Origin of the sequence: Ruminococcus sp. AF17-12 (genome assembly GCF_003479245.1) — a bacterium.
Classification (GTDB): domain Bacteria; phylum Bacillota; class Clostridia; order Lachnospirales; family Lachnospiraceae; genus Blautia_A; species Blautia_A fusiformis.
The window spans coordinates 1-115,343 of sequence record NZ_QUGY01000001.1 but is presented as its reverse complement, the minus strand read 5'-3'; the positions used below and the strand labels follow the sequence as shown (position 1 = coordinate 115,343).

Sequence of the window (115,343 nt, the reverse complement as noted above, 5' to 3'; positions counted from 1 at the left end):
AGAATAAAGCAAAAGACCAGACGGGATTTTTCTGCACAGGACACAGGCTCCTGATACAGAAAAGTCCCGTTTTTTATATGGAATACATATCCATGCAAAACCCGACTGTCCAATATCCCCGTACCGGGGTTGTCCGAAATCTGTTAAATGATAAAATAATATCAGCAGCACACTCCGCGTGCTGAATATAAAAACACTGTGATGCACATAACCTCCGCGCACTCCTATTTGTGCATACGAATGTTTTGTCGAATAATAACACGACCCTTTCAAAAGCAGTTATGGTTTTGAATGCCATAACTGCTTTTGAAATGTGAACACAAATCGTTACTGAGAACAGAGTGAACAGTAACCACAAATCGCTCAACAATTTGTGTTCATGAGCATGCAGCAGAGCGGAATGCGAATGTCTGTCTGAACTGTAAAGGGCAGTGGGAAAGGAAAATTATGAACAAAGAAAATAAACTCGTCATCCGGATCCTGAAGCGGATCCTTCTGCTTGCTGTGGTTATGTTTCTGCTGTCTGTGGTGGTGTTTTGGCTGGCGAGACTGGCACCGGGAGATCCCCTGCAGTCCTTTTACGGAGATTCCCTGGAAATGATGACCAGTGAGGAAGTGGCTGCGGCCAGAACGAGACTGGGACTGGATCAGGGGATCGGGGTACAGTATGTAAGGTGGTTTACCAACGTAGTCCATGGTGATTTCGGATTGTCGCTGAAATACAGGCAGCCGGTTATGAATGTGATCAGACCGCTGATCGGAAATACTCTGGTGCTGGGAGGAATTGCTTATATTGTGATCTTTATACTGGCAGTTCTGATCGCCATATTCTGTACGCTCCATGAGGATCAGTGGATCGACCGGCTGATCTGCAAGATCGGAACAGCAGCCTATTATGTGCCGGCTTTCTGGCTTGGTGTGGTACTGATCCTGATCTTCAGTGTAAATCTTGGATGGTTCCCAAGCAGCGGTGCCTATGATGTGGGAATGGCAGATAGTATCGGCAATCGTATGAAGCATATGATCCTTCCGCTGGTAGTAATGATCTTCAGCCATCTCTGGTATTACGCATATATGATACGTAACAAATTCCTGGATGAGGTGCGGAAGGATTATGTACTTCTTGCCAGATCCAAGGGACTTTCCAAAAGAAAGATCCTGTGGAAGCATTGTCTTCGAAATGTAATGCCGACGATCGTGAGTATCATGGCAGTTTCGGTACCCCATGTAACCGGTGGAACTGTAACTGTGGAAGCTGTTTTCAATTATGCGGGAATTGGAAACCTTGCAGTGGAATCTGCAAAATATCATGATTATAATCTGCTGATGATCGATGTGCTGATCACAGGATTTATCGTATTTTTAAGCAGCTTTGTTGCACAGACTGTCAATGAAGAGATCGATCCAAGAATGAAGGATTCGGAGGTGAGGGTATGGTAGCTGACCGGAAGCTTTCAGAAGCTGAGCTTTTTCAGGTAGTCGGTGCCGGGTGGAAGCAGTATGAATCTGAAAAACGGAAAAAAACATTTCAGGAAAAGCTGAAAGGGAAACCGGTATTTTCCCTGTTCCTGCTTTTTCTGATCATTTTGGGCTGTATATTTGCAAATGTTGTGGCAAATCATGATCCCTCAGGTTTTTATCTCCAGAATCTGAATACACCGCCGGGAAAGGAATTTATCTTTGGAACGGATTCGCTTGGAAGAGATATTTATTCACTGATCTGGTATGGCGGAAGGGTTTCTCTGGTGATCGGACTTCTGGGTGCGGCGATCATTACCCTGGTTGGTGTTACCTACGGATGCATCAGCGGAACAGCAGGTCCAAAGGTGGATTCGGTTATGATGCGGTTTACGGAAATGTGCGGAAGTATTCCGACCCTTCTGCTGATCCTGATCCTGTCTGCGGTTATTCAGGCCAATGATGTGATCAGCATATCTGTGATCATCGGTATTACCGGGTGGTTTGCACTGGCACGTATTGTAAGAAGTGAAGTGCGGCAGATAAGGAACAGTGATTATGTGATGTATGCAAGACTTTGCGGAGGAAGTTTTGGATATGTGATGTATCACCATCTGATACCGAATTTTGTTTCGGCGATCATGTTTGTGGTGATCTCTTCGATAAGCAGCTGTATTACCATGGAATCTACTTTAAGCTTTCTTGGCCTTGGGCTTCCGGCAGATGTAGTTTCCTGGGGAAGTATGCTCTCGCTGGCAAATAAAGCACTGATCATGAATACCTGGTGGGTGATCGTGATCCCAGGAGTTTTTCTGGTCATTACTTTAATGTGCATTACCAGTATGGGAAGCTTTGTGAGAAGTGAGGTAAATAATCATTACAGCAATCTCTGATGCAGTCAGAAAAAATATTTGGACGCAAACCGTGATAAAACATTTCGAAGTGTGGATAACCGGTTTGAAAATAAGGAAAGATGAGGAAAACAGAATGAAAAAGAGAACAGGAATCAACTATGGCAGAAAATATGCGGCGATAACGCTGGCAGCAGTGACCGCAGCATGTGCAGGAGCAACTGCAGGCAGTGCGGTAACCGTAGCTGCGGCAGAAGAAAACAAAACTCTGGTATATGCAGGTGAGTCAGAAAGTACGATCAATCCCCTTCTGAATAACCATGATGAACTTCCGGATCTTATTTTTTCAGGACTGATGAAATATGATGCCAATGGAAAGCCGGTAGAGGATCTTGCAGAGAGCTATACCTTTGACAAGGATACCAATACCTATACTTTTAAGCTTCGAGATGGTGTTAAGTGGCATGATGGAGAAGATTTCAATGCAGAGGATGTTGTATACACCTATAAGGAGCTTACAGAGGATGAAACTCTGGGAGCCAGTATCACCAGCAATTACCAGGACATTACAAGTATTGAGGCACCGGATGATCAGACTGTGATCTTTACACTGGATCAGTATGATGCTGCCATGCTGGATTACTTTACCATGGGAATCCTTCCTGAGCATCTTCTGGAAGGAGAGGATGTGAATACTACATCCTTTAATCAGAATCCGGTGGGAACAGGTCGTTATAAATTTGAAGACTGGGATGCTACCGGCGGAATGATCACTCTGAAACGAAATGAAGATTATTACGGAAAGGTTCCGAATATTGAAACCGTTGTATACCGTACAGTATCGGATGAGACTACAAAGGCAACCATGCTCCAGTCCGGCGAGGCGGATCTTGCATGGCTGAATTCCAACTATGCTTCTCAGTTCAAGGATAAGGACGGATATAATTACTGGGAGTTCACCACAGCAGATTACCGTGGAGCTGCCATGGATATGAGCACAGATTTCTGGAAGGAAAACGGAGATTCCATCGGCGTTCTGAATTATGCGCTGGATAAGGATTCCATTATTGCAGGTGTTCTTGCAGGACAGGGAGAGGCGGCATACAGCCCGATCCAGAGAAATCCTCTCGGAACAGATAAGGAAGCTAATATCTACTCCTATGATCTGGATACCTTTGCAAAGAAGATGGAAGAGCTGGGATGGAAAAAAGGTGATGATGGGATCTATGAGAGGAACGGACAGAAATTCCACTTTACCATCCAGGTGCGTGATTACGAAGAAGAGCGTGTGGATATTGCCAATGTCATGTCTGATATGCTGAAGCAGGCTGGCGTGGAAATGGAAGTAAAGCTTGTTACCAAATTTGACTGGGATGCAGGATACAATGGATTCCTTGCAGGTTATTCAACACAGTTTGACCCGGATATGGCATATGTAAACTTTGTAACCGACGCAAGTGGAAATAACATGCATTATTCCAATGCAGATGTGGACAAATATCTTGAGGAAGGCCGTCACGGTGAGACTGAGGAAGCCAGAAAAGAGGCTTACAGTGAATTCGAAAAGGCATACGCCGAGGCACCTGGAATCCTTCTGGTTGCTTATCTCCAGGGAGATTATGTAGGCGTTTCCGGACTTGACGGACTGGATACCACACGTGTTCTGGGACATCATTCCGTAGGTGTTATGTGGAATATTGAAGACTGGACCATTACAAAATAAGGAAAAGATCATGCAGGAAACAGTTTTGGAATTAAAAAACTATTCGGTAAGCTTTGACACACCGGACGGCGAGGTACAGGCCGTCCGGAATGTTGACCTCACGGTAAAAAAAGGAGAGATACTTTGTATCGTAGGTGAGTCCGGATGTGGAAAAACCGTTATGTGCCGTAGTGTGATGAAGCTTCTGCCACCGAATGCACATGTAAAAAGCGGAGAGATCAGTCTCTGCGGAGAGAATATCACAGCTTATAAGAGAAAAAAAATGGAAAAGCTGTGCGGAAGTAAGGTAAGCATGGTGTTCCAGGACCCTATGCTGACGCTGAATCCGACGATCCCTGTTGGCAAACAGATCACAGAGGCTATCATCAAAAATCAGAAAGTATCCAGGGATGAGGCCAGAAAAAAAGCTGTGGAAATGCTGAAGCTGGTAGGAATTCCGGATGCAGAACAGCGCTATGGCCTGCAGCCTCATTTTTTTTCCGGTGGAATGCGTCAACGTTGTGTTCTGGCTATTGCACTGGCCTGTGATCCGGAAATATTATTTGCCGATGAGGCGACTACAGCACTGGATGCAACCGTGGAAGCAAAGATTCTGGATCTGCTTCTTGAGCTGAGAGAAAAAACAGGGATCAGTATTGTGTTCATATCTCATGATCTTGGAGCTGTTGCAAGGATCGCAGACAGAGTTGCAGTTATGTATGCAGGAAAGATCATTGAGATCGGGACAGCGGAAGAGGTTTATTATGATCCCCGGCATCCTTATACCTGGGGACTTTTGTCTTCTCTGCCTGTATTTGCAGGTGAAAAAGGGGAGCTGAATCCGATCCCCGGAATGCCGCCCTCTCTTTTGGATCCTCCGCCGGGAGATGCGTTTGCCGTTCGAAATCCCCAGGCGCTGGCAATCGATTATGAACAGACTCCTCCGATGTTTAAAGTCAGTGATACGCATTATGCAGCCACATGGCTTCTGGATGAAAGAGCTCCGAAAATAGAAATGCCCTCCATTTTGAAGGACAGATTACAGGAAAACAGCGGTCGTAAACAGAAAATGGATAAAAAGGAAGCGTCATTTTTACAGAAAACAGAACAGAAACAGGCGCCTGTACTGATCGAAGCCAGAAATCTGAAGCAGCATTTCCGTATCCGTTCCGATTATACGATCCATGCAGTGGATGATGTTTCCTTCAGTATCCGGGAAGGTGAGATCATGGCGCTGGTGGGTGAGACCGGCTGCGGGAAATCCACGACAGCCAGAACGCTTGCAGGAATCTACCGGCCTACAGGCGGGGAGATCTTTTATCAGGGAGAAAGAGTGCCGGATAAAAAGGATCCTTTCGGAATGCGGAAGAAAATGCAGACTGAGATCCAGATGATCTTTCAGGATTCGGGCGCTGCACTGAATCCCCGAATGAGCATACGGCAGATCATGCTGGAGCCTGTAAAGATCAGCCGCAGGATCCGTGACAGAGAAATGCTGGAAAACAGGCTTCGGGAAATCCTGAAGGAGACAGGACTGGATGAAAGCATTCTGTCGAAAAAGCCGGGAGAGCTTTCCGGCGGACAGAGACAGAGAGTTGCCATAGGAAGAAGCCTTCTCATGGAACCACGTCTTATCATTGCGGATGAACCGATCGCATCGTTGGATATTTCTATCCAGGCACAGATCGTCATGCTTTTTAAAAAGCTTCAGCAGGAAAAAAGATTTTCTTTTCTTTTTATTGCCCATGATCTGTCAATGGTACGTTTTTTAAGCGATACAACAGGTGTGATGAAAAACGGAAAGCTGGTAGAAATGGCACCTACAAAAGAGCTTTTTGAAAATCCGCAGCATCCTTATACACAGTCCCTGCTTTCTGCGATCCATATCCCGGATCCGCTGGAAGAGAGAAAACGAAGGCTGATCGAGTATGAAGAGCTACAGTCGCTTGGAGAGGGCTGGAAAGAATTATCCGCATGTCACTGTGTGAGAATATAAGAGCATAATGGAATACATATGTATGACAAAATGGAATGTGAAAAATCCCCCCGCCGGGGTTGTGGCAGAACAGCCGTGTTGTTAAACTTTTGTTATTCGAAATACTGAGAAACAAAGTGCGGAGAGGAAAATATGAGAAAATATATAATAAAACGGTTGCTGCAGCTGATCCCGGTCCTGATCGGGATCACATTTCTTTCTTTTGCCATGATGCGGCTTGCCGGCGGAGATGCAGTAACCTATATGTATGAAAATGCAGGCTCTGCAGTATCCCAGGAGGTCATTGACAATGCAAAGGCGGAATATGGCCTTGATAAACCATTCCTTGTACAATATGCTACCTGGTTTGCGGGAATGGCAACCGGAGATATGGGAGAGAGCTATGTGTCTCACAGAGATGTCTATGAAACCTTTATTTCAAAGCTTCCGGCAACGATGATGCTGACTCTGTCATCGATCCTTCTTACAATTGTTCTTGCGATCCCGTTGGGAATCCTGTCAGCAGTAAAGCACAACAAATGGGTAGATTATCTGATAAGACTTTTAAGCTTTATCGGCAATTCCATGCCGAATTTTTTTGCTGCCATGGTCCTGATGTATTTTCTGTCCATCAGGCTGGGCGTTTTGCCGGTAGTCACAAATGCAGATCTCGGACAGAGTATTATTCTGCCGACACTGACACTGGCGATCTCCATGGCTGCAAAATATACCAGACAGGTGCGTGCCACGGTTCTGGAAGAACTGAATAAGGATTATGTGACCGGAGCCCGGGCAAGAGGGATCCGCAGTCGTGTGATCATCTGGAAGAGTGTAATGAAGGCTTCCATGCTGACGATCATCACACTGCTGGCGCTGTCCATCGGTAATCTTCTGGGAGGAACTGCCATTGTGGAAAATATCTTTATGTGGGATGGTGTCGGAAAACTGGCGGTAGATGCGATCACCATGCGTGACTATCCGATCATCCAGGCCTATGTGGCATGGATGGCGGTCATTTATGTTCTGGTAAATCTGGTGACAGATATTATTTACCACTATCTGGATCCGAGAGTACGACTTGGAGGTGACAGAGCATGAGTGGAAAAAATAATATCACAGTCCGGAAACAGAAGATCCGGAAAAATCATACAAAAGCAAAGCTTGTCTTTTTTCTTGTGCTCACAGCATTGCTTCTGTTTGTAGCGGCATTTGCAAAATATCTCTGTCCTTATGATCCTTATGCCCAGGATCTGGCACTTGCCCAGAAACCGCCGGGACCGGAGCATCTGCTCGGGACAGACCGTTATGGGAGAGATATGCTTTCCCGTGTGATCATAGGAAGCACGACCAGTATTTATGCAACGCTGCTCCTGGTTGCGGTGATCACTGTGGTGGGAACGGCTATTGGTATTTTCTGTGGCTGGAAGGGCGGCAAAGCCGATACCGTTCTGATGCGTATCTCCGATCTGTTCCTGGCTTTCCCGGGACTGGTATTTGCCCTGGCAGTAGCAGGTGTTCTGGGAGGCGGTATCCAAAATGCGATCATTGCCCTGGCGGTGATCAGCTGGCCGAAGTTTGCAAGACTTGCCAGAGGGCTTACGCTGACTCAGAAGGACTCTGCATATCTTATGGCGGCAAAGCTTTCCGGAAGCAGTACAGGAAAGCTTCTGCTCAAACATATCCTTCCAAATATTGCAGGCCCCATACTTGTTACGTCAGTTCTTGACATCGGAACCATGATGATGGAGCTGGCAGGACTTTCCTTTCTCGGGCTTGGGGTAAAGCCTCCAATGGCAGAATGGGGAAGTATGATCAACGATGGAAGAAGTATGCTGCAGATTTCACCGTGGATGGTACTTGCGCCGGGAATGGCGATTTTTATTACGGTAATGATCTTTAATCTTCTGGGAGATACGATCCGGGATTATATGGATCCGAAAGAACGAAACAGGAGAAGAGGATAACAGGCACTTATAAATAAACATAACACAGAAAGTGAGAGCAGAGATTATGAAGAAAAAGATTCTGGCAGCAGTGCTTGCAGCGGCAATGGTCATGAGCATGACAGGAGTTCCGGCAGCAGCAAAAAGCAAAGAAAAGAGTGAAGGAACTACCTTTGTTTACGGAACTACCGGATACAGTGAAGAAATGGGAGATGCAGGATTAAACCCTCACGACAATTATTCCGGATGGAGCTGTCTTCGTTATGGCGTAGGAGAAACACTGTTTAAGTACAATGACAACATGGAGTTAGAGCCATGGCTTGCTACAGACTATGAATTTACAGACGACAATACAGTAAAGATCACTCTTCGTGACGGTGTGAAATTTTCCAGCGGAAGAACCATGGACGGAGAAGCGGTAAAGGAGTGCCTGGAGGATCTGATCGCAAACCATGACCGTGCACCTTACGATATGAAGATCGATAAGATCGAAGCAGATGGAATGACAGTAACGATCCATACTTCCGAACCATGTCCGGCACTGATCAATTATCTCGGTGATCCGTATGGTGCCATCATTGATATGGATTATGGCGTACAGGGAGAGGGTGGCTCTGCAAATGTGGCAGGAACAGGCCCCTATGTTGCAACAGAGGTATCCCCAACAGAGATCAAGCTGGTAAAAAACGAGGATTACTGGGGCGGAGATGTAAAGGTAGACAACGTTATCGTAAAATCCTTCTCAGATGGAAGTGCCCTGACAGCAGCATTGCAGACAGGCGATATACAGGGAACCTATGGACTTCAGTATGATAACTATGCACTTTTTGACGGAAATCCGGACTATCAGATCAGCTCTGTAGCAACAAGCCGCTGTTTCTTCGGACAGTTTAATATGAAATCTGAACTGATGCAGGATCAGAATGTGAGAAAAGCCATTGAGATGGGAATCGATAAGGATGGCTTCTGCAGTGTGATCATGGAGGGACGAGGTGTTCCGGCAGTGGGAGCCTTCCCAAGCAGCTTTTCCTATGGAAACGATGCGGTGAAAGCACCGTCCTACGATCCGGAAGAGGCGAAAAAGCTTCTGGAAGAATCCGGATGGACAGATACGGATGGAGATGGCTATGCAGATAAGGACGGAAAGAAGCTGTCCATCACATGGCTGACCTATCCAACCCGTCTGGAACAGCCTAAGCTTGCAGAATATGCACAGTCCACTTTAAAGGACATTGGAATTGAGGTCAATGTTAACAATACAGCAGACCATGCGACATATGCGAAGAACGGAGAATTTGATGTATATGTAAGTTCGCTTACAACTGCACCTACCGGCGATCCGGAATATTTCTTCACAAGTACAGTTGTATCTGATGCTGCCAAAAATTATGGCAAATACAGCAATTCTGATGTTGATGATATCGTAGCGAAGCTGCATGAGACCTTTGATACAGATGAGAGAAGCAAGCTTGTTGTGGAAGCACAGCAGACCATTCTGGATGATGATGCGTATTTCTTTGTTTCTCATCTGAATATGGGACTTGTGTCAAAGTCAAATGTATCAGGGCTGACTGCTCATCCATGTGATTATTACGAGATCACAGCGGATCTGGAAGTGAAATAAGATGGAATCATTGTTGAAGCTTGAGCATGTGACGATCTGCTACAATGGAGAGCCGGTTGTACATGATGTGGATCTGGAACTGAATAAAGGGGAGATCCTGGGTGTGGTAGGCGAATCCGGAAGCGGAAAAAGTACCATTATCAAGGCAATCATGGGACTTCTGGGAAATGAAGGCATGGTGACAGAAGGTGATATCTGGTACAAGGGAAAAAATATAGTGGATATGCAGGAAAAAGAATTACGCAGACTTCTGGGCCCTGAGATCGCCATGGTTTTTCAGAATTCAGGATCAGCCCTTTGTCCCATCCGCACCGTAGGCGATCAGATCTATGAGAGTATGCGGGAGCATGAAAGGATCAGCCGTAAAGAGTGTGCAGAGCGCGCCGTTCGGATGATGGCTAAGATCGGCCTTAAGGATGGGGAACGTGTTTTGCAAAGCTACCCATTTGAATTGTCCGGCGGCATGAATCAGCGTGTGGGAATCTGTATTTCCATGCTGCAGAATCCGGCGCTTCTTCTGGCAGATGAGCCTACCAGTGCTCTGGATGTAACCATACAGAAACAGGTGGTTGAGGAAATGCTGCTGATGCGTAAGGAATACGGAACAGCCATGATCATTGTCACACACAACATCGGTGTGGTGGAAAAAATGGCAGATAAGGTTCTGGTACTGAAAAACGGAAAGGTGAGGGAATACGGAAAAACAGCTCAGGTTTTGACAGCTCCGGAGGATCCTTATACAAAAGAACTTATGAGTTCGGTACTTCGTTTGAAACGTACAGGTACCGGAAACGGAGGCAGATGATGACAGAAAACAAAAACATTCTGGAAGTGCATCATTTGAAAAAAAGCTTCACCACCGGTAAAAAATCCTTCACGGCTGTAGAAGACATAAGCTTTTCTCTGAAAACTGGGGAAGTATTAGGGATCGTAGGTGAATCCGGCTCAGGAAAAAGCACTGTGGCGAAGATGATCACACATCTGACAGAACCCACAGCCGGAGAAATTTTTCTCATGGAAAAGGATATCACACATGCGAGGGGAAAAAATCTCCGGGAAATCTACCGGGAAATGCAGATGGTTTTTCAGACACCGGCAGAATCCTTTGACCCCAGATGCACTCTTGGGGACGGAATCGGGGAAAGTCTCCGGAATATGGGGATAAGTAAGGCGGAAACCAGGAACCGTGTGGAAAAGCTTCTGCTTACCTGCGGACTGACTCCGGAATATGCAGATCGGTATCCCCATCAGGTCAGCGGAGGGGAGTGCCAGAGAGCGGCTATTGCCAGAGCCCTGGCTGTGGAACCGAAGATCCTGATCTGTGATGAAGCAACCAGCGCCCTGGATGTGACTGTGCAGAAACAGATCATGGAACTGCTTCAGAAGTTAAAAAAAGAAAACCAGCTGTCCTTTCTTTTTATCTGCCATGACCTGGCCCTTGTCCAGCTGTTCTGCGACCGGGTGATCGTGATGCATGACGGACATGTGGAAGAGGAAGGGACACCGGAAGAAATCATTGAGCATCCGAAGACAGAGTATACGGAGAAGCTGATCCGGTCGGTATTGTAATAATGACAGATAAAAACAAAAGAGCGGAGCCCTCAGTAGTGCGGATACTGAGGGCTTTTTTGCAGGTTATACGTTGACGCATTTTCTCTCACCCGATATAATTAAAAAAGAATCGAAACCGGATGAAAACGGAATAAATATAGAGGAGACCACAAAAAATGGCAGAAAATTTACAGATCAGACTGTCAGATCCCGGTGAGGCGGATCGTCTGGCAGAGATCGAGGCAATCTGTTTTCCACCTGCGGAGGCAGCAAGTCATGAGGAAGTTGTGAAGCGTATGGGAGCATTCCCGGAGAATTTCGTTGTAGCAGTAAAGGATGAGCAGATCGTAGGCTTTATCAACGGAGGAACCACAGATAAACCAGTACTCCCGGATGAATTTTATCATGATATCACTCTTCACAGAAAGGACGGGGAGATCCAGACGGTATTCGGACTGAATGTGATCCCGGAATACCGTCATCAGGGGATCGCCGGAGAGCTTGTGGAATATTTCAAGGAGCTTGCGAAAGAGCGTGGAAAAAAAGCCCTGATCCTTACCTGCAAGGAGCATATGATCCCATTCTATGAGAGCCACGGACTGAAGAAGCTGGGTGTGGCAGATTCCTGTCATGGCGGAGCAACCTGGTATGATATGCAGATCTGGTTCTGAGAAATGAAGACAGCAACAGAAGAAAAAAGAAGAGTCAGCTGCAGAAACAAAGGTCAGCTGAATAAGAAACCAGAGGAAAAATAAATGAGAATACGAATGTACAATGTGGGGTTCGGGGACTGTTTCTGTATCCGTGACAGAAAAAGCAGCCTGCTTGTGGATTTCGGGGCAGCCAACAGCAAGATCGAAGGGCGGCCACGGAGAGAGGTCTTTGATGTGATCATCTCAGACCTTACTACTATCCGCAAAAAAAATCTGCTTCTGACACATTTTCATCCGGACCATGTTTCCGGATTGCTTTATATGATGCGTTACCGAAGAGATGCCTACGAATTTGAAAAGATCTATCTTCCGGATGTATTTTCCGGTCCGGAAATGAAATACACACTGGCGCTTCTGCTCCTTGCGGATGTGACAAAAAAGGCCAGCCTTCCCGGAAGACGTGTCAGCCTTTTTGCCCTTGCAGAAGCTCTTTGCGCCAGAAGGGTAAAGATCGACCTTTTATCCAGAGGCTCAGAGTTTGAGGGAAAATATACGGCACTCTGGCCGGATCTCAGTGAAGTCAGCCGGGAAACGGAGGATGTATTTAATTCCCTGATCGAGAATCATGAAAATGCAATGACCGAGCTTGTGAACATTGCGGAGGAGGTACGTCAGCTGTTTCTGTCCATGACAGAGGAGACGCCGGAAGCAGAGCCGAAATCTGCTCCACTGTCTGAGGCATCTTTGGTGGAAGAGGATACAGAGGAATCCGAGCGCTCTTTGACAGGACAGACAGAGCCTGGTGGGGAAAACGAAGGATATACGCAGGAGAAGCTGGAGCTTATAATGGAAGATACAGGCGCAGCGGTTGAGGATACAGCAGAGACTCCGGAAGAGGCCGAAAAAGAGAGAGCACGTCGCCTCAAACCGGAAAAGCTGGAAAAGAAATTCCGTGAATTACAGGCAACCGAAGAATTTCAGGCACTTCTGGAAAGTGCGGAAAAACAGGGGCATTTTCTGCGTCAGTTCCGTCACAAGATCAGTCTGGCATTTCAGAATACCGGAGACGGAGAGCTGAACCTTCTGTTTACCGGAGATGTACAGCCACAGTACATGAGGATGATCGCAGAAAACTATGATGGCAGGATTCCGCTTCATGAGCATTACTGGTGTATCAAGGTACCACATCATGGTACGGAATCTCATTTCTTTGATTTCAGCAGTTTCTCCCCGGAGAATATGATGATCCCCAACGGAGCCTACTACGATAACAGCAAAAAGAAATCCAAGAATCAGCGCACTTCCATGCAGTACGGCGGTTTATTTTATATTAATGATGCGCATATGTATTGTTCCAACTGTGACTGCTGTGACAGCTATGAGAACGGATGCTCCTGCAGGGAGTATGATGTGATATCACCGGCTTATTATAAAGATATCTGATCATGTTACAGATGGATTTCTGTTGAGTTATATACGATCCGGTCATTCAGGCAGACAAAGAAGACGGTAATTTCTTTGTCTGCGTTTTTGTTAAAAAGACAGGATGTACATGTGGACAGAGGAAAAGAGATACAGGAGGAAAAGTTTTGAAACAGATCGCAGACCTGCACATACATTCCAGATATTCCATGGCAACCAGCAAAGATGGCACGCCGGAGATGCTGGATCTCTGGGCGCGGAAAAAAGGAATCACACTACTTGGAACCGGAGATATGACACATCCCATCTGGCGGCAGGAGTTGAAGATGAAGCTGATCCCTGCGGAACAGGGACTGTTCCGGCTGAAAGATGAATATGTTTTGCCGGAGGCGGCACGCTATCCTGGAAAAGCACCCAGGTTTGTATTGTCCGGTGAGATCAGTTCCATCTATAAAAAAGGCGGAAAAACCAGGAAGGTGCACAGCCTGATCCTGCTTCCGGGATTCGATGAGGCAGATGCTTTTGCCGCAAGGCTGGAAAAGATTGGAAATATCCATTCAGACGGACGTCCTATTTTGGGGCTGCCCTGCCATGATCTTCTGGAAATGATGCTGGAGGTCAGTGAGGAGGGCATCTATATCCCTGCGCATATCTGGACCCCACATTTTTCCCTGTTTGGGGCAAAGTCCGGATTTGACACCATAGAAGAATGTTTTGAAGAACTGACACCTTACATCCATGCACTGGAGACAGGACTTTCTTCAGATCCGTCAATGAACTGGCAGATCTCGGCACTGGATGGCTATCAGCTGGTGTCTCATTCGGATGCACATTCACCGTCCAAGCTTGGAAGGGAGGCGGATCTTCTGGATATAGAGCTTTCCTATCAGGGATTGTGGGATGCAGTGCAGAACGGAAAAGGTCTTGAAGGGACGATTGAATTTTTTCCGGAAGAGGGAAAATATCATTTCGACGGGCACCGGAAGTGCGGCGTGTGCCTGAGTCCGAAAGAATCAGAGATGTATAACGGTATCTGCCCAGTCTGCGGAAAGAAGCTGACCATGGGTGTGGATCACAGGATCCTGCAGTTATCTGATCGTGACGAGAGTTCAGCGGCCATGCCGGAAAGCGGCCGCCCATATGAAAGCCTGATGCCGCTGCCGGAGGTGATCTCCGCATGTGTGGGATTTTCCACGGCAAGCAAAAAAGTTCAGGGACAGTACGAGGCGTTGCTTGAAAAACTGGGTGCGGAATTTACCATATTGAGAGAGATTCCGCCGGAAGATATCCGAAAAGCCGGCGGAGAAGTTCTGGCGGAAGGCATCCGGCAGCTTCGTGCAGGTGAAGTTGTGCGGAAACCGGGATTTGACGGAGAATATGGAAAAATAGAATTGTTTTAACCGAATCAGGTAAGTTCCCGGCGAGGTTGCGAATATCGGCTTGATCCAATTAAGAAAATTTCTGAAATGGTGTGAAAAGAAGCAGCTGTTAAATATTTATGTATTGTGAAGAGTATTGCCGGTCATAGCGTGAGCTGCAAAAGGTAAAAGGCGATAATGATAAAGGATTGGAGCAGGATAGAGATCATGAAAGAAAAAATAGGCATCATATCAGACACTCACGGCCTTCTGCGGCCTGAGGTACTGGAAATCTTAAAAGACTGTAAGTATATCCTCCATGCCGGAGATGTCAATAAAGACGAGATCCTGGATGTACTGCGTTCCATGGGGAATCTCTATGTGGTCCGTGGAAATAATGATAAAGACTGGGCGGAAAATCTCCGCACCAGTCTAAGCTTTACCATTGGCGGCGTGAAATTTTTTATGGTCCATAACAAAAAAGACGTTGCGTGGGAGCTGGGGGACACACAGGTGGTCATCTTCGGGCATACTCACAAATATTTTGAGAAGATAATCGATGGCAGACTGTGGCTGAATCCGGGAAGCTGTGGAAGAAGCCGTTTTGGCGGAGAGGTTACCATGGCGGTGATGACTGTGGAGGATGGAAAATATCAGGTAGAAAAAATTATTTTGGCGGAGAATTCCGAAAAATGATAAAAATTTTGTTTAAAGATCCTTTTGCGCGGATATGTTTCTGGGGATTACTGGAATACGCTGATGCATAAAAGGATTTTTTGTATTTTATTGGATACAATCCTTGTAATTTTGGATTTGTAGCGTATAATTAGAAAACGTTTAAAACAAAAGTGGTCTTACCACTTTTGCAAAAATCGTTTGAGCGCAGAATGTGAACGCAGCTGCGTTCATGAGTATGCAGTAAAGCAAAATGTGAAAATACGCTTTACATGAATCAGGAGGGATGCAACATGAAGCATGTGCAGCAGTTTAGCATCATCCTGTTGATTTCCGTCATTGGAGAATTACTGAAAACCTTTCTTCCACTTCCGGTACCGGCCAGTGTCTATGGACTGATCATTATGCTGGTGGCTTTGCTCACAGGTATTCTGAAGCTGGATCAGGTCAAAGGTGCGGCAGATTTTCTGGTTGAGATCATGCCGGTGATGTTTGTACCGGCAGGTGTGGGACTGATCACAGCCTGGAGCACTCTGAAACCGATCTGTGTACCGGTTCTCATCATGACGTTTATCAGCACGGTGATCGTAATGGTCGTAACAGGAAAAGTAACACAGGGAGTGATTCGTATGGGAAAGAGAGGAACTGAAAAATGATGGAATTCATAAAAAACTCCGCATTTTTCGGAGCAATGATAAGTCTGATCGCCTATGAGATTGGTCTGATCCTGAAAAAAAAGTTTAAAATGGCGATCTTTAATCCGCTTTTGATCTCCATCATCTGTGTTATCGGTGTTCTTTTGCTCTTCCATATTGATTATGATGATTACAATGAAGGTGGAAAATATATCAGCTATCTGCTGACCCCGGCAACGGTCTGTCTGGCAGTGCCCCTTTATGAGCAGATCCATCTGCTGAAAAAAAATCTCAAGGCAGTGGCTGCCGGAATCTTTTCCGGAACGCTGGCCGGGCTTTGCAGTGTTCTGCTTATGGCGAAATTGTTTGGCTTTGATCATCAGGAATATGTCACTATGCTTCCGAAGTCTATCACAACTGCCATCGGAATGGGCGTTTCCGAGGAGCTTGGCGGTATCGTGACCATCACCGTTGCCGTGATCATCATCACAGGAGTTCTGGGAAATATGATCGCAGAGGTTGTCTACAAGGTCGCAAAGATCGAGGAGCCGATCGCAAAGGGCCTTGGACTTGGAACATCTGCCCATGCCATCGGAACTGCCAAAGCCATGGAGCTTGGCCCGGTAGAAGGAGCCATGAGCAGCCTTGCCATTGCAGTTGCCGGATTGCTTACGGTTGTCGGCGCATCGGTGTTTGCGGGAATGATGTAAATATTCATTTATCGGTGTTAAAGTTAAATCCATAGAAGAATAAAAATGTGTGAAAGGTCTGTCATATATGGCAGGCTTTTTTCTTTGGTCAGAATATCCTGGGCAGTTCACGAAAAGTAGTTACTGAGAACGGAGTGAACAATAACCACAGAAAAGGAAACCGGAGATGATTTTACTTCGGATGCAACAGAAGTGCCGGATGCAGCATTCTTTTTTGCGGATCTTAAAGACGAACATATTTTTGTATAAAATAAACAAATGTTCGGAAAAACCATATTTATACCGTTTTATTGGACTAAAAATGAGCTATAATGCAAACATACAGAAAATATGTTTGGAAAATATGTTCGATAAAACGTGAGACGAACATAGGACAGGGAGGATGGATCTTATGTGGAATACAGAGAGCAGCAGGAAGGCAGTATTGGCAGAAGGAAGATATGTGGATGCTGAGAACGGACATTGCGGCAGACAGAAGCTTTCTTCAGGAATGGCAATGGTACTGGGCGCACTTCTTACAATGGAGATTATGCTTGGCGGGGCAATGCTGTTTAATTTTGATTTCCGTGGAGCAGATATCGTTGCCGTTGTATTGTCATTCATGGTATTATATTTTGCAGTGGTGGCATCACTGACAGACAAGTAGAAGAACGGAGGGAGAGAGGATGCCAAGGGTCTTTAACCAGAAGATTAAAATTTTATATCTGATGCGCATTTTTCTGGAGCAGACGGACGAAGAGCATCCGATGTCTGTGAAGGAGCTGATCTCCTATCTGAATAGTCTGGGAATCAGTGCAGAGCGTAAGACTGTCTATGATGATATTGAAACCCTGCGGAATTTTGGAATGGATATCCTGAACCGGCGGGAGCACCCGGCCGGTTTTTATCTTGCCAGTCGGGAATTTGAGCTTCCGGAGCTGAGACTTCTGGTGGATGCAGTACAGTCCTCCAGATGTATCACCAATGGGAAATCCCGACAGCTGATCAGGAAGCTGGAGAGCCTTGCCAGTGTTTATGAGTCCAGACAGCTGCGGCGACAGGGATTTGCAGAGAACAGTATCCGGACTGTAAACGAGAATGTGTATTACAGTATTGATATGATACAGCGTGCATTAACTGAGGACAGGCAGATTTCTTTTCAGTATTGTGAATGGACTGTGGAGAAGAAGCTGTGTCCGGAGAATGAGGGGGAACGATATTCGGTCAGTCCCTGGGGACTTGTATGGCAGAATGAGGAGTATTATCTGATCACTTACGACGAGAAGTGTGGAAGGGTTAAGCAGTATCTGGTAGATAAGCTCCAGCAGATCCGTATAGAGAAGGAAGTGCGATGCGGCAGAGAATTTTTTGAGAATTATGATATAGGTGAGCTGACATCCAGGACCTTCGGGATGTTTGGCGGAAAAGAGAAAACCATATGTCTGGAAGCACATAACCGCTTAGTCGGGGTGGTGCTGGATCGGTTTGGCAGAGATATTATGATACACAGGAAGGATCCTGAACATTTCAAAACACTGGTTCGTGTAAATATCAGTGACCAGTTCTTTGGCTGGATAGCCAGTCTTGGCCCGGATGCGGTGATCGCGTCACCGGATGAGGTTCGCGATAAGTACCGGGAATTTCTTGAGAAAAGTCTTTCTAATTACAACTGATAAATATATGATAAAGAAAATCTGTATATAATAAAGATTCAGGAAAATTCACTCCTGAGTCTGCAGGTTTTCAACAGAAATAATATATAAAAAATAAATGAAAACAGACAAAAATGCGAAAAATTATATAATAACTGTAACTGAAATATAAAAATAATATAGATAGCATATGTGAAAAAGATAATAGACATTGCGATGTTTAAGTGCTATAATGCTTTCGACTCTTAGAAGGGAATAAATTTTGCCATTTCAGGCAGATTACGGACGGTGAAGATATGACTGTAAAAGCAAGAATGCTGAAGCTTCTGGAGCAGCACGAGAATGAACTGATATCCGGAGAGGCGGCAGCAGCAGAACTAAACTGCACAAGGGCAGCCATCTGGAAAGCTGTGAAATCCCTTCGTGAAGAGGGATATACCATAGAAGCTGGACCAAACAAAGGCTATGTGCTTCGAGGAGGCAGCCGTTTATCGGAAGAAGGAATACGGCTTTACCTCGATCATCCGGATGTCCCTGTAAAAATATACAGAGAACTGGATTCTACAAACCGGGCAGCCAAGGAGGCTGCATTTTCAGGAGAAGCAGGTCATGGTGCACTGATACTGGCGCGCAGACAGAAAAGCGGAAGAGGCCGAAGAGGCCGAAGTTTTTATTCTCCTGAAAATGCAGGACTTTATATGAGTATCGTTCTAAGACCGGACCGGACTCTGAAGGAAGGACTCCTGATCACTACAGCGGCGGCAACTGCAGTGTGCCGTGCAGTGAAGAAAATCTGCGGGATCGACCTTGGGATCAAATGGGTCAATGATCTGTATCTTCATAATAAGAAAGTGTGTGGGATACTGACAGAGGCTGTTACAGACTTTGAAAGCGGGAACATTGAGTTTGCAGTTGTAGGAATTGGTTTGAATCTGTATATGCCGGAAGATGGGTTTCCTGAAGATATACAGGAAACGGCTGGAGCATTATTTGAAAACAGGAAGGACGCAGAGCATATAAACTGCAGTATTCTTGTGGCGGAGATCGTCAATCAGCTTCTTATGGAAGTGGAGACTCCGGGACTTTCCAGAGAATATACAGAAAATAATATCATTCCTGGAAACATGATCGTGATCACAGACGGACAGTGTACAAGGGAAGCTTATGCAGAATCTATAGCACCAGATGGAAGGCTTCTTGTAAGAGAACAGGATGGTTCAGAAACCCTGCTTTCTTATGGAGAGGTATCTGTACGCAGAAAGTCGGATTAAGGTCAATCAAAATAAATTGTGTATTTTGTATAAAAAACAGATTCTTTTTTGTACAAAACAGGCAAAAATAATATTGACATTCTGGAAATGCGGAGTAAAATAAAGTCAACTACAAGGCGTGGTCATACCAATTATAAAAAGATGCGATCAGCGCCAAGAGAAAAGGAGGGAGAAAAACGGGAGATTTATCAAGTACACTGGCAGAAGAGCTAAACAGTAAGACAGCCTTTACCATTCCGGTGTTTGGTGGAATACCAATTGCAGAATGTGTGGTAGTCACATGGGTCATCATGGCGGTTCTTGTGATTCTGTCTCTGATCTTAGTTCGGAATCTCAGTGTGGAAAATCCGGGTAAGAAGCAGCTGCTTCTGGAAACCGGGGTAAGTTTTCTTCAGGATTTCTTCATGGGTATCCTTGGAGAAGAAGGCAAACAGTATGTGCCTTATTTGATGTCAACCGTAATCTACATCGGAATAGCCAATATCGCAGGCGTATTTGGTTTTACACCACCGACGAAGGACATGAATGTTACCATTGCGCTGGCGCTGATGAGCATTATTCTGATCGAGTATGCAGGCTTTCATAAGAGGGGACTGAAGGGTTTCCTGAAAAGCTTTGCGGAGCCGGTTCCGATCATGCTTCCGATCAACATTCTGGAAATAGCGATCAGACCTACATCTCTCTGCATGCGGTTGTTCGGTAATGTTCTGGGAAGCTTCGTAGTTATGAAGCTGCTGGAGTTTGTTTGTCCGGCCATTCTTCCCATACCATTCAGCCTGTATTTTGATTTCTTCGATGGATTCATACAGGCGTATGTATTTGTATTTTTAACATCCTTGTTCATCAAGGAAGCAATTGAGTAGTGAAGCGGAAGCTCCGCTTGATCTAAAAATGAAAAAAATTGTATTTTACAGGAGGAAAAAACTATGTTAATCGCAATTGGTGCAGCTATCGCAGTTCTTACAGGTATTGGAGCAGGTATTGGTATCGGTCTTGCAACATCTAAAGCAGTAGAAGCTATCGCAAGACAGCCAGAGGCAGAGAGCAAGATCAGTAAAGCACTTCTTCTTGGATGTGCTCTTGCAGAGGCAACAGCTATTTACGGTTTCGTAATCGGTCTTCTGATCATCATCATGCTTGGCTAATAGGTAAAGACGAGATACTAATTCAGGATTAAGAGAGGCAGGTGGACCAGGTGATTAAAATTGATATCAACCTTGTCTTTACTATTATAAACCTGATCGTTCTTTATCTTTTAATGAAGAAGTTCCTTTTCGGCCCGATCATTGGTGTTATGGAGAAAAGAAAAGCCATGATCGATGAGCAGTTTGCTTCAGCAGAGAAGACAACCACTGAAGCAAACCAGCTGAAAGGACAGTATGAGGATGCACTGAAATCTGCGAAGGAGGAATCCTTCAGTATTGTAGAGCAGGCTAAGGACGAGGCAAAAGTACAGGCAGACAGCATCGTGAAGAGAGCTAATGATCAGGCTGGCCAGATTCTTGAGAAAGCAAGAAGAGACATCAGCACTGAGCAGGAAGCTGCTATGAAAGCGATGGAAGGCAAAGTGGCTGAGCTGGCAATGGATGCAGCATCCAGAATCATGGGAAAAAAGAACGACGAAGCACAGGATATGTCCCTATATGACCAGTTTTTAGAAGGAGCAGGTGATCCTCATGACAGAGACGTCCATTAATTATGCAAAAGCATTATACGGTCTTTCTGTCCCGGGGGAGGCAATCTGCGAAACAGGAAAGATTTTTAAGAATACACCTGAGATAGGTAAAATGCTTGAAAATCCACTTGTTTCCCTCAAAGAAAAAGAACAGGTAATAGAGCGGGTTTTTCCGCAGGAAATGAAGAGTTTTCTTAAAGTAACGTGTAAGTATCAGAAGATTGACAGAATCGGAGAGATCCTTGAAGCTTATGATGCTTACAGCCGGGAACAGAAAGGAATTCTCAAGGCAGAGCTTCTTTATGTAACACGTCCTACCGAAGCGCAGGAAGATAAGATGAAGGAGTTTCTCCGTAGCCAGTTTTCTGCCAGAGAAGTGGAACTTACCCTTACAGAGGATAAAAGCCTTGTAGGTGGATTTGTTCTCAGGGCAGGAGATCGTGAGTACGACTGGAGCCTCATCGGACGTTATAAGAAACTGAAACAGAAATTAACCCGGAGGTGAAATTGAATTGGGTGCAATAAATCCAGATGAAATCATTTCGATTCTCAAGGAAGAAATAAAGAACTATGACGAAATCAGCAAGGACCAGGAAGTAGGCACTGTCATCTCCGTGGGAGATGGCATCGCAACTGTTTATGGTATCGATCATGCCATGTACGGTGAGGTTGTGACTTTCGAGAATGGTCTGAAAGGTATGGTACAGGATGTCCGTGCCAACAGCATGGGATGTATTCTTTTCGGAAAGGATACAGGAATCAAGGAAGGCACCAAGGTTGCCAGAACTGGCAAACAGGCAGGTATTCCGGTAGGTGATAAATTTATCGGAAGAATCGTAAACGCACTTGGTGAGCCTATTGATGGAAAGGGAGAGATCCAGGCAGAGGAATACCGCCCGATCGAGAATCCGGCTCCTGGAATCATCGATCGTAAGTCTGTAACTGTACCTCTGGAAACAGGAATCCTTTCCATTGATTCCATGTTTCCGATCGGCCGTGGACAGCGAGAGCTGATCATCGGCGACAGACAGACAGGTAAAACATCCATCGCAACAGATACGATCATCAACCAGAAAGGTAAGGATGTGATCTGTATCTATGTTGCCATCGGACAGAAAGCTTCTACCGTTGCAAAGGTAGTTTCCAATCTTGAAAAATACGGTGCAATGGAGTATACAACTGTATTCTCCGCAACAGCCAGTGACTGTGCACCGCTTCAGTATATTGCTCCTTACGCTGGTACTGCTCTTGCAGAGTATTTCATGTATCAGGGCAAAGACGTATTGATCGTATATGATGATCTTTCCAAGCATGCAGTGGCATATCGTGCATTGTCACTTCTGCTTGAGCGTTCTCCGGGACGTGAGGCATATCCTGGTGACGTATTCTATCTTCATTCCAGACTTCTGGAGCGTTCCAGCCGTCTGAGTGAAGAGGCAGGCGGCGGATCCATTACGGCACTTCCGATCATCGAGACACAGGCCGGTGATGTATCTGCATACATTCCTACAAACGTAATTTCCATCACAGATGGTCAGATATTCCTGGAAAGTGATCTGTTTTTCTCAGGCATGCGTCCGGCAGTCAATGTTGGTCTTTCCGTATCCCGTGTTGGTGGTGCTGCACAGACCAAGGCTATGAAGAAAGCTTCCGGTAGTGTACGTATCGACCTGGCACAGTACAGAGAGATGGAAGTGTTCACCCAGTTCAGTTCAGATCTGGATGAGGCTACAACTGCACAGCTGAAATACGGAAGCTGTCTGATGGAGCTTCTGAAACAGCCGCTCTGCAGCCCGTTAAGTCTTCATCAGCAGGTAATTACTCTCTGCGTTGCGACTCACAAGCTGATGGTAGATGTAGAAAAGAAAGAGATCAAGAAATATCAGAAGGATCTTCTGGAGTACTTTGATAATGTATATCCTGAGATCGGCAAAGAGATCGAGACTACAAAGCAGCTCTCTGATGAGCTTGTAGAGAAAATCGTAAAGGCGGCAGAAGAATTCAGAGATAAGAGCAGGTAGGTGTTGATATGGCAAATGCAAAAGAAATACAGACTCGTATGAAAAGCATTCAGGACACCATGAAGATCACCAATGCGATGTACATGATTTCTTCTTCCAAGATGCAAAAGGCCAAGAAGATCCTGCAGGATACGGAACCATATTTCTATAATATGCAGGCCGCCATTGCCAGGATCCTCCGTCATATGCCGGATATCCAGCATCCTTTCTTCAGTGAGCGTCATCTTGTTCCGAAGGATGAAAGAAAGGTAGGTACCATTGTCATTACAGGTGATAAAGGTATGGCTGGTGCATACAATCATAATGTACAGAAAATGACAGAAGATTTCATGGAAGAGGTACCGGGACATCACAAGCTGTATGTCCTTGGTATGGTAGGGCGTCAGTATTTCGGCAAGAGAGATGTGGATATGGACGGCAGTTTTCATTATACCGTGCAGAAGCCGACTATGCACAGAGCACGCCTTATCACAGATGAGATCGTACGTGCGTTTTTGGAAAGAGAGCTGGATGAAATTCACATTGTCTATACACAGATGCTGAATGCGATGGCAATGGAAAATGTGAATATGCAGCTTTTACCGCTGAAAAAGGCTGATTTTAAAGTGGGTCAGATTCCGGCAGATATTTATCAGGAGGAGATCGTGTTATCTCCGTCTGCAGATGTACTTCTGGATACTATGATCCCCAACTACCTTACAGGTGTGATCTATGGATGTCTTGTAGAGGCATATGCCAGTGAGAACAGTGCGAGAATGACAGCAATGCAGTCCTCTACAGATAGTGCGAGGGCGATGCTGAAGGATCTTTCCATTCAGTATAATCGAGCACGTCAGGCTGCGATCACGCAGGAGATCACAGAGGTTATCAGCGGTGCTAAAGCACAAAAAAGGAAGTGATGACTATGAATAAAGGTAAGATCGTACAGGTTATGGGACCTGTTGTAGACGTTGTTTTTGAAGACGGACAGCTTCCGGATATCAAGGATGCCCTTGAAGTCGAGAACAACGGTAAGAGATGCGTTATGGAGGTGTCCCAGCACCTTGGAAATAATATCGTGCGCTGCATCATGCTGGGAGCCAGCGAGGGCCTGCAGCGAGACAGAGAAGTAACAGCTACCGGAAGCGGTATCAAGGTTCCGGTTGGAGATAAAACACTTGGTCGTCTGTTCAACGTTCTTGGAGATACCGTAGATGGCGGTGATTCCCTGGACGGTGAGGAGCATTGGGTCATCCATCGTGATCCGCCTTCATTTGAAGAGCAGAAACCGGCAGTTGAGATCCTGGAAACAGGTATCAAGGTTATCGATCTTCTTGCTCCATATGCAAAAGGTGGTAAGATCGGTCTGTTCGGTGGTGCCGGTGTTGGTAAGACAGTCCTTATCCAGGAGCTGATCCAGAATATCGCTACCGAGCATGGTGGATATTCTATTTTCACCGGTGTCGGTGAGCGTTCCCGTGAGGGTAATGACCTTTGGACAGAAATGAAGGAATCAGGTGTTCTTGAGAAGACAGCCTTAGTGTTCGGACAGATGAACGAGCCGCCCGGAGCACGTATGCGTGTTGCGGAGACCGGACTTACTATGGCAGAGTATTTCCGTGATCAGGAGCACAGAGACGTACTTCTTTTTATTGATAATATCTTCCGTTTTGTACAGGCAGGATCTGAGGTTTCCGCTCTGCTTGGACGTATGCCGTCCGCAGTAGGATACCAGCCTACACTGGCAACTGAGATGGGTGAGCTTCAGGAGAGGATCGCATCTACCAAGGAAGGATCCGTTACATCCGTACAGGCCGTATATGTACCGGCCGATGACCTGACTGACCCGGCTCCGGCAACAACATTTGCTCATCTGGATGCGACAACGGTTCTTTCCCGTAAGATCGTTGAGCAGGGTATTTATCCGGCTGTAGATCCGCTTGAGTCTACTTCCCGTATCCTGGAGGCAGATATTGTTGGTGAGGAACATTACGAGGTTGCACGTAGAGTACAGGAGATTCTTCAGAAATATAAAGAGCTGCAGGACATCATTGCTATTCTTGGTATGGAGGAGCTCTCAGAGGAAGATAAGCAGACAGTATTTCGTGCAAGAAAGATCCAGAAGTTCCTTTCACAGCCGTTCCATGTAGCTGAGAACTTCACCGGTATCAAAGGTAAATATGTACCGCTGAAAGAGACGATCCGTGGCTTCAAGGCAATCATTGACGGTGAAATGGATGAGTATCCGGAGAACGCATTCTTTAATGTTGGAACCATTGATGATGTAATTGCAAAAGCAAAAGCCGAGGAGAACCGGCAGTAAGGAGCGGCTATGAGTGAGACATTTGGCCTGGAAATATATGCCAGCAATAAACTGGCTTATGCAGGACGTGCTCAGAAGCTTATTATCCCGGCAGTGGATGGTGAGCAGGGATTTCTTGCTCATCATGCGAATGTGGTAGCAACCATTATTCCAGGTGAGATGCGTTTTGAGGATGCAGATGGAAATACACATGTTTTTGCTGTGAGCAGCGGATTTGTTGAGATGATCAATAACCGTGCCAAGCTGTTCTGTCTCAGTGTAGAAAGCCCCGAGGAAATCGATATCCGTCGTGCGCAGGAAGCGAAGGATCGTGCAGAGGAGCAGCTTCGTCAGAAACAGAGTATTATGGAATACCACAGGAGTCAGCTGGCTCTTGCGAGAGCAATGACACGTCTTAAGGTAACACATAAGCAGTAAATTTAAATCATATAAAAAGATCCATTGTCAGGAAACTGACAGTGGATCTTTTTTTCTCTGTGTTATTTTGTGGATGAAGCAGAATCAGAATCGGTATTTTCCAGATCAGCAATGGGAGAAGCTTCAGATGCTGTATCTTTGTCGGAGTTATCAGAAGTATGAACAGGCTTTTCTGTCAGCTGCTGATATGGACGATAGGGTTCCCAGTAATGCTCTTCTTTTGTTTCGGTTTCCTGTTTCAGCTTCTTTTTCTGCTGAGTAAGAAGATAAATACCTGCAGCAATGATACCTGCAGCAATGATGATCTGCGGAAGGCTGTTGCAGATATTGTATACATAGTCGACTATATTAGTCGGTACAATGAGGTACAAAAGACTTGTGAAACGACTCCACAGGATGCAGATACCAAGCAGGATCAGGACCCATGCAGCTGCACTTTGATGCTTTTGTAAGAATTTTCCCATATCACCGGAAAGCTGATCCATGTGAAGAATGTAATTATCCTCTACAGAGTAGAATTCTTCTTCTGATAGGGATTTCAGATTATGGACATTAAAAAAACTATAGAACCATATTACCGGGAGAAACATGGCCAGCCATCCAAGGCCGGTTATGGATGCCAGTGCGATCGATCCCCAGAACAGCAGCATAATGCTGATTCCCTGTTTTTTAAATCCCATGTACATTTCCCCGGCACCGGGGATCAAGGAAAAGATAAATACCCAGAAACCATGTTTTTGTTTTTTCATAAATTTACTTGCCTCCGTTTATAATTTTATTCGTAAGATCATTCAGATTATTACTGATCTTCTGAGAATGTTCACTGAGCTGGGAACCTACCTCTCTGGAAAGCTGATTCAGGCCGGAACCAATGTCAAGGGATGAAGAAATCTTAACTTTTGTTTCCGGTGAAGGATGAAGAGCCGTAAAATCTGTCTGCGATACAGAAAAAAGCATGATCAGCGCAACACCCATACCTACGGCAGTCCGTAAGCCTGCACAGAGAAGCTTCATCCAATAAGCAGTTTCATGTATTTTTCTGGAAGCCTGAACTTCCGGAGAAGCTGCCTTTTTCAGAATTTCATCCTGCAGATAGGATGGAGCATACTCAGAAGCGGCATCCTCATTCTGAAGAAGTTCATCCAGACAGAAATCACATTGATCCATATGCTCCAGAAAACGGATCATTTCATCCGTATTCATGGTTCCGTTCTGGAATTTCTGGAATTCATCCTGTGGTATGTGCATCTAATCACTCCTTTCCAGCAGTGCCTTCAGCATAGATCTGGACCGGTAGATCTGCGTCTGTACTGTTTTGATATTTTTATTCTGCGCTTTTGCAATTTCTGCGGCGGTTTTTTCTTCGCAGAAATGCTCAATGGCAACCTCCCTGTAGGGGCTCTTTAGCGCTGAACATAAATGTCGGATCCGATCCTTGAAATCTTTGTCCAGAAATGCCTCCTCCGGGGAAAACTCTTTATCATGGAGCTGTTCAAAATAGGTGTCCTCTGTGGGAATGGTACGTCTGCCGGCTGCTTTCAGATGATCCAGACATTTTCTGACTGCAATCTTGCTGAGCCAGGCTTTTTCGTAGGTGCCATCAAAACGGGAGAGATTTTTGTAGGCGGAAAGAAAAACATCCTGTGTCAGATCCTCGGCGTCAAAGGGATTGCCCACCGATTTCAGACAAATGGAAAATATTAAATTTTGGTATGTATGTATCAGATATTCCAGATATTCTTCCCGTGTGATGCAATCAGCTCCCTTCTCTTCCCGTTTCATTTATTATAACGCGGAACCTGAAGGAAAGACTTCAGCTTTTATGGAAAAATATGTAAATCATTGGATAAATGCCGTTTTTATATAGCGGGGAGAGAAAATTTGGTCTATACTATAAGTCGTCAAAGCAGAGATGCAGAAAGGATGAGACAAATGACAGAGACGAAACGCTTATATTATGAAGATGTATATAAAAAAGAATTTACAGCCAAAGTCCTGGAGTGCAGAGAAGCCAAAAAAGGCTTTCATATCATTCTGGATGAGAGTGCTTTTTACCCGGAGGGCGGCGGACAGCCAAGCGATACCGGATATCTCAACGATGTGAAAGTAAAGGAAGTGCATGAAAAGGAGGGAGAACTTCTCCATTATACAGATCAGCCGATGGAAGCCGGAACAGAAGTACAGGGACGCATTGACTGGGTAAGAAGGTTTGATCTGATGCAGCAGCATTCCGGTGAGCACATGGTGAGCGGACTGATCCATGAGGCTTACGGATATGATAATGTAGGCTTTCATATGGGGAGCGATACCATTACCATAGATCTGAATGGCCCGTTGGATGAGGTGCAGCTTGCCGAGATCGAGCGGAAAACAAACCAAAAGATATGGGAAGATACGCAGATAAAGATCATATATCCTACAGCGGAGGAACTGGAAAAAATCGACTACCGAAGCAAAAAAGAGCTTACCGGTCAGGTGCGGATCGTAGAATTTCCAGGGGTGGATATCTGTGCCTGCTGCGGAACTCATGTGACACATACCGGAGAGATCGGAATGGTGAAGCTCCTTTCCGTGGAAAAATTCCGTGAAGGTGTCCGTATTGAGATGATCTGCGGAAAACGTGTTCTGAATTATCTGAATATGATCAACGAGCAGAACCATCAGATTTCTGTAAAGCTTTCTGCAAAAATGGATAAGACTGCGCAGGCAGTGGAACGTCTTCAGGAAGAGAATTTCCGCTTGAAAGGACAGGTTGGTCAGCTGGTAGACGACATGTGCCGGAAAGAGGCAGAGCGTTATGCAGGAAGCGGAAGCGTTCTCATCTTTATGGATGGAATGGATGCAGACAGTGTGCGGAAGCTTGCAGATGCGGTGACACAGACCTGCCAGGGCTGCTGTGCGGTTTTTTCCAGAAATGCAGATGGAAGCTATAAATATGCAATGGGTGAAAAGGACGGAGATCTTCGCCGATTTACAAAGGAAATGAATGAGAAATTAAATGGACGCGGAGGTGGGAAGCCGTTTTTTGTACAGGGGTCGGTGCAGGCATCTGAGAAAGAGATCCGAAACTTTTTTGAGCAGTGATGAAAATGTTTGGAGAATGTCATGCACATATATTTCTCAATGGCTATGATTACCGGAAAGCCGTTGAGACACAGAAAAACGGACCCCGGGATGCTCTGATCCGTGCTCATCTTGAGGAATACCGGAAAAGAGGAATCCGTTTTGTGAGAGACGGAGGAGATCATTACGGTGTGTCAAAGCGGGCTTCCAGACTGGCTCCGGAATATGAAATTGACTATCGCACACCGGTTTTTGCCATTTATAAAGAGGGCCATTATGGGAAGATCGTTGGAAAAAGCTTCTCAGACATGAAGGAATATCACAGAAGAGTTCTGGAAGCTGCCGCTGAAGGTGCGGATTTTATCAAGATCATGACTACAGGGCTTCTGGATTTTGCAGATCACGGGAAAATTACGGGAACGCCGCTTTCAGCAGCGGATGTGAAAGAAATGGTACATATTGCTCATGAAGAGGGCTTTGCCGTGATGAGCCATACAAATGGATGCTATGGCGTACAGGCAGCAGTAGAGGCTGGTGTTGACAGTATTGAGCATGGGAACTATATGGATGATGAGACGATTTCCATACTGGCAGACAGTGAAAGCGTGTGGGTTCCGACACTTGTAACTGTGCGGAATCTTAAAGGCTGCGGCAGATTTGAAGATACGATCCTTGCATCTATTATAAAGACAGGCGAGCAGAATCTGAAGAAAGCTTTTGAAAAGAAGGTTCATGTGGCAGTAGGAAGCGATGCCGGTGCATATCAGGTTCTTCACGGCCAGGGTGTACAGGATGAAAGCAGAGCTTTTTTTGATATACTGGGTGATACGCAGGCAGTACGAAGCTGGATGGAAGATGGAGAAAAAAGGATCCGCACCATCTTCCGTCACGGGTCTTCGAATTTAATACAGGTATAAATATTGGAGGTGCGTGATTTCGCAGGGTTGAAAGTAACCCGGAGATCGGCACCTTCTTCCATTCCGCTTGAGGAAAGGTCCGGAACGTTTTCACGGCTGCAGAGGATCTTTACGCCGTCGTATGTCTGGAGCAGCACGGTATTGGCGGTTGTGCCCAGGATCGTGCCGGTTACAGTAGAAGTAATGTTGCGTACTGAAAGTATGTCCGGATCCTCCCCGGTGATTCCACGGATCTTCATGCCGCTGGTGGATTCACCATTAAATTTACCGGTATAGATAATGTTTACATAAGATCCAGGAGCCATTCCTCCTTTGAAATATACAGGAACGGAGGAAAGTGAAACAGTCAGTTCCGAGCCTGTGGTCTGCGGAATGACAGTCATTGTGCCGGTGCTGACATTTACGATCTTTGCACGGAGATGCTGCTCTTTTTTCTTCGGTTCGGGGGAAGGAGTAGGAGTTGCTGCAGGTACTTTCAGTGGATCCGTATCGGAGACACTGATCACTTTTGTGAAACTGCCGTCATACTGCTTGTCACTCACGAGGGTTTCGTTGATGAATTTACCGCGAAAATGGACATAGATCCACTTGCCGGCCTTGAAGCCTTTTTTGTAGTATTGTCTGACACCGGTGACAGGGAAGGTTACAGTATTTCCCTTTTCTGTGACTATCACAAGGGCATTGGAGGTGAGTGATTTCACTTTGCCCTTTAAAGTGCGGTCCTCCAGAGGAGTTTCATTATGATATTTGTCGGTTATTTTGATGGGAGAAATGGTGCTGATATCGGTTCCGGAAAGCTGTCCTTGGTAGATCACACTGACCTGATCACTGGATACAACGCCGTATTTGCATTCAAGTCTTGTCTGGGAAACATCAAATACATAGGTTTCTCCATTGCTGGAAATCGTCAGGTGTGTACCGTCAAAATCCAGCAGTGTGCCGGTAAGCTCATCCATATAAACACGTTCTTCCGTGGAAGGCTCCTGATCTTCCTGTTCTGTGGAATCTGAAGCAGTAACGTCTGAAATTTTATCCTGAAGAGAAATAATATGATCATCGATCTGATCATTGCTGCAGCCTCCCGCAAAAAGGGAAAGGCCGAGAATCATACATGCAGCAGACAGTTTTTTCATTTGTGTCCTCCGACCCGGGATAACGGTCAGTCCTGTTTATCTGTAAGATCATGGTTTTCCGACGCCGGTATAAAGTTAAAGATCTGGCGGAAAGAATCCCATTGCTCACGGCTGTCGATTCCATGGTTGATCAGACCCGTGCATTCAGTACAGGCATTGGTATCCAGATAATTATCGTAATAAATATGATAGGGATTTTGGGTGTTTTTTTCCTGCGGATCGTTCATCGGATCAGTCTCCTTATCGATTGATAAGGATCAGTATATGAAGGCAGGAAAGATTTTATACATATTAAGGGTATTATAGCAAAAAGATTTTTTGATTTCTACAGGGATTTACGGAAAATCCATGCATTTACTGAAAACGTGTTCCTACAGGCTGAACACGGAACCAGTAGGTATAGAAATACTGAAATCCAAGAGAGCTGTAAAGCTTTTCTGCGGAAGCATTGTTTTTTACCACTTGAAGATAGGCGTGGCTGGCGCCTCTTTTTTTGCCCTCATTGAGAAGACCGGTACAGATCTGACGGGCATATCCTCTGCGGCGATAATCTTCACGCACATGAATGGCATAGATACCGATGTAGTCGCGATCCAGGATCCCAAGACCTGTGGCAATGATCTCGCCGTTTTTTGTTATGGAAGCGCAGACAGTTTCCTTAAGAATGGCACGGTACATGGAAGGAACGACGCTTCGATGAATCGGATTTGTAGTTCTTTTCAGGTCAAAAAGGCTGTGAATCCAGAAATCCGGAATTTCATCGGAAAAAAGCACATCAGTGACAGGCGCATCCAGAACGGCACTGTCCAGGTCTACAGTCATAACATTTGTTATGTGCTGAACGGAATAGCCTCTGTTTTCCAGCATATAGTCAAAATCCGGGGATACAAGGGGGCTGATCTTAAAGATCGCAGGAGTTCCCAGACGCTTATAGACCTGTTCGCAGTAGGGGATTTTTTCGCGCCATGGAAGTGTGGAGGTTCCGAACTGTTCCACACTGTTGGTCCTGTGTGTATAAAAATAAGAAAAACGTAAGATCCATCCGTCATAAAGTTCCATTTTATGGGAAGGCCATGCGTTCAGTGACATATCTTCGATTTTTTTGATCGTTGTTTCCATAGTATTACCTTTCTGATATACCGGGTGGATCATTATCCGCAGTTGATTATTTTGGTATTGGTGCTTTGATAGTAGCACTTACACCAGCAGTGGTCAAGCGTACGAAATATCGGAAAATGGGTAAAAAACGAATAAACGTGAAAAACATGAAAATTTTTTAAAAAAATTAAAAAAAGTACTTGCATTTTGAAAGAAAGTGTTATATACTAACGAAGTCGGTTGAGGGAAACAACAAAAAACAAAATCAAACGACAGAAACAAAAGAATATGGCCAGTTGGTCAAGGGGTTAAGACGCCGCCCTCTCACGGCGGAAACACGGGTTCGATTCCCGTACTGGCTATTAACTGAAAGCGATCAGAACATGTTTCTGGTTGCTTTTTTGTTTATGATCACAAATGGGGATTTTGGGAGGTTTTACTATGATCATTGATAATGTGTATGTTTTTACACCGGACAAAGCGTTTGTAAAAGGCGGGATTATCCTGGATGGGGATAAGATCCGACAGGTTTATGAAGAAAAGGATGCGCCGCAGCTTAGCGGGGACGTTATGGACGGAAAAGGCTGCTACGCCATTCCGGGACTGATCGATCTGCATTTTCATGGATGCAAGGGAGATGATTTCTGCGACGGAGACAAAGATGCGATTGGAAGGATCGCGGAATATGAGGCATCGGTAGGAGTTACAGCGATTGCACCAGCTACCATGACTTTGCCGGTAGAGGAACTGGAGCAGATCCTCCATACAGCTGCAGAATATAAAAAAGAAACAAAGGACTGCCGTAAGGCAGATTTTCTGGGGATCAATATGGAAGGGCCGTTTATCAGCCCGGCGAAAAAAGGTGCACAGGACGCGAGAAATATCCTTCCATGCAATGTGGAAATCTGTGACCGTTTTTTAAAGGCCTCGGAAGGTCTGGTAAAATTTATAGGGATTGCACCTGAAGAAAGTGAACATGCAGCAGAATTTATCCGGGAAGTTCATGAAAGGGTCAATATTTCTCTGGCACATACCAACGCAGATTACGATACAGCAATGGAAGCATGCAGAGCAGGAGCAAACCATGCAGTCCATCTGTATAATGCAATGCCTGCGTTTACGCATCGTGCACCAGGCGTCGTAGGTGCTGTTTTTGATAATAAGGATGTTATGGCAGAGATCATATGTGACGGGATCCATATCCATCCGTCTGTTGTCCGGGCCACCTTTCAGATGATGGGAGCTGACAGGATGATCCTGATCAGCGATAGTATGAGAGCTACCGGTATGCCGGACGGTCAGTATACACTGGGCGGACTGGATGTTAAGGTTGTGGGAAGACTTGCCACGCTGGTATCTGATGGTGCGATCGCAGGATCTGCCACAAATCTGATGGATTGTATGCGTACAGTTGTTAAAAAGATGGATCTTCCGCTGGAAACAGCCGTGGCCTGCGCGACCATAAATCCGGCCAGAAGCCTTGGGGTAGAAGAACAGTACGGATCTCTGGAAGCAGGTAAAAAAGCTCATGTGGTACTGCTGGATCAGGATCTCGAACTGAAAGCAGTGATCAAGGACGGAGTAAAGATCCGATAAGATCATAGAAGATAAAGAGATAAAAAATAAAAAGATAAAAAGAATTTCAGGAGCAGATGACAGCAAAATTCGTGTCAGAATTTGTCGAACGAAAATGCTGGACAAAATGCTCCTGAAATTTTATAATTAATTTCACCAGAGATCTTCTGGTATCGATCACCGCCAGGTCAGGCGGGAAATCCCATTTTTATCATAACTGAATAAACATATATTTTAAGAAGGAAAGGGGGCGTGTATGTTTCTTTATGGAGAATTATCCGTGGTGATATCTGCGATGGCGGTCTGGATGGATCTTAAAGATGCATCTGTAGACAATGGATGGATCCTTTTTTCTTTTATGATCGGTTTCCTGATCCAGATCACAGAAAACGGGCCGAAAGGTGGAGTGATCTTTCTGGCGGGAGTGGCTGTGCCGGTGCTTCTTTTGGGAATCCTTTTCATATTCCATATGATCGGCGCCGGAGATATCAAGCTTCTGTGCGCACTTGGCGGGATCATGGGGCCGCGGACAGTTATGGAATGTATTGTTTATTCTCTGCTTGCAGGTGCAGGCATTTCTCTGGCAATTCTTATTTCTACAGGCGGTATCCGCCGACGATTCCTTTATTTATATCAGTATATGAATGAGTTTTACTGTACCGGTGAGATACGTCCTTATTACAGAAAGGGGATGAGCTTTCCGGAGAACTTTCATTTTACGGTACCCATATTTTTGAGTGCGGTGCTTTATGCAGGAGGTGTGTATTGAAGAAAAACATATTTGCAGTCTGTGATCTGGAGGTGGATTATGCTTTCAATTTTATGGATTATCTGAACCAGAAAAAGAATCTTCCGTTTGAGATCCAGGCATTTACCACGGCAGAAAGTCTCATTGCATACGGAAAAGAAAATCATATTGAGTTGCTGCTGATTTCCGATAAAGCAATGCGAAAAGAAGTCCGTGACCTTGGTATCGGAAAGATCATCATTCTTTCAGAAGGTGTGCATCCTCCGGAACTGGATCAGTATTCAAGTGTGTATAAATACCAATCTTCCTCAGATGTGATAAGGGAGGTGATGGCCTGCTATGGAGAAGAGAAATCTCTTGATCCGGTAACTTTTCCTGTGTTGAAAAAAACAATGGAGATCATCGGTGTTTTTTCTCCTCTTGGCAGATGTCTGAAGACATCCTTTGCACTTGCGCTGGGACAGATACTGGCGAAAGAACGTGCCGTTCTTTATCTGAATCTGGAATCCTATTCTGGTTTTGAGGAACTTCTTGGGAAAAAATTTCCGGCTAATCTGAGTGATCTGTTTTATTATGTTCGCCAGGGAAATGAAAACCTGATCCATAGAATGAACGGAATGATCCAGACAGTAAACAATCTGGATTTTATACCGCCGGTAAGAACACCTTCAGATATCCGGACCGTGGACTGGGAAGACTGGGAGCGGCTGTTGCAGGAGATCGTACTTCACAGTTCCTATGAAGTGCTGATTCTGGATATGGGAGAAAATGCAGATGAGGATTTTCGGCTTCTGGAAATGTGCAGAAAAATCTATATGCCGGTTTTGAATGACACACTTTCCGTTTGTAAGGTGACACAATTCGAAAATCTTCTGCGTATCTGGAATAAAGAAAAGATTCTGGAAAAAACAGAAAAGGTGCACCTGCCCTTTCATATGGACATGATCTCTTCTGACGCTTACGTTGAACAGCTGGTATGGAGTGAACTGGGAGATTATATCCGTGAACTTTTGAGAAAGGAGCGGTCATGAACAGAGAAAAATTCCGGGAAATGTATGATCTGCTCATGGAACAGCTGGATGTTTCCAGAGAACTGTCCGATGATGAGATCCTGGGGGTGATCGATGAACTGATATTAACTCAGGCAAGGGAACTGTTTCTTTCACTGAAGGAGAAAGTAGAGCTCAGACAGGAACTGTTCTGTTCTGTGCGTAAGCTGGATGTTCTGCAGGAACTAATCGATGATGAAAGTGTTACGGAGATCATGGTAAATGGTCCGGATCATATTTTTGTGGAACGTGGAGGAAAACTGACCAGATGGAATAAGGTCTTCACGTCGGAAGAGAAGCTGGAGGATGTAATCCAGCAGATCGTAGGGCGCTGTAACCGGGTTGTCAACGAGTCCATGCCCATTGTAGATGCAAGGCTGGAAAACGGAGCACGTGTGAATGCAGTGGTTTATCCGGTTGCTCTGAATGGTCCTATCCTGACGATCCGCCGTTTTCCGGATGATCCTATCACAATGGAAAAACTGATCGCTTTTGGAAGCATCACCGAAGAATGTGCACAGTTTTTAAAAAAACTTGTTCAGGCAAGATATTCTATTGTGATCGGTGGGGGTACAGGCAGTGGAAAAACAACATTCCTTGGTGCTGTTACAGAATATATTCCAAAAGATGAGCGCCTGATCACCATTGAAGATAATGCGGAGCTTAAGATCCGGGGAATTGATAACCTGGTATGTCTGGAGGCAAAAATGGCCAATATGGCGGGCGCGGTGTCAGTAACGATCCGAGATTTGATCCGGTCAGCCCTTCGAATGAGACCGGACAGGATAATTGTAGGGGAAGTCCGTGGAGGAGAGGCAGTGGATATGCTGCAGAGCCTTATATGTACTATATAACAATTATATATATAACGTATATAAGGATGGAAAATATAGATTAGAGGGAAGGCATAGGAACGATATGAACATTAAGTATAGGTTATTGTGTAAAAGGTTAATAGAGGAAAGGAAGAGAGTAGGTGTCATTCAATATTATAATGTACTGTTCATAATGGAGTTATTGTCAGATAAAGACATATGGTTTTTAGAACAGTGGGTGAACGGTATAAATAACATATGTATGAAGGATATACATAACTGGTGTAGAATGCATTTTGTTAAATATCACACTGTATTTGTTTACAGGAAAGAGTATCCGGTAAAAGCAAATATTTGGAATGGATATTCATATATAAGGTGGCGGATGGAGCGGATGATGAATTTGGAATAAGATAAAATAGTGCTTGCATGAAAGGGAGTCTTAGAGTAGGGTATTCTTTTGAAAGTATGGATAGAACGAAGGCTGAAGGCTCTGCGCTATTCGTTTGGCAGAGCCTGAGTGTTGTCCTGATCCGTAGAAAATAAATCTAACTGACCTTCTGGAGTGGAACTTTGACCGGATTCATCTTCAGTTGATTGTTCTCTTTTTTTGGGTGTTTTATGAGTGTATAATTTCTCAAAAGGAAGTGAATACTTGGATTTTTTATTGTATTCTAGTAAAAGAGCTTCTGCAAACCCTAATGAACCGGCACGACGTTCTCTGGCAGTACGACTGATTTCTCTGACAGAGACACGTCCTACTTTTTCTTTAAATGTGTCATCTTTCATTGTTTCTCCATAAGCATTATCCAGACGGGCAATAGCATTAAGCATATTGGAGCTAAAGGACATAGGCGCGCCTTCCCATGTGGCAACGCAAAGGCGTAAAACACGATCAAGAGTGTGAAAACCATATTTTTCATAGATATTAATTAAAGTGGATACAGCACATATACCTCCGGGGCGAGAGGAAGAAGTAATAGAGAGATCATATGATTCAACAAGGTCACGAATAATAAGTTCTCTATCATTACCAGCTTCAATATTAGCCATGAATATTTCATAAGGTAGTAACGATTTGACATATTTCATCTGATTTGCAAAAATATCTGCTTCTTGAGTGTAAACAAGATCATCATAAACCATGCACCAGACAGGAGTTTCTCTTGATCCAGAGACGAGAGCGACAATTTCTATAGTGTGTTGTCCGTTGAACACATAATTTATCCCATCACGTCTACTTACTTTTACAGGGTTTATCTGATAAAGGTCAAAATTAGCTGCAGCACGCTGAACGTGTTTGATAGAAAGATTACGTTGGTAATCTTGATTTGAACATAAATTTTTAATAGGTATTTGCTCAAAATGCACTTGGGGAACAAACTTTTGTAAATCTTCGGTATTTCCATCCATAATTATATTTCCTCCAATTTTTTCAAAATATTATTTGTGGTTGATATTAGGCACATAAGCTGATATTTAAGCTTATATTTTGCTGTATCAGATGCAATTTTAAAATCTGAAACTTTTAATACTCTTTCGATAGAACTGTTCCATGAGGGAATCGTCAACGTAAGACTTGCAATTTCCGCATCTGGATCAAATTGTGGCAGATTGCGTATAGATGGAATAGAAACGGAAGATTCTTTCTTTAATATTGGTTTGGCGTAATTATTCCACAGTAATTCCCTTTTCATATCATGATAACTGAGATGTTCTATCTTTTCGGCAAGAAGGTAGTTATTTAGACTTAAAAGCTGCTCTTTTGATAATCCTGAAAGTTCAATAATATTAGCTTGGGAAATCCAAAGCTGACCAGAACGAACTCGTTTGACAAGATCCGGAACTTTTTCATCAATTATATCTAGTGCACTACTGTAAGCAGAATATTTGTAAACGGTAGCCATTGCTACATTACATTCTTCGGATATTTTTTTTGCTGCGATGCTTGCACCGGAAATATGAGATATATTCGTAGATGAAAGTTGTCTTGAAACTAAAATTTTTTCAGCATCATATTTTTTCCCAATCAGGTATTTTTTATTGATATTGGTTAAATCCTCTCGTTTAAGTTGGTCAGCACATATCCATGAAATTACATCTTCTTTACTGGAAAAATGGAGTCTTTTTATTCGGAAAGGAATACTGTGTTTACGAAATAATTCATATGCTTCTATACCATTAATGACAATACCATTCCATGTGCAGATGGGGGTGTGATAGGAATGACATAATATCTGTTGCTCAAGTTGTTTATAATCTTTTTCACTGAGATATTGATACAAATTGGTGAATTCTAGTTTTGTTTTTAATGTATATATACTATAATTGCGCATACTCATCTCCCATTATTTCTGATTTGAATTCTGTTTGTGGCAGTTTTGTGATGATGTTATCCATGGAAAATAGAGCTATTTTCTTATCTGGGTAAATATTGCCTTCTAAACGAAAAATGTTAAATTTCTCCCAAGAAAGGTTAAGCTGGGAAAGTGAATATAGTAATTCTCGGCTGTACAATTCATAACTGTTACCATTGATGACAAAATAATCCTTAACTTTATGTGCCAATTTATCCTCTGCACAACTAGCCTTTATACCTATCATTTTTTGATCAGGATTAACAAGAAGTTGAATATATTCTGGGTTACCAATTTGACGGAGTGTATTGCGGTGGATTCGTATACGATTCTTTTTAAAGTCAATACATATTAGTGGATGGGAAGAGTGTTTGTTGTTCATAGGATTTTTCCTCACTTTCTGCTGTTGATGGTTCTTTTGCTTTTTCTATGGATTTATCAGTTGCCTTCTTCTTTTTTTGTATGTCAAATACTGCGTAGCCTTCAAATATATTGACTTGCATTGATTTCTGATGTTCTTCCACTGGAATACCGAATTGATTCTTCCATTCTTCAGGATAAGAAGGTGTCCTAGCAGTGGTTACAGTTCCATTGTCTTTTAGTGTACGAGGAAATATTTCAGGTGAAGTTAAATCGAAAATGAACAGTATTTCATTGCCAGAACGAATTAATTTGCCGAGAATCTTGTACCGATAATTAGGATTCCAATCCATGAGAGATATCACTTTAGCAAAGAAAATTCGACAGGTGATTTGTTTTGGCGAACGCTTTTTTCCAGAGGAACACCAACGAAAAGAGTCTTTTTCTTCTTCTCGACAGGGACGGACAGCCAGTTTTTTTTCAATGGGATTGACTAATATTTGCACATATTCGACATCGGGTAGCTTTTTTATGCAGGCGGTATTTACAGATACCTTGTAGTTATTAAACGTAAACGAAGGTTCGTAAATATGAGCGAAGAATTCGCCACGTACAACTTGATAACCGTCATAGCTGAAAGAATCATCGTCAATGACTTCCATTTGATTTGAGGGGCTGGGTGCGACTGTTATTGGCATAGGTGTGTTGATTTTCATCATATCAGAAGGTTCTGTAGTCATATTCCATTGATTTATAGGTTGCTCGCTCATTGGGTGTCTCCTTTAATTTCTGTAATAATATTCTTTATATTTTGTATAATGGTTTCTTTAGGAGTGGTTTGTAGCTCGGGTTCTTTATAAGGTTTACTTTCTGAAGCAGTTTGCCAGTTTTTGTCCACTGTAAATTCTGTTAATTCTGGCGCTTGAGACTGAGTATAGTAATTATTACCGAAGCTATTCATCCAGTCGGCAGGATAAGCTAACACACTCTTAGAATCAGATATTGTATCAGGCGTGTTGTTATTGGGGGCGGATACGTCGTTGGTACTTGTCGGGATTCGTATTTCTGTATCGTCCATGTTGAAAATAAGGACATTTTCATTGTCTTTTTGGTGAGCAACTCCTAATATTCTATATTTGCATTTTTTGTCCCACTTAAATATCTCGTATAATGTTGGCAAAAATGCAGCACCGGAAATTGGTTTTGGAATAAGTTGACCATCTTTGAGACGTGACCACTGCACTTTATTTTTTGTTTCAGAGGAACATGGTCGAATAGCAAGTAGTTTTGAGCTCGGGTGTATTAGCATTTCGACAAATTTTATGTTTGGAAATTTCCGTATAGCATCTTTGTTAAAAGAGATCTGTTTATATGAAAAAGAAACAGAAATCCGACCAACCGAGGAGAAAAATTGTCCTCTAGCAACTTCATAGTCTCTTAAATCGAAGGAACCGGCGGAAGCAGTAATTGTATCAGGTGCATTCATATTTGCCGGTTTAAGGACGCTTTGAGATGCTTCAAAGTAGTCTCTGGATTTAAATCCAGACCATCTTGGATTAATGCTTATAAATCCACTTAGAGAGCCTTCTTGTATCACATGTAATTCTGGTAAAATCTCTTTATTTCCATATTTCGCATTTGTAATTAATTTTTGAACAGCTATGAAATCATCTCGGGAGATAATAGCTTCATGATGTCCGACTTTTCTGTATTGATTACGGTCTTGATTGTTTTTCCTTGATTTATGGTCAAGATAATTCGGAGTCCATGTTTTTCTCGCCAGAACATCCCCACAATGGCGTTCATTTTGAAGGATTTGTAGTATGGTACTGGATGACCAGACATCATTATTCTTTTTTGTTTTACAACCGAGTTCTGTCAAAGAATCAGCAATTTGTTGAGTACTGCTTCCATTAAGATACATATAAAAAATAAGCTGCACAATTTTAGCTTCATGTGGATTGATTACAAGATCTCCATTTTCGTCTTGGTCATATCCGAGCAGAGGAGGTGTAAGGAATATTCCCCGACGAAAACGCATTTCAATGGAAGAATTCATAATTTCACTTTTGGTATGACTTTCTTCCTGCGCAAGTGTTGACATGAATGACAGAATCATTTCGCTTTTGGGATCAAGAGTATTTAAATGCTCTGTTTCAAAAAATACACCGACGGGTGGACGGAGTGAAGAAAGCTCTCGTACATATCGGATACAGTCAACAACGTTTCTTGCAAATCGGGATACACTTTTTGTTATGATTAAATCAATTTTTCCGCCTTCACAATCTTTAATCATTTTTTTGAATGCATCTCTATGTTGAAGCGAAGTGCCGGAAATGCCTTCGTCGGCATATATTTCTACAAGCATCCAATTCGGATTTTTATTTACTACATCCTGATAATGATTTTTCTGTAATTCATATGAGGATGTTTGGCGTGGATCATCCGTAGATACCCTTGCATATACAGCTACTCGTAGTTTTTTTTCTGTTTTAAAAATATCCTCTGGTGGAAGTGCCGGAATTACTTCCAGTTCTTCTGGATCAATACCTTTGTATCTTTGCCGGATTCTGGCTTTCTGTTCATCAATATTACTGCTTCGTTCTTCACTTTCTTTCATCAATAGCGACATCCTTTATAGTTGATATAACTATCATAGAATTTTTGGATTGAAAAAGACATAAACCATCGGTTAAGTGATTAACGGATGGTTTATGTAGAAATAGATATTTGATTGTTATTGAATGATTTAATAATCATTCGGGTTATCAGCATCGTAATTGTGTTTTGAGGATAGATGCCAATCATTGATTCGTAAAATGTTTTTTATGGCTGAAAGAACCTCGAATATGTAACGTTTTTCAGTGCTGGTACAATCTGCCATTAATAAATCAATGTCAGTTTGATATTCCGTAGGATTGTATAACAAGTTCCCATAGAGTAATTCATCAATAGTAATTTCAAGTGCGTTGCTAATTTTGATTAAAGATTCTAAACTGGGTTTACGCTTGGCATTTTCAATATAGCTTATATAAACAGTAGAAAGATCAGCAATTTCAGCCAGCTCCTCGGCAGATAATCCTCGTTGTTTGCGGGTTTCTCTTATACGTTTGCCAATAAGTGCATAATTTATTTCCATGTCCTCACCTCCTTTCCATCACAACTTGACTTTTTTGTGTTGTAGATAGAAAAAATGGTGAGCTATACAACAGCAATTGGTTGTATAAAGAGAAGTATATCATATGTATATAGCAAAAAGAAGATTGTCGATTGATGGGAGAAAAAGGCGATAAGTTGTAATTGAACAACAGCGAAAAAAGGGTTATCATTTATGTATTAAAAATTATGTCTGGGAGGAAAATACATGGCAGATAAAGAGGAAATCAAAACACTGGAGGAATTAGAGGAAAAAGGAAGAGTACTGCGGGAGTACAAAGAAAAATTCCGGCAGATGTGCCAAGAGAATAAAATGATAAAGGGTTCGACAGTGCTGAAACTATATGATAAAATTGAAGAAATACAAAGAGAATATGAGCATTTAGATAATAAGCTGACATTAATGGAATACAACTTTATATAGTTCTATTTTTTTTGTTTTAATACTACTGTTTCCCTTAGTAAATACTTGTAAGATACATCTCTAATAATTTTGCGGATTTCTAGTTACAATTAAGGTAACTACTATCGGAAAGAGGTGTATTTACTTGCGTACAGAGGATTATATTGCGGACAATATTATAGCTTTATGTAAAAAACGTGATATGAGTAAATATCGGCTGTCACAATTGACTGGTATATCTCAATCTTCGATTGGAAAAATTATTGCTAAAGAAAGTTTACCAACTATGCCTACTGTAGAAAAGATATGTGATGCACTGGGAGTAACAATGGCACAATTCTTTGCCGGAATGGATGTTCCAGTAAGCTTATCAGAATCACAACAAGAGGTTCTGAATATTTGGAATAATCTTGATGAAAAAGAACAGAATGTAGTGATACAAATGCTCCGGGGACTTCAAAAATAAAGGAAACAGTTGTAACGAAAATGTTGACTGTTTCTTTTTTTATGGAGTTGAGAGATTATGGTGATTGAAAAGAAATATTATGATATTGCACAGCATGAATTGGAAGAAATGCAAAGAGAAATTAATGAAGAAAAAGCGCAAATGTCAGAAGAAGAGATGCTAGAGGATAAAAAATGGCATGATGAACAATTGGAAACAATTATTAAAAAGGCAGAAGCTCATATGCGTCGTTTTAAGAAAGTTCCAGATCCTCAAAAAGTAGTGAAATTCACTTTTTTACAAAAAGATGCATTGGAAATTGCACGAAATATGCAGATGAATATAAAAACTGAGCGTAAAGAAGATGATTTATGGGGGACGATAGAAATGTCATTTAATAATATGTGGTTTTTAGATTCGGCTCCTAGTGAATGGAAAGATATTTGGAATAACTTGCTGAAAGAAGCTCAGAGAGTGTATATAGAAGCAAAAGATAACATGATCATGTATCAATATTATTATGATTTGGCGGTAGAAGTTCCTTGTGTGCAGACACAATACAAATAATGATATATGAATGCTGTTCTGTAATAATTTTATGATATACTGTGGATATGATATGTAAAAATAGTCGGAGAAAGATTTGTGAATGCACGATTATTTAGGAGGAAAAAAGCATGACAGATGCAGAACAAAGAGAGGCTGCCCGTCAATTTGTAAACCGATGGATGGGAAAAGGGAAAGAAGATGAAGATGGACGTTCTTATTGGATTGATTTATTGACGAATGTTTTGGGAATGGATAATGTGACAGAACGTTTGAACTTTGAAAAGAAAGTTGTAATTGATGGAAATACAAAACGTATTGATGTGTATATTCCTGAAACACGAGTAATTATTGAACAGAAGAGTCTTGGAAAAGCATTGGATCAGAAAATCAGGAATTCAGGAGATGTTGATCTTACTCCATTTGAACAGGCAGACAGATATAATGGAAAGCTGACTTTTGATGAAAGAGCTCGGTGGATTGTTACGTCAAATTTTGCTGAAATTTGGATTTATGATATGAACCAGAAACAGCCAGAACCGACAAAGATTGCTTTAGATGAATTACAAAGCAAATATCCATTGTTGGACTTCTTGGTGAAAAAGGAAGTAAAGACAATATCGCATGAAATGGAAGTATCAATAAAAGCAGGAGGTATTGTTGGGCTTATTTATGATGCGTTTTTAAAACAATATCGTATACCAGATATTAAGGAAAAGGATGAAACACTTGAGCAGAGAGAAAAAAGAGAGCATAAACTAAAGAGCCTGAATGCTTTATGTGTGCGAATTGTTTTTTGCTTGTATGCAGAAGATGCTGGTATTTTTGGAAAGAGAAATATGTTCCATGATTATTTGGAAACATATGAAGTAAAGGATTGCCGGAGAGCTATAATAGAATTATTTAAGATATTGGATACACCTGTATCAGAGCGAGACGAGTATTTAGAGGAAGAACTTGCTCAGTTCCCGTATGTAAATGGTGGGTTATTTGCTGATGAAACTATTGAGATACCACCTTTTACAGAGAAAATTAAAGAATTACTTCTTACAAAAGCGTCAGAAGATTTTGACTGGAGTGATATTTCTCCAACTATATTTGGAGCGGTATTTGAATCTACATTAAATCCTGAGACCAGACGTTCAGGAGGAATGCATTATACATCTATTGAAAATATTCATAAAGTTATTAGTCCTCTTTTTTTGGAAGATTTGCAGAAGGAATTTGATAGTATTAGAGCAATTCAAGTGAAGCGTACCAGAGATAAAAAATTGGAAGAATTCCAAAATAAATTGGCATCACTTACATTTTTTGATCCTGCGTGTGGTTCCGGAAATTTCCTTACAGAAACATACCTGTCGCTTCGTCGTTTGGAGAATGAGGTGATAAAGGAAAAAGTTGGCGGACAAATGACATTGGTAGAGGTAAATAATCCAATTAGAGTTTCTATTCAGCAATTTTATGGAATAGAGATTAACGATTTTGCAGTTACAGTTGCGAAAACGGCTTTATGGATTGCAGAATCTCAAATGTTGGAAGAAACGAAAAATATTGTGTATGGATTTAATGACGATTTTCTTCCTTTAAAGACATATGTAAATATTACAGAAGGAAATGCATTAAGAATTGATTGGAATGATGTAATTCCTGCAGAAAAATTATCGTTTATAATGGGAAATCCGCCATTTGTAGGAGCACGTTGGATGGCGTCGGAGCAGAAGGAAGATGTTGAGAAGATATTTGAAGGATGGAAGAGTATAGGAAATCTTGATTATGTTAGTTGCTGGTATAAAAAAGCGGCTGACTATATGGGAAATTATAATATCAGAGCAGCATTGGTATCAACTAATTCAATTACACAGGGAGAAAGTGTTTCGATTCTCTGGAAACCGCTTTTTGAATCAGGTGTACACATTGATTTTGCATACAGAACATTTATATGGGATAGTGAAGCGTCAATAAAAGCGCATGTTCATTGTGTAATTGTTGGCTTTAGCAGAGCTGTAAATAATAAGCAGAAAATAATTTATTCAGGTGAGAACGCAATTCCGGCGAATAATATTAATGGATATTTGCTTGATGCAGAAAATATATTCATTGAAAAAAGAATGAAACCATTGTGTAATGTTCCTGAAATAGCATTAGGTGGGCAAGCAATTGATGGTGGATTTTTAATATTGACGGAAGAGGAAAAGGAAGAGTTTTTGGAAAAAGAACCACAGGCTTCTCCGTTTTTTAGACATTATATGATGGGAAAAGATTTTATTGATCGAAAGCCGAGATATTGTATTTGGCTTGTTGGAGCTGATCCTGGATTATTAAAAAAATGTCCGATGATATTAGAACGAGTGAATAAAGTACGTGAATTTAGACTTAGTAGTACAAGAGCGAACACAAAAAAAGCGGCTGAGAATCCAACTTTATTTGCATCAATACTTGAACATAAAAATCAATATATTGCGATTCCCAAAGTTTCTTCTCAGAATCGTAGATATATTCCAATGGATTATTTAGATGGTGAAATTATTCCGGGAGACAAATTATTCACTATGCCCAATGCATCATTTTATGAATTTGGTGTATTGATGTCGAATGTTCACATGGCATGGATGCGAGCAGTGTGTGGAAGATTAAAAAGTGATTATAGTTATTCAAACACAATAGTGTATAACAATTTTCCGTGGCCTGTAGTAACGGAGAAGAATCGGGAACAAATTGAAAAATCGGCACAGGAAATTTTGAAAGCAAGAACATTATATCCTAGTAGTAATCTTGCGGCTTTATATGATCCTTTAACAATGCCAGCCGAGTTACGACGAGCACATACTGCAAATGATAAAGCTGTTATGGCTGCGTATGGCTTTAGTACAAAAATGACGGAAGCAGATTGTGTGGGAGAGTTGATGAAATTATACCAGAAAATGCAATGATAAAAGTTTATAGAGCTGTTTTTTGCTCAAAGTAAAATATTTGAAAACATAGAATATTCCAAATCCATAAAAGATGAATGAAAACCAATATGGGAATTTTACATGTGTTACAAAATTTGTAAAATTTTCATATTGGTTTTTTTGTAATCTGTAAAAATTATAAATTTGGATATCGAGTAAGGTTTCGGATTTTTGATTTTTATGTATTTTTCAATTTTGGATATGGCTCCGAAATTGGCAATTTTGCGGAAGTGTATCCACACTTCCTGTCCTTGCTATTTTATAATCACATGGTGATTTCACAGGGATATAGGGCTGTTTAGCCTATTTTTTCTCCCTGTGCTGTGACCGAAGAAATTCGAGGAACCAATCATATATTTATGCTGAATGTGAGGAACTAGGGAGCACAATCCTTAGCAAGATTCCAACATCCGGAAAATGCCATAATGCTAAAATAGCGATATGGTATTACCGGGGTGGATCTTGCTCTAATGTGTACAGTAATCTCGGCATAAATAGAAAGAATGGGTTTGGGGAATCCCCAGCAAGATATAAACCTGATGAAAGAATATTTGTCGGAAAGACAATATTGTTAAACACAGGTGGATCTTGCTCTGGGGTAATTGAGAAACTTATGAGAAACAGAGATTCCACATATATTCTATTTACAAGGTATTTTATTTCAACGATGAAAGAAGTATTTTTATATCATCAAAATGCTATTGGGAGTTTATGCTGTTGGAAAGGCGTTGGCAGGAAAACAACTTCTAGTTGTCGGTGCAAATATAATGAATAGAAGTGTCCATTATATTTTTGGTGATAGGTATTTTTGTGGAATGCCTTTTATTTTTTTTGAATAATAAAATTTTAAATCTGTAGTCGATAGAAGCAGATGGTTAAAAAAAGCTTTTGATAACCATGAGTGTAAAAACAGAAAGCTGCGAAAATTTATTATGAGCTAATAGCAAAATTTGATATTTTGTGATATTGAGGGTATGGAGAATCGTAATCTCTATCAAGTTTGTCAGAGAATCATAATCCAGAAAAGGGATTTTGAGTTACTCTAGGCGATACTTGCTTTAGAAAATGATTAGCCATAATGAGTTGGAACGTGGGAGGAGGAAGTGTTAAAAAAAGAGAGAGCCATAAGTAACTCTCTCTGTGATAAAATCAAAAAGTTATAGTATCAGTGATTCGGTAAGATTACAAAAATCCTTAACAGGAATATTTTCTTTAAGTGGTAAAGCTGTCTCTAAAAAGGTTTCGTCTGCAAATCTTTCGAGTTCAGAATCAAAATGTATAATTGAAGCATTTGTATTTAATTGATATGGCGGAATTGTAACAAAATAATCATAATCTTCGTAAGAAGGAGTGGCGCAAGAAACTTTGATTTTTCCGCCCAATTTCAATTTTGCAAATTCTCCATAAATGGCAGTTAAGGCTTTTTTTCTTTCTTCATCAGAAGTAATTCTATCTACATATCTAATATACCAATAATCTATATTTCCCTCTTTTAATTCAATTAAATAATCGTATGATCTGGGTGTTCCGGATTTTATTGTCCATTCAACTTTATGCAGACTTGTCATCATGGAAAGTCCACGCATTAAGGTAGAAAAAAATTTTTCATGCACCTGAACAGTAGAGAGATCCAGAGAAAATCCATTGTCTGCAATTATCTTTTTTCGTTCCCGTATTTTCTTAGAAGAATATCCCGTTGCATCATATAACTCTTGGATAAGTTCTGGATCATCAATGGCTTTTGCAATTTTATCAATAGTGCTTTTATATGGTCTTCCAGATCGGGCACCGTTGAGCATTCGTGAAATGGTTGCATTATTTAAGCCTGTTTGTTCAGATAATTCTTTTTGTGTTTTTTTCTGTAAAATGATTTGAAGTATATTGATGAATCTTTCCTGATCGTAAACGCTGTCAGGATTTATTAGTGTGCCTGAATTTGATATAAATTCGTTCATGCAAATCTCCTCTTGACTTCTTTGACTTTATATAAATTGACTTCTTGTATTTTATCTTATCAATTATATCCCTAAAAATCAATTTAAAACATAAAGAAATCAAAAAATGCTTTATTGATATTCTTGTAAAAGTCAAAGAAATCAAAAACGTAATTGACATTTTGACTTCTTTGTGTATAATGTAGAATTAAGAAGTCAAAGAAGTCAAACAAATCAAAACGAAAGGAAGGAGGGCTGTGGATTGAAATATAGGGTTGTTTCGATTTTGAAAGATAATAGACCACGTTTTTTGATTATTTCTGATATTGAAGAAATTGAAATTCTTCCATCAAAGTATTTGAAGCATCTGGATCAGATTAATGCTTCTCCGAATACTGTAAAATCCGCAGCCTTCGCACTTTCATATTATTACAATTATCTGCAGGAGCAAACGATAGGATTGGATGAGATTACATTGCTATCCTATTCAGAGCAGAATAAACATTTTATTGATTTCTTGTATTGGGTTAAGAGTGGAAAGCATACTGAGCATAATACACAAACGAGCAATAAGACCTGCAATATGTATCTTGGTGCAGTTTTCAGATACTACCAGTTTTTGGCACTGGAAGATGTTTTGCCAATGCTTAAAGTCTTACGAGTAAAAAAAGTATCGTATTTTGACAGTATGGGAGTAAATCATCAAAATGCAGTGAATTCGTTTAAAGGTTTCTTCAAAGAAGAAGAACCTAATCTGGAAGAAATAACATCCGAAGAAATACAGGAGCTGATAAATGCCTGTACGAATGATAGAGATCGATTGCTGATAGCAATGATGGCAGAAACCGGTCTTAGATTAGGGGAAATTTTGGGAATCCATTATACCGAAGATATTGATTTTGAAAGAAGGACGGTTCGGGTAAGGTATCGTGAATCCAATACCAACTTGGCAAGAGCAAAAAATGCAGAATATAGAATGGCTTTGTTAAGTAATACAACTTTTGAGTTCTTGGTTAAGTACATTTCTGATAATCGAAAAAGTCTGATGAACTCGGAGTATCTATTTACAAAATTGACTGGAAAAAACAAAGGAGAGCCATTAGATGCGGATTCTGTGTATAGCATGTTGAAAAGACTATCCAAAAAAACGGATATCAATTCCCATCCGCATCAGCTCCGACACTATTTTGCGGAGGAAAGAAGAAAAGAAGGATGGGATTTGAATGACATTCGTTTTGCCCTGGGGCATAAGAAAGTTGAAACTACCATTAAATACTTGGGTGAAAATAATGAACGATTGATAGAAGCAACAGATCAATACTACTCAAATAATGAAGATTTATACCAAATTGCAGATTTTCTGTAAAAGGAAGGAGGGATTACCTTGGCAGTATTAAAAATTGTTCCGAAGTTATATCAGGAAAAAATATCTGAGAAATTAAAGGAAGAAATATCTTTAGTTACGAATGGAGAAGCAAAATACTATAACCGGTTATATAAATTTTTTCAGTATACAGATATACAGTGTACTGCAGATATTAACTATGAAACGAGAAAAATGTATATGGAGTCTCTTGAAAAAGAGGATATTTCAGAAAAATATAAAGTGGAATTAATGAGCTTATTTGATCGTTTAAAAATAGAAAATATGCCGGATGTCTATTCACAAGGAAATCCTTTCTCTGTAGAACAGGAGTTTTTTAAGCAAGACAAATTGTTTTTGCTGTATGTCCCCAATAAGAAGAAAGCACAATCTTTCCGTCAGGTGGTCGATAAGAATGATTTGTTATGGGACTTAACGAGGATACATTCATCACAGTTGGTGCGACAGACAAAAATATTGCTGTGTGAAATTCTGAATATGGATAAGGTACAAAGACATCGAAGATATTTTTTAGAACCATTAAAAGCACTTGTACGGTTTTGCGATAAGTACGGAATAGATGATATTGAAGAAATGGAACAGGCAGATGAAAACAGATTTTATCTGTATTTAAACAAGGAGTCAGAAATTATAAAAAAACAGGCTTCTAAGATTGTTGAGTTTGCGAGAAGAACGTTATTTCTAACAGATTCAGAGATAAATTGGCAAGCATGTATCTGGTATATGGATAGGTTTCAGTTTGATAAATCAAGAATCAATGCCAGTTCACCTGTTAAAAGCCTTTCATTTATTAATATTTACGAAAAAGAAAATCGTTGGTATTTACAATTATACGCAAAATATTTAGTTGGGATATCTGATCTGTCTTTATCAAATATCCGAATTACAATAAGTTTTATTTCACAATTTTTAAAATATCTGGATGGACAGAGTAAGAAAGTAACTGAACTGGAGATACAAGATATAGCGGATTATGTATCTATTTTGGATGTGTCCGATATTAAATATTCCACGTTTAACCGATATATAACTCATATACATACATTTCTACAGTTTTTGAAAATGAAAAATATTGAAGTGTTGAAGTTTTATCCGGAACGATTTTTTAAAAAAGGTTTTCCAGAACACAACGAAAGAAGTGTTCCAGAAAAAACAATTGCTCATCTGATTAAGGAGTTGCCGGCATTCCCAGAGCATTTACAGTTGATGTATTTGATTTTGTTTTGCACAGGAATTAGGAAAAGCGAGGTTTGTACAATAAAATCGGGAGCCTTTTATTCACAAGGCAATGAGAATTGGATGCGCATATATCAAAGCAAAATGCGGAGGGAAAAAGTCATTCCTGTTCCGAGTTTATTGGTTGGACTGGTGAACGATTATGAAAAAAAGTACGGAATAAAAAATGGGGAGTATTTATTCAAAAATAAAAAAGGTGGTGCATTTAATGGACAGACATTTTCAAATCAGATGATTCGGGAGTGTAAGGCTCGTGGGATTGCCTGTGGAGATTATATCTTTAGAGCACACGATTACAGACATAACCTTGCAACTTCAATGTACGGAAATGGAGTTTCTATACAAGGGGTACGAGATTATCTGGGACATTCAAGTGAGAATATGACAAAACAGTACATTGATTTCATGCCGGAACGTATTGTATCGGCTGAAGATAAATATTTTTCAAGAAATCAGTCATTTAAATTGAAAGGAGTAGAAGATGATGAAAGGTAATATTAATTTGATTTCTTATGACTGTTATCAACAAGCTACAGAAAAACAGTTGGCTGGGCTGAAATGGAAGGAAAACAGGGTGTACTACATATCAGAGATTCGTAATGAAAAGATACAGGATGAGATTTATGGGTATATCGATGATAGATGCAGACGTTTATCATTATCAACAGCCGTAAATGATATTTACAGATTTGATCTGTTGAAAGAATTTCTGAATGAGAAGTGTACAAGCTGTAGCAGCATTACTGATAAAAAATGGGAAGAACTGGAGAGAAGCTATAAAGCATTTTTATATAAAAAAGGATTGGCGCTGTACGTTAGAAGAAATAGACCGGATAGGCGGAATGTTGAGCAACAAAATAGCGCTCAGGTTTCTTTTCTGAAAATGTATTATGAGTATGTTGTGAAGTGTAAAACAGCAGATATTCCAGAAAATGAAAAAGATGTATGGGATATGAGAAAGCTGGATATTGTGCCAAGGAGTAATCCGATTCGTGGAAGATATAGATTAGATTTTCGTGAGATTAGGCAGAGAGAATTTAAAGAGATAATAAAGAGAATATTGTATAGCCACTGCCAGACAAAAGCAATGGGTAGTATAAAAGGCGAATTGTGTGGATTCCGTCGGTTTGCTAGATTTATGTATGATCGGTTTCCAGAAGTAAAGCATTTTACAGAAATTAGCAGGGATATGATAGAAGATTATCTGGTTTATATAAAAACGGATACCGGTCTTACATCAGTCAGTTACACAACAGAACTGTCGGTTTTGGATAATCTGCTGGATGAAATTGGGCGGGAACTGGAAATAGAAAATTTATGCAATCTTTTTCTGTCCAGTGATTGCAGAGCATATGACAACGCTTTGCCAGAAGCGTATTCAGATGCAGAAATCAGGAGATTTAATAGTGCATTAACAAAATTAAAGCCCCAGTTAGGAAGATGTCTAATAATACATCAGATGCTCGGTACAAGAATAGAGGATACGTTGACTTTGCGAAGGGATTGCTTATCTGAGAAATCTGGGCATTATTTTATAACTATTCTCCAGCATAAAACAAGGAAATACAAAAGACCAGTCAGCGATCAGCTGGCAGAAGTGATTAGAAAAGCAATAGAAGTTTCAGAAAAGGACCATCCAGATTCAGAATTTATTTTTCTGCAAGATAATGGGAAATTATATACAGATTCAATGCTGAAATATCATGTAAATATCATGATTTATGAAAATGATATCAGGGATGATAATGGAAATTATTTTGAGTTTCGTACACATCGTTTTAGACACACTTTTGGAGTAAAACTTACAGAAATGAAATTAGATGATGATAGCATTGCAAGGCTGTTGGGGCATAAGGATACACGAACCATACCACATTATCGGCGGTTAAGAAACGAAGCATTAGCGGAGGATACAAAGGCTGTACGAGATGAAATGAATGAATTATTAGCACAATACAGGAGGGAAAAGGAAAATGCAGAAACACGATAAAATGGTAGCACTGGCAAAAGAAAAAAGTGCGGAAATGACGGAAACAGCAATAACAGCTATTGAAACAATGTATAGAAAAAATATAAAAATTTCAGTTGCTGAACTTACAAAATTAACAGGACTTTCCAGAGGTTTTTTCTATAATAATCCGAATGTGAAACAGGTCATGATGGAATTGAAGGAAAAACAACAGGGAATGATATTGCGAAATCCTAAAAGCGATGCTATTGCAAAAGCACAGGAAGCACGGATTAAGAGTTTAGAACAGAAATTATCCGATAGTGTTCCGAAAAACGAATATGAGAATCTACAGAAAAAATATGAAGAATTACAAGTGAAATATAGTCAAATGAAAAAGGGAACACTGTTGAAGATGTACGACCAATTATAGGAAGAAAAGGAGAATATTTTATGCAGAACGAAATTTACGATGAGAAAAATGGACTTACTTATATGTTATGTGGTGATTATTATTTGCCGGAATTGGCACTTAAAGATATTGAACCAACATATGGGAAATATGGGATGCTTCGTAAAAGCTATTTACAGGAACACAGAAGGGCAAAATATCAAATATTGTTGTTACAAGGAAAACTTGTTGAGCATTTGAATCAGATTGATGCAGAAGCAAGGGATAGGGAAGAACAATTAGTAAAACAGATGATGGAGAAACAAGGAATTACAGAGAAATTAAAAAGACAGGACAACATGGAATGGACTAGGAGGATGAATACCATTTGTCATGATGCAGAAGAGATGATTTTGACGGAAATGATATACACGAAAGGATAATGAACTGTATTGGATAGCAAGAATTTTGCAGCCCGGATAGCAAAAAAGTGGAAGTCCGGATAGCAAAAAAATGGAAGTCCGGATGGCAGGATTCTTGCTGTCCGGAAAGATAAAAAAGTGAGGGATTAAAAATGTTGGTTAAGTACATAATAAAAGTGTTTTTGTGTTTGATTCTTGTAGTAATGACATTGATTTGCTGGTTATTAAAAATTCCTATGATGTTGGGAAATATTTTTCTTTACTTTTTATCAATTATATTTATTCTGACAGGTGTTTTGAGCTATGGATTTGCATTGGAATCTGCAAGAGAATGTGGTCGAATGATAATAATTGGGATGGCATTTGGTGCAATACCAGACTTTGTCCCATTTTTGGGAAAAAGTTTAGAGACATTGGTTGACAAACTGTTGAGTATGACAAATGAATGAGAAAGTCGATATGAAAGAGGGCTGTGAAAGGTTCTCTTTTCTTTTTGCAACTGTGAAATGGCAAGATAATAACGTTATATACATTGTGTATTAAGTACAGATATTGTATTTCTGCATGATGGGAACATAGGGAGTCCATATAAGTGCCTTGAATACGGGACATGACGGAAGCCTTTCAACACTTCATGCAAACAGCAGTCAGGATATGCTTTCCCGAATTGAAACGATGACATTGATGGGAATCGATCTTCCCCTGGAAGCGATCCGAAGGCAGATCGCTTCCGGGGTAGACATTCTGGTACATCTTGGGCGTATGCGGGACAAAAGCAGAAAGCTGCTGGAAATCACAGAAGTATGTGGATTTGAAAACGGAGAGATCCAGACCAGGCCGCTGTATCGCTGGGAAGAAGGAAAGGGACTTGTAAAAACCGGAGAACTTTTGCATTGTGAAAAAATGAAACGGGCAGGAATCAGACTATGAAAGAGCGGAAAGGAAAGAATCAGAAATGGAGATCTACGAGGAAAGATTACAGGATGTATCATTTTACGGGGAAGGAGACTGCAAAATATCTTCTGGAGGGAGCTGCCATATGCGCTGCAGCCGACTATCTGTTTTATCAGAGCCTTCCGGTATTGCTGTTTATGCTTCCAATACCAGTGCTTTTTCTGAAGCTACAGAGGAAAAAATGTACTGCACGGCAGCAGAGGGAGCTGAATTACCAGTTCCGGGATGCTCTGACGGCCATGAATGTGGCGGTACAGGCCGGCTATTCCGCGGAGAATGCGGTGCGTGCCAGTGTAAAGGATCTGGGGAGACTTTATGAAAAGGGAAGTGATATCCTGGATGAATTTCGGTATATCGAAAGTCAGCTGCGTCTGAGCGTTCCGGTGGAAGAGCTGTTTCTGGATCTGGGAAAACGCAGCGGAGTGGAAGATATTGAAAATTTCGCAGCAGTATTTTATACAGCAAAAAGAACAGGCGGGGATATGACGCAGGTGATCCAGAAAGTAGCCAGAATGCTTAGTGATAAGATCGAGGTAAAAAAAGAGATCGAGGCAACGCTGGCCGCAAAGAAATCGGAACAGATGGTTATGAGTATCATGCCGGCCGGTATCATTTGCTATCTGAAACTGACTTCGCCGGGATTTTTGGATGTACTTTATGGGAATCCTTTCGGAATCTGTGCCATGACAGTTTGCATGGTGATCTATGGCTTGTCTTACTGGCTGGGTGTGAAGATTGTAGACATAGAAGTGTAGGTGAGGATAATGTGGATACATATTTTGATATTTATGGTGATCCTTGGGGTGTTTCTGGCAGGAAAAATGGGGCGGCTGCCTCCGGAAGCCGGAAATCCGGAAGAAAAGAAACTGTTTATACGGATAGCGCTTACCGGAAATATCATCGGTATGCTCCTGACATTTCAAAGTGGCGGAGATAAGGTTTATTCATCCGGATACCGTATGGAAAAAGAGGAGACAGGTGCTTATGAAGAGAAATTCAAAGTATCTGTAGACGGAGAAGAAGCCGGTTCCCTGTATGTGCAGGTGCCGGAAAAAGAAACAGAAGGATCCGAAGAAGAACCGGAAACAGAACTTAGCGAAGAACAGCAGCGCGAGAAAGAGCTGCAGGACATGATCGTACAATATAATCAGAAAAAAAACGATCCGCAGTACTATTATCTTCCAGATGAATGGAATGGAAAACATCTTGAATGGGAGCAGCCAAAAGACAAAACAGGAAACCTGCTTTCAGCTCTTGGTCTGGCAGCAGCGGCAGCAGCTGTCATTGCAAAAAAACGGGAAGAACAGAATGCTCAGATAAAAAGAAGAGAACAGATGCTGATGGATTATCCAGGACTGATCATGAAATTTACCCTTCTGGTGCAGGCAGGCTTAACTGCCAGAAAAGCGTTCCAGAAAATAGCACTGGATTACGGAAAGAGAGAAGATGGTAAAAAACGTGAGGCTTACGAAGAAATCCGAGTAGCCTGTTATGAGATGGACAGTGGGATTTCCGAAGCAGAGGCTTACCGGAGATTTGGAGAACGGTGCGGACAGGTAAAGTATAAAACTCTGTCAACACTACTGATCCAGAACCTCCAGAAAGGAAGCAGGTATCTGGCCGATCTGCTGGAAAAGGAATCCGTGGAAGCCTGGGAGGAGCGAAAAAGAAAAGCAAGAGTGCTGGGAGATACAGCAGCAACAAAACTGCTTCTTCCGATGGTCTTGATGCTCCTGGTGGTGATGGCGGTGATCATGCTTCCGGCATGCCTTTCCTTTTACGGAGGGTAGGACTGGAGAACAGAGAAAGGAAATGTGAGGTGACAAATGAAAATATGTGGAAGTATGTAAAAGAATTTGCGATGGAAGAGGATGCGGTGGGTGTTGTGGAGATCATCCTGATTCTGGTGGTTCTGATCAGTCTGGTCATCATCTTTAAGGAACAGCTTACAGCACTTGTGAAAAAAATCCTTACAAAAATCACAAAACAAAGCAATACGATCTGAAAATAAGAAAAAACGGTGATATCTGCTGATATTTTCGTTTTGGAAAGGAGAGGTACCCCTTGGCAGGAAATGTGAAAAAAGGCAGCATTACGATCTTTCTGGCTCTGATCTTGAGCCTGGTTCTTTCTCTTGTGTGTGCCAGCATTGAATCTGTACGCATGGCAGCTGCCAGGACACAGATACTTAACAGTATGGATATTGGCTTATATTCCCTGTTTGGACAGTATGACCGAACGCTTCTGGAAGATTATGAGCTGTTTGCACTGTATGCAGGTGGAAAAGAAGAACTGGATATGGCTTCTGTATATGATGATTTTCAGACTTATATGAAACCTGTATTGAAACAGAACAGTCAGAAACTGGAGCTTCTCCAGGGCGGATTCAATGGTTATCAGCTTCTGAGCGATGGAAAAGGCGAGGTTTTTTACCAGCAGGCTGTTCAGTATATGCGTGAAACTCTGGGAAGCCAGGGGGTACAGACTCTTCTCGGAAAACTGAAAGATCAGGAAAAGAAGACAGAGGATGCAGAGAAAAAAGGAGAACAGGCAGAAAATAAAGGAACATTGGATTCCTATGATTCTGCAATTACGGATGCCGCACAGAAAAGCGAAGAAGCAAAAAAAGAACAGGAGCAACAAAAAAATCAGGGAGATTTTTCGGATGCAGGAAATGGGGATGATTTTACCGGCGGTGTTGATGAAAGCGTAGAAAATCCTATTCCAATCATCAGAAGAGTCCGTAAAATGGGACTTATTGATCTGGTAGTACCATCCGAACGGGGAATATCGGATGCGGTTACAGACAGAAAAAGCCTTACATCCGGAAGAAAGCTCCAGACAGGACTAATGTTGGATACGGATATACGATCCGATAATTCGTATACGTCCGGAATATTGTTTGGACAGTATCTGCTAAAGAAACTGGGAAATTATCGAAGACCGGCAGCGGCAGGCTTAAATTATCAGGTGGAATATATTCTTGGAGGGAAGAACAGTGACCGGGAAAATCTGAAGTCCGTGGCAGGAAAACTTCTGGTTATCCGTCAGGGGGTTAACATGGCGTACCTGCTTTCAGATGGTGGAAAACGGATACAGGTCGAAACACTGGCGCTGGCTATTGCATCGGGTTTTCTGATCCCGCCGGCGGCAGCAGTGATCGAAGCGGCACTGATCTTTTGCTGGGCATTTGCGGAGAGTATTCTGGATGTCCGGGAACTTTTCGCAGGAGGGCATGTGCCTCTTATAAAAAACTCCTCAGACTGGCAGCTGTCTTTGAGTAATCTGCCCAATATCCTGGACAAACTGGATTCTTCAAGAAAGGATGCAGGGAATGGAATGTCTTATGAGGATTATCTTCAGGTTCTGCTTATGGCGAAAGGAAAACAGGATAAAGTTCTGAGAGGAATGGATATGATCGAGTGCTCTGTACGTGAAAAGGGAAAAAGACCGGGTTTTCAGATGGACCACTGCATCACTGCCCTGGAAGCGTCTGCAGATGTAAAAGCAAACCGGCGGAAAATATTTACAGTTTCGCGTCAGTATGCGTATGAATAGAAAGAGAGGTGCACAGGGATGCTTTTTCAGGAAGAAAAAGAAGATAAAAATCAGATAAACAGACTGGATCAAAAAAGAGAAAGGCGCTCTCGAAGAGCTTTTTTCCTGCTTTCCCCGATAAGCCGGAAAACGCTTCCTGGAAAAGTATCCCTGTGCACCTTTCTGAAAAAAGCAAGTCTCACCCTGGAGACTGCGATGGCTTTGCCGCTGTTTTTTTTCGGAGTGCTCACGCTGCTTTCTTTTATGGATATTTATAAAGTACAGACGGAGCATCTGACCGGCTTGTGCCAGAAAGCAAAAGAAGCAGGTATGTATGCGTATGGTACCGGCGGCTCAGGTACAGAAACGATCACATTGCCGGACGTATATTCCTATCAACCCATAGGCGGTCTGATCCCGCTTCCTAAAATATGGTTCCACAATACGGTAAAGGTTCATACGTGGAATGGTGTGATATACGAAAATGGAAATGATACAGTGGAGAGCCAGCCTATGGTGTATGTGACAGAATCAGGAAGTGTGTATCACAGAAAACTGGGGTGCAGTTATCTGAATCTGTCTGTTCAGCAGATATCAGGCTCTTCGGTTAAAGCTTTAAAAAATGCATATGGAGAAAAGTATCAAGCCTGTGAGCTGTGCAGTCGTGGGCAGGAACCGGCCGGAGTGGTATATATCACAAAAAAGAGTAACCGTTTTCATAACAGGGAAAGCTGCAGCGCATTGAAACGATCTGTACGGATGGTGAAAGAAACCGAGGTTTCCGGTGAAATGAGTGCCTGCGGACGATGTGGCTGAAGGGAGAGATCATGAGCAGTGTAAAAATTTGCATGACTGTACTTCTTGTAATTAATACCTGGACAGATATCCGAAAAAAAGAAATCTGTTTACCGGTGCTTTTTATATTTCTGGCAGGCGGGATCCTGTGGCGGATCAGGCAGGGGCTTCTCTGGCCGGCAGGGATTATTTCCATGGGAATCGGAGTATTTATAATTTTGATCGCTTTGATCAGTGGAGGAATGGTCGGATTTGGAGACGGATTGTTGATACTGACAATGGGCTCTGTGCTGGGAGCCGGAGAACTGGCAGGGATCCTCTGTGGGGCATTATTGTTGTGCGGAATCTACTCAGGTATTGAGTATCTTATGCTAAAAAAGAGTCGAAGTGAGGAAATTCCTTTTGTACCGTTTCTGCTGATCGGATATTTTGGAGGGATATTTTTGTGAGAAAAATAAAAAAGGGGAGCTTTACAATAGAAGCTGCATTGCTCATGCCTCTGGTGCTTATGATACTGATCGGAGTGCTGTATCTGGATTTTTTTGTACATGACAGAGCATATCTTACTGCGGCAGCTTATGAGGCAGCAGTCAGCGGCAGTATGGAAGGATATAAAAAGAAAGGGAACATATATGAAAAGGCGGATATACAGGGTAGAATGCTGGGAGATATCGGGCTGCCGGGAGGAGAGAATCTGAGCATGCAGACAAATGCAGGAAAAACTGTGAAAGTAACTTACAGACTGGAAGTACCTGCCGGGTTCCTGGGGCAGAAATGGAAGCTGGAAGTCAGTGGTAAGGCAAAGCCTCTGCGGCCTGTGGGATGGATCCGCAAGGTAAAAGGAACTGTGGATATGCTGGGAGAGGTGACGCCATAAAATGAGAACGGAATATAAAAGAGATATGAATCATAATTATCTGATCCTGACAGGAGATGAGAGAATCGATACAGATTCTTACCAGGTAAGAATGATCGTGGCCAATGCTGTGCCGGATCTTCTTCAATGCAGGATACAGGGAATCGACGGAAAATTCATGGTGTATTATGATATAACTTCCAGGCATTCCATGACGGCGCTTTTTGAGGAAAAAAAGATGGATCTGGAGTCGCTTCAGATGATATTGGGAGGCTTTATACAGATCATGGAAGAAATGTCCGAGTATCTTTTGAATCCCTGTCAGCTGATCCTGGAACCGGAATATATTTATCTGGATGCGGAAAGAAAAAGTGTCCGTTTTTGTTATATGCCGGGATTTCATGGGGAGGTACAGAAACAGTTTCAGAGTCTTGCGGAGTATATCCTTCCAAAGCTGGATCATGAAGACGGAAAAGCGGTCATGCTGGGATACAGTGTATACAGACGTGCACTGGAGGACAGCTTTCATCTGGAATACATCAAGGAAGAGTTATATAAAATATGTAACAGCGACGAGGAAGATTTTTCTCCATATGAAAAGAAGAAAACGGTGGTCCAGGAAGAAGACAGGATGACAGAGGAGGAAAAAGAAGATAATCTGTGGCAGATGGAAAACTGGGAAAGAGCCAGTGTGTCCGGAAATGAAAAACAGAAAAAAGCTTCAGCGGACTCACAGAAGCGGAAAACAAACAAAATATGGAAGCCAGTGGCTGGATTTGGTGCAGCATTGGTGCTTCTTCTGGGAATTACGGCAGGAATGGCCGGCGGATACATTCCAAGAATAAGCAAAGAGATTTTTCTTCTGGGAATTCTTGCAGCAATGATACTGGGGATGCTGAGCTATATTCTGATCAAAAAAGTCTGTGGAAAAAAGAAAAAACCGGATACGCCGGTGCCTGAGCAGAAATATGGTGCGGCGGAAAAAGAGACAGCTGTATATTCAGAAGATCAGAAAGAATCTGGTACGCTGTCAGGGAGCAATGCCGGTGGCAGCAGAAAAGAACTGGAAAAGATCAAAAAAAACATTCCGACAAAAGCGGAGGATTTTTCAGATGGATTTGGTGAAACAGTAGTTCTTTCGGCAGGTGCATCCAAAGGTCCTGCTACATTAGTGAGCCGGGAACCGGGGGAATTGGCTACCATTTATTTGGAAAAAGATATCACAGTGATCGGAAAACTGGAAACTGCGGCGGATGCAGTGATCAATATACCAACTGTCAGCAGGATCCATGCCAAGATCCGAAAAAGGGAGGGGGCATATTATCTGGCAGATCTGAACTCCAGAAATGGGACTTCTGTAAATGGACAGCTTCTGAAAACAGGAGAAGATTATTTGTTGGAGGATGAGGATGAAGTTGATTTTGCACAGGCCCGTTATATTTTTTTGAAATAACAGAGCGAAAAGTCCGGTTTTGTATCGTATTAATATAGGACCGCAGGTTGTCCGCCTGATGAAAATCTGTTAAAATAATGAAATGAATTCAAATTTTCAGATTATAACAGCGAGTTATGGGAAATATTTCCGGAACCGCTGTGGAAAAGAGGCCGGAATTGGAAGAAATAAAAAAAGAACCTGTGACAGTTTTACTGATCCTCATAAATACGCTGATCTTTCTTGTGGTGGAATTTACCGGCGGCTCGGAGAACGGGCAGCATATGTTGGAATGCGGTGCTGCTTATGCACCGTTGATCCTGGGACAGGGACAGTGGTATCGGATGTTTAGCAGTATGTTTCTGCATTTTGGTGCGCCGCATCTGATCAATAATATGCTGGTTCTGTTTGTGCTTGGCCAGAGACTGGAACCGGTAACAGGAAAGATAAAATTTTTTCTGATCTATATATTTGGTGGTCTGGGCGGAAATATGCTCTCTTTGTTTTTTGATATGTATGCAGGAAACACTTCTTTATCTGCAGGAGCTTCCGGAGCTGTTTTTGCAGTCATGGGCGGTATGATCTATGTGATCATACGGCACAGAGGAAGAGTGGCGGATCTGACTGTCAGGCAGATGTTGATCATGGCCGCATTTTCTCTGTATTTCGGATTTGCAAGTGAAGGCGTGGATAACGTAGCGCATATAGGCGGTTTGTTGAGTGGTTTCCTGATCGCTGTAATTCTTTATCATCCCAGAAAAATATGGAAAACAGTTCCCTGACCGGGAGTACTCTCAAGCGTGATGTCTCCACTGTGTGCCTGAGCGATCTGTTTTGAAACAGCAAGGCCAAGGCCGGTCCCGGATTCTTTGGTTGTGAAAAATGGCTGAAATATCGCAGCCTGCTGTTCCTTTGAGATTCCACATCCGTTATCCCGGATATCAATGCGAATGCCGGAATTTTCCGGAATGACAGAAAAAGAAATCTTTCCTCCGGGAATGGGAACGGCTTCCCATGCGTTTTTCAGAAGATTCAGAAGCATCTGCCGGACACGGATCCGGTCAAGAGCTATTGATGGCAATGAATCCGGAATATCTGTTTCGAGCGTGATCTCCAGATAATCCAGAGTAGGTTTTATGGAGGAAAGAATCGTTCGGAGATAGCAGCAGGTGTCAATGTTTTCTCTTTTGACATGGTCTGCATTATTAAATGCAGAAAGTTCATCAAGAAGTTCTTTTACATAATCAAGATTATCCATAACATCATCCCAGTGCTCATATTCTTTGACCTCAGGATGTGCAGATGCGATCATCTGGAGTCCGCTGTTAATGAGAGTCAGAGGATTCCGGAGTTCATGTGAAAATTTTGAAAGTGTATAATGAAAATCGTTTTTCAATTTACTGACTGTAGTATCGTTGCACATATTATCACCTCGGAAAAATATTAACATCAGAAATTTCAAATATCAACAAGAACAGTATTGAAAAATTCGAGAAAATACGACAAAATAAGAATATAGATAAAATAATTTTGCAAACAAGGAGGACAAAATAATGGGAGACTGCATATTTTGTAAAATCGCAAATGGAGAGATTCCATCAGCAACACTTTATGAGGATGAGGAATTTCGCGTGATTCTGGATCTGGGACCGGCAAGCAAAGGACACTCATTGATCCTGCCGAAAAAGCATGCAGCGAATATTTATGAACTTCCGGATGAGACTGCCGGAAAAGCAATGATCCTGGCTAAAAAAATGGCAGGAAAGCTGAGAGATGCACTGAACTGTGATGGATTTAATGTTGTGCAGAACAATGGAGAGATCGCAGGACAGACTGTGTTTCATTTTCACATGCATCTGATTCCGAGATATGAGGGAGATGGTGTTGGTTTAACCTGGAAACCCGGAGAACTCAGCGATGAGGTGAGAGATGAAATCTTAAAGAAAATTAAAGAATGACAAATAGCCACTAAAGAGGAAAAATGAACAATCAGACATTTGAAGAGTTTTATCTTAAATACCGAAAAATATCCAGAGGGTATGCGTATGGGGTTCTCCATGACTGGAGTGCTGCTGATGATGTCAGTCAGGATGTACTTTACAAAATGTATACGATAAAGGATGGCCTGAATATTGATAATGAAAAGATGATGTTTTCTCTGATCAAGACGGCATCTATGAATAAGGCTTTGGATTATATAAAGAAATCAAGCTCCAAGCATGAGTTTGTCTGTCAGGAAGAAGTTGCGGCTTTTCTGGAAGAACAGAATTCGGTCGATGCGGAAGAGGTATTTCTGCGTAAAGAGAAGAAAGAATTTATGTATATGGTGCTGAGAAGATTTCGAAAGGAACAGCCGATGAATTATGAGATCTTAATTCAGGTCAAATATCTGGAGATTTCCGTTGAAACAGTTGCAGAAGAATATGGTCTGACGAAAAGTGGTGTCAATAACAGGATATATAAAGCGAAGCGCTGGCTGCAGGAAGAATTTCGCAAAGTATACGAATAAAAGAAAACCCTGCCAGCCCGGAAGGGAGTGGCAGAGTTTTCATATGGCTGTTGTGGAAATATAGTCAGGCTCCGGCGCATTCTTCAATAAGATCAGTGATCTTACTGATGGAATCTACCTGGCCGTTTCCTGCCATGGCATCTGTATATTTCTGACGATCGGTATAGAGCTGGCGGATGGTTTCCAGAAGCTTTTCTTCTGTGATCTCCTCTTCTTCCAGCACTTTACTGAAGCCCTGGCGTTCGAAGGATCGAGCGTTAAGGATCTGGTCACCACGACTGGCTTTGGCAGAAAGCGGGATCAGAAGATTTGGCTTATGAAGTTCGCGGATCTCACAGATCGCGTTAGCGCCTGCGCGGGAGATCACAATATCAGCCATGGCAAACAGATCCGGAAGCTCGTCCTGGATATATTCATACTGGACGTATCCGGCAGTACCGTTGAGAGATTCATCGGTTTTTCCCTTTCCGCAGAGATGGACAACCTGGAATTCCTTCAGAAGTTCAGGGAGGATCTTGCGGACATTATCATTGACAGAAGCAGCTCCCAGACTTCCACCGATGACCATAAGTACCGGCTTGTCAGCAGTGAAACCACAGAATTTATGACCGTTTTCCGCATTTCCGGAAAGAAGTTCCTGGCGGATCGGAGTTCCTGTAAGAACTGCTTTGTCAGCAGGAAGATTGGCGACTGTCTCAGGAAAATTACAACAGATTCTGGATGCAGAAGAGAGACAGAGTTTATTGGCAAGACCTGGAGTCATGTCGGACTCGTGGATCAGTGCGGGGATTTTTAAACGTTTGGCCGCAATCACAACGGGAACCGTAACGAAACCGCCTTTAGAAAAAACAACGTCCGGTTTCAGCTCTTTCAGAATCTTTCTGGCCTGGCTGAATCCCTTCAGTACACGAAACGGGTCAGAGAAGTTTTTGAGATCGAAGTAACGTCTCAGCTTTCCGGATGAGATTCCATAATATGGGATTCCAAGTTCTTCGATCAGTTTTTTTTCGATTCCTTCGTAGGAACCGATGTAGGAAATCTTATAACCAAGCTCCCTGAGCTTTGGAATCAGGGCAATATTTGGAGTTACATGTCCGGCAGTACCACCGCCGGTAAGTACGATGTGTTTCATTTGGATTCCTCCTGAATAGTCATATACTATCATTAAATATGAACTCTAACGGAGGAATTGTCAAGGAAAGATAGGATTACAGGAGAAAAATAATGGAAAATTTCAGGGATGCTGAACTGAAAAAATGGTTGGCAGAAGAATATGAAAAAGAAACCGAAGAGATGGAAAAAATCCTGTTTCCAGATGGAGTGATTCCTGATGATGGAGAAACAGAAGAGGAGGCAAAGGCTGCTTATCAGAGACTTGTAGAAAGACTGAAAGCAGATGGTGTTTACAAAGAAGACGAAACTGACAGTATTAAAACTGATGATCATAAAGAGAATGTAAAAATCGTTTATCTGCCCGAAAAGAAAAGTCATAAAGCAGCTCGCATTGCGGCAGCAGTACTTGTATGCTCAGCCAGTATCTTCGCCGCAAGCATGACCAGCCAGGCGAACAGGAGTTATTTTATTGATTCTGTGAGGTATTGGGTTGGGGATGATACGAAGATTGTGGTAGATAATGATAGAACGAATGAGAAAGAATGTGAAGATGAGCAGACGGCGATAGATGATATTGAAGAAGAACTGGATTTAGACATACCGCTGATATTGTATCGTCCTGAAAATTTTGAGTTTAGAAGTTACAACGTTAATGTTAAATCAGGATATGCAATAATGGAATATTATTATGGGCAGGAAATTGTTACGTTATATATTAATGATTATTCGGATGAGCGTAAAAGCGGGGCGTATATTCTGGACGGAAAAGAAATTGCAACGGTAAAGATGAAAAATGAAAATATCAATATCACTATAAAGAAAATACAAGATAAAAATGACAAGAAGGAAAATTATGCGGCATATTGGGAGAAAGATTCAGTATTTTATCAGATAAGTGGTAAGATGCAGCAAAGTGAATTTATAAAATTAGTAAAAAACATCAAGTTTTAGCGCGATTAAATGTCTTTAAAATCGTATATATATTGTAATGAAAGTTTAAAGGAGGAAAGACATTACATGAAAGAGAAAATGAAAAAAATAATAAGTATGTTGCTTTTAGTATGTTGCTGCAGTGTGTTATTTGCAGTTCCTGCGATGGCAGAAAGTTTATCAGATGATTTTTCAGTGGAAACAGATACAGATGCGGATTACGCTGAAGATACAACGTATAGTGTTTTACGTGGTAATAATTTAAATTTTGGAACGACAACCATAAAGAAATTAGCAAGTAATAAAGTTATTATTACGGGAATTACTCAGTGTCATCATGTATGTGATAAAGTTTATCTTGATGTTTACTTGGAAAGAAAAGTAAATGGAACATATTCTACATATAAAAGCTGGAGTTTTACTGCATCAAAGGCAAGTAATTTAGTTAGAGATATTACAGTTATTGTTCCAAAGGGTTCTTACTACCGTGTACGAGGCTATCATGCAGCGAAAGATGGTAGCAAGGAGGCAACAAGGACTCTAACCAATGGTATTCTTGTAAAATAATAAATCAACAAAATAACACACCCCCAGCGATGCCACACCCCCAAAAAAATAAAAAATCCAGTAAACTTTACATTACCTTCGCTGGGGAATGTCTAAAAATTCTGAATAATATCAAAAAATCTAAAAAAATCCCCTTAAAAAAAGAAACATATTTCACAAAAAGACTGTCAAAAAACATATATTTCGTGTATAATAAATACAATAATAAACCGTTAATAAACAGAAAATCGATTATTTCTTTTTGAAATTGTATATCACAGCGCTTTTGGATGATCGGATATCACAGAGAGATCCTTCAAGCTTTTTTTGATATGGAAATTTCAGAACGTGGGACGGAAAAGGGGGCTTGTGCATGAAGATAACATTTATTGGTGCTACGCATGAGGTGACCGGAAGCTGTTATTATCTGGAAGCGGCAGGACGGAAGTTCCTGGTGGATTATGGAATGGAGCAGGGACCGGATTATTATGAAAATAAGGAGCTTCCGGTGGCTCCGGGTGATCTGGATTTTGTGCTTCTGACACATGCACACATGGATCATTCCGGAAATCTTCCGGCCTTGTATGCAAAAGGCTATCAGGGGCCGATCTATGCGACAGAGGCGACCTGCAATCTCTGCGATATCATGCTTCGTGACAGCGCACATATCCAGATGTTCGAGGCTGAGTGGAGAAACCGAAAGGGGCGGAGAGAAGGAAAACCGGAATTTATTCCTGCATACACTATGGAAGATGCCATGGGTGTGCTCCGGAACTTCGTCAGATGCCCATATGATAAGATCATCAAACCGGCAGAGGGAATCGAAGTAAGATTTGTGGATGCAGGACATCTTCTTGGCTCCAGCAGTATTGAAATCTGGATGACGGAAGAGGACAAAACAGAAAAGATCGTTTTTTCCGGCGATATCGGAAATATCGATCAGCCGCTGATCAGGGATCCGGTATATATCCGGGAGGCAGATTATGTTGTGATGGAATCTACCTACGGAGACCGCAGTCATGGAGAACGTCCGGATTATCCGGCAATACTGGCAGAGATCATCCAGAGGACCTTTGACAGAGGCGGCAGTCTGGTGATCCCGTCCTTTGCAGTAGGCCGTACTCAGGAAATGTTGTATTTTATCCGACAGATCAAAGAACAGGGACTGGTTCACGGCCATGATGGTTTTACGGTATATGTAGACAGTCCCCTTGCCAATGAGGCAACTACGATCTTCAGTGAGAATGCATATACCTGCTATGATGAGGAAGCAATGGATCTTTTGAATAAAGGTATCAATCCGTTATCCTTCCAGGGATTGAAGACCTCCGTTACTACCGATGATTCCAGAGCTATCAATTTTGATGAGGACTGCAAGGTGATCATTTCCGCCAGCGGTATGTGTGATGCTGGTCGTATCAAACATCATCTGAAACACAATCTGTGGAATCCCAGAAATACCATTCTTTTTGTTGGATACCAGGCTATCGGAACTCCGGGACGGGCATTGCTGGAAGGTGCTGTGGAGATGAAGCTGTTTGGTGAGACTGTGCAGGTGGCTGCTGAAATATGCAAAATGCCGGGAATCAGCGGTCATGCTGATGTAAACGGACTTATAGAATGGGCAAAAGCCTTTGAGACGAGACCAAAACACGTATTTGTTACGCATGGTGATGATACGGTGACGGAGATTTTTGCCCAGAGGCTTAAAGAAGAGCTTGGGTATGATGCAACGGCACCCTTTAGTGGAACAGAATATGATCTTCTGGAGAACCGGTGTATCCATGAGGCTGCCGGTGTTCGGATCGTAAAGGCAACTGCTTCGCCGAAAACAACCAAGGCTGCCCGTGCATATGAGAAGCTGTTGGCTATGGGACGTCGCCTGATGTCCGTGATCCGGAAGAATGAAGGCTGCCCCAATAAAGATCTGGATCGTTTTGCAAGAGATATCCAGTCACTGTGCGACAAGTGGGATAGAACAGACATTTAACTAAATAACGTTGAGACAGTTATTTTGTCAGATTATCCTATAGCAATCCTCGTAAATAATGCAATTAAGACAGTTCAGCAGAGTGCGAAAGACAAGAAAGATATCTGACACAGGATTTCACACTCTGATGGGCTGGATTAAGATGCATTATTTTAGAGGATTGCTATAAAATCACCCTGCGGAAATTTTTCGCAGGGTGATGATATATCAGATATACAAAATAAGATTATGTGAGATCAGCCTTCGTTCAATGCCTGGCGGATGGCTTTTGCAAGCTGATCCGGACATGAAGTTGGTTTGAATCCGCAGCGGATGCCTTCCAGACGGGAGATCACTTCATTTGCATCCATTCCCTCTGCAAGCTGTGCAACACCCTGTGTGTTTCCGGAACATCCGCCTGTAAACTTGATATTGTGAACTTTTTTATTATCGTCGATCTCGAACTCAATTCCCTGAGCACAGACGCCTTTTGTCTTATAAACCATTCTGGTTACCTCCTGTTCTGTTTATTTATCGATTATAGCATCTCTCAAAAAAAGTTTCCATAAAAAATAAAATTTGTTATAATGAACAATGTAGAAAAAGAAAAAGATACTGCTGAACGGAAAAAAATGTGAAATTCAGCGGGATATCATATTGAAAGAGAGGATTTACAGATCATGAAATGTGTTGGAATCATAGGAGCAATGGAACAGGAAGTAGCGAGACTGAAAGAGGTTATGGAGAATGTATCCATTACTACCAGAGCCGGAATGGATTTTTATGAGGGTGTTCTGGAAGGAAAGAAGGTAGTTGTGGTACAGTCCGGGATTGGTAAGGTAAATGCCGGCATGTGCACCCAGATCCTGGCAGATCTCTTTCAGGTGGAAGCGGTGATCAATACCGGTATCGCAGGAAGCCTTAACAATGATATCAATATTGGAGATATCGTACTTTCCACAGATGTTCTTCATCATGATATGGATGCAACCGGATTCGGATATCCGAAGGGACAGATCCCGCAGATGAAAGAGTTTTCCTTCCAGGCAGATGAGTGCCTTCGTAAGATCGCACATGATGTATGCGAGAAAGTAAATCCGGAGATCAGGGTTTTTGAAGGAAGAATTGCTTCCGGAGATCAGTTTGTATGTGATCAGGGTGTAAAAGATAATATTGTAAAGGAATTCAGCGCCTATGCTGTTGAGATGGAGGGCGCAGCGATCGGACAGGCAGCAGCTCTTAACGGGATTCCATTCCTGATCATCCGTGCTATCTCAGATAAAGCAGATAATAGTGCAAACATGGATTATCCGGCTTTTGAAAAGCTTGCAATTGAGCACAGCGTACGTCTGACCCAGGGAATGCTGAAACGGATGGCCTGATCGGAACTTTGGAGGGAACCGTCATTTTTCTTCTGCATATACTGTAAGAGATAGCAGAGAGAGGACAGCAGAAGAGTTATGATCTATCCAGATTTTTATCCGTTTTATGCTACACAGGGAAGTCCTGGTTTTTATAATGAAGAGAGAGAACAGGAAAAGGAATTTGATCTGATGAGATCATACTATCCGGATACAGCCCGAAGGATCCAGGAAAAAGCGGAAGCACAGTGTCAGCTTTTGGATTATGAGGGAAGCCGGCTGTATGATGAATATCCGGATCGTTTCATGCTCTATCACATCTGTCACCAGGTGAAAGGACAGATGGAAGGAGATACCAGTGTACAGGAGATCCCAGGAGGGTTCCTGGATGATCTGATCGAAGTACTGGTGTATCAGGAGATTTCCAGACGAAGATGCAGGAGGAGAAGGTGCAGAAAATGTTTCCGCACTGAGTATTAAAATGGCGGTTTACCCATGAACGATACAGTGATACTGGCAGAAGCGACCAAAACTGGTTCGCACAACATCTGTCCATATACAATAAAACAAAAAGTGAATATAATGGAAGTATGATGAAAACAATAAGGGAATTTTTAGAAGAACAGATTAATGAACAGCTGATACAGGCTGTTGTCAGTGGCCGCAGGACTGGCGAGGGACCTTCCAAGGTGAAGCTTCGTCCTGTGGAGCTGAAGGGTCAGATTTTTTACCAGGCGTCCATGACAGAAGGGACGAAGGTTTATCATAAGAATTTTACCAGGGAAGAGATGATCGCTTATCTGGAGTATGCCATGGAGGAATTTCGTCAGCTTCAGGCAACCGGACGCAGTCAGGATGGAAGTATCCTTATCAGCAAGAAAGGGAAAGCAACCATCAAAACAAAACAACACGGGCCTGCACAGAATGAGAAGATAAAGATCGCTCCTCATAACCGGGTGAAACAGTACATTCTCAGAGAGGGAACGGCAGCTCCGTTCCTGGTGGATCTGGGAGTTATGACAAAGGATGGGAAGATCGTTGCTTCCAGATATGATAAGTTCAGACAGATCAACCGCTTTCTGGAGTTTATCAGGGATATCCTTCCGAAGCTTCCTAAAGACAGAGAAATCACGATTCTGGATTTTGGCTGCGGGAAATCCTATCTTACTTTTGCTATGTATTATTATCTCAGAGAACTGGAAGGTTTTGATGTAAACATCATAGGGCTGGATCTTAAGGAAGATGTGATACGGCATTGCAGTGAATTGGCCAGATCTTATGGTTATGACAAGCTGCATTTTTACCAGGGAGATATTGCAGGGTATGAAGGAGTTTCTTCTGTGGACATGGTGGTGACACTTCATGCCTGCGATACAGCAACAGATTTTGCTTTGGCCAAGGCAGTGGAATGGGGGGCTCAGGTGATCCTGTCTGTCCCGTGCTGTCAGCATGAACTGAACCGTCAGATCCGAAACGAAATGCTTCAGCCTGTTATGCGTTATGGAATCCTGAAGGAAAGAATGGCAGCTCTGATCACAGATGGTCTTCGTGCCGAGCTTCTGGAAAGCAAAGGATATGAAACTCAGCTCCTTGAATTTATCGATATGGAACATACACCAAAAAATATTCTGATCCGCGCAGTAAAAACCGGAAAGAAAAAGAGCAGGGACAGTTTTTCGGATACCATGAAGGCTCTTCATGTGGCTCCTACCCTGGACAGGCTTCTTTATCCGGAAGAGTCAGCCTCACAGAAGGGAGAATGACATGATGAAGATCCTACGTAAGGGAGCGATACTGCTGGTGATCTTTGTGGCAGTAGTAGCCGGGACCTCGTTTCTGATGAACAGCCAGTCTACAGATAACCGCTCCGATATGAACGATGCCACACTTCCGGAGGTTATGGTAAAGATCGGAAGTACCCAGGCAAATAAGATGTATGGATACAGACAGCAGATGCAGACCGATTTCATGAGGGGAAGTATTACTCCGTTGGATACTACCAAAAAAGTGTCTTTTGAGATCAACCCATATGCTGATACAGTAACAGGGCTTGCTTATGAGGTACGGACTTCAGACGGAAGTAAGGTTATGGAGAACCGTAAGATCAAGAATCTCACGAAAGAGGACAACGGCTGTTTAAGTACAGAGATTGAGATCGGCAGTGACCTTCGCATGAACCAGGAGTATTCCATGCAGATTACGCTGGATACCAGTGCGGGGGAAGTTTACTACTACACAAGAGTGGTTTCCAGAACCCAGTTGAATACAGAAGCGTATCTTCAGTTTGTCAGGGATTTTTCCACAAAGTGTCTGGACAAGGAACAGGCAGATACGCTGACCGGATATCTGGAAGCGGAGGATACTTCCGGCGGAACGAATTACAATAATATTTCCATCAATTCCGGACTTTCCAATATCAGCTGGGGATCCCTTTCTCCGAAGCTCTATATGGAAGGAGTTCCGCTGATCGATGATATCAATGAAACGACTGCAAGTATCACGCTGGATTATCAGGTTTCCGCACAGGATGATGAGGGGAAAACCGAAATTTATGATGTTACGGAATTTTATCGTATGCGTTATACAGAAACAAGGATCATGCTGCTGGATTTCAAACGTTCTGCAACGAAGGTATTTGATCCATCTCAGAAGGTAGTTTCTGATGCAGGCCTGCTTCTGGGTGTCCGTGACAAGAATGTCACCTACGCTTCAGACAGCAGTGGAAAGATCGTTGCTTTTGAGCAGGATGGGGATCTCTGGTCTTATGCACCGTCCAGCGGAAAGATCACAAGGATCTTCAGCTTCCGCAAAGAGGAAGATAACGATTCCAGATATGTGCGCAACGAACATGATATCAAGATCATCCGAGTGGCAGATAACGGGGATGTGGACTTTGTATTGTACGGTTACATGAACCGTGGTGTTCACGAGGGATACAGCGGTGTCTGTGTTTATCACTACAATAGCGACCGCAATGTGGTGGAAGAAAAAGTATTCATACCAAGTACAGAATCCTACGAGTTCCTGAAGGAAGATCTTGGAACACTCACTTATGTAAACAAAAACAATCAGCTGTTTCTGCTGTTTGCACAGAAGCTGTATCAGGTAGATATTGAGACAGGAACCTCACAGGTTCTTGAAGAAGGGATCAAACAGAACCATTTTGTTGTGTCAGATACCAAGGCACATGCAGCATGGCTGATCGAATCCGGAGATGATTCAGGGAAGATCCGGGAAATTGAATTTGATTCTCTGAAAACAAGAGATATTTCGCCGGAAAGCGGAAAAAATCTGAGAGTTCTGGGATTTATGAATGAAGATCTGGTATATGGGATCCTTTCCGATGAGGACATTCTTACTGATGCCAACGGACATGAAACAGAGGGAATCAGCACATTCCGCATTGAAAGCTTTAAAGGAAAAGTGAAAAAAGAGTATCGTCAGGACGGCCTTTATATCACCAACGTAACGGTTGGCAGTACCATGATGGAGTTTGAACTTTCTGCAAAATCGGGGAATGCTTATACAGTCCAGAAAAAGGATAATATCATGAATAACAAAAAAGCATCCGGAAGCCAGATAGATGTAGCATTGATCACTACAAACCGTGCAGGAACGCTGATCCGCCTGACCATGACTCAGAAACCGGAGACAGACAGTCCGTTGCTTGTTTGTTCCAAGATCGAGAGTACTGAAGACTCATCGGTAACATTGGATACCACAGTTCCGCAGGGAGAACTTTATTATGTTTATGCATATGGTTCTCTTGACCGTATCTATACCGATCCGGCTGCAGCTGTGAAACGCGCGGATGCGCAGACTGGAGTGGTACTTAACCGTGCGCAGCAGTATGTCTGGGAACGTGGAAACAAAAAAACAAAGCTCCAGATGAATATAGAGGATGTACCGGAAAGTATACGTACAGCCAATTGGAAGAAAAAAGAACTTCAGGATAGCCTTGGTGATATGGGAACGGTGATCGATCTGACCGGCTGCACTCTTGACAATGTTCTTTATGAGGTCAGTGCCCAGAGACCGGTGATCGCCAAGACAGGAGAAAATTCCAGTGTGGTGATCGTAGGCTATGATGAATATAATACCTATCTTTATGATCCGGCAACAGGGCAGATCAGCCCGTATGGAATGAATGACAGTACAGCGCTGTTTGAGAGTGCCGGAAATGTATTTCTCACCTATATAGAAAACGTCATAGAGTGATGCCTACAGAGCAGGCCGGATGAAGGCTATGGAGTTACAGTAGGATGGCAAGACGGGAGTTCCCGTTTGGCATAAATCGGAAAACAGGAAAAACAGCTCCTGTTTTCTGGGAAAAGCGCGACAGGAAAGGGGAAAAAGCAATGTTAAGTGAAAGTATTAAAAAATTGGTACAGTATGGGGTAGAGAGTGGTATTACTCCGGAATGCGAAAGAATTTATGCAACAAATCTTCTTCTGGATGCCTTTGGGGAAAGCGAATATACAGAACCGGAGACAGAGTATGCTAAAATTGACCTTGAGGAGACTTTGAACGAACTTCTTGATGAGGCTGTAAAGAGGGGCATCATCGAGGACAGTATTGTGTACAGAGATCTCTTTGATACAAAACTGATGAACTGTCTGATGCCGCGTCCTGCCCAGGTGCAGAGAGAATTCTGGGATGCTTATAAAGAAAATCCGGAAAAAGCCACAGATTATTTTTATAAGCTGAGTCAGGACAGTAACTATATCAGACGTTATCGCGTAAAAAAAGATCAGAAATGGACAGTAGACAGCGAATATGGTAAGATCGATATCACGATCAACCTGTCCAAGCCGGAAAAAGATCCAAAGGCTATCGCAGCTGCCAAGCTGGTAAAATCCAGCAGCTATCCAAAATGTCTGCTTTGTCCGGAAAATGAAGGCTATGCAGGAAGAGTCAATCATCCGGCAAGGGAGAACCACAGGATCATCCCGATCACCATCAATGACAGTCCATGGGGCTTCCAGTACTCTCCATATGTTTACTACAATGAACATTGTATCGTATTTAACAGTCAGCATACTCCGATGAAGATCGAGAGAAATACATTTATCAAGCTGTTTGATTTTGTAAAGCTGTTCCCACATTATTTCCTTGGCTCCAATGCGGATCTTCCAATCGTAGGAGGTTCTATCCTTAGCCACGATCATTTCCAGGGCGGGCATTATACATTTGCCATGGCGAAGGCAGAGATTGAAAAGCATGTGACGATCCCGGGATACGAAGATGTGGAAGCCGGCATTGTAAAATGGCCTCTTTCCGTACTGCGTATCCGCAGCAAAGACGAGACGAGACTGATCGATCTGGCAACACATGTACTGGCAGGCTGGAGAGGATATACGGATGAGGCTGCATTTATCTTTGCAGAAACAGACGGAGAGCCGCATAACACCATCACACCGATCGCACGTAAAGTGGGAGATACCTTTGAACTGGATCTGACATTACGTAACAATATCACAACAGAGGAGCATCCGCTGGGGGTTTATCATCCGCATGCATGCTATCATCATATCAAGAAAGAGAATATCGGTCTTATCGAAGTTATGGGACTCGCTGTTCTTCCGGCCCGTCTGAAAGAAGAGCTGGAGCTTCTTGAAGAATACATTTTAAGCGGCAGGGATATCGCTTCCAATGAGAAAATTGAGAAACATGCTGCATGGGTTGCAGAATTTCTGCCAAAATATGAGAAACTTGATAAAGATAATATCCAGGAAGTCCTTCGCAGGGAAGTGGGCAATGTATTTGTTCATGTACTGGAGGATGCCGGTGTTTATAAATGCACACCAGAGGGCAGGGATGCATTTATGAGATTTATCAATACTCTGTAAAAAGTACGGAGGCACCCGGGGATGGATATGTATTTCAGGAGGAGTTTGTTTATATGAAAAACAGGGAAAAAACCGGTAAGGTCCTTCGCATAAAATGGCTTTTGCTGGCACTTGTGGCAGCTGCACTGATCTTTGTGCCGGCTGCATCGCATAAGGTGTCGGCGGCGAAGCTTGTTTATACCGTTAAGTTCAATAATAATTCAGGTACCAGCAAAAGTAAGACGTATACTGCACTGACACGGAATGTGACATTAAATACCACGATCCGGCTTCCGGCAGTACCCAAGGCTGTGGGATATCAGAATCTCGGATGGACCACACGGAAGAGGAGCAGCAAGGTAGTATATAAAGCAGGTGCCCGCGTAAAGGTCAGAAAAGATATGACTCTGTATGCGGTCCGCAGAAAGAGCAGATACTATACCGTAAACTTCTATCTTGGAAATGGAAGTACCAATTCCGCATATAAGAAGCTGCAGAAAAAAGTAGAAGAGGGTACATATTACACATTGCCTGCAGTTCCATCCAGATCGGGATATGTAAATCTTGGCTGGTCAACAGCAAAGAACGGCAAGGCATCTACTGCAAAAAAAGTAGGAACGAAGATTAAAATCTCCGGTAATATCAGATACTATTCCGTACAGATGCAGTCAGTAAAAGTAAATCTCCGCAAGGCAAACGGAACCGTATGGAAGACAGTAACACTTGGAAAGGGCGGTTACCTTAAGCTTCCATCTGTATCCAATGCGACAGGTTATACGTTTATGGGCTGGTCTAAGACCAGACGGACCGGTTCTTCCACAGATCCGGATTATGAAGCCGGCGAACTTCTGCGGATCAACAAAAACACCAATCTGTATGCGACAGTATTTAACCGTGCACTGGAGAAGGATATCAGCTCCGATGAGATGGCTCATCCGGCTATCGGTATGATGTACAGTAAGGTTATTTTTGTGGGAGATTCCCGTACTGCAGGAATACAGGCGACACTGAACAAACAGATGAGCAGTTCTGTAACAAATGGGGTTTCTTTTGTTGCAAACCCAGGAAAGGGCTTGAGCTGGTTCCGAGATACAGGATATGCACAGCTTATAGAAGAGATCGACAAAACAGAAGGTTCCAAACCGATCGCCGTTATCTTTAATCTGGGTGTCAATGACCTGGGAAATGCAGGCAATTATGTCAGCTATATGACCAGTATCGCATCCACATTGAAAAGTAAGAACTGTAAGCTCTTTTACATGTCTGTAAACCCGATCAACAGTATTATGATCACAAAAGCAGGAAGAGGCGCCCGTACAGAGGCACAGGTAAGAGAATTCAACAGCAAGATCCGTTCCGGCCTTTCTTTGTATTACAAGTATATTGATATGTACAGCGTACTTATGAAAAAAGGCTACGGGACCAATGCCCGCTATGATGGTGTGGATGACGGCGATGACGGACTTCACTACACAACAAAGACATTCAAGAGGATCTATTATTACTGCATTACTTATCTCAACACAGGAAGTATCAACGCATCTTATTATTAATGGTATTACAGACAGAAAAATCCCGTCTGCCGGAGACATTCCGCCAGGCGGGATTTTTCTGTTCGGTGGTCCGCTATTTTTCTGTCCGGCAAGGCAATTACTCCTTGCACGAACCATGAGAATAGTCTATACTTAATTCGATACGGACGTTTGGAGGTCCGCAGGGACGTGTGATCCTGAATATGAGGAATGAGGTATAGATTATGAAACTGACAACAGTGAAAGAGATTTACAGAAACCGTGAACAGTATCTTGACAAAGAGATCACTGTAGGTGGATGGGTACGAAGTGTTCGTGATTCCAAGGCGTTTGGATTCATCGTACTTCATGATGGAAGCTTTTTTGAAACTCTTCAGATCGTATATCACGATAACATGGAGAATTTCGCAGAGGTTTCCAAGCTGAATGTTGGAGCGGCCATCATTGTCAAGGGAACACTGGTAGCTACCCCTCAGGCGAAGCAGCCATTTGAGATCCAGGCAACAGAGATATCTGTAGAGGGGGCTTCCGCACCGGATTATCCACTTCAGAAAAAGAGACACAGTCTTGAATACTTAAGGACCATGACACATTTAAGACCGAGAACAAATACTTTCCAGGCTGTATTCCGTGTACGTTCTCTTTGTGCATATGCGATCCATAAATTTTTCCAGGAGAGAGGCTTTGTCTATGTGCATACACCGCTGATCACGGGAAGTGACTGTGAAGGTGCAGGAGAGATGTTCCAGGTAACAACACTGGATCCGAAGAATATTCCGCTGACAGAGGATGGAAGTGTTGATTATTCACAGGATTTCTTCGGAAAGGAGACAAACCTTACCGTGAGCGGACAGCTGAACGGAGAGACTTATGCACAGGCATTCCGCAACATCTACACATTCGGACCGACCTTCCGTGCTGAGAATTCCAACACTACCCGTCATGCAGCTGAGTTCTGGATGATCGAGCCTGAGTGTGCGTTTGCAGACCTTCAGGACGCTATGGAGCTTGCAGAGGCTATGCTGAAATACGTGATCCGTTATGTCTTTGAGAATGCACCGGAGGAAATGAACTTCTTCAATTCCTTCATTGACAAGGGGCTTCTTGACAGACTGAACCATGTGCTTAATTCTGAATTTGCACATGTGACTTATACAGAGGCTGTTGAGATCCTTGAGAAGAACAATGACAAATTTGATTACAAGGTATTCTGGGGATGTGATCTTCAGACAGAGCATGAGCGCTATCTGACAGAGCAGGTCTACAAGAGACCGGTATTTGTTACAGATTATCCGAAGGAGATCAAGGCATTCTACATGAAACTCAACGAGGATGGAAAGACAGTTGCGGCTATGGACTGTCTGGTGCCGGGAATCGGAGAGATCATCGGAGGAAGCCAGAGAGAGGATGACTACGACAAGCTGAAAACACGTATGGATGAGCTGGGTCTGAAACCGGAGGATTACGATTTCTATCTGGATCTTCGTAAATATGGTTCCACACGTCATTCCGGCTTTGGCCTTGGATTTGAGAGATGTGTCATGTACCTTACAGGTATGGGCAACATCCGTGACGTGATCCCATTCCCGAGAACTGTAAAGAACTGCGATCTTTGATCAGAACACTTTTGCACAGCAGGACGTTCTGTGCTCCTGAGATCAGCAGAGAGAAATTGGCAACAGGTATTGATATGTGTGACTGACACACAAGGGAGAACATTATGAGATTTATTCATCTTGCAGACGTGCATCTGGGCGCGGTTCCCGACAGGGGCTGCCCGTGGAGCAAAGAGCGGGAGGAAGAAATCTGGAGCACTTTCCGCCGGGTTATTGCGGGCATCCGCGAAGATCCGGTGGATTTGCTATTTATATCCGGAGATCTGTTCCACCGCCAGCCTCTTATGAGAGAGCTTAAGGAAGTAAATTATCTGTTTTCCACCATCCCGGATACCAGAGTGTATCTGATGGCAGGAAATCATGATTTTATAAGCAGAGATTCTTTTTATAATACGTTTGAGTGGAATTCCAATGTTATATTTTTCAGGAGCCGGGAACTGACCTGCGTTAAAGATCCCAGGCTTGATGTCTATGTATATGGACTGAGTTACTATGACCGGGAAATAAAAGACGGACTTTATGATCAGGCTGCCCCTGTCCAGAAAGAAGGAATCCATATTCTGCTGGCCCATGGCGGCGATGAGAAGCATATTCCTCTCAGTGCAGCAGCTCTGGCGGCGTCAGGCTTCGATTATGTGGCGTTAGGGCATATCCATAAGCCGCAGATCCTGATCCGTGACCAGGCGGCCTTTTCCGGGGCTCTGGAGCCCATTGACAGGAATGACACAGGGGAACATGGATATATGGAGGGACGACTGATCAACGGAAGGATCCGTACAGAGTTCGTTCCCTTTGCCTGCCGTTCCTATCAGCAGCTGGTAATGACACTTCACGAGGAAACCACACAGATATCTCTGGAAGAAGCAATAAAATCCCAGATTTTCCGCAGAGGAGGAAGAAATATCTACAGGATCATTCTTCAGGGAATGCGTTCGCCGGATATTCTTCTGATTCCTGAGAAACTGAAAAGTCTCGGAAATGTTACCGATGTTGTGGATGAATCCTGGCCGGCGTATGATCTTGGTGAGCTCTACAAACGCTACAGCGGTACTCTGATCGGTGATTATATCGGCTATTTTCTGGCCAAAAAGGGTATGGATACCGTGGAAAAAAAGGCGCTGTATTATGGGCTTCAGGCATTGCTTGAGACAGGTAGCCGGCGATAAGGGGCATCACAGGAGGATAGCATAAGATGGTTATCAGACGTTTAAAAATAAAAAATTTCGGGAAGATCCGGGACAAGGATATGGAGCTTTCACCTGGGATTAACGTACTTTACGGTGAAAATGAGAGTGGAAAAACTACCACACATACATTTATCCGCTCCATGTTTTACGGCGTTCGCAGACTGCGGGGAAAGGCTGCTCTGAACGATACATATACAAAATATGAACCATGGGAAAATCCGGCAGAATATGGTGGGATTATGTGGTTTACAAGCAAGGGGAAGAAGTATCGTCTTACCAGGAATTTTTATAAAGAAAAGAAGCTGGGAGAGCTTCTCTGTGAAGATGATGGCAGCCTTGTAGATGCGGAACAGGGAGCTCTTGGGACTATTCTCGGAAATGTAAGTGAGGCAGTTTATGATAATACGGTGTCTGTGGCACAGCTGAAAAGCGTTACAGGAAAAGATCTCGTACGTGAACTGCAGAATTACATGGCCAGCTACCAGGGAACCGGTGACAGTTCCATTGACATGGGACGAGCCATGCAGATGCTGAAAATGTCCAGAAAAGGATATCTGACAGAAGCGGCCCGGCGAAAAAAGGAGCTGGAAAAGGAAAAAGAAAAGATTTCCGCAAATATGGAATATATCCGCAGAGAAATCCGTGAACTGGATGAGAAGCGTGAGCGGATCATGCAGCAGCAGGATGGGATGAACATAGGTACCAGAGAACGGAGTACTGAGGATCTTCTTGAGCTTCGGATCGATCGTGTAAAAAGAAGGCGGGAGCTGACAGATGCAGTTCTGACAGTTGTGCTGCTTGGCGGGATTGCCGGTACCGGCTGCCTGGCAGCTTTTTCCGGGCAGGTCATTTTCAGTGTTCTGGCAGGCGTGGCAACTGCGGCGATTTCTGTAGCGGCATTGTTTTTTCGTATACGGCTCAGCAGGGAGCTGAATAAGAGAGAACGTCAGAGAGAGCGCTGGCTTTCCAGACATGAGGAGCTGACCTGGAACCGGAACAGTCTGGACAGTGACTACGAAGAGAAGCATACAGCGCTGGAGAACCTGCAGGCAGAGTTGACGGAATGTGAAGAAAACACAGAAGTGATCACTCCGGAGGAAACAGAAATCCAGGCGCTGAATATGGCTATGGAGACTATTGAGGCACTTTCCGGAAACATTACAGATCAGGTAGGGATCCGTCTGAAAAAACGTACATCTGAGATATTAAGTGAGATCACCGGTGGCAGATATCAGGAGGTTCTGATGGATGAGGCACTGCATATGTCTGTGAACACAGGGGAGCGTATCGTATCCATTGAGAGACTGAGTCGCGGGACACTGGAGCAGATTTATTTTGCCCTTCGTATGGCAGCAGGAGAGCTTTTCTGCAAAGAGGAACCGTTCCCTGTGATCCTTGATGATGTATTTGGCATGTATGATGAAGAACGTCTTGCAGCGGCTCTCAGATGGCTGCATAAAGAAAACAGACAGGTGATCATAAGTACCTGCCATAAAAGAGAAATGGAGATCCTGGATAAAGAGAGGATTCCCTATCAGAAGCTTCCTATGTGAGCTTTTGCAGGAATATTTCAGCATAAAGATCAAAAGCAAAGCAGACAGCAGATGCGGATCATGGATATCCGTCTGTTACAGAAATATAAAGCGGCTGCGCTTTCTGAGAGACTGTTATATCGTTCTCAGAAGGTGCAGCCGCTTTGCGTGCATTATGATTTATTTATTTCTCATGCTGGCTCATGTAATTTGTTACGCAGCGTTTGATTCTGTCTACCGGATTCAGAAGGTGGCTGACAGAGTTATCATGGTTCAGCGTATCAATGATCAGAGCAATATATTTGCTCATATCGCAGCTGATGTAGTATGGCTTCTCAAGAAGCTCCGGTGACTGATAAACCAGGTTAGTAGTAAGAAGCTTGTCGAAGTAGCCCTTCTTGTAAGCATCGTCAAATTTATCAAGACCATCGGTAAAGAATCCGAAGGTAGAGCAGATGTAAACTCTGCCTGCTCCTTTCTCTTTCAGGAGAGACGCGATCTTAATGATCGTATCACCGGAGGAGATCATATCATCGATCAGGATCATATCCTTGCCCTCGATCTTTGGTCCGAGGAATTCGTATGCTGCGATCGGGTGACGGCCGTTTACATATCTTGAGTAATCCAGACGTTTATAGTACATACCCATATCAACACCGAGGACATTGGCGAGATAGATCGCACGGTTCATGCTTCCTTCGTCCGGGCTGATCGTCATGAAATGATCCTTATCGATATGGAGTCCCTTTTCATTATTAAGAAGAGCCTTGATGAACTGGTAGGATGGCTGTACAGTCTCAAAACCATGAAGAGGAGTCGCATTCTGTACACGGGAATCATGTGCATCAAAGGTGATGATATTTTCAACACCCATATCGATCAGCTCATGAAGTGCATTGGCACAGTCAAGAGACTCTCTTCCGACACGTTTGTCCTGGCGGCTCTCATAGAGATATGGCATGATCACGTTGACTCTGCGGGCTTTTCCGCCTACAGCGGCGATAACACGCTTCATATCCTGGAAGTGATCATCCGGGGACATAAGATTCGTGTAAGGTCCGATCGGATAGGATAAGCTGTAATTTGTCACATCTACCATTACGTAGATATCATCACCGCGGACAGATTCGTTGATGGTACATTTACCCTCACCGGAGCCGAAACGTGGAGTCTTGGCTTCAATAATGTAAGAATCGCGCTTGTATCCCTCGAATGCAAAGGAGTCCATTCCAGGATACTGTCTTTCGGCACGCCATTTGACCAGCCAGTCATTCACCTTCGCGCCTAATGAGCTGCAGCTCTGAAGGGGAATCAGTCCAAGTCTTCCTACCGGGAGTGTGGAAAAATCTTTTGTATTTACCTGTGCCATTTTAATTTCCTCCTAAAAATATTTTCTGTATACGGATGTCCTTCCCGATCAACGATATCATCTGATAGTTGCTGGCAATTCGGGAAAATGTTCTCTCGGAATAGGTATCCGAGAAATTTTTGAGCGTCAGATTCGTGGAAATGATCGTGGATTTCCTGCGCATGATCCGCTCATTGAGACAGAGAAAAAGCTGTGAAGATACGAAACTGTTGGTAAGCTCCGTTCCCAGGTCATCAATGATCAGAAGATCACAATCATAGATCAGTTCCTCGTCTGTGCCGGTATCTTTTCGGGAAAAAGAATTCGCAGCCATCATATCAAAAAGATCGTAGGCTGAAAAGTACAGAACACAGTGGGTGGATCTGAGAAGCTCCCGTGCGATGCAGTGTGAAAGAAAGGTTTTTCCCACACCGGTATCACCATATAAAAACAGGTTTTCAAATTTATGGTCGAAGTTCTGCACAAAGCGTTGTGCAGTATCATAGGCCCGTCTGGCTGTTTCCAGGGCAGACAGTCCCGTGGCTTCGTTTTTTATTGTAGCAGAATAATAGTCAAATGAAAAGCTGTCAAAATTCTCTTTTTCGAGAATTTCATTCAGATTGGACTGTGCATAAAGCAGCTCGATCTCAGCTTTTTTAAAACAGGTGCATTTCCGGCTGCCGATATAGCCGGTATCCTGGCAGTCAGGGCAGGTGTAAGGCATCTCCAGATAGTCTCCGGGAAAGCCGTTTGCAACAAGAAGGGTGATCCGTTCATCGGAAAGCTCCTGAATGGCTGCCTTCAGATCTGAAGTTCCCTTTTCTTCGCCGTTTAAAAGACGTCGGACTTTGTCGGCACTTAAAGTTGCCACCTCGTCATCGATCTCTTTCAGACGGGGAATCTTTCCGTAGGCTTCGGCTGTGTGTTCCTCCAGAATGCGGTGATTCTGTGCCTGCCGGCGGCTGTATTCTCTCATTATAGTATCATATTGAAAATTCTGTAAAGGCATAAAGCGCTCCTTCCAGTTTCTGTTACTGATTATTTAAAAGACGTTTCTCATATTCCGCAAAATCATAATCACGCTGGTGGAAATTATTGAAGCGGTTGCTATTCTGAGGCTGGGTCTGGGGTTGCTTCTTCCTGGAAACAGATTTCTCAAGCTGGCGTTTTTTGTGTGCGGCATCCAGAAGCCGGATATCCTCCAGCGTATGTACGTTTTTCTTTTTCCAGCCGGAGAGGATCTTATCCGCATACTGGAAACTGGGCTGTCCGGTGGAAAGGACAGTACGGCTGCAGGCTTCCTGGATCAGCTCCAGATCAAAACCGTAGGTCTTGCGCCAGGTATCAATGTAAGTGATCTCGTTATCAACAGGGTTGCGGCCGCTGATCCCCATAGCCTTCAGGATCGTGTAATAATCCTTGGAAAAACGGGAGCTGGCATCCCGTGCCATCTCGACGGTGGTGATGCCGTCTTTTGCCCAGGCGAGTGCAACTGTTTCAATATAACGCATACTCTTGCGGCCTCTGGAAACACAGTATTCCACCAGATATTCGATGAGATCCGCAGACATATGGAGCTCATCATAGAAAAAAAGGATCTTCTGCATTTCTGTAGGCGTCAGTGTTTTGGTCAGATACTGCTCTGTGATATAGAGAAGCTGACTGATCTCTTCGTTTTGCTTAAGTTCTCTGATCCGGTCAGGAGTGAGACTGAGAATGTAATCAGCGGAGCTCGGGACTCCCGGATCCGTGTTTCCGGAAGCGGAAGCAGAATTGCCGGAACCGGTGAAAGTATCCATGGAAGCGCTGCTCTCTCTATGACCGGTATCAGCAAAAGGTTCCAGCAAAGTGATCCCGGAAAGCTTCTGCTCTGCAGTATAGGCTAATGCGATCAGTTTCTCACCTTCCCAGTATTTCAGTGCACGGGAAATATCTCTTTCCGTGCAGAAAAGGCTGTCTGCCATATGCTCCAGGCTGAAAGAAGAAGGAGTGGCAGATACCATCCGGAGAAGGTAGATATATACCTTTACGAACTCCCCGTTGGCACGAGGCATGAAATTGTCAATAAAGCGATTGGAAAGAATCGTTACCCCCAGTTCAGAGGAATTCTGAAGTGAAATCAGGCTCATGATCAGCAGCTCCCTTTCTAAAATACGGCAGATATTTCAGGCGATATCCCAAAGTCCGCCATGCTAAAAAGGATTATAGCACAACCGCTTTTACTTGAGAATAGTCTATTTTCACAGAAGTTGTGCACCAATTTCCATGTGGAAAATGTGGATAGTGTGGAAAACTTTGAGGATAACATTATCAGCAACTAATAAAAACCTTAATTTTGTAAGAAAAATGCGGTATTTGTTGGATTTGGCTGTTGAATTATGTCAAGTAGGTTATACACAAAAAAATCCACATGCCAGGCACGTCTGAAATGTGCATAAGCATGTGGATAATGTGGATAATTATTTTCCGAGAAGGTGTTCTCCAATGTTTACAACGTCTCCGGCGCCCATAGTTATCAACAGATCACCATGTGCACAACTTTTTAAGAGGAAGCTCTCGATCTCATCAAAAGTCGGGAAATATTCGCAGGGGGTTCCAAGTTCCTGGATCTGTTTCTGGAGATCCTGGGAAGAAATACCAAGATTGTCTGTTTCTCGTGCGGCATAAATATCAGCCAGTACAACATGATCGGCCAGAGTCAGTGCTTTTGCAAATTCAGGAAGAAGAGCTTTGGTACGTGTGTAGGTATGAGGCTGGAATACACACCATACCTTCTGATGCGGATAATTCTTTGCAGCATGAAGGGTTGCCTCGATCTCGGTTGGATGATGAGCGTAATCATCAATGATGGTGACACCGCCGATCTCGCCTTTATACTGGAAACGACGGTCTGTACCGGTAAAGCTTCCGAGACCTTTGACGATCACATCATCCGGAAGGTCCAGAAGGCGTCCTATGGCAATAGCAGCCAGCGCATTGGATACATTGTGGATGCCCGGTACACGAAGGTAATAGCTGCCGATCTTTTTGCCCCGGAAGAGAACGGAGAAGGAAGGATGTCCGTATTTATCCCAGGTAATGTCTGCTGCGGTGTAATCGGCATCGTGCTCCAGACCATAGGTAAGAACATTGCATGGAAGCTCCCGGGTGATCGTCTCATACTTCGGTGTGTCGGCGTTGATGATTAGAGTACCGTCAGCAGGGAGAAGCTCTGCAAATTTCCGGAAGGAATGGCGGATGTCATCGATGTCCTTGAAGAAATCCAGATGATCGGCATCCATGTTCAGGATCACACTGATCTTAGGGAAGAAGCTTAAAAAGCTGTTGGTGTATTCGCATGCCTCTGTGATAAAGGTCTCAGAATTTCCAACGCGGATATTTCCGTGGATAGCAGGAAGGATTCCGCCAACACTGATGGTAGGATCACAGTCGCCCTCAAGAAGGATATGAGAAACCATGGAAGTAGTAGTGGTTTTTCCGTGGGTTCCGGAAATTGCGATCGGTGTATCGTAGTTCCGCATGATCTGTCCCAGAAGCTCTGCACGGGTGAGCATTGGAAGCCCTTTTTCTTTCACACAGGCAAATTCCGGGTTGTCCGGGTGGATCGCTGCTGTATAGACAACCACATCTACATCATCCTTGATGTTGGAAGCACGCTGTCCGTAATAGATCACAGCGCCACGTTCTTCCAGTGTGCGGGTCAGCGGGCTGGATTTGGCATCGGAACCGGAAATCCGGAAATTTTCTTCCAGAAGGATCTCGGCAAGGCCGCTCATGCTGATGCCTCCGATTCCGATGAAATGAATATGGAGCGGTTTATGAAAGTCTATCTGATACATAATAATCTCCTTATATATATGTTATTTTCGTAGCTCTTTTGTCTGTTTTATTATAACGCCAACAGAAACAATTGAAAAGTGGTTCTTTTGGCTAAAAAAGCGGTTTTTTCCGGAATATAAAAGTAACCAGAAAATAACATCGAAAAATGTTGAAAATTACCAGAGGAATGAAAAAAATGATGAGTCTTACCAATTTATAATATACAATAGCGATAAAAAAAGTAAAATACAGCTAAAATAATTGTAAAAAATGTTCACTAACACAGTAAAGTATGCTATAATGGAATAATCATAACATACAAGAGGTGATCGCATGATTAAGAAAGAGATGATTGCCATGCTCTTGGCCGGTGGGCAAGGCAGCAGGTTAGGAGTTTTGACAGAAAAGGTTGCAAAGCCGGCAGTCGCTTTTGGTGGTAAATATCGTATCATCGATTTTCCACTGAGCAATTGTATTAACTCGGGAATTGACACGGTGGGTGTGCTGACACAGTACCAGCCTCTCCGCCTGAATACACATATCGGTATCGGTATTCCGTGGGATCTTGACCGCAATGAAGGCGGTGTCACAGTCCTTCCTCCGTATGAGAAGAGCACAAGCAGTGAATGGTACACAGGAACTGCCAATGCGATCTATCAGAATCTGGCTTATATGGAGCAGTATAACCCGGATTATGTACTGATCCTTTCCGGTGATCATATCTATAAGATGGATTACGAAGTGATGCTGGATTTCCACAAGGCGAACAAGGCAGATATTACAATTGCGTGTATGCCGGTTCCCATTGAGGAAGCCAGCCGTTTTGGTATTATGGTTACTGATGAGAGCAGCCGTATTACTGAGTTTGAGGAGAAACCGGAGCATCCAAGCAGCAATCTTGCATCCATGGGTATCTATATTTTCTCATGGCCGGTTCTTAAGGAAGCACTGATCGCCCTGAAGGATCAGAATGGCTGCGACTTCGGTAAACATATCCTTCCGTACTGTAAAGAGAAAGGACAGCGCCTTTTTGCTTACGAGTACAACGGCTATTGGAAAGATGTAGGAACTCTTGGTTCTTACTGGGAAGCAAATATGGAGCTGATCGATATCATTCCGGAGTTTAATCTTTATGAGGAATTCTGGAGGATATACACCAAGGGAGATGTGATCCCGCCACAGTATATTTCCGCAGATGCAGTTGTGGACAAGTGTATCATCGGTGAGGGAACAGAAATCTATGGTGAAGTACATAATTCAGTGATCGGTCCGAATGTTATCATCGGCAAGGGCAGTGTGATACGTGATTCTATTATCATGAAGAATACAGCAGTTGGTGAGAATGTTGTTATGGATAAAGCTATCGTGGCAGAAGATGTTGTCATCGGAAATAATGTTGTGATCGGATGCGGCGAGGAAGTACCGAATGTTCTGAAACCGGCTGTATATTCCTTTGGACTTGTGGCTATCGGCGAAAACAGCGTGATTCCGGAAAGTGTCAAAATCGGTAAGAATACCGCTATCGCCGGTGTTACAACAAAAGAAGACTACCCTGACGGAGAACTGGCAGCCGGCCAGGTAATTGCAGCAAAGGACGGTGGGAAAGAATGAGAGCGATAGGTATTATTTTGGCAGGCGGTAATAATAACCGCATGAGAGAATTATCAAACAAAAGAGCAATCGCGGCAATGCCTATTGCAGGAAGTTACCGCGCGATCGACTTTGCCCTCAGCAACATGGCAAATTCACATATCCAGAAGGTTGCTGTGCTGACACAGTATAATGCCCGTTCCCTTAACGAGCATTTGAGTTCATCCAAATGGTGGGATTTCGGAAGAAAACAGGGAGGACTTTATGTCTTTACTCCAACCATTACCAGAGACAACAGCTTATGGTATCAGGGTACTGCAGATGCTATCTATCAGAACCTGAGCTTTTTAAAGAACAGTCATGAACCCTATGTGGTGATCGCTTCCGGTGATGGAATCTACAAGCTGGATTACAATAAAGTCCTGGAGTATCATATCGCAAAGCGGGCAGATGTTACCGTTGTATGTACTACATGCAAGGATCAGAGCCAGGTTGAAAGATTTGGTGTTCTCCGCATGAATGAGGACTGTCGGATCGAGGAATTTGAAGAGAAACCGATCGTTTCCTCCTATAATACAGTATCTACTGGTATCTATGTCATCCGAAGAAGGCAGCTGATTGAACTGATCGAGCGTGCTGCCCAGGAAGGAAGGCATGATTTTGTAAATGATATTCTTATCCGTTACAAAAATCTGAAGAGGATTTACGGATATAAGATCGATAACTACTGGAATAATATCTCTACTGCAGAGGCTTATTATCAGACAAACATGGATTTCCTGAAACCGGAAATCAGGAACTATTTCTTCAAACAGGAGCCGGCGATCAAGACCAAGATCGCAGATGTACCTCCTGCTAAGTACAATCCGGGTGCAACTGTGAAGAACAGTCTGGTATCCAGCGGATGTATCATCAACGGAACCGTGGAGAACTCTGTTCTGTTCCGTGATGTATTTGTAGGAAATAACTGTGTGATCAAAAACTCTGTGATCCTTAATGACGTATATCTTGGAGATAATACGCATATTGAGAATTGCATTGTTGAGAGCCGGGATACCATCCGGGCGAATTCATATTACAGCGGCGAAGAAGGAGAAGTGAAGATCGTCGTAGAGAAAAACGAACGCTACGTATTATAAATGCGGAAGATCAGATTTCCGCAGATACGGTTAGCGAAATGAAAGGGGCAAGTAGCAATGAATATTACAGATGTACGTGTGAGGAAGGTAGCGAAAGAAGGGAAAATGAAGGCCGTTGTGTCTGTCACAATAGATGATGAGTTTGTGGTACATGACATCAAAGTGATCGAAGGCGAGAAGGGGCTGTTCATCGCAATGCCAAGCCGTAAGGCAAGCGACGGTGAATATCGTGACATCGCTCATCCGATCAATTCAGCAACGAGAGAGCAGATCCAGACGATCATCCTGGACAAGTATCAGGAAGTAATGGCTGAGGAAGCTGAGAATGAGGTTCTTATGGAGGCTGCGGAGTAAGAGAAGCAGCTTCAGGGGGGATTACATCAGAGAAGTATTCTCGTAGCTGATGATTTTTGAATTGGAACAGCATAGAATAAAAACTGCCGTTTTACAGATAAATCTGTGAGAGGGCAGTTTTTTCATGCTCCGGAAAACAAAAAAACGCTTTCCAGTTCATAAATATTTAAATTATTACGTATTTGTTACAAAAATAAAATAAAATTATTGCTTTTTATGAAAAATGTGTTATACTAGAATCCATGAAAGGACGAAAGGTGTTTATATGAAGAATAGAAAAGTTTTCACATTACTGCTTACAGGTATGCTGACCCTTTCCATGGGAAGCACCGTATATGCATCAGGTACAGACGCTGCGATCGCAGAGGCACAGGCGGAGAAACAGGCCGCTGAGGAGGGTCTTGCGCAGGTACAGAGCAGCATCGGCACACTGGAGAGCAAGAAGCAGGAGCTGGAGAGCTATCTGGCTGATTTAAACGCACAGTATGAGGATCTTACCAACAGCATTTCTGAGCTTAGTATCCAGGCTGCTGAGAAGGAAGATGAATTAAATAAAGTAAAAAAAGAACTGAAAAAAGCAAAGAAAGCTTCTGCAGATCAGTATGAATCCATGAAGCTTCGAATCGCATATATGTATGAAAATGCCGGAACTTCCGCACTGGAGACACTGCTTTCTTCCGAAAGCCTTGCAGAATTCCTCAATCGCGCGGAGAATGCGATCCAGATTTCTACATACGACAGAGACATGCTGGATAAATATGTGAGTCTTCAGAAGAATATCCAGGAGAATGAGAAAAAGGTTGAGACGGAGTCCGCAGAGATCGATGATCTTATGACGGAGCGTGCAGCCAAACAGCAGGAAGTGCAGTCCATGGCTTCCAGCACAAGCGATGATATTAACTCTTATGTAAACCAGATCAGCGCCAGCCAGGAAGAAGCTCAGCAGCTGATGGCAGATATCAGTAATGCAGACAGCAGTATTACCGCTCTGGTACAGCAGGCAGAGGCGGAGAAGGCTGCAGAAGAGAAAGCTAAGGCTGAAGCGGCAGCAGAGGCTGAGAGACAGGCAGCAGAAGCGGCAGCCCAGGAAGAAGCCGATCAGGATAACGAGGACAGTGAAGAGGCTGATTCTGACGATGATTACGGCTATGATCCGGAGGAGGATACAACCGAGTCTTCCAGCAGTTCTACAAGTACAGACATTGTTGTAGAGGAGGAAGAGGAAGCGGATGATGTACAGTCCGGAAGTTCCGAAGATGTTTCCGAGGACAGCTCCCAGGAGGAGGTTTCTGAGGAGGTTTCCAATGATGAGACAGCTTCCGAGGAGACGGAAGATGCCTCTGCGGATACGTCCGATTCCGGTTCTTCCAGTCAGGGAACATATCTTGGAAACTTTACACTGACCGCATACTGCAACTGTGCACAGTGCTGCGGTACAGCCGGCAATCTTACCGCCAGCGGAACAGTTCCGACAGCAGGACGTACCGTTGCTATGGCAGGTGTTCCGTTTGGGACCAAGCTTCTGATCAACGGCACTGTTTATACGGTAGAGGATCTGGGAACTCCTTACGGACATGTGGATATCTATTGTGGAAGCCATTCTGAGGCATTAAGTTTCGGACTTCAGTCTGCAGATGTATATCAGGTGGGCTGATCCGGAAAAATCCATAGGAGAATATTTAAGAGAAACACAGCGCTGCAGGATCGTATGCTGATCCTTGCAGCGCTGCTTTTGTATGCATGACGCAGATATGTGTTTCGTGAAGTGTAGTGTGTGGAAATTCACAAATTTCCTGCAATCCGGAGATTTTACAGATACGGCGTACCCGGGATCTCCGGATAGGTTCCCATACCGATGAGAAGCTCAAGGCCTGTCTGACGGCCTTCCAGTACAGCAGCTTTTACAGCACTGGCATCACCGGAGATGGCGATGATCACTTCATTGGAATGACTGGTACCGATATTCGGAGTCATATATTGTGTAATGGATACTGCTGCGGATTTCACGGCATTATCTGCCATCACAAGACCGATAGCAGCCGGAGAACCTGCCATGAAACCAAATGCTTCACCCAGAGGTGTGCCGAAGGCTTTATGGATAGCAGGACCTGCACTTGCGGAAAAAGCAAACTCCAGGTGGCCGGATTCGCTGATGTAGACCTCACCTGCATATTTGTTAGTCAGTTCCAGAGCCAGAGAAATGGCGTGACGCACGTCGGATACATCATTTCCGCCAAGGACGATATAGTTTCCATGACCGCCCCAGCCCTTGGTGTCTCTTGGAAGTTCAATGGAAAGGACTTCTGTATTTGTGGCTTTTACTGCATCGTCAATAGCTGTGATCTGGCCGGCAGCGCCTGTTCGGGAACTGAAAAGCCCCAGACAGTGGTATTGGGTACCTACGTTCATCTTTTTAAGCAGAGAATCATCAACTCCGGAGATCACGAGTCCGATTGTGTCAAGGACTGCGGTCCCTACAAATTCAGTCCGTGTGCAGTTGGTGCTGATGTTATGAATATCGTGTATATCCATGTGGAAAAATCCCCCTTTTTGCTGAAAACTCATTAGTTTCAGTATAGCATCAGAGAGGGGAATTTGAAAGTGAAAATTGACAATATCATTTGTAAATGGCAGGTTTACATAGTAGTAAACGGCATTGTAAAATGTAAACTTAAAAAATAAAATTAAGTTGACATTCAAATCCTGCTGTGTTAAATTGTTAACAGCGAAAGAGCGGATATCATTTATAAAGGACAGGAATGATCTTCCGACAGGAAAAGCAGAAAAGGAAAGAAAGGATACAGATTATTATGACAACAGTGGCAGCAGGCAGAAGCAAGACGTATGATCTTGTTTACATTGCAGTTTTTGCAGTAGTGATGGCAGTTTGCTCATGGATTTCCATTCCGGCACAGGTACCGTTTACTCTGCAGACATTCGGAGTATTTATGGCAGTTGGTGTGCTTGGAGGAAAAAGAGGAACTCTGGCAGTTCTGGTTTACGTTCTTCTTGGAGCAGTAGGAGTTCCGGTTTTTGCAGGATTTTCCGGAGGCATTGGAGCTCTTCTCGGAAATGCAGGTGGATATATCATTGGATTTATCTTTTCTGCACTTGTTATGTGGGCAATTGAGCATGTTTTTGGCAGAAAGCCGGTTGTTCAGATCATTTCTATGGTCGTTGGGCTGATCGTATGCTATGCCTTTGGAACCGCATGGTTTATGTTTGCTTACACAAGAAGCACAGGTCCGGTAGGTCTTATGGCAGTTCTTGGCTGGTGTGTGTTCCCGTTTATCATTCCGGATCTTATCAAGATCGCGCTGGCTTATGTTTTATCAGGAAAGGTACGTAAATATGCAAGATAAAAGCATTGCTGCGGCATATGCTTCTGATGAGGGCACAGAGGGAATGATCATTCCTCTGCGCCCTCATCATGGTATGTGCCTGGCGTATTTTAAGGGGGAAGGCTACAGTAACGGTTTTACTGCACATATGGCCGAGATGCTGAAGATTTTTCTGGAGGGAAAGAAAATAAGGCTTCATGTGGATACGGATGAGATCTGCTCTGCCTGTCCGAATAATCTGGGCGGACATTGTGAAGCCGGAGATAAAGTGGCAGAGTATGACAATGCCGTGCTGGAAAAATGTGGACTGAAGGCCGGACAGACATTGCACTTCAGCGAATTTACAAAAAAAGTCCAGGAAAAAATCCTTGCGATGGATAAACGTAAGGAAATCTGTGGAAACTGCCAGTGGAACAGTATCTGCGAAGAACAGAAGAGCCGCTGGGCATAAAAGAAAGCAAAAATATAGAAATATAAAAAGTATATGATCTGAGAATGCTGGAGGAAATGGCAATGGCTGTTGCATTTCCTGAAATGATGTCTTGGAATATATACTTTTTTTTGTTTGAAGTATCAGATAATAATATAAATATTTTGAAAACAATTTTCAGTTGAGAAAAAAACAACAATAACCGTGAGGCTTTTTTGCCAGATATGTATAGACAAATAATTTAAGCATTGATAAAATGACGATATGTTAGTTTGGACAAACTAAAGCGTGCTTGACAGAGCACTTCTGTAGAAACTGACATATGTTGAATATCCTGCAGAAGAAATTTCAATTAACCAGAGCAGCTGTAAGGTCATGATCTGGTATAAAGTTGTGTAATATAAAAGACAAAGAGGAGGACAGGTATGCATAAGTGGAAGCTTTTTAAGAAGTCAGCTGCGCTCGTACTGAGCTCAGCGGTGATCGCGTCAGGAGTGCCGGTAACGGCAATGGCGTCTGAGGCGGAAGTTTTTAGTGACGTGTCAGGAGAAACACAAGGAGAGACAGCACAGGAAGAAGGAGAGAACGAGGATCAGGAGTCTGTTTCCCAGGATCAGCCGGAAGTTGGTGAAGCTTATATTCAGTCGGAAGAGCCAGAAGAAAGTGATGCAGAAGCTATTCAGGAAGAAGTAGCAGAAATTTCAGCAGAAGAGATTCAACAGGAAGAGGAACCGCAGATCCAGGAGGATACAGAAGAGGCATTCGGTGATGGAGAAGCATTTATGGCAGAAGCAGGCGAGGTTCTTCAGGATGCTTCTGAGATCACTGTTGCAGGAGTGAAATATCTCTGGTCCATGCAGCCGGCAGAGGGATATACACAGATAGGAACAACAGGCGTTTATGTAAAAGTGGCAGATGGACAGACCGCTCTGAACGGAAAACTGTACGGAACGACAACTTTAAGTTATTCGGAATTTTATGCTGGGGATACCACTCAGGAGAGCTATGACGCTATCACTTCGGCAACAACGAGTAAAAATCAGATTTTTGTTAATGAGGACAGCACAGAGGTGACCTCTTCCGGATATCAGATCCAAGGTGTGAAGAATGTAAGTGTTGCAGTGGATGCGGAAACCTATGTAGATGCACAGGCGCTGAAAGCTGCTTCCAAGCTTCCGAGAGAGGGTGTCTATACAGAGGCAGCAGATATTACGCTGAATGAAGCACCGTCACAGGAAACAGGACAGTATAAAACTCTGAATACAGACGGAACATATAGTGCAACAAAATTCGATGTAAAAGCAACGGTCACAGATGCATCCGCCCAGATTCAGGCACCATCGATCTGGGGTGATTACATGCTGGTGGTAAAAGAAGCCGGCACAAAATATCTCCGCAATTCCAGACAGGGTGATTTTGCTGTAGGCGGAAATACACTGGGAGTGATCCTTGAAACTGCCAGTGGCAAGAAGGTAGGACTTCGTCATACCTATGAAATCTGGGTACAGCCCTACGAACTTGCGTTTTCAGCAGGATCCGGGCTTATCGGGGAAAAAATTTCAAAGGTGACTTATATTACTCCGGACGGCTCCTATGTATATGAGTTCGGAGACAAAGCTCCTCTTGTAAAAAAACAGCCTGAAGCAGGAATGAAGGTACAGGCAGCTTTTGTAAAAGAAAATACAACCCAGGTTAAAGTTGATGACCTTGACAAATATGAAAACCCTAAGGTTTCCGTATACTACACAACAGGAAGTGGCCATGGTAAAAAGACAACGTATGTTGTAGATCATGCAGTGGCAGAGAATGGGGTGGTAACCTTTGACAGCAGTGTAGCCAGGGCCGGGGATGAGATCTACACGGTTATGATCTCAAGCGACAATTATGTGGATATGACAAAAAATATCACACTGACAGGCCAGCCGATCACGGTTTCCAATGTTTCCTATTACTGGGTAAAGGGAGCGGTGGATGGATATACACAGATTCCGGGAACAGATATTTATTATAAGGTGGCAAATGGACATCAGGCACTGACAGGAACACTTTACGGTACGGCATCTCTGTCATACGAGGAATTTTATGCAGGAGATGCAACGAGCCGCAAATATGATTCCGTTACATCTGCCACAACCAGAAAAAGCACTGCTTTCGGAAATGCAGATGTTCAGAATCTGACAGAAAATGGCTATGAGATCGCAGGAGTAAAAAAGGTTAATGTAGCCACAGATGCAAAAACATACATAGAGGCGCAGATCCTTTCAGAAGCGGGAGAACTTCCGGAAAGCGGAGTATATACAGAAGCAGCAGGGATCACCCTGGGACGTACTCCGACGGTAGAGCCTGGGCAGTATAAAACACTGAATACAGATGGAACATACAGTGCTACAAAATTTAATGTAAAAGCAACTGTGACAGATGCGGAGGCAACACTCAAAACATCTTCTCGCTGGGGAGATTATGAGATTGATGTAAAAGAAACCAGCACAAAATATCTCCGCAATACAAAGAGTGATTCCGATTTTGCAGTTAACTCCGGGATTCAGGGAATGATCCTGGAAACAACAGACGGCGGAAAATATGGCATGCGTCATATGAACGAGATGTGGCTGAAGGTGTATAAGGTTGCCTTTGCAAAAGATACAGGTCTTGAGGGAAAAACCGTAAACAAGATCACGTACATTATGGCAGACGGCGCGTATGTATATGAATTTGCAGATGGTATTTATGTTAAACCGCAGGCAACAGAAGAGATGGCTGTTTCTCCGGAATTTACGGACAGCACCCATGTTAAGCTTGCAAATCTTGATAAATACAAAAATCCGAAGGTATCTGTTTTCTATACAACAGGTGTCGGACATGCTTCAGAGACAACATATCTTGTACAGGATGCAGTAACTACAGATGGAGTGGTTGCTTTGGATTCCACTGTAGTGAGACCGGAAAATGAAACCTATACAGTAAGAGTTTCCAGTGATGATCATGCAGATGTTTCTGTTCAGCTGGTGTATGGAACGATTGCTTTTAAAGAAAATTCAGGAGTTCTTTATATCGGAAACTCCAGACAGCTTGAAGCAGCAGGCGAAAATTGCAAGGATGTAACATACGCTTCCGATAATGAAACGGTTGCATCTGTGGACGAGAACGGAAAAGTAACTGCAAAAGCAGCAGGAACAGCCGTGATCACAGCAACATCTGCAGCAGGAAAAACTGCACAGTACAAGCTTACTGTAAAAACCCCATCTGTAAAAATGAATGCATCAGCGAAAACGCTTTATGTAAAAGGATCTCCAGCTACGGTGACGCTGAAAGCAACGACCGCAGGTGTTACCGGAAAAGTAACCTATACAAGCAGTAAACCGTCTGTTGCAGCTGTAGCCGCAAATGGAAAGGTAACTGCAAAGACGGCAGGTACAGCTGTGATCACAGCGAAATGCGGAAATTATAAAGCAACCTGCAAGATCACAGTCAAGAAGCCGGCTGTAAAAGCTTCGGCTTCAGCGAAAACTGTATTTGTGGGTGGAACAAGCCAGATCAAAGTGGAAAAAACAGGCGTTAGTGGAAAAGTTACTTATACAAGCAGTAATAAATCCGTTGCAGTGGTAAGCGCAGGCGGAAAAGTAACAGCAAAAAAAGCAGGAACAGCTACAATTACAGTAAAATGCGGAAGCTACAAAGCAACCTGCAGGATCACAGTAAAAAAAGGTAGCCTGAAGATCACATCCAAAACAGCTGTAAGTGTAAAAGCAAAGAAAACAACAGCCATCAAGGCAGTTGCTACTTCAAAGGCAAAGATCAGCTACAGAAGCAGCAATACAAAAGTTGCTACTGTAAGCAGCAAAGGTGTTGTTAAAGGTGTGAAAAAAGGAAAAGCTGTTATCTATGTAAGCAGCAACGGAATCACAAAAAAGGTAACAGTTACAGTGAAATAAGCATATATTTCACTTGAATATACTTGATATGTTATAAAGAACCTTTCCCAAAACTGCTTCGGGTCTGCGAAAATGCATGCCCGAAGCAGGAAAAAAGAAAAAATTCGATTTTTTTGAAAAATTTTAATTTTTTCTATTGACAAAGTACAGAAACTCTAATATAATAGCTCTTGCAGTTGAGCAATACACAAACAACTGAAACAGAATAACGAAGCGTGGCTCAGTTTGGTAGAGCGCTGCGTTCGGGACGCAGAGGTCGCAGGTTCAAATCCTGTCGCTTCGACTAACAGCTTGAGAATCCCTTGGTTGAGGGGTTCTTTTTTATGTTTGTACATCCTGGAGCTTTTTTCAGTTGATGGAATGATTTCTCTCGATCTTCATATATATTAACGAAACCGAAATACCGGAGGGACGTGCGTTGGCTGGATATCAGCGTTTTGTTGCGTATGTGTACGAGTATCGGAAAGGAAAAAAAGATAGCAGCAGCGGTTATGTGAGGGTGGAGGCCAGAGATAGGAAATGCCGTGTGGAGGTTCATCTGCGCTGCGTTGGACTGGAGCCTGGAAGTCGGTGCAGAGTGTATGGGTTTGTGCGGCAGGAAGGGCTGATGGATGGTATTTTGATCGGAAACTGTGTTACCGGGCGGGAACGGATCGAGTGCGCACTGGAGACGGATACAGGGGATATTGGAGGCATGGGAAAAAGTCTTCAGGAGCTTGGAGGATTGCTTCTGATCTCCGATGCCGGCGGATTCTGGGGAACGGAATGGGATGATCAGCCGATCCGGCCGGAGAATTTCCGCGAGTGGAAGAAAAAAGAAACGGAATTTCGGAAGGAAACGGAGAAAACAGGAACGGAATATCAGAAGGCGGCGGAGAAAACAGGCAGAGAGCGGGAAGAAAAGGAAGAAGAAAATCAAAAAGATGGAACCTTGCCAGAAGTGCAGGAAAATCAGAAGGAGTCAGACAGGATCATGACGGTGGAGGAGATTCAGGAGGATGTATTAAAGACATCGGAAACCGGAAATTCATATCAGGCTCCCAGTCCGCATCCGCCGGAGCCACCGCATCCGCCGGAACCACCACGACCAGGCCAGCCGTCACCGCATCCGCCGGAACTACCACGGCCAGGCCAGCCGTCACCGCATCCGCCGAAACCATCGCGACCGGAGCCATCTCGTCCACTTCCGGGAATACCCTGTGATGATCCCTTTAACGACGGCTATTTCACAGACTGCCGCAAGATCAGACCATCGGACTGCAGTGCCTTATGCAGAAAAAACGGCTGCTTCTGCAGCAACCGTTTTGTCATGTACGGATATCAGAATTTCGGCCATCTTCTGCTGTGCAGAAATCCCCGGGGACAGTACATACTGGGAGTACCCGGTGGATACAGCCAGCAGGAACGGTTTATGGCCAATATGTTTGGCTTTCCCTACTTTAAGGAATGTCCGGATATTCATATCCCAGGCGGAAAGGGAGGATACTGGTACTGTTTTATTAACATCTGATCAGAAAAATTTCGGCATCCATGCAGATAAGCAAACAGTTTTGCAAATCCGCAGATCACAGCTCCATACCACGAATTTCTACTACCGGGATCGTCTGAGACAGGATATCCCGGTAGTTTTTCATTTCTTCCTCGGAGCAGGCAGAGAATCCCGGTATCAGAACTCCGTCGGAATCCCGGTAAGCCTGGAGATAATAAGCTTTTGCACCGCTTAACCACCGGCTGATCTCCTGAAAATCTTTTTCGGAATGAAGTTCCCTCACAACTGTTGTACGAAATTCATAATCAAGGTGTCCGTCCAGCAGCCATCCGGCAGTTTCCCGGATCCCATCCAGATCAGCATGTACACCGGTAAGCACAGGATAGTTGGAAGGACAGGCCTTGATATCCATGGCAACCTTGTTGATCAGGTCAGCTGCTGCGAGATTTTTTACCACGGAGGGGCGGGAACCGTTGGTATCGAGCTTCACATCATAGCCCAGCTCCCTGATCCTGCTGAGAAATTCCGGCAGCTCCGTTGCAAGTGTAGGTTCACCGCCGGAAATACAGACGCCATCGAGAATCCCCTTTCTTTTTTTTAGAAAAGCCAGGATTTCCTCCTGGGAATATTCAGGCTGGGTGTCAGGCTCCACGACAAGAGCTCCATTCTGGCAGAATGGGCAGCAGAAGTTGCAGCCGCCTAAGAATATGGTACAGGCTACCCTTCCCGGATAATCCAGCAGGGTTGTTTTGTTAAATCCACATATTTTCATAGGAAAATCCCCTTGTTTCTCTTATTTATGATACTACAAGCATACTCTCCCCCGAAAAAAGCTGCAAGCCTTTTTAACCGAATCAAGTAAGTTTCCTGCGGAGCTGCGAAAAGCAGTAAGCAGAGATGGGGACTTGCTCATGGAAGAAAAAAAACATATAATTTATGGGCTACACCTCCTGGGGCTGCATTGACCTTGTCAGTGCATCTACAGCAGAGCTGAAAAAACGCTACGGCTACATCTACGTGGACCGCAACGACGATGGAACAGGTACACTGAACCGTTATAAGAAAAAATCCTTCTATTGGTATAAAGATGTGATCGCTACCAATGGTGAGTCACTTCACAAATAATCTGGCTGCTTGACTTTCCGGAAAAAAGCAGATATAATGCATTCATTGACGCAGACAATGGAGTTCGCGAGAGCTTCCGTTGTCTGCGTTTTTCTGTTATACAATAAAAAAAACGCTGCAGAAATTAGTGTGGAAATTTCTGTGGCGTTTTTGGCTGTGTGCGAATATCTGTTTTGCAGCAGATTGACATGGAATATTTGAAAAGTTATAATCGAACGGACAGAAGGCTGAGAGCAGTCTTAGTATGAACAGATAGAATCCCGGAGCTTTTTCCGGAATGTGAAGTTACAGGAGGAGTAAAAACGTGACAGATCAGGAACGTTTTATGAAAGAGGCGATCCGCCAGGCAAAAAAGGCCCGTGCATTGGAGGAAGTGCCGATCGGCTGCGTGATCGTGCATGAGGGAAAGATCATAGCCAGAGGCTACAATCGTCGCAATACAGATAAAAATACCTTATCTCATGCAGAGCTTAATGCTATCCGAAAGGCTAGTAAAAAGCTGGGAGACTGGCGTCTGGAGGGATGCACCATGTATGTAACGCTGGAGCCTTGTCAGATGTGTTCCGGTGCACTGGTACAGTCCAGGATCGATGAGGTGGTGATCGGCTGTATGAACCCGAAAGCAGGCTGTGCCGGATCTGTGATGAATCTTCTTCAGATCGAAGGCTTTAATCATCAGGTAAAGATCACAGAAGGGGTATTGGAAGAGGAATGCTCCGAAATGCTTTCCACATTTTTCAGGGAACTGCGGGAGAAAAAGAAGCAGGCAAAAATCCTGAAGAAGCAGGAAGCAGAGCGCCTTGCCGGGCAGACACAGTCAGAGAGAGCGGAATAGAAAGAAAAGTCCCGGGAGATTTACTCTTGACAGAATCCTGTGAAAATATCAAAATAAAATCATAAATGGATTTCACTATTACAGACAGAAAATCCATTCAGACCAAGCGAAAGTCGTTGATACAGGAACGACAGAAAATGGAGGAACAAAAAATGGAACTTGAAGCTTTAAGAAAAGACATGGTAGCAGCAATGAAGGCCAAAGATAAGGTAACAAAGGAAGCAGTTTCCGCACTGATCGCAGCAGTAAAAAAAGCTGCCATTGATGAGGGATGCCGTGATGACATCAAAGGAGAGCTTGTAGACAAAGTTATCCTGAAAGAGCTGAAAACAGCAAAAGAGCAGATCGACACCTGCCCTGCAGAACGTACAGATCTGAAAGAGGAGTATCAGGCAAGATATGATATCATTGCGAAATATGCTCCGAAGCAGATGGATGAAGCAGAGATCAAGGCTTATATCGAGGAGAAATTTGCAGATGTTCTGGCAACAGGAAATAAAGGCCAGATCATGAAGGCAGTTATGGGAGATCTGAAGGGAAAGGCAGACGGCAAGCTGATTAATCAGGTAGTTGCCGGATATTGTAAATAAAATAATAGCACAAAAAATCCCGCCGGATCAGTCATAAATGACGGACCCGGCGGGAATGCTGTTTATATAGAGATCATATATTATAACCTTTTTTACGCGCGCCGCACCTCGGAATGGTCTCACAGACGTTACCTTTACAGTTAACTCAGCCCAGGCACCCTCACGGCACACAAGAGCTTCTGCTTAGTGCTGCTGCATTCCTGCCCTGACACGGTTCACAGATTCCTGTTGCGTAAGACCCAGACGTCAACGCCACTTATAAAGGGCTGCTCTGCAAGATACAAGCCTCAGATTGGCATCACCCCTGCTGTAGCGGATTGCAGGTACAGGGCACCGCTATCTCCCCGGCTGCGCGGAATTTAATTATAGACTCTGAAACCGGATTTGTCAAGGTACAGACCGAAATAAATCAGTTCATATTAAGTGTACAGTACTGTACCGCCCCGTTTTTGGTGTTGCGAAGGGTGAAGCTGATATAGGCGGACTGCTTCGCGGAAAGATTTCCGATATGGAGCGTGGAAGAAGAAGCCCCGCTGTTAGGGGCGTTGTAATTGGTACTATACTGTGTATGGGTCCGGTTGTTGTTGAAAGAAACGCCTGTGATCTTCCAGCCATTTGCAGCGGTGCATTTCATGACAGCATTCTTCTGTGTCTTGTTGGCGTAACGAAAGGCGTTATGGCCGGAGCTTTTGAATTTTCCGGCAAGATTGCCTTTTACACCTGTGATGGAGACGGATTTCAACGGGTTGACATAACGAAGCACCTTGATGGTGGAAGTATAGGTTTTGTTTCCGACCTTGAAGGAAATCTTTCCGGTTCCGGGCTTTTTAACGGCAAAACCGATATTGTAGAAATGATCGGAGTGAGTGTACGGTTTTGCACCCTTGCGGAAAGCCTCCGTGGTACTTTTGAATCTGCTGGAACCGAAGTAATCCAGTGCGATCACAGATCCTCCGCTGACTACTTTAACATTGGATTTGAGAATGTTCTGTTTAGCAGGAATATTACTGATCGAGATCTCATCGTATCCCAGGTCCTTTCCGGATGTGGGCATATAAACGATCCGGGTTTTGGAATAATTGATCGCTGCACTGGCGGCGAGAGGAGTCATGGCGCATACCATGGCTGCGGCTAATAAAGCGCAGGATAGTTTTTTGAGAAATTTTTTCATAGGACTCTCCTTTCTAGATGAAAATTTTCTGTAAACATACGAAAGTTACTGATAATTTTATTTTACGATGAGATACAGGTAAAGTCAATCAATACACTCGCTGTTTTCGTGCTTTTTTGGCTATTGTACACTGCCTGAAAATGCTTTATAATATTATATTGTGTAAAACTCTGTGAAAAGAGAGGATACAGTAGTTGTTCTGCAGAAATACGTCAGGTGGAATATCTGTCTTATATGCAGACAGCAACAAATAAAATGTGCACATAAGAGGGCACAGAATGGAGGACGCTATGATTAAAAGAATCGGTCTGCTGACAAGCGGTGGTGACTGTCAGGCACTGAACGCAACCATGAGAGGCGTTGTAAAGGGTCTGAGCAACAGCGTTGAGAACCTTGAGGTTTATGGATTTGATGACGGATATAAGGGACTGATCTACGGGAAATACCGTATGCTTACAGCCAGGGACTTTTCCGGAATCCTGACTCAGGGCGGAACTATTCTCGGAACATCCAGACAGCCATTCAAACTGATGCGGGTTCCGGATGAGAAGGGACTGGACAAGGTTGAGGCCATGAAACAGACTTACTATAAGCTCTGTCTTGACTGTCTTGTGATCCTCGGCGGAAACGGAACGCAGAAAACCGCCAATCTTCTCCGCGAGGAAGGCCTGAATATCATCCATCTTCCGAAGACCATTGATAATGATATCTGGGGTACAGATATGACCTTTGGCTTCCAGAGCGCTCTGGAGATCGCAACAAATGCCATTGACTGCATCCATACAACAGCTGCATCTCATGGACGTGTATTTATTGTTGAGATCATGGGACATAAGGTCGGAAGCCTTACACTGAATGCCGGTGTTGCAGGCGGAGCAGATGTGATCCTGATCCCGGAGATCCCATACGATATCAATAAGGTTGTAGAAGCCATCCAGAAGCGTAACAAGGCAGGCAAGCGTTTTACCATTCTTGCAGTAGCTGAGGGAGCTATCTCAAAAGAAGATGCAGAGCTTCCGAAGAAAAAATACAAAGAAAAGCTTGCGGAAAGAGCGAAGAAATATCCGTCTGTATCCTATGAGATCGCAGACCAGATCCAGCAGGTGACCGGAAGTGAGGTACGTATCACAGTTCCGGGACATATGCAGCGAGGCGGAGAGCCATGTGCATATGACCGCGTTCTTTCCACAAGGATCGGTGCCGGTGCAGCGCAGGCGATCATGGATGAGGAATACGGTGTTATGATCGGTGTCATCAACGGCAAGATCAAGAGGGTTCCTCTTGCTGAATGCGCAGGCAAGCTGAAGATGGTATCTCCAAAGGATCAGCTTGTAAAAGCAGCCAAACAGATCGGAATCAGTTTTGGCGATTAATGAATTATGAGTCATCTGGCCGCCGCGGGAGTCTTTCCGCGGCGACTGTGGCGAAGAGAAGGAGAGTTTTATGAGTTATACTGCTCTTTACCGTAAATTTCGTCCCGACAATTTTGACGATGTAAAAGGACAGGATCATATTGTGACAACACTGACCAACCAGATCAAGGCGAACCGTATCGGACACGCATACCTGTTCTGCGGAACGCGTGGTACCGGAAAAACTACGGTTGCAAAGATCCTGGCGAAGGCAGTAAACTGTGAACATCCTGTAAATGGCAGCCCCTGCAATGAATGTGCCATGTGCAAGGCCATTCAGGCGGGAACTGCCATGAATGTGATCGAAATCGATGCAGCCTCCAACAACGGTGTTGATAACATCCGTGAGATCCGTGAGGAAGTGGCTTATCGTCCAACAGAGGGTAAATACAAGGTTTATATCATCGATGAGGTGCATATGCTCTCAACAGGTGCATTTAATGCTCTTCTGAAAACATTGGAGGAGCCGCCTTCTTATGTTATTTTTATCCTGGCGACTACAGAGGCCCACAAGATACCGATCACAATACTGTCCAGATGTCAGCGCTATGACTTTCACCGGATATCCATTGATACCATTGCTGCCAGACTTTCCGAGCTTCTGACAGCAGAAGGGGTGGAAGCAGAGGAGAAGGCTGTACGCTATGTGGCAAAAAAAGGCGACGGGTCCATGCGAGATGCCCTGAGTCTTCTGGATCAGTGTATTTCCTTTTATCTGGGACAGGTGCTTACTTATGATAAAGTCCTGGATGTTCTGGGAGCTGTGGATACAGAGGTATTCAGCAGGCTTCTCCGAAAGGTTCTTTCCGGCGATGTGACAGGTTCCATTCATGTGCTGGAGGACCTGATCACAGGCGGCCGGGAGCTGGGACAGTTTGTATCAGATTTTACCTGGTATATGCGAAATCTTCTGCTTGTGAAGACTTCCGAAAATCCGGAGGAAGCCATTGATGTTTCTTCTGAGAATCTGAAGCTTCTGAAGGAAGAGAGCGGGATGACAGATGTGGAGACGCTGATGCGTTACATTCGTATTTTTTCCGATCTGTCCAATCAGATCCGTTTTGCAAGCCAGAAGCGTGTATTGGTGGAAATCGCACTGATCAAGCTGTGCAGACCGGCCATGGAGACAAATCTGGACTCTGTTCTTGACAGGCTTCGTGTCCTGGAAAAGCAGATGGAGGAACGGCCTGTGCAGCAGGTGATCGTTCGGGAGAGCGAGGCCTGTGGAGCCGGGGAACCGGGGGCGGCAGTGACCGGTACAGCAACGGTACAGCAGCAGAAACCACAGAAGGCAGCTCCTGAGGATCTTCAGAAGATCGTGGCAGGCTGGCGTGCCATCGTGGGTCAGACTACCGGACTTTTTAAGCAGTCCCTGCAGCGTGCAGTCCCCAAGTATAACGGAGAGACAGGAGATCCCATCCTTTATGTGGAATTCCAGGATTTTCTGGGGATGAATTATGTAGACAATCCGGAGGCGAAGAAAGAGCTTCAGGACATTATTGCTGCCCGGACAGGCAAAAGCGTGGAGATACATATGCTGGTAGCCAACAAACATCAGCACACCAATCTCGCGCAGATCACAGTAGACGATGCACTTCGGGAGAATATCCACATGGATATCGTAGTGGAAGAAGACCCGGATGAGGAGTCATAAATCCGTAAACAAAAAACAGGAGGAAAGTATTATGGCAAAAAGAGGTGGATTTCCTGGCATGGGTATGCCGGGAAACATGAATAATCTTATGAAACAGGCGCAGAAAATGCAGCGTCAGATGGAAGAAAACCAGAAAGCTCTTGAGGAAAAAGAGTTTACAGCAACAGTAGGCGGCGGAGCTGTTTCCGTTACAGTTTCCGGTAAACGTGAAATAACAAAGGTCACACTTTCCGAGGAAGCGGTAGATCCGGATGATATCGAGATGCTTGAGGACATGATCGCGGCAGCAACAAATGAGGCGCTCCGTCAGGTTGAGTCCGAGTCAGCAGCAGTGATGTCCAAACTCACAGGCGGCCTTGGCGGTCTTGGCGGAGGTCTTCCTTTCTGATGGAATATTACAGCAGCCATATCAATAAACTTATTGAGCAGCTTTCCCATCTTCCGGGGATCGGAGCCAAATCTGCCCAGCGTCTTGCATTTCATATCATGAATATGCCAAAGGACCAGGTGGAGCAGCTGACCGCCTCCATTACCGATGCAAGGCAGAATGTTCAGTACTGTAAGTGCTGTTACACGCTGACAGATCAGGAGCTTTGTCCGATCTGCGCCAATCCCAAAAGGGATCACAGCACGATCATGGTGGTTGAGAATACCAGGGATCTGGCAGCATATGAGAAAACAGGTAAATTTGATGGTGTATATCATGTACTTCATGGTGCGATTTCCCCGATGCTTGGGATCGGGCCGGATGATATCAAACTGAAGGAACTGATGAAGCGCCTTCAGGGGGATGTAAAGGAAGTTATTGTGGCAACCAATTCCAGTCTTGAAGGCGAAACGACAGCTATGTACATCAGTAAGCTGATCAAACCGACCGGGATCAAAGTAAGCCGTATCGCCAGCGGAGTTCCGGTGGGCGGTGATCTGGAATATATTGATGAGGTGACACTTCTCCGGGCACTGGAAGGAAGAGTGGAACTATAACCGGATCAGGTGAAAAATTCCCTGAGGGATTGCAAAAAGTGATAAGCAGCCAGGAAATTTCCCCAGATTATAAAGGAGGTGAGACTGGTGGCAAAAAAGAAAGCAACCTCATCGGATGTGGCAGCACGCGCAGGAGTTTCCCAGGCAACGGTATCCATGGTGCTGAACCGGAAATATAATGTTTCTTTTTCGAGAGAAACTGTGGAGCGGGTGGAGCAGGCGGCCAGAGAGCTTGGCTATGAGCTTCCCGGACGTCGGAAACACAAAGCTGACAGAAAAGAAAAGCTGATCGTTGTTTTCTGCCCCACACTCACCAGTCCCTATTATGTACTGCTGCTTCAAGGGATCGAGGCTGTGGCCAATGAGCAGGGATATGGGGTATTTATCTGCAACACCCAGCGCGATGCGGGGTTGGAAGAAAAATATCTCCGTATGATGCAGACTATGCGGCCGGCAGGGATCATCTATACCTGCAATCCTCATCCGGATTTCCAGCATCAGGTAGAAAAGATCGCAAAAGAAACACCGCTGGTCATCATCAGCAACAAGGAAAAAACAACCACGGTAGATGCTATCAATCAGGACAACACAGTGGTAGGAAGGCTGATGGCCAGACATCTTCTTGATCTGGGGCACACGGATGTGGCATTTATCACGCCGCCACTTACCAGACGGCAGTGGCAGCGCTCCAAGCGTGTGGAGGGCTTTGTCCGCGAGTTTGAAAAAGAGGGAAAAAAGGATCATGTGCTCATCAAGGCGGCAGATGAGTCCAATGACAGAAAGATCCCGCGGATGGATTCCGAGTATGCCATGGGCTACGAGCTGACCATGGAGCTTCTCCAGGAAGGAAAGAAATTTACGGCTATCGCAGGACAGAATGACATGATGGCCATAGGCGCCATTGATGCGCTGCATGAAATGAGGATACACGTTCCGAAGGATGTTTCTGTCATAGGATGCGACAATATTTTTTATTCCGGCATCCGCAGGATCTCCCTGACAACCATTGATCATTTTGTTGCGCTGAAGGGAAGGGATGCCTGTGACATCATCATCCGTAAGATCGACATGAATGATAAATTTTACCTGGATGAAAGACCTGCCAGCCTGTATAATATCGAATATACCCCGAAGCTGATCACGCGCCGCACGACGGGGTATGCAAGACTGGACAGAAACCAGTCTGATGAACAGAAAAATAAATAATGGCGCAAAAATTATTAATAATAATATATAGAGAGAGTTTCCATGACACATTTGAATAGAAACCTTGTTAGCTACGATAATTACGGCGATATTCGAATTGAGGAAAATGGAAAGAAGCTGTTTTGGGTGAAAAAATTGACAGGCACTATTAATAAAATGTTATTTTATTAATAAAAGATTTATTAATAAAAAGCAGGTGCCTTGACCCCCGCAATGAGTTTGTTATAATGGAATCATCAAGAAAAAGAACGAACGTAAACAGGAGGAAAAAACAATGAAATTTTTTATCGACACAGCTAAAGTAGAGGATATCAGAGAAGCAAATGACATGGGAGTTATCTGTGGAGTTACAACAAACCCGTCTCTGATCGCCAAAGAAGGAAGAGACTTCAACGAGGTGATCAAAGAGATCACAACGATCGTTGACGGACCGATCAGCGGTGAGGTTAAAGCTACCACAACAGATGCTGAGGGAATGATCCGTGAGGGACGTGAGATCGCAGCGATCCATCCGAACATGGTTGTTAAGATTCCTATGACAACAGAGGGACTGAAGGCAGTTAAGGTTCTTTCCTCTGAGGGGATCAAGACAAACGTTACTCTGATCTTTTCTGCTAACCAGGCACTTCTTGCAGCAAGAGCAGGTGCTACATATGTATCTCCGTTCCTTGGAAGACTGGATGACATCTCCACAGATGGCGTTGAGCTGATCCAGCAGATCGCTGAGATGTTTGCAGTTGCAGATATCCCGACAGAGATCATCGCAGCAAGCGTTCGTCATCCAATGCATGTAACTGCATGTGCACTTGCAGGCGCAGATATCGCTACGGTACCGTTCAAGGTAATTGAGCAGATGACACATCATCCGCTGACAGATGCAGGTATCGCTAAATTTCAGGCTGATTACAAGGCAGTATTCGGTGAGTGATCGAAACCTCTTTTATATACAAATTCCCTGTGAACAGCAGGGCACTAAAAAGGAGACATTTATAACATGGATAAGTTAGAACTTCAGAAAGTTGCCAACGAAGTCCGCAAGGATATCGTAACAGCAGTCCATGCAGCAAAGGCCGGCCATCCGGGCGGATCCCTTTCTGCAGCAGACGTGTTCACCTATTTATATTTTGAAGAGATGAACATCGATCCGAAGGATCCTAAAAAGGCAGACCGTGACCGCTTTGTCCTTTCTAAAGGACATACAGCACCGGGACTCTATTCTGTACTTGCAGAGAGAGGATATTTTCCAAAAGAGGATCTGAAAACACTTCGTCATCTGGGCTCCTATCTTCAGGGACATCCGGATATGAAGCATATTCCGGGCGTTGATATGTCCAGTGGTTCTCTTGGTCAGGGAATCTCTGCAGCAGCAGGTATGGCTCTTTCTGCCAAACTCAGTAATGATGACTATCGAGTATATACATTGCTGGGTGATGGTGAGATCGAGGAGGGCCAGGTGTGGGAGGCAGCTATGTTCGCAGGCTTCCGTAAACTGGACAACCTGGTTGTGATCGTAGATAACAATGGACTTCAGATCGATGGTGACATTGCAGATGTATGCTCCCCGTATCCGATCGACAAGAAATTCGAAGCTTTCAATTTCCATGTGATCAATGTTGCGGACGGCAACGATATGGATCAGCTGAAGGCTGCTTTTGATGAGGCAAGAGCTACAAAGGGTATGCCGACAGCTATCATCATGAAAACAGTAAAAGGTAAAGGCGTTTCCTACATGGAGAACGCAGTAGGCTGGCACGGAAAAGCTCCGAATGACGAGCAGTATGCACAGGCAATGGAAGATCTGGAGAAGGTAGGTGAAGCATTATGTCAGAAGTAAAGAAAATCGCAACGAGAGCAAGCTACGGCAGTGCCCTCATAGAACTAGGAAAAAAACACGAGGATCTTATCGTTCTTGACGCTGACCTTGCTGCAGCTACACAGACAGGTATGTTTAAAAAAGAATTCCCGGAGCGTCACATTGACTGCGGTATCGCAGAGTGCAACATGATGGGTATTGCAGCAGGAATCGCTTCCACAGGTAAGGTTCCCTTTGCAAGTACTTTTGCAATGTTTGCAGCAGGACGTGCTTATGAGCAGGTTCGTAACTCCATCGGATATCCGAAGCTGAATGTAAAGATCGGAGCAACTCACGGCGGTATTTCTGTAGGTGAAGACGGCGCCACACATCAGTGCCTGGAGGATTTTGCCCTGATGAGAGTGATTCCGGGCATGGTCGTTGCAAGTCCTTCTGATGATATCGAAGCAAAAGCTATGGTTGCTGCTGCTTACGAGCATCAGGGACCGGTATACATGAGATTCGGACGTCTTGCTGTTCCGGTTATCAATGACAGACCGGATTATAAATTTGAGCTTGGTAAGGGCATCGTTCTCCGCGAGGGAAAAGATCTTACCATCATCGCAAACGGACTTTGCGTTGCACCGGCTCTTGAAGCAGCTGAGAAGCTTGCAGCAGACGGAATCGATGCAAAAGTGATCAATATCCATACCATCAAGCCTCTGGATGAGGACCTTGTTGTTGCAGCTGCCAAAGAAACCGGCAAGGTTGTAACTGTTGAGGAGCATTCCATCATCGGCGGTCTTGGCGGAGCTGTATGCGAGTGCCTGGCTGAGAAGGCACCGGTACCGGTTAAACGTATCGGAATCCATGATGTATTCGGTGAGTCCGGTCCGGCATTAGAGCTTCTTCATAAATACGGTCTCGATGCAGAGGGTATCTATAAGCAGATCAAGGAGTTCGCATAATCAAGATCAACAGGGGATAAGTCTGTTTCTGCAGGAAGTATCTTAAGGATCCCGCAGGCGATCACATCTGCAAGTGCTACCACGGTGGAGAGCCGGGTAGTCTGCAGGGTAAGCTGCTCCATGATTCCGGCAGTATTTACAATGCCGGTGATATGGATGTCCCCTACAGGTGGAAGATCTTTCTGAACACCAGCACCTGGGTAAAGTGCACCATTTCCAATGGTCACATAGCCCAGGTGTTTTTTTTGTCCAAGAGAAGCATCTATGGCGATCACAAGGGCGTGTGGATGAAGCCTTGTGATAAGCGATGAAGTTTTTTCTAGGTTCAGGGCATGGACCGGGCAGGAAAGAGTGCCGTAGACAAAAATATGTCCGGTTTCATGAGGATGAAGAAGGTGTCCGATATATGGGCCTAAACAATCTCCGGTAACACGATCACTGCCAATGCATAAAAACACGATCTCGGTCCATTTTTTAGGACAGTGAAGAATGCATTTTTTCAGAAGATAAGCAATCTCGCCGGATGAACCGTTTTTTTCGGCATCAATGTAAAAAGCCATGAGAAACCTCGATTCTTTTTTCACTCTATCATATCCTGAAAAAAGGAAAAATATGCATGGTGCGGAATCTGTCGCTAAATTCTGTGGACAGACTCTTACATTCTGCTAAAATCCGCATTTTTACTGTGCTATGCTTGGACAGAAGGAGTGATATGAGATGATAGAAGTCATTTATAAGGAGGACACAACAGAACAGGAAACCGCACAGGAATCGTTTTCCATGCCTAGAAATGTAAGGCAGATCGGGCTGGCGAACGGAGATTACAGGATTTATATAGAAGATTATGTATACACATTTCTCTGCAGCCTGGCAGAAGATGAAAAGCCGGAAGGCCAGGGAAGTGTGGCGGTACTTACAGGTGAAATTCAATGGACTGCAGATATGACCTGTATTTTTATAAAAGGTGCCATTGCAGCAGACGGCATGGAGGCTGCGGCAGAACATATTGACTTTTCGGAAAAACTCTGGCAGAAACTGCAGGAGGATAAGGATCAGTATTTTCCGGAGCAGGAGATCGTGGGATGGTTTTTTGCACAGCCTCAGATAGCAATGGAGATCACGGAGCTTTTTGTGAAAGTACATCTCAGACATTTCGGAGGGGAAAAGATCCTGATGCTGATGGATCCTGGAGAACGGGAGGATGCCTTTTTCCGTTATGATGGCGGCATGATGGCAAAACTGAGCGGGTATTATATTTATTATGAGAAAAATTCTCAGATGCAGACGTATATGATTGAACGCAGCCAGAAAGAGGGCGGAGAAGCATCCGAGAAAGTGGAGGACAGGGCTGTCAGAAATTTCAGAAAGATCATAGATAGTAAAAATCCGGAGGAACAGGGAGAAGAGAAAACTTCTGTTTTTTCTTATGCGGCTACGGTGTGTCTGGCATTGGCAGTTCTTGTGGCTGGAGTGGGCTTTTATCGGAATCAGCAGGAAAAAACAGAGGTTCCGGAAGATTATCGCGCTGCTTCTGCTTCGGTGGTGCAGATGACACCTGCAGTAACAGAACCGGTGCAGAGTGTATCGATTTCGCCAAAGGCGGTGCAGACGCAGAAACCGGTGCAGACACAAAAACCGGTGCAGACACAAAAACCGGTACAGACGCAGGAAGCTGTGCGGGGAACTCCGGTCCCGACGGAAACCACGCAGAAAAGAGAAAAAATCTCAATAACACCGGAACCTCGAAGTTCAAAAAAACAGTCTGTTTCAGAAGCAACGCAAAAAAAAGATAATAAAACAGAAGAGAAAAAAACAGAAGAGACTTCAGTGGCTGCAGGAAATCCTGGAGAAACTTATGTGATCCGCCCGGGAGACACCTTGTATCAGATCAGTCTCAACCGCTATGGTACTGTAGCGGCGATGGAGCAGATCTGTGCATTAAACGGAATTTCTGCCAATGAGATCATTTATCCCGGGCAGGTAATTGTACTACCCTGATGGAGTGTGCTATAATAACTGGAAAACCAATTACAAAATAAAATACTTAAGGTAAGGGATACGGTTGTGAATATCATAAAAAAAATACAGAAAAAACAAAAGCGTAAAAAGCTGATGAGGCAAAAAGCCAGGCTTGCACAGGAACAGGCTGCGCAGGAAGGCGCTTACTACAGGAGAACTTCTCATTGCCGAAGGATTTCAAGAAAGGGAAAAAAGGTGATCACAGCGGCAGTGATCGCTGCTGCAGTCTGCCTGGTTTTTCTCTATGCAGAAAAAAGAAGCTATCACAGCTATAAAGTATTAAATACAAGCGAACAGGAAGATGTTGTGTCCACACAGTATGTGGACATGGATGGAGATATCCTGAGATACAGTCCGGATGGAGTATCTGTTGTGGACAACAGCATGAATACGATCTGGAATGAAACCTATACAATGCAGAATCCTATTGCAGATGTGAATGGAAGCAGGGCGGTTGTTGCAGACAGCGAGGGAACATTGCTTTATATCTGCGACAAAAAAGGTGTGACCGGAACTGTAACAACATCTTATGCTATTGTAAAAGTGCGGATCGCATCGAATGGAATGGTTGCAGTGATCCTGGACAATGATGATAATACCTGGATCAATTTTTATAATCCGGATGGCAGTCTGGTCGCGGAAAATCTGACTAAGATCGATGATCCGGGATATCCCATGGATGTAGCAGTGTCTGATAACGGAGTGATGATGGTAACATTCCAGTATGTTGATGGAAGCAAGACTACCAGCTATGTGGCATTTTATAATTATGGGGATGTAGGGCAGAATGAGGATGATCGGATCGTAAGTGGTTATACCTATGAGAATGTAGTGATCCCGCAGGTGGAATGTATCAGTGACAGTAAGTATATTGCTTTGCGAGATGATGGATTTTCTACTTACCAGGGAAGCCAGATTCCCAAAGAAAGCAAAACAGTCAATGTAAAACAGGAGATCGTAAGTACATTTTTCAGTGATGACAGGATTGGCCTGGTATTTAAAAACAATAATAAAGATGATCTGTATACAATGGAAGTCTATAGTATGAGCGGACAGCTGAAATTCCGTAAAAATTTCAATATTCCATATACGACTATAAAAATGAGCGGAGATAATATCATCATGTATAACAGCTCGCAGATCTGCGTGATGAACAACCGTGGCGTACAGAAATATGCCGGAAATGTAGATGGAACGATCCGGGATTTCTTTAAGATCGGATGGAATAAATATCTTATGGTACTGGATACAGGCGTCAGCACCATAAAATTCAGTTAAGGGGGCAGATATGAACTGGACATGGCTTGGACTGGCTGTGCTGGTCCTGCTTGCCTTTTCCATGGTGGATGGATACAGGCATGGCTTTGTAAAAGAAGTAGTATCTGCATTGCTTGTTCTGATCTCCGTTGCTCTGGTATGGCTGATCAATCCTTATGTGAATCAGTTCATACGTGAGAATACGTCTGTTTATGAAAAAATCCAGACTGCCAGCGGATCATTTGTGGATTCTCTGGCAGATGGAAAAGAAACCATGGATGAGGAGGAACAGAAGGCGTTGATCAGCAGTATGGATATTCCGGATCTCCTCCAGAAGGGGATAACAGAAAATAATACGGCATTGGTGTATCAATATCTGGCGGTTAATACATTTGCAGGGTATATTTCCGGATATCTGGCCAATGTAGCAGTGAACTGTCTTTCTTTTTTGGTATCATACATACTTTCCTCAATCCTGATCCATGTGCTGGCGTATGCCATGGATCTCCTGGCAAGATTGCCGGTCATTCGTGGGATCAACAAAATAGCCGGCGCCGTAGTAGGAGGCATGAAGTGTATTGTTTTTGTATGGGTCGGAATGCTGGTACTTACGATTTTATGCAACACGGAAATAGGGCAAAAGGGTCTGGGACTGATCCGGGGTGATACAGTACTGGATTTTCTTTATGATAAAAATATTTTTATCCGTATTTTTACAGGAATATTTTATGGTGGGTAAAAGAAACCGCATTTTGCAGACGAAAAAGCACCAGGATACAGGTGGTGACCATGTCTGTGAAATGCGGTTTTTGGCGAAAAAATACGTTTTTCAGAAAAAAATGAAATTTATGTAAAAAACATGTTGACAGCTAATGGAAAAAATGCTATTCTATCAGAGTTGTTAGGAACAAATTGTTTTTAAGAAACAGATAAATACATCTGATTTCAGAAAAATAAAAAAGTAGTTGACAAAAGACAGAAGATATGATAAAGTATCCAAGTCGTCAACAAAACGACAACAAAATCTTAACTCAAAAATGTTTGAAAAAAACTTAAAAAAGTGCTTGACAAACAAAAAGAGATGAGATAAAATAAACGAGCTGTCTGAGAGACAGACACAACAAACCTTGATAACTAAACAGTGAAACACATACGATTCTCGAAAATTTCTTTACATTTAAAGAACGGTTTAAACAAACCAAAAGCAGTAAAAACGAGAGATAGCCAAACGGTTGTCTTGAGTAAACGAATCAAACACTTCTTAAGCCTTTGGCTTAATCAGTGTGAGCTGCAATTAAGTTGATGCGAGCATCACTGAATTGCTAACACATTTTATCAGAGAGTTTGATCCTGGCTCAGGATGAACGCTGGCGGCGTGCTTAACAC

The 115,343-nt window shown here is 43.4% G+C and carries 110 protein-coding genes, 2 tRNA genes, 1 other RNA gene and 2 pseudogenes; 90 read left to right on the top strand and 25 right to left on the bottom strand.

From position 1 onward, the window contains the following. The first annotated feature begins 447 nt into the window (after window positions 1-447). The 26 genes and pseudogenes from DWW77_RS00585 to atpC all read left to right on the top strand — a co-directional run bounded on the left by DWW77_RS00585 (window position 448) and on the right by atpC (window position 25,874). A complete protein-coding gene (locus DWW77_RS00585; RefSeq protein ID WP_110102736.1) occupies window positions 448-1,440 on the top strand; it encodes an ABC transporter permease in 993 nt (330 codons plus the stop codon). Next, window positions 1,434-2,351, top strand: coding sequence for an ABC transporter permease (locus DWW77_RS00580; RefSeq protein ID WP_118607859.1), 918 nt, complete (start codon window positions 1,434-1,436; stop codon window positions 2,349-2,351). The genes DWW77_RS00585 and DWW77_RS00580 overlap by 7 nt, the downstream gene beginning before the upstream one ends. 94 nt (window positions 2,352-2,445) lie before the next feature. Continuing rightward, window positions 2,446-4,032 (top strand): ABC transporter substrate-binding protein, encoded by a 1,587-nt coding sequence (locus DWW77_RS00575; RefSeq protein ID WP_118607858.1) that lies wholly within the window; start codon window positions 2,446-2,448, stop codon window positions 4,030-4,032. A 10-nt stretch (window positions 4,033-4,042) separates the two neighbouring features. Then, window positions 4,043-6,007, top strand: coding sequence for a dipeptide ABC transporter ATP-binding protein (locus DWW77_RS00570; protein ID WP_118607857.1), 1,965 nt, complete (start codon window positions 4,043-4,045; stop codon window positions 6,005-6,007). 132 nt (window positions 6,008-6,139) lie between these two features. Next, complete coding sequence (nikB, locus tag DWW77_RS00565; RefSeq protein WP_118607856.1) at window positions 6,140-7,084, top strand: nickel ABC transporter permease; 945 nt, start codon at window positions 6,140-6,142, stop codon at window positions 7,082-7,084. Continuing rightward, window positions 7,081-7,950: a nickel transporter permease gene (gene nikC, locus DWW77_RS00560; RefSeq protein WP_110102741.1), complete on the top strand. Its 870-nt coding sequence runs from the start codon at window positions 7,081-7,083 to the stop codon at window positions 7,948-7,950. Before nikB ends, nikC begins: the two co-directional genes overlap by 4 nt. A gap of 46 nt (window positions 7,951-7,996) precedes the next feature. Then, entirely contained in the window at window positions 7,997-9,553 is a 1,557-nt protein-coding gene (locus tag DWW77_RS00555) for an ABC transporter substrate-binding protein (RefSeq protein WP_118607855.1), read from the top strand. A gap of 1 nt (window position 9,554) precedes the next feature. Continuing rightward, window positions 9,555-10,358: an ABC transporter ATP-binding protein gene (locus DWW77_RS00550; RefSeq protein ID WP_110102743.1), complete on the top strand. Its 804-nt coding sequence runs from the start codon at window positions 9,555-9,557 to the stop codon at window positions 10,356-10,358. Continuing rightward, a complete protein-coding gene (locus tag DWW77_RS00545; RefSeq protein ID WP_118607854.1) occupies window positions 10,358-11,122 on the top strand; it encodes an ABC transporter ATP-binding protein in 765 nt (254 codons plus the stop codon). Before DWW77_RS00550 ends, DWW77_RS00545 begins: the two co-directional genes overlap by 1 nt. A 158-nt stretch (window positions 11,123-11,280) precedes the next feature. Next, entirely contained in the window at window positions 11,281-11,775 is a 495-nt protein-coding gene (locus tag DWW77_RS00540; protein ID WP_118607853.1) for a GNAT family N-acetyltransferase, read from the top strand. Window positions 11,776-11,859: 84 nt separating this feature from the next. Beyond that, window positions 11,860-13,200 (top strand): MBL fold metallo-hydrolase, encoded by a 1,341-nt coding sequence (locus tag DWW77_RS00535; RefSeq protein ID WP_286187970.1) that lies wholly within the window; start codon window positions 11,860-11,862, stop codon window positions 13,198-13,200. 188 nt (window positions 13,201-13,388) lie between these two features. Further along, window positions 13,389-14,576, top strand: a pseudogene (locus DWW77_RS00530) (endonuclease Q family protein); the annotation flags it as partial. Between the two features lie 189 nt (window positions 14,577-14,765). After that, window positions 14,766-15,233 carry a metallophosphoesterase family protein gene (locus tag DWW77_RS00525; protein WP_118607852.1) on the top strand — a complete coding sequence of 156 codons (468 nt, stop codon included), beginning with the start codon at window positions 14,766-14,768 and terminating at the stop codon, window positions 15,231-15,233. Between the two features lie 272 nt (window positions 15,234-15,505). Continuing rightward, a complete protein-coding gene (locus DWW77_RS00520) occupies window positions 15,506-15,868 on the top strand; it encodes a CidA/LrgA family protein (protein WP_118514074.1) in 363 nt (120 codons plus the stop codon). Continuing rightward, window positions 15,865-16,557: an LrgB family protein gene (locus DWW77_RS00515; RefSeq protein WP_118514072.1), complete on the top strand. Its 693-nt coding sequence runs from the start codon at window positions 15,865-15,867 to the stop codon at window positions 16,555-16,557. The genes DWW77_RS00520 and DWW77_RS00515 overlap by 4 nt, the downstream gene beginning before the upstream one ends. Before the next feature lie 391 nt (window positions 16,558-16,948). Next, window positions 16,949-17,203: a hypothetical protein gene (locus DWW77_RS00505; protein WP_118607850.1), complete on the top strand. Its 255-nt coding sequence runs from the start codon at window positions 16,949-16,951 to the stop codon at window positions 17,201-17,203. A gap of 19 nt (window positions 17,204-17,222) precedes the next feature. Further along, window positions 17,223-18,209 carry a helix-turn-helix transcriptional regulator gene (locus tag DWW77_RS00500; RefSeq protein ID WP_118607849.1) on the top strand — a complete coding sequence of 329 codons (987 nt, stop codon included), beginning with the start codon at window positions 17,223-17,225 and terminating at the stop codon, window positions 18,207-18,209. A 275-nt stretch (window positions 18,210-18,484) separates the two neighbouring features. Next, a complete protein-coding gene (locus DWW77_RS00495) occupies window positions 18,485-19,459 on the top strand; it encodes a biotin--[acetyl-CoA-carboxylase] ligase (RefSeq protein ID WP_118514064.1) in 975 nt (324 codons plus the stop codon). 146 nt (window positions 19,460-19,605) lie between these two features. Continuing rightward, entirely contained in the window at window positions 19,606-20,322 is a 717-nt protein-coding gene (locus DWW77_RS00490) for a F0F1 ATP synthase subunit A (protein WP_173754044.1), read from the top strand. 63 nt (window positions 20,323-20,385) lie between these two features. Beyond that, window positions 20,386-20,604 (top strand): ATP synthase F0 subunit C, encoded by a 219-nt coding sequence (gene atpE, locus DWW77_RS00485; RefSeq protein WP_021652814.1) that lies wholly within the window; start codon window positions 20,386-20,388, stop codon window positions 20,602-20,604. 50 nt (window positions 20,605-20,654) lie between these two features. Further along, window positions 20,655-21,155 carry a F0F1 ATP synthase subunit B gene (gene atpF / locus DWW77_RS00480; protein ID WP_022427145.1) on the top strand — a complete coding sequence of 167 codons (501 nt, stop codon included), beginning with the start codon at window positions 20,655-20,657 and terminating at the stop codon, window positions 21,153-21,155. Beyond that, window positions 21,136-21,639: an ATP synthase F1 subunit delta gene (gene atpH, locus DWW77_RS00475; RefSeq protein WP_118514062.1), complete on the top strand. Its 504-nt coding sequence runs from the start codon at window positions 21,136-21,138 to the stop codon at window positions 21,637-21,639. Before atpF ends, atpH begins: the two co-directional genes overlap by 20 nt. Before the next feature lie 7 nt (window positions 21,640-21,646). Beyond that, window positions 21,647-23,155, top strand: coding sequence for a F0F1 ATP synthase subunit alpha (gene atpA, locus DWW77_RS00470; protein ID WP_021652816.1), 1,509 nt, complete (start codon window positions 21,647-21,649; stop codon window positions 23,153-23,155). Between the two features lie 8 nt (window positions 23,156-23,163). Continuing rightward, window positions 23,164-24,054: an ATP synthase F1 subunit gamma gene (gene atpG, locus DWW77_RS00465; protein WP_118368481.1), complete on the top strand. Its 891-nt coding sequence runs from the start codon at window positions 23,164-23,166 to the stop codon at window positions 24,052-24,054. 5 nt (window positions 24,055-24,059) lie between these two features. Beyond that, on the top strand, window positions 24,060-25,457 hold the full coding sequence (gene atpD, locus DWW77_RS00460) for a F0F1 ATP synthase subunit beta (RefSeq protein ID WP_118062354.1): 1,398 nt from the start codon (window positions 24,060-24,062) through the stop codon (window positions 25,455-25,457). A gap of 9 nt (window positions 25,458-25,466) precedes the next feature. Next, complete coding sequence (atpC, locus tag DWW77_RS00455; RefSeq protein WP_118368480.1) at window positions 25,467-25,874, top strand: ATP synthase F1 subunit epsilon; 408 nt, start codon at window positions 25,467-25,469, stop codon at window positions 25,872-25,874. Between the two features lie 62 nt (window positions 25,875-25,936). On the opposite strand, the gene DWW77_RS00450 is transcribed toward atpC, so the two are convergent. Genes DWW77_RS00450 through DWW77_RS00440 form a run of 3 tightly spaced genes read right to left on the bottom strand, consistent with a single transcriptional unit; the run spans window position 25,937 to window position 27,656 of the window. Further along, window positions 25,937-26,623 carry a hypothetical protein gene (locus DWW77_RS00450; protein ID WP_118368479.1) on the bottom strand — a complete coding sequence of 229 codons (687 nt, stop codon included), beginning with the start codon at window positions 26,621-26,623 and terminating at the stop codon, window positions 25,937-25,939. 4 nt (window positions 26,624-26,627) lie between these two features. Further along, window positions 26,628-27,122, bottom strand: coding sequence for a hypothetical protein (locus tag DWW77_RS00445; RefSeq protein WP_118607848.1), 495 nt, complete (start codon window positions 27,120-27,122; stop codon window positions 26,628-26,630). Further along, window positions 27,123-27,656, bottom strand: coding sequence for an RNA polymerase sigma factor (locus DWW77_RS00440; protein ID WP_118607847.1), 534 nt, complete (start codon window positions 27,654-27,656; stop codon window positions 27,123-27,125). It lies immediately after the preceding gene. A 141-nt stretch (window positions 27,657-27,797) separates the two neighbouring features. Here DWW77_RS00440 and DWW77_RS00435 point away from each other — a divergent pair, with 141 nt between their 5' ends. Next, the gene (locus DWW77_RS00435) at window positions 27,798-28,958 is read left to right on the top strand and encodes an alanyl-tRNA editing protein (RefSeq protein WP_118607846.1); all 1,161 of its coding nucleotides are present in this window, start codon (window positions 27,798-27,800) and stop codon (window positions 28,956-28,958) included. A 5-nt stretch (window positions 28,959-28,963) separates the two neighbouring features. Then, window positions 28,964-29,854 (top strand): amidohydrolase family protein, encoded by an 891-nt coding sequence (locus DWW77_RS00430; protein ID WP_118607958.1) that lies wholly within the window; start codon window positions 28,964-28,966, stop codon window positions 29,852-29,854. Here DWW77_RS00430 and DWW77_RS00425 read toward each other — a convergent pair. From DWW77_RS00425 to DWW77_RS00415, 3 genes are all read right to left on the bottom strand, one after another. Continuing rightward, a complete protein-coding gene (locus DWW77_RS00425) occupies window positions 29,824-30,987 on the bottom strand; it encodes a hypothetical protein (protein ID WP_118607845.1) in 1,164 nt (387 codons plus the stop codon). The genes DWW77_RS00430 and DWW77_RS00425 overlap by 31 nt on opposite strands. 26 nt (window positions 30,988-31,013) lie before the next feature. Next, the gene (locus tag DWW77_RS00420) at window positions 31,014-31,214 is read right to left on the bottom strand and encodes a hypothetical protein (protein WP_118607844.1); all 201 of its coding nucleotides are present in this window, start codon (window positions 31,212-31,214) and stop codon (window positions 31,014-31,016) included. Between the two features lie 127 nt (window positions 31,215-31,341). Beyond that, a complete protein-coding gene (locus tag DWW77_RS00415) occupies window positions 31,342-32,106 on the bottom strand; it encodes a GNAT family N-acetyltransferase (RefSeq protein ID WP_118514048.1) in 765 nt (254 codons plus the stop codon). 269 nt (window positions 32,107-32,375) lie between these two features. On the opposite strand from DWW77_RS00415, the gene DWW77_RS00410 reads away from it, so the two are divergent. The 5 genes from DWW77_RS00410 to DWW77_RS00390 all read left to right on the top strand — a co-directional run bounded on the left by DWW77_RS00410 (window position 32,376) and on the right by DWW77_RS00390 (window position 36,311). Continuing rightward, window positions 32,376-32,447, top strand: a tRNA-Glu gene (locus tag DWW77_RS00410). A gap of 79 nt (window positions 32,448-32,526) precedes the next feature. Continuing rightward, window positions 32,527-33,681 (top strand): N-acetylglucosamine-6-phosphate deacetylase, encoded by a 1,155-nt coding sequence (gene nagA, locus DWW77_RS00405; protein WP_118514046.1) that lies wholly within the window; start codon window positions 32,527-32,529, stop codon window positions 33,679-33,681. A gap of 235 nt (window positions 33,682-33,916) precedes the next feature. Then, window positions 33,917-34,429: a prepilin peptidase gene (locus tag DWW77_RS00400; RefSeq protein WP_021652829.1), complete on the top strand. Its 513-nt coding sequence runs from the start codon at window positions 33,917-33,919 to the stop codon at window positions 34,427-34,429. After that, a complete protein-coding gene (locus tag DWW77_RS00395; RefSeq protein ID WP_118607843.1) occupies window positions 34,426-35,439 on the top strand; it encodes a P-loop NTPase family protein in 1,014 nt (337 codons plus the stop codon). Before DWW77_RS00400 ends, DWW77_RS00395 begins: the two co-directional genes overlap by 4 nt. Then, on the top strand, window positions 35,436-36,311 hold the full coding sequence (locus tag DWW77_RS00390) for a TadA family conjugal transfer-associated ATPase (RefSeq protein WP_330547778.1): 876 nt from the start codon (window positions 35,436-35,438) through the stop codon (window positions 36,309-36,311). The genes DWW77_RS00395 and DWW77_RS00390 overlap by 4 nt, the downstream gene beginning before the upstream one ends. Window positions 36,312-36,770: 459 nt before the next feature. Here the strand turns inward: DWW77_RS00390 and DWW77_RS00380 are convergent, their stop codons facing one another. The 6 genes from DWW77_RS00380 to DWW77_RS00355 form a co-directional block, all read right to left on the bottom strand. Continuing rightward, window positions 36,771-37,685 carry a DUF6551 family protein gene (locus tag DWW77_RS00380; RefSeq protein WP_117592861.1) on the bottom strand — a complete coding sequence of 305 codons (915 nt, stop codon included), beginning with the start codon at window positions 37,683-37,685 and terminating at the stop codon, window positions 36,771-36,773. 2 nt (window positions 37,686-37,687) lie between these two features. Continuing rightward, window positions 37,688-38,608, bottom strand: a complete 921-nt coding sequence (locus DWW77_RS00375; protein ID WP_117942811.1) for a hypothetical protein — start codon at window positions 38,606-38,608, stop codon at window positions 37,688-37,690. Then, a complete protein-coding gene (locus tag DWW77_RS00370; protein WP_044999283.1) occupies window positions 38,595-39,011 on the bottom strand; it encodes a hypothetical protein in 417 nt (138 codons plus the stop codon). Before DWW77_RS00370 ends, DWW77_RS00375 begins: the two co-directional genes overlap by 14 nt. Then, a complete protein-coding gene (locus tag DWW77_RS00365; protein WP_117942812.1) occupies window positions 38,971-39,759 on the bottom strand; it encodes an integrase in 789 nt (262 codons plus the stop codon). Before DWW77_RS00365 ends, DWW77_RS00370 begins: the two co-directional genes overlap by 41 nt. Then, window positions 39,756-41,609 (bottom strand): recombinase family protein, encoded by a 1,854-nt coding sequence (locus tag DWW77_RS00360; protein WP_117942813.1) that lies wholly within the window; start codon window positions 41,607-41,609, stop codon window positions 39,756-39,758. Before DWW77_RS00360 ends, DWW77_RS00365 begins: the two co-directional genes overlap by 4 nt. 129 nt (window positions 41,610-41,738) lie before the next feature. Next, window positions 41,739-42,128, bottom strand: a complete 390-nt coding sequence (locus tag DWW77_RS00355; RefSeq protein ID WP_008374249.1) for a helix-turn-helix domain-containing protein — start codon at window positions 42,126-42,128, stop codon at window positions 41,739-41,741. Window positions 42,129-42,353: 225 nt separating this feature from the next. On the opposite strand from DWW77_RS00355, the gene DWW77_RS00350 reads away from it, so the two are divergent. The 4 genes from DWW77_RS00350 to DWW77_RS00335 all read left to right on the top strand — a co-directional run bounded on the left by DWW77_RS00350 (window position 42,354) and on the right by DWW77_RS00335 (window position 46,469). Continuing rightward, complete coding sequence (locus DWW77_RS00350) at window positions 42,354-42,569, top strand: hypothetical protein (protein ID WP_013976761.1); 216 nt, start codon at window positions 42,354-42,356, stop codon at window positions 42,567-42,569. A gap of 124 nt (window positions 42,570-42,693) precedes the next feature. After that, on the top strand, window positions 42,694-43,014 hold the full coding sequence (locus tag DWW77_RS00345; RefSeq protein WP_013976760.1) for a helix-turn-helix domain-containing protein: 321 nt from the start codon (window positions 42,694-42,696) through the stop codon (window positions 43,012-43,014). A 57-nt stretch (window positions 43,015-43,071) separates the two neighbouring features. Next, window positions 43,072-43,560 carry a chemotaxis protein CheY gene (locus tag DWW77_RS00340; RefSeq protein WP_117942814.1) on the top strand — a complete coding sequence of 163 codons (489 nt, stop codon included), beginning with the start codon at window positions 43,072-43,074 and terminating at the stop codon, window positions 43,558-43,560. A 110-nt stretch (window positions 43,561-43,670) separates the two neighbouring features. Further along, the gene (locus DWW77_RS00335) at window positions 43,671-46,469 is read left to right on the top strand and encodes a DNA methyltransferase (protein ID WP_117592868.1); all 2,799 of its coding nucleotides are present in this window, start codon (window positions 43,671-43,673) and stop codon (window positions 46,467-46,469) included. Between the two features lie 1,178 nt (window positions 46,470-47,647). On the opposite strand, the gene DWW77_RS00330 is transcribed toward DWW77_RS00335, so the two are convergent. Further along, complete coding sequence (locus DWW77_RS00330) at window positions 47,648-48,445, bottom strand: helix-turn-helix domain-containing protein (protein ID WP_117649577.1); 798 nt, start codon at window positions 48,443-48,445, stop codon at window positions 47,648-47,650. Window positions 48,446-48,686: 241 nt separating this feature from the next. Here DWW77_RS00330 and DWW77_RS00325 point away from each other — a divergent pair, with 241 nt between their 5' ends. From DWW77_RS00325 to DWW77_RS00250, 16 genes are all read left to right on the top strand, one after another. Continuing rightward, complete coding sequence (locus DWW77_RS00325; RefSeq protein WP_117649575.1) at window positions 48,687-49,790, top strand: tyrosine-type recombinase/integrase; 1,104 nt, start codon at window positions 48,687-48,689, stop codon at window positions 49,788-49,790. Between the two features lie 18 nt (window positions 49,791-49,808). Then, on the top strand, window positions 49,809-51,539 hold the full coding sequence (locus tag DWW77_RS00320) for a tyrosine-type recombinase/integrase (protein ID WP_117942815.1): 1,731 nt from the start codon (window positions 49,809-49,811) through the stop codon (window positions 51,537-51,539). Further along, window positions 51,526-53,034, top strand: a complete 1,509-nt coding sequence (locus DWW77_RS00315; protein ID WP_243038051.1) for a tyrosine-type recombinase/integrase — start codon at window positions 51,526-51,528, stop codon at window positions 53,032-53,034. The genes DWW77_RS00320 and DWW77_RS00315 overlap by 14 nt, the downstream gene beginning before the upstream one ends. Next, entirely contained in the window at window positions 53,018-53,425 is a 408-nt protein-coding gene (locus DWW77_RS00310; protein ID WP_117592877.1) for a DUF6262 family protein, read from the top strand. The genes DWW77_RS00315 and DWW77_RS00310 overlap by 17 nt, the downstream gene beginning before the upstream one ends. 20 nt (window positions 53,426-53,445) lie before the next feature. Beyond that, entirely contained in the window at window positions 53,446-53,826 is a 381-nt protein-coding gene (locus DWW77_RS00305; RefSeq protein WP_117592879.1) for a TnpV protein, read from the top strand. Between the two features lie 131 nt (window positions 53,827-53,957). Further along, window positions 53,958-54,254, top strand: a complete 297-nt coding sequence (locus DWW77_RS00300) for a hypothetical protein (RefSeq protein WP_117592881.1) — start codon at window positions 53,958-53,960, stop codon at window positions 54,252-54,254. Between the two features lie 148 nt (window positions 54,255-54,402). Next, window positions 54,403-54,735, top strand: a complete 333-nt coding sequence (locus tag DWW77_RS00295; RefSeq protein WP_330490090.1) for an ATPase, T2SS/T4P/T4SS family — start codon at window positions 54,403-54,405, stop codon at window positions 54,733-54,735. Continuing rightward, window positions 54,732-55,514: a type II secretion system F family protein gene (locus tag DWW77_RS00290; protein ID WP_182431173.1), complete on the top strand. Its 783-nt coding sequence runs from the start codon at window positions 54,732-54,734 to the stop codon at window positions 55,512-55,514. The genes DWW77_RS00295 and DWW77_RS00290 overlap by 4 nt, the downstream gene beginning before the upstream one ends. A gap of 9 nt (window positions 55,515-55,523) precedes the next feature. After that, window positions 55,524-56,549, top strand: a complete 1,026-nt coding sequence (locus DWW77_RS00285; protein ID WP_021652833.1) for a type II secretion system F family protein — start codon at window positions 55,524-55,526, stop codon at window positions 56,547-56,549. Between the two features lie 29 nt (window positions 56,550-56,578). Beyond that, on the top strand, window positions 56,579-56,764 hold the full coding sequence (locus DWW77_RS00280) for a Flp1 family type IVb pilin (protein ID WP_330364196.1): 186 nt from the start codon (window positions 56,579-56,581) through the stop codon (window positions 56,762-56,764). A gap of 59 nt (window positions 56,765-56,823) precedes the next feature. Further along, window positions 56,824-58,317, top strand: coding sequence for a DUF5702 domain-containing protein (locus tag DWW77_RS00275; protein WP_286187969.1), 1,494 nt, complete (start codon window positions 56,824-56,826; stop codon window positions 58,315-58,317). Between the two features lie 18 nt (window positions 58,318-58,335). Next, window positions 58,336-59,112 (top strand): hypothetical protein, encoded by a 777-nt coding sequence (locus tag DWW77_RS00270; RefSeq protein ID WP_118607842.1) that lies wholly within the window; start codon window positions 58,336-58,338, stop codon window positions 59,110-59,112. A gap of 11 nt (window positions 59,113-59,123) precedes the next feature. Then, window positions 59,124-59,540: a prepilin peptidase gene (locus tag DWW77_RS00265; protein WP_129975497.1), complete on the top strand. Its 417-nt coding sequence runs from the start codon at window positions 59,124-59,126 to the stop codon at window positions 59,538-59,540. Next, window positions 59,537-59,968 carry a TadE family protein gene (locus tag DWW77_RS00260; RefSeq protein ID WP_021652838.1) on the top strand — a complete coding sequence of 144 codons (432 nt, stop codon included), beginning with the start codon at window positions 59,537-59,539 and terminating at the stop codon, window positions 59,966-59,968. Before DWW77_RS00265 ends, DWW77_RS00260 begins: the two co-directional genes overlap by 4 nt. A 1-nt stretch (window position 59,969) precedes the next feature. Beyond that, window positions 59,970-61,400, top strand: coding sequence for a DUF6382 domain-containing protein (locus tag DWW77_RS00255; RefSeq protein ID WP_118607841.1), 1,431 nt, complete (start codon window positions 59,970-59,972; stop codon window positions 61,398-61,400). A gap of 158 nt (window positions 61,401-61,558) precedes the next feature. After that, window positions 61,559-62,161 carry a rhomboid family intramembrane serine protease gene (locus DWW77_RS00250; RefSeq protein ID WP_118514030.1) on the top strand — a complete coding sequence of 201 codons (603 nt, stop codon included), beginning with the start codon at window positions 61,559-61,561 and terminating at the stop codon, window positions 62,159-62,161. Here DWW77_RS00250 and DWW77_RS00245 read toward each other — a convergent pair. Continuing rightward, window positions 62,128-62,802 carry a sensor histidine kinase gene (locus DWW77_RS00245; RefSeq protein WP_118607840.1) on the bottom strand — a complete coding sequence of 225 codons (675 nt, stop codon included), beginning with the start codon at window positions 62,800-62,802 and terminating at the stop codon, window positions 62,128-62,130. The genes DWW77_RS00250 and DWW77_RS00245 overlap by 34 nt on opposite strands. A 130-nt stretch (window positions 62,803-62,932) precedes the next feature. On the opposite strand from DWW77_RS00245, the gene DWW77_RS00240 reads away from it, so the two are divergent. Then, window positions 62,933-63,337 (top strand): HIT family protein, encoded by a 405-nt coding sequence (locus DWW77_RS00240; protein ID WP_015525628.1) that lies wholly within the window; start codon window positions 62,933-62,935, stop codon window positions 63,335-63,337. A gap of 23 nt (window positions 63,338-63,360) precedes the next feature. Continuing rightward, window positions 63,361-63,888 carry an RNA polymerase sigma factor gene (locus DWW77_RS00235; RefSeq protein WP_118607839.1) on the top strand — a complete coding sequence of 176 codons (528 nt, stop codon included), beginning with the start codon at window positions 63,361-63,363 and terminating at the stop codon, window positions 63,886-63,888. Between the two features lie 64 nt (window positions 63,889-63,952). On the opposite strand, the gene murG is transcribed toward DWW77_RS00235, so the two are convergent. Beyond that, window positions 63,953-65,020, bottom strand: a complete 1,068-nt coding sequence (gene murG, locus DWW77_RS00230) for an undecaprenyldiphospho-muramoylpentapeptide beta-N-acetylglucosaminyltransferase (protein WP_118607838.1) — start codon at window positions 65,018-65,020, stop codon at window positions 63,953-63,955. A 92-nt stretch (window positions 65,021-65,112) separates the two neighbouring features. On the opposite strand from murG, the gene DWW77_RS00225 reads away from it, so the two are divergent. From DWW77_RS00225 to DWW77_RS00215, 3 genes are all read left to right on the top strand, one after another. Next, window positions 65,113-65,952: a DUF4367 domain-containing protein gene (locus DWW77_RS00225; RefSeq protein ID WP_118607837.1), complete on the top strand. Its 840-nt coding sequence runs from the start codon at window positions 65,113-65,115 to the stop codon at window positions 65,950-65,952. 66 nt (window positions 65,953-66,018) lie between these two features. Next, a complete protein-coding gene (locus DWW77_RS00220; protein WP_118607836.1) occupies window positions 66,019-66,498 on the top strand; it encodes a DUF6147 family protein in 480 nt (159 codons plus the stop codon). 352 nt (window positions 66,499-66,850) lie between these two features. Beyond that, entirely contained in the window at window positions 66,851-68,467 is a 1,617-nt protein-coding gene (locus DWW77_RS00215) for an MBL fold metallo-hydrolase RNA specificity domain-containing protein (protein ID WP_118607835.1), read from the top strand. Window positions 68,468-68,703: 236 nt separating this feature from the next. Here DWW77_RS00215 and DWW77_RS00210 read toward each other — a convergent pair whose 3' ends face one another. Continuing rightward, window positions 68,704-68,952: a TIGR03905 family TSCPD domain-containing protein gene (locus tag DWW77_RS00210; protein WP_110102758.1), complete on the bottom strand. Its 249-nt coding sequence runs from the start codon at window positions 68,950-68,952 to the stop codon at window positions 68,704-68,706. 174 nt (window positions 68,953-69,126) lie between these two features. Between DWW77_RS00210 and DWW77_RS00205 the strand changes: the two genes are divergently transcribed. The 9 genes from DWW77_RS00205 to DWW77_RS00165 all read left to right on the top strand — a co-directional run bounded on the left by DWW77_RS00205 (window position 69,127) and on the right by DWW77_RS00165 (window position 81,523). Beyond that, entirely contained in the window at window positions 69,127-69,828 is a 702-nt protein-coding gene (locus tag DWW77_RS00205) for a 5'-methylthioadenosine/adenosylhomocysteine nucleosidase (RefSeq protein ID WP_118607834.1), read from the top strand. Between the two features lie 78 nt (window positions 69,829-69,906). After that, window positions 69,907-70,287: a hypothetical protein gene (locus tag DWW77_RS00200; RefSeq protein WP_021652849.1), complete on the top strand. Its 381-nt coding sequence runs from the start codon at window positions 69,907-69,909 to the stop codon at window positions 70,285-70,287. Window positions 70,288-70,397: 110 nt separating this feature from the next. Beyond that, entirely contained in the window at window positions 70,398-71,570 is a 1,173-nt protein-coding gene (locus DWW77_RS00195) for a class I SAM-dependent methyltransferase (RefSeq protein ID WP_330605275.1), read from the top strand. Window position 71,571: 1 nt separating this feature from the next. Continuing rightward, window positions 71,572-74,025 carry a hypothetical protein gene (locus DWW77_RS00190; protein WP_118607832.1) on the top strand — a complete coding sequence of 818 codons (2,454 nt, stop codon included), beginning with the start codon at window positions 71,572-71,574 and terminating at the stop codon, window positions 74,023-74,025. A gap of 140 nt (window positions 74,026-74,165) precedes the next feature. Continuing rightward, window positions 74,166-75,656 carry a UDP-glucose--hexose-1-phosphate uridylyltransferase gene (gene galT, locus DWW77_RS00185; protein WP_118607956.1) on the top strand — a complete coding sequence of 497 codons (1,491 nt, stop codon included), beginning with the start codon at window positions 74,166-74,168 and terminating at the stop codon, window positions 75,654-75,656. 53 nt (window positions 75,657-75,709) lie between these two features. Further along, entirely contained in the window at window positions 75,710-77,188 is a 1,479-nt protein-coding gene (locus DWW77_RS00180) for an InlB B-repeat-containing protein (RefSeq protein WP_182431171.1), read from the top strand. 203 nt (window positions 77,189-77,391) lie between these two features. Further along, window positions 77,392-78,783 carry an asparagine--tRNA ligase gene (asnS, locus tag DWW77_RS00175; protein WP_015525643.1) on the top strand — a complete coding sequence of 464 codons (1,392 nt, stop codon included), beginning with the start codon at window positions 77,392-77,394 and terminating at the stop codon, window positions 78,781-78,783. Window positions 78,784-78,887: 104 nt separating this feature from the next. Further along, complete coding sequence (locus DWW77_RS00170; protein WP_118607830.1) at window positions 78,888-79,949, top strand: metallophosphoesterase family protein; 1,062 nt, start codon at window positions 78,888-78,890, stop codon at window positions 79,947-79,949. A gap of 26 nt (window positions 79,950-79,975) precedes the next feature. Beyond that, window positions 79,976-81,523, top strand: a complete 1,548-nt coding sequence (locus DWW77_RS00165) for an ATP-binding protein (protein ID WP_118607829.1) — start codon at window positions 79,976-79,978, stop codon at window positions 81,521-81,523. A 163-nt stretch (window positions 81,524-81,686) separates the two neighbouring features. Here the strand turns inward: DWW77_RS00165 and DWW77_RS00160 are convergent, their stop codons facing one another. From DWW77_RS00160 to murC, 4 genes are all read right to left on the bottom strand, one after another. After that, on the bottom strand, window positions 81,687-82,871 hold the full coding sequence (locus DWW77_RS00160; protein ID WP_118607828.1) for a ribose-phosphate pyrophosphokinase: 1,185 nt from the start codon (window positions 82,869-82,871) through the stop codon (window positions 81,687-81,689). Between the two features lies 1 nt (window position 82,872). Further along, window positions 82,873-83,859, bottom strand: a complete 987-nt coding sequence (locus DWW77_RS00155) for an ATP-binding protein (protein ID WP_015525647.1) — start codon at window positions 83,857-83,859, stop codon at window positions 82,873-82,875. Between the two features lie 22 nt (window positions 83,860-83,881). Further along, window positions 83,882-84,979 carry a DnaD domain protein gene (locus tag DWW77_RS00150; protein WP_118607827.1) on the bottom strand — a complete coding sequence of 366 codons (1,098 nt, stop codon included), beginning with the start codon at window positions 84,977-84,979 and terminating at the stop codon, window positions 83,882-83,884. 330 nt (window positions 84,980-85,309) lie between these two features. Further along, window positions 85,310-86,689 carry a UDP-N-acetylmuramate--L-alanine ligase gene (gene murC / locus DWW77_RS00145; protein ID WP_118607826.1) on the bottom strand — a complete coding sequence of 460 codons (1,380 nt, stop codon included), beginning with the start codon at window positions 86,687-86,689 and terminating at the stop codon, window positions 85,310-85,312. Window positions 86,690-87,002: 313 nt separating this feature from the next. On the opposite strand from murC, the gene DWW77_RS00140 reads away from it, so the two are divergent. From DWW77_RS00140 to DWW77_RS00125, 4 genes are all read left to right on the top strand, one after another. Next, on the top strand, window positions 87,003-88,280 hold the full coding sequence (locus DWW77_RS00140; RefSeq protein ID WP_118607825.1) for a glucose-1-phosphate adenylyltransferase: 1,278 nt from the start codon (window positions 87,003-87,005) through the stop codon (window positions 88,278-88,280). Next, a complete protein-coding gene (gene glgD, locus DWW77_RS00135; RefSeq protein ID WP_118607824.1) occupies window positions 88,277-89,398 on the top strand; it encodes a glucose-1-phosphate adenylyltransferase subunit GlgD in 1,122 nt (373 codons plus the stop codon). The genes DWW77_RS00140 and glgD overlap by 4 nt, the downstream gene beginning before the upstream one ends. 57 nt (window positions 89,399-89,455) lie before the next feature. Beyond that, a complete protein-coding gene (spoVG, locus tag DWW77_RS00130) occupies window positions 89,456-89,752 on the top strand; it encodes a septation regulator SpoVG (RefSeq protein ID WP_015525652.1) in 297 nt (98 codons plus the stop codon). A 265-nt stretch (window positions 89,753-90,017) separates the two neighbouring features. Further along, entirely contained in the window at window positions 90,018-91,406 is a 1,389-nt protein-coding gene (locus tag DWW77_RS00125) for a PcsB-like coiled-coil domain-containing protein (RefSeq protein WP_021652858.1), read from the top strand. Window positions 91,407-91,561: 155 nt separating this feature from the next. Here DWW77_RS00125 and pduB read toward each other — a convergent pair whose 3' ends face one another. Then, window positions 91,562-92,284 (bottom strand): microcompartment protein PduB, encoded by a 723-nt coding sequence (gene pduB / locus DWW77_RS00120; protein WP_015525654.1) that lies wholly within the window; start codon window positions 92,282-92,284, stop codon window positions 91,562-91,564. Window positions 92,285-92,562: 278 nt separating this feature from the next. On the opposite strand from pduB, the gene DWW77_RS00115 reads away from it, so the two are divergent. The 5 genes from DWW77_RS00115 to DWW77_RS00095 all read left to right on the top strand — a co-directional run bounded on the left by DWW77_RS00115 (window position 92,563) and on the right by DWW77_RS00095 (window position 98,965). Beyond that, window positions 92,563-93,114, top strand: a complete 552-nt coding sequence (locus tag DWW77_RS00115; protein ID WP_118607955.1) for a biotin transporter BioY — start codon at window positions 92,563-92,565, stop codon at window positions 93,112-93,114. After that, on the top strand, window positions 93,104-93,544 hold the full coding sequence (locus tag DWW77_RS00110; RefSeq protein ID WP_118607823.1) for a DUF1284 domain-containing protein: 441 nt from the start codon (window positions 93,104-93,106) through the stop codon (window positions 93,542-93,544). Before DWW77_RS00115 ends, DWW77_RS00110 begins: the two co-directional genes overlap by 11 nt. 404 nt (window positions 93,545-93,948) lie before the next feature. Next, the gene (locus DWW77_RS00105) at window positions 93,949-97,455 is read left to right on the top strand and encodes an Ig-like domain-containing protein (RefSeq protein ID WP_118607822.1); all 3,507 of its coding nucleotides are present in this window, start codon (window positions 93,949-93,951) and stop codon (window positions 97,453-97,455) included. Window positions 97,456-97,664: 209 nt separating this feature from the next. After that, window positions 97,665-97,738: transfer RNA gene (locus tag DWW77_RS00100), tRNA-Pro, on the top strand. A gap of 135 nt (window positions 97,739-97,873) precedes the next feature. Further along, entirely contained in the window at window positions 97,874-98,965 is a 1,092-nt protein-coding gene (locus DWW77_RS00095; RefSeq protein ID WP_110102767.1) for a DUF6128 domain-containing protein, read from the top strand. A 55-nt stretch (window positions 98,966-99,020) separates the two neighbouring features. Here DWW77_RS00095 and DWW77_RS00090 read toward each other — a convergent pair whose 3' ends face one another. Continuing rightward, a complete protein-coding gene (locus DWW77_RS00090; RefSeq protein ID WP_118607821.1) occupies window positions 99,021-99,716 on the bottom strand; it encodes an anaerobic ribonucleoside-triphosphate reductase activating protein in 696 nt (231 codons plus the stop codon). Between the two features lie 164 nt (window positions 99,717-99,880). Between DWW77_RS00090 and DWW77_RS00085 the strand changes: the two are divergent. From DWW77_RS00085 to DWW77_RS00075, 3 genes and pseudogenes are all read left to right on the top strand, one after another. After that, a pseudogene (locus DWW77_RS00085) lies at window positions 99,881-100,069 on the top strand (family 1 glycosylhydrolase); the annotation flags it as partial. A gap of 304 nt (window positions 100,070-100,373) precedes the next feature. Further along, window positions 100,374-100,904 carry a tRNA adenosine(34) deaminase TadA gene (gene tadA, locus DWW77_RS00080; protein WP_114001486.1) on the top strand — a complete coding sequence of 177 codons (531 nt, stop codon included), beginning with the start codon at window positions 100,374-100,376 and terminating at the stop codon, window positions 100,902-100,904. A 152-nt stretch (window positions 100,905-101,056) separates the two neighbouring features. Continuing rightward, the gene (locus DWW77_RS00075) at window positions 101,057-101,494 is read left to right on the top strand and encodes a GatB/YqeY domain-containing protein (protein ID WP_022426683.1); all 438 of its coding nucleotides are present in this window, start codon (window positions 101,057-101,059) and stop codon (window positions 101,492-101,494) included. 94 nt (window positions 101,495-101,588) lie between these two features. Here the strand turns inward: DWW77_RS00075 and ffs are convergent. Beyond that, window positions 101,589-101,850: signal recognition particle sRNA large type (ffs, locus tag DWW77_RS00070), an RNA gene on the bottom strand. A gap of 53 nt (window positions 101,851-101,903) precedes the next feature. Next, window positions 101,904-102,665 (bottom strand): hypothetical protein, encoded by a 762-nt coding sequence (locus DWW77_RS00065; RefSeq protein ID WP_114001485.1) that lies wholly within the window; start codon window positions 102,663-102,665, stop codon window positions 101,904-101,906. A gap of 293 nt (window positions 102,666-102,958) precedes the next feature. Here DWW77_RS00065 and DWW77_RS00060 point away from each other — a divergent pair, with 293 nt between their 5' ends. The 8 genes from DWW77_RS00060 to DWW77_RS00025 all read left to right on the top strand — a co-directional run bounded on the left by DWW77_RS00060 (window position 102,959) and on the right by DWW77_RS00025 (window position 110,681). Beyond that, complete coding sequence (locus DWW77_RS00060; protein ID WP_353611228.1) at window positions 102,959-104,038, top strand: 6-phosphofructokinase; 1,080 nt, start codon at window positions 102,959-102,961, stop codon at window positions 104,036-104,038. 70 nt (window positions 104,039-104,108) lie between these two features. Continuing rightward, a complete protein-coding gene (dnaX, locus tag DWW77_RS00055; protein WP_118607820.1) occupies window positions 104,109-105,731 on the top strand; it encodes a DNA polymerase III subunit gamma/tau in 1,623 nt (540 codons plus the stop codon). Window positions 105,732-105,762: 31 nt separating this feature from the next. Then, the gene (locus tag DWW77_RS00050) at window positions 105,763-106,119 is read left to right on the top strand and encodes a YbaB/EbfC family nucleoid-associated protein (protein WP_015525666.1); all 357 of its coding nucleotides are present in this window, start codon (window positions 105,763-105,765) and stop codon (window positions 106,117-106,119) included. Further along, window positions 106,119-106,715, top strand: coding sequence for a recombination mediator RecR (recR, locus tag DWW77_RS00045; RefSeq protein ID WP_015525667.1), 597 nt, complete (start codon window positions 106,119-106,121; stop codon window positions 106,713-106,715). The genes DWW77_RS00050 and recR overlap by 1 nt, the downstream gene beginning before the upstream one ends. Before the next feature lie 87 nt (window positions 106,716-106,802). After that, window positions 106,803-107,921 (top strand): LacI family DNA-binding transcriptional regulator, encoded by a 1,119-nt coding sequence (locus DWW77_RS00040; protein WP_118607819.1) that lies wholly within the window; start codon window positions 106,803-106,805, stop codon window positions 107,919-107,921. Between the two features lie 274 nt (window positions 107,922-108,195). Beyond that, on the top strand, window positions 108,196-108,849 hold the full coding sequence (fsa, locus tag DWW77_RS00035; protein WP_015525668.1) for a fructose-6-phosphate aldolase: 654 nt from the start codon (window positions 108,196-108,198) through the stop codon (window positions 108,847-108,849). A 66-nt stretch (window positions 108,850-108,915) separates the two neighbouring features. Continuing rightward, entirely contained in the window at window positions 108,916-109,755 is an 840-nt protein-coding gene (locus DWW77_RS00030; RefSeq protein WP_015525669.1) for a transketolase, read from the top strand. Then, the gene (locus tag DWW77_RS00025; RefSeq protein WP_015525670.1) at window positions 109,743-110,681 is read left to right on the top strand and encodes a transketolase family protein; all 939 of its coding nucleotides are present in this window, start codon (window positions 109,743-109,745) and stop codon (window positions 110,679-110,681) included. Before DWW77_RS00030 ends, DWW77_RS00025 begins: the two co-directional genes overlap by 13 nt. On the opposite strand, the gene yyaC is transcribed toward DWW77_RS00025, so the two are convergent. Continuing rightward, window positions 110,654-111,241 carry a spore protease YyaC gene (gene yyaC / locus DWW77_RS00020; RefSeq protein WP_021650942.1) on the bottom strand — a complete coding sequence of 196 codons (588 nt, stop codon included), beginning with the start codon at window positions 111,239-111,241 and terminating at the stop codon, window positions 110,654-110,656. The genes DWW77_RS00025 and yyaC overlap by 28 nt on opposite strands. A 157-nt stretch (window positions 111,242-111,398) precedes the next feature. Here yyaC and DWW77_RS00015 point away from each other — a divergent pair, with 157 nt between their 5' ends. From DWW77_RS00015 to DWW77_RS00005, 3 genes are all read left to right on the top strand, one after another. Then, entirely contained in the window at window positions 111,399-112,679 is a 1,281-nt protein-coding gene (locus DWW77_RS00015; RefSeq protein ID WP_021650941.1) for a LysM peptidoglycan-binding domain-containing protein, read from the top strand. A 66-nt stretch (window positions 112,680-112,745) separates the two neighbouring features. Beyond that, window positions 112,746-113,978 carry a DUF5711 family protein gene (locus tag DWW77_RS00010; RefSeq protein WP_021650940.1) on the top strand — a complete coding sequence of 411 codons (1,233 nt, stop codon included), beginning with the start codon at window positions 112,746-112,748 and terminating at the stop codon, window positions 113,976-113,978. 10 nt (window positions 113,979-113,988) lie between these two features. After that, window positions 113,989-114,696: a CvpA family protein gene (locus DWW77_RS00005; protein WP_021650939.1), complete on the top strand. Its 708-nt coding sequence runs from the start codon at window positions 113,989-113,991 to the stop codon at window positions 114,694-114,696. Window positions 114,697-115,343 lie beyond the last annotated feature (647 nt).

Bases quoted from the DNA above. Each gene is read 5' to 3' on its own strand.
- DWW77_RS00105 (WP_118607822.1), top strand. From the start codon at position 93,949: ATGCATAAGTGGAAGCTTTTTAAGAAGTCAGCTGCGCTCGTACTGAGC.
- DWW77_RS00335 (WP_117592868.1), top strand. From the start codon at position 43,671: ATGACAGATGCAGAACAAAGAGAGGCTGCCCGTCAATTTGTAAACCGA.
- DWW77_RS00170 (WP_118607830.1), top strand. From the start codon at position 78,888: ATGAGATTTATTCATCTTGCAGACGTGCATCTGGGCGCGGTTCCCGAC.
- galT (WP_118607956.1), top strand. From the start codon at position 74,166: ATGTTAAGTGAAAGTATTAAAAAATTGGTACAGTATGGGGTAGAGAGT.
- DWW77_RS00425 (WP_118607845.1), bottom strand. From the start codon at position 30,987: ATGAAAAAACTGTCTGCTGCATGTATGATTCTCGGCCTTTCCCTTTTT.
- DWW77_RS00180 (WP_182431171.1), top strand. From the start codon at position 75,710: ATGAAAAACAGGGAAAAAACCGGTAAGGTCCTTCGCATAAAATGGCTT.
- dnaX (WP_118607820.1), top strand. From the start codon at position 104,109: ATGAGTTATACTGCTCTTTACCGTAAATTTCGTCCCGACAATTTTGAC.
- DWW77_RS00025 (WP_015525670.1), top strand. From the start codon at position 109,743: ATGTCAGAAGTAAAGAAAATCGCAACGAGAGCAAGCTACGGCAGTGCC.
- DWW77_RS00125 (WP_021652858.1), top strand. From the start codon at position 90,018: ATGAAGAATAGAAAAGTTTTCACATTACTGCTTACAGGTATGCTGACC.
- DWW77_RS00340 (WP_117942814.1), top strand. From the start codon at position 43,072: ATGGTGATTGAAAAGAAATATTATGATATTGCACAGCATGAATTGGAA.
- DWW77_RS00310 (WP_117592877.1), top strand. From the start codon at position 53,018: ATGCAGAAACACGATAAAATGGTAGCACTGGCAAAAGAAAAAAGTGCG.
- DWW77_RS00305 (WP_117592879.1), top strand. From the start codon at position 53,446: ATGCAGAACGAAATTTACGATGAGAAAAATGGACTTACTTATATGTTA.
- DWW77_RS00330 (WP_117649577.1), bottom strand. From the start codon at position 48,445: ATGAACGAATTTATATCAAATTCAGGCACACTAATAAATCCTGACAGC.
- atpC (WP_118368480.1), top strand. From the start codon at position 25,467: ATGAGTGAGACATTTGGCCTGGAAATATATGCCAGCAATAAACTGGCT.
- DWW77_RS00255 (WP_118607841.1), top strand. From the start codon at position 59,970: ATGAGAACGGAATATAAAAGAGATATGAATCATAATTATCTGATCCTG.
- DWW77_RS00580 (WP_118607859.1), top strand. From the start codon at position 1,434: ATGGTAGCTGACCGGAAGCTTTCAGAAGCTGAGCTTTTTCAGGTAGTC.
- DWW77_RS00075 (WP_022426683.1), top strand. From the start codon at position 101,057: ATGGAACTTGAAGCTTTAAGAAAAGACATGGTAGCAGCAATGAAGGCC.
- DWW77_RS00245 (WP_118607840.1), bottom strand. From the start codon at position 62,802: ATGTGCAACGATACTACAGTCAGTAAATTGAAAAACGATTTTCATTAT.
- DWW77_RS00390 (WP_330547778.1), top strand. From the start codon at position 35,436: ATGAACAGAGAAAAATTCCGGGAAATGTATGATCTGCTCATGGAACAG.
- DWW77_RS00375 (WP_117942811.1), bottom strand. From the start codon at position 38,608: ATGCGCAATTATAGTATATATACATTAAAAACAAAACTAGAATTCACC.
- DWW77_RS00150 (WP_118607827.1), bottom strand. From the start codon at position 84,979: ATGAGCCTGATTTCACTTCAGAATTCCTCTGAACTGGGGGTAACGATT.
- spoVG (WP_015525652.1), top strand. From the start codon at position 89,456: ATGAATATTACAGATGTACGTGTGAGGAAGGTAGCGAAAGAAGGGAAA.
- DWW77_RS00515 (WP_118514072.1), top strand. From the start codon at position 15,865: ATGATGGAATTCATAAAAAACTCCGCATTTTTCGGAGCAATGATAAGT.
- DWW77_RS00315 (WP_243038051.1), top strand. From the start codon at position 51,526: ATGATGAAAGGTAATATTAATTTGATTTCTTATGACTGTTATCAACAA.
- DWW77_RS00450 (WP_118368479.1), bottom strand. From the start codon at position 26,623: ATGAAAAAACAAAAACATGGTTTCTGGGTATTTATCTTTTCCTTGATC.
- DWW77_RS00575 (WP_118607858.1), top strand. From the start codon at position 2,446: ATGAAAAAGAGAACAGGAATCAACTATGGCAGAAAATATGCGGCGATA.
- glgD (WP_118607824.1), top strand. From the start codon at position 88,277: ATGAGAGCGATAGGTATTATTTTGGCAGGCGGTAATAATAACCGCATG.
- DWW77_RS00240 (WP_015525628.1), top strand. From the start codon at position 62,933: ATGGGAGACTGCATATTTTGTAAAATCGCAAATGGAGAGATTCCATCA.
- DWW77_RS00525 (WP_118607852.1), top strand. From the start codon at position 14,766: ATGAAAGAAAAAATAGGCATCATATCAGACACTCACGGCCTTCTGCGG.
- DWW77_RS00220 (WP_118607836.1), top strand. From the start codon at position 66,019: ATGAAAGAGAAAATGAAAAAAATAATAAGTATGTTGCTTTTAGTATGT.
- DWW77_RS00205 (WP_118607834.1), top strand. From the start codon at position 69,127: ATGAAATGTGTTGGAATCATAGGAGCAATGGAACAGGAAGTAGCGAGA.
- DWW77_RS00430 (WP_118607958.1), top strand. From the start codon at position 28,964: ATGTTTGGAGAATGTCATGCACATATATTTCTCAATGGCTATGATTAC.
- DWW77_RS00350 (WP_013976761.1), top strand. From the start codon at position 42,354: ATGGCAGATAAAGAGGAAATCAAAACACTGGAGGAATTAGAGGAAAAA.
- DWW77_RS00225 (WP_118607837.1), top strand. From the start codon at position 65,113: ATGGAAAATTTCAGGGATGCTGAACTGAAAAAATGGTTGGCAGAAGAA.
- DWW77_RS00190 (WP_118607832.1), top strand. From the start codon at position 71,572: ATGATGAAGATCCTACGTAAGGGAGCGATACTGCTGGTGATCTTTGTG.
- asnS (WP_015525643.1), top strand. From the start codon at position 77,392: ATGAAACTGACAACAGTGAAAGAGATTTACAGAAACCGTGAACAGTAT.
- DWW77_RS00440 (WP_118607847.1), bottom strand. From the start codon at position 27,656: ATGAAACGGGAAGAGAAGGGAGCTGATTGCATCACACGGGAAGAATAT.
- recR (WP_015525667.1), top strand. From the start codon at position 106,119: ATGGAATATTACAGCAGCCATATCAATAAACTTATTGAGCAGCTTTCC.
- DWW77_RS00555 (WP_118607855.1), top strand. From the start codon at position 7,997: ATGAAGAAAAAGATTCTGGCAGCAGTGCTTGCAGCGGCAATGGTCATG.
- DWW77_RS00570 (WP_118607857.1), top strand. From the start codon at position 4,043: ATGCAGGAAACAGTTTTGGAATTAAAAAACTATTCGGTAAGCTTTGAC.
- DWW77_RS00520 (WP_118514074.1), top strand. From the start codon at position 15,506: ATGAAGCATGTGCAGCAGTTTAGCATCATCCTGTTGATTTCCGTCATT.
- nikC (WP_110102741.1), top strand. From the start codon at position 7,081: ATGAGTGGAAAAAATAATATCACAGTCCGGAAACAGAAGATCCGGAAA.
- DWW77_RS00535 (WP_286187970.1), top strand. From the start codon at position 11,860: ATGAGAATACGAATGTACAATGTGGGGTTCGGGGACTGTTTCTGTATC.
- DWW77_RS00200 (WP_021652849.1), top strand. From the start codon at position 69,907: ATGATCTATCCAGATTTTTATCCGTTTTATGCTACACAGGGAAGTCCT.
- DWW77_RS00365 (WP_117942812.1), bottom strand. From the start codon at position 39,759: ATGAGCGAGCAACCTATAAATCAATGGAATATGACTACAGAACCTTCT.
- atpH (WP_118514062.1), top strand. From the start codon at position 21,136: ATGACAGAGACGTCCATTAATTATGCAAAAGCATTATACGGTCTTTCT.
- murC (WP_118607826.1), bottom strand. From the start codon at position 86,689: ATGTATCAGATAGACTTTCATAAACCGCTCCATATTCATTTCATCGGA.
- DWW77_RS00540 (WP_118607853.1), top strand. From the start codon at position 11,281: ATGGCAGAAAATTTACAGATCAGACTGTCAGATCCCGGTGAGGCGGAT.
- fsa (WP_015525668.1), top strand. From the start codon at position 108,196: ATGAAATTTTTTATCGACACAGCTAAAGTAGAGGATATCAGAGAAGCA.
- murG (WP_118607838.1), bottom strand. From the start codon at position 65,020: ATGAAACACATCGTACTTACCGGCGGTGGTACTGCCGGACATGTAACT.
- DWW77_RS00210 (WP_110102758.1), bottom strand. From the start codon at position 68,952: ATGGTTTATAAGACAAAAGGCGTCTGTGCTCAGGGAATTGAGTTCGAG.
- DWW77_RS00415 (WP_118514048.1), bottom strand. From the start codon at position 32,106: ATGGAAACAACGATCAAAAAAATCGAAGATATGTCACTGAACGCATGG.
- DWW77_RS00500 (WP_118607849.1), top strand. From the start codon at position 17,223: ATGCCAAGGGTCTTTAACCAGAAGATTAAAATTTTATATCTGATGCGC.
- DWW77_RS00030 (WP_015525669.1), top strand. From the start codon at position 108,916: ATGGATAAGTTAGAACTTCAGAAAGTTGCCAACGAAGTCCGCAAGGAT.
- DWW77_RS00380 (WP_117592861.1), bottom strand. From the start codon at position 37,685: ATGGATGGAAATACCGAAGATTTACAAAAGTTTGTTCCCCAAGTGCAT.
- DWW77_RS00215 (WP_118607835.1), top strand. From the start codon at position 66,851: ATGAAGATAACATTTATTGGTGCTACGCATGAGGTGACCGGAAGCTGT.
- DWW77_RS00090 (WP_118607821.1), bottom strand. From the start codon at position 99,716: ATGAAAATATGTGGATTTAACAAAACAACCCTGCTGGATTATCCGGGA.
- DWW77_RS00005 (WP_021650939.1), top strand. From the start codon at position 113,989: ATGAACTGGACATGGCTTGGACTGGCTGTGCTGGTCCTGCTTGCCTTT.
- DWW77_RS00285 (WP_021652833.1), top strand. From the start codon at position 55,524: ATGTGGATACATATTTTGATATTTATGGTGATCCTTGGGGTGTTTCTG.
- DWW77_RS00360 (WP_117942813.1), bottom strand. From the start codon at position 41,609: ATGAAAGAAAGTGAAGAACGAAGCAGTAATATTGATGAACAGAAAGCC.
- DWW77_RS00235 (WP_118607839.1), top strand. From the start codon at position 63,361: ATGAACAATCAGACATTTGAAGAGTTTTATCTTAAATACCGAAAAATA.
- DWW77_RS00370 (WP_044999283.1), bottom strand. From the start codon at position 39,011: ATGAACAACAAACACTCTTCCCATCCACTAATATGTATTGACTTTAAA.
- nikB (WP_118607856.1), top strand. From the start codon at position 6,140: ATGAGAAAATATATAATAAAACGGTTGCTGCAGCTGATCCCGGTCCTG.
- yyaC (WP_021650942.1), bottom strand. From the start codon at position 111,241: ATGGCTTTTTACATTGATGCCGAAAAAAACGGTTCATCCGGCGAGATT.
- DWW77_RS00165 (WP_118607829.1), top strand. From the start codon at position 79,976: ATGGTTATCAGACGTTTAAAAATAAAAAATTTCGGGAAGATCCGGGAC.
- atpE (WP_021652814.1), top strand. From the start codon at position 20,386: ATGTTAATCGCAATTGGTGCAGCTATCGCAGTTCTTACAGGTATTGGA.
- DWW77_RS00115 (WP_118607955.1), top strand. From the start codon at position 92,563: ATGACAACAGTGGCAGCAGGCAGAAGCAAGACGTATGATCTTGTTTAC.
- DWW77_RS00585 (WP_110102736.1), top strand. From the start codon at position 448: ATGAACAAAGAAAATAAACTCGTCATCCGGATCCTGAAGCGGATCCTT.
- DWW77_RS00265 (WP_129975497.1), top strand. From the start codon at position 59,124: ATGAGCAGTGTAAAAATTTGCATGACTGTACTTCTTGTAATTAATACC.
- DWW77_RS00270 (WP_118607842.1), top strand. From the start codon at position 58,336: ATGCTTTTTCAGGAAGAAAAAGAAGATAAAAATCAGATAAACAGACTG.
- DWW77_RS00015 (WP_021650941.1), top strand. From the start codon at position 111,399: ATGATAGAAGTCATTTATAAGGAGGACACAACAGAACAGGAAACCGCA.
- pduB (WP_015525654.1), bottom strand. From the start codon at position 92,284: ATGGATATACACGATATTCATAACATCAGCACCAACTGCACACGGACT.
- DWW77_RS00435 (WP_118607846.1), top strand. From the start codon at position 27,798: ATGAGACAAATGACAGAGACGAAACGCTTATATTATGAAGATGTATAT.
- DWW77_RS00290 (WP_182431173.1), top strand. From the start codon at position 54,732: ATGAAAGAGCGGAAAGGAAAGAATCAGAAATGGAGATCTACGAGGAAA.
- DWW77_RS00050 (WP_015525666.1), top strand. From the start codon at position 105,763: ATGGCAAAAAGAGGTGGATTTCCTGGCATGGGTATGCCGGGAAACATG.
- DWW77_RS00420 (WP_118607844.1), bottom strand. From the start codon at position 31,214: ATGAACGATCCGCAGGAAAAAAACACCCAAAATCCCTATCATATTTAT.
- DWW77_RS00545 (WP_118607854.1), top strand. From the start codon at position 10,358: ATGACAGAAAACAAAAACATTCTGGAAGTGCATCATTTGAAAAAAAGC.
- DWW77_RS00140 (WP_118607825.1), top strand. From the start codon at position 87,003: ATGATTAAGAAAGAGATGATTGCCATGCTCTTGGCCGGTGGGCAAGGC.
- DWW77_RS00400 (WP_021652829.1), top strand. From the start codon at position 33,917: ATGTTTCTTTATGGAGAATTATCCGTGGTGATATCTGCGATGGCGGTC.
- DWW77_RS00355 (WP_008374249.1), bottom strand. From the start codon at position 42,128: ATGGAAATAAATTATGCACTTATTGGCAAACGTATAAGAGAAACCCGC.
- DWW77_RS00195 (WP_330605275.1), top strand. From the start codon at position 70,398: ATGATGAAAACAATAAGGGAATTTTTAGAAGAACAGATTAATGAACAG.
- DWW77_RS00160 (WP_118607828.1), bottom strand. From the start codon at position 82,871: ATGGCACAGGTAAATACAAAAGATTTTTCCACACTCCCGGTAGGAAGA.
- DWW77_RS00300 (WP_117592881.1), top strand. From the start codon at position 53,958: ATGTTGGTTAAGTACATAATAAAAGTGTTTTTGTGTTTGATTCTTGTA.
- DWW77_RS00445 (WP_118607848.1), bottom strand. From the start codon at position 27,122: ATGCACATACCACAGGATGAATTCCAGAAATTCCAGAACGGAACCATG.
- DWW77_RS00505 (WP_118607850.1), top strand. From the start codon at position 16,949: ATGTGGAATACAGAGAGCAGCAGGAAGGCAGTATTGGCAGAAGGAAGA.
- atpG (WP_118368481.1), top strand. From the start codon at position 23,164: ATGGCAAATGCAAAAGAAATACAGACTCGTATGAAAAGCATTCAGGAC.
- atpD (WP_118062354.1), top strand. From the start codon at position 24,060: ATGAATAAAGGTAAGATCGTACAGGTTATGGGACCTGTTGTAGACGTT.
- DWW77_RS00065 (WP_114001485.1), bottom strand. From the start codon at position 102,665: ATGAAAAAATTTCTCAAAAAACTATCCTGCGCTTTATTAGCCGCAGCC.
- DWW77_RS00550 (WP_110102743.1), top strand. From the start codon at position 9,555: ATGGAATCATTGTTGAAGCTTGAGCATGTGACGATCTGCTACAATGGA.
- nagA (WP_118514046.1), top strand. From the start codon at position 32,527: ATGATCATTGATAATGTGTATGTTTTTACACCGGACAAAGCGTTTGTA.
- DWW77_RS00495 (WP_118514064.1), top strand. From the start codon at position 18,485: ATGACTGTAAAAGCAAGAATGCTGAAGCTTCTGGAGCAGCACGAGAAT.
- DWW77_RS00110 (WP_118607823.1), top strand. From the start codon at position 93,104: ATGCAAGATAAAAGCATTGCTGCGGCATATGCTTCTGATGAGGGCACA.
- DWW77_RS00155 (WP_015525647.1), bottom strand. From the start codon at position 83,859: ATGCCTTTACAGAATTTTCAATATGATACTATAATGAGAGAATACAGC.